General features: G+C 58.1%; 83 protein-coding genes and 12 pseudogenes (1 of these 95 cut by a window edge). 62 read left to right on the top strand and 33 right to left on the bottom strand.

What is annotated here, in order from left to right; all coding sequences use genetic code 11:
* The 3 genes from nifS to EJ068_RS13075 form a co-directional block, all read right to left on the bottom strand.
* Positions 1-551: the 5' portion of a cysteine desulfurase NifS gene (gene nifS / locus EJ068_RS13080; RefSeq protein ID WP_126063817.1), read on the bottom strand. 661 nt of this gene lie to the left of the window's left edge; only the first 551 of its 1,212 coding nucleotides appear in the window; its start codon is at positions 549-551; its stop codon lies beyond the left edge, outside the window.
* A 158-nt stretch (positions 552-709) separates the two neighbouring features.
* A complete protein-coding gene (locus tag EJ068_RS32605) occupies positions 710-880 on the bottom strand; it encodes a hypothetical protein (RefSeq protein WP_165349961.1) in 171 nt (56 codons plus the stop codon).
* A 17-nt stretch (positions 881-897) separates the two neighbouring features.
* Positions 898-1,218: an iron-sulfur cluster assembly accessory protein gene (locus EJ068_RS13075; RefSeq protein WP_029356570.1), complete on the bottom strand. Its 321-nt coding sequence runs from the start codon at positions 1,216-1,218 to the stop codon at positions 898-900.
* A 586-nt stretch (positions 1,219-1,804) separates the two neighbouring features.
* Here EJ068_RS13075 and EJ068_RS13070 point away from each other — a divergent pair.
* Positions 1,805-2,941: a ChuX/HutX family heme-like substrate-binding protein gene (locus EJ068_RS13070; RefSeq protein ID WP_126063818.1), complete on the top strand. Its 1,137-nt coding sequence runs from the start codon at positions 1,805-1,807 to the stop codon at positions 2,939-2,941.
* Between the two features lie 156 nt (positions 2,942-3,097).
* Here the strand turns inward: EJ068_RS13070 and EJ068_RS13065 are convergent, their stop codons facing one another.
* A complete protein-coding gene (locus EJ068_RS13065) occupies positions 3,098-4,330 on the bottom strand; it encodes an MFS transporter (protein WP_126063819.1) in 1,233 nt (410 codons plus the stop codon).
* Between the two features lie 1,307 nt (positions 4,331-5,637).
* Between EJ068_RS13065 and EJ068_RS13060 the strand changes: the two genes are divergently transcribed.
* From EJ068_RS13060 to EJ068_RS13035, 7 genes and pseudogenes are all read left to right on the top strand, one after another.
* Positions 5,638-6,594 carry an IS481 family transposase gene (locus tag EJ068_RS13060; protein WP_126063820.1) on the top strand — a complete coding sequence of 319 codons (957 nt, stop codon included), beginning with the start codon at positions 5,638-5,640 and terminating at the stop codon, positions 6,592-6,594.
* A gap of 265 nt (positions 6,595-6,859) precedes the next feature.
* A complete protein-coding gene (locus tag EJ068_RS13055) occupies positions 6,860-8,038 on the top strand; it encodes a cytochrome P450 (protein WP_164759124.1) in 1,179 nt (392 codons plus the stop codon).
* Between the two features lie 29 nt (positions 8,039-8,067).
* Positions 8,068-8,190 (top strand): annotated as a pseudogene (locus EJ068_RS33265) (ferredoxin); the annotation flags it as partial.
* Positions 8,191-8,328: 138 nt separating this feature from the next.
* Entirely contained in the window at positions 8,329-8,916 is a 588-nt protein-coding gene (locus EJ068_RS13050; RefSeq protein WP_126083656.1) for a nuclear transport factor 2 family protein, read from the top strand.
* Between the two features lie 148 nt (positions 8,917-9,064).
* Positions 9,065-10,666, top strand: coding sequence for an SDR family oxidoreductase (locus EJ068_RS13045; protein ID WP_063169384.1), 1,602 nt, complete (start codon positions 9,065-9,067; stop codon positions 10,664-10,666).
* A 138-nt stretch (positions 10,667-10,804) separates the two neighbouring features.
* Positions 10,805-11,856: pseudogene (locus EJ068_RS13040) on the top strand (LLM class flavin-dependent oxidoreductase).
* The gene (locus EJ068_RS13035) at positions 11,843-12,469 is read left to right on the top strand and encodes a nitrogen fixation protein NifQ (RefSeq protein WP_029356557.1); all 627 of its coding nucleotides are present in this window, start codon (positions 11,843-11,845) and stop codon (positions 12,467-12,469) included. Before EJ068_RS13040 ends, EJ068_RS13035 begins: the two are co-directional and overlap by 14 nt.
* On the opposite strand, the gene rpoN is transcribed toward EJ068_RS13035, so the two are convergent.
* Positions 12,466-13,899, bottom strand: coding sequence for an RNA polymerase factor sigma-54 (gene rpoN / locus EJ068_RS13030; RefSeq protein ID WP_126063822.1), 1,434 nt, complete (start codon positions 13,897-13,899; stop codon positions 12,466-12,468). The genes EJ068_RS13035 and rpoN overlap by 4 nt on opposite strands.
* A 68-nt stretch (positions 13,900-13,967) precedes the next feature.
* Entirely contained in the window at positions 13,968-14,501 is a 534-nt protein-coding gene (locus EJ068_RS13025) for a peroxiredoxin (protein ID WP_029356553.1), read from the bottom strand.
* Between the two features lie 1,173 nt (positions 14,502-15,674).
* Between EJ068_RS13025 and EJ068_RS13020 the strand changes: the two genes are divergently transcribed.
* From EJ068_RS13020 to EJ068_RS13005, 4 genes and pseudogenes are all read left to right on the top strand, one after another.
* The gene (locus EJ068_RS13020) at positions 15,675-15,986 is read left to right on the top strand and encodes a hypothetical protein (RefSeq protein WP_206437555.1); all 312 of its coding nucleotides are present in this window, start codon (positions 15,675-15,677) and stop codon (positions 15,984-15,986) included.
* Between the two features lie 832 nt (positions 15,987-16,818).
* On the top strand, positions 16,819-17,934 hold the full coding sequence (hisC, locus tag EJ068_RS13015; RefSeq protein ID WP_126063823.1) for a histidinol-phosphate transaminase: 1,116 nt from the start codon (positions 16,819-16,821) through the stop codon (positions 17,932-17,934).
* Between the two features lie 94 nt (positions 17,935-18,028).
* On the top strand, positions 18,029-19,063 hold the full coding sequence (locus tag EJ068_RS13010) for an LLM class flavin-dependent oxidoreductase (RefSeq protein ID WP_095484287.1): 1,035 nt from the start codon (positions 18,029-18,031) through the stop codon (positions 19,061-19,063).
* Between the two features lie 244 nt (positions 19,064-19,307).
* A pseudogene (locus EJ068_RS13005) lies at positions 19,308-20,514 on the top strand (IS3 family transposase).
* Between the two features lie 13 nt (positions 20,515-20,527).
* Here the strand turns inward: EJ068_RS13005 and EJ068_RS13000 are convergent.
* Positions 20,528-20,645: pseudogene (locus EJ068_RS13000) on the bottom strand (transposase); the annotation flags it as partial.
* 492 nt (positions 20,646-21,137) lie between these two features.
* Between EJ068_RS13000 and queC the strand changes: the two are divergent.
* The 26 genes and pseudogenes from queC to fdxB (EJ068_RS12870) all read left to right on the top strand — a co-directional run bounded on the left by queC (position 21,138) and on the right by fdxB (EJ068_RS12870) (position 45,709).
* A complete protein-coding gene (queC, locus tag EJ068_RS12995; RefSeq protein ID WP_063170389.1) occupies positions 21,138-21,836 on the top strand; it encodes a 7-cyano-7-deazaguanine synthase QueC in 699 nt (232 codons plus the stop codon).
* On the top strand, positions 21,836-22,192 hold the full coding sequence (gene queD, locus EJ068_RS12990; protein ID WP_126063824.1) for a 6-carboxytetrahydropterin synthase QueD: 357 nt from the start codon (positions 21,836-21,838) through the stop codon (positions 22,190-22,192). Before queC ends, queD begins: the two co-directional genes overlap by 1 nt.
* 5 nt (positions 22,193-22,197) lie before the next feature.
* Positions 22,198-22,923 (top strand): 7-carboxy-7-deazaguanine synthase QueE, encoded by a 726-nt coding sequence (gene queE, locus EJ068_RS12985; protein WP_164752747.1) that lies wholly within the window; start codon positions 22,198-22,200, stop codon positions 22,921-22,923.
* Between the two features lie 770 nt (positions 22,924-23,693).
* The gene (locus EJ068_RS12980) at positions 23,694-24,446 is read left to right on the top strand and encodes a carbonic anhydrase (RefSeq protein ID WP_126063825.1); all 753 of its coding nucleotides are present in this window, start codon (positions 23,694-23,696) and stop codon (positions 24,444-24,446) included.
* Positions 24,447-24,606: 160 nt separating this feature from the next.
* A pseudogene (locus EJ068_RS33260) lies at positions 24,607-24,803 on the top strand (7-carboxy-7-deazaguanine synthase QueE); the annotation flags it as partial.
* A 1,051-nt stretch (positions 24,804-25,854) separates the two neighbouring features.
* Positions 25,855-26,748: a nitrogenase iron protein gene (gene nifH, locus EJ068_RS12970; RefSeq protein WP_024505261.1), complete on the top strand. Its 894-nt coding sequence runs from the start codon at positions 25,855-25,857 to the stop codon at positions 26,746-26,748.
* Between the two features lie 87 nt (positions 26,749-26,835).
* Entirely contained in the window at positions 26,836-28,338 is a 1,503-nt protein-coding gene (gene nifD, locus EJ068_RS12965) for a nitrogenase molybdenum-iron protein alpha chain (protein WP_024505262.1), read from the top strand.
* Positions 28,339-28,467: 129 nt separating this feature from the next.
* A complete protein-coding gene (gene nifK, locus EJ068_RS12960; RefSeq protein ID WP_126063826.1) occupies positions 28,468-30,009 on the top strand; it encodes a nitrogenase molybdenum-iron protein subunit beta in 1,542 nt (513 codons plus the stop codon).
* A gap of 61 nt (positions 30,010-30,070) precedes the next feature.
* Positions 30,071-31,546: a nitrogenase iron-molybdenum cofactor biosynthesis protein NifE gene (gene nifE / locus EJ068_RS12955; protein WP_095489376.1), complete on the top strand. Its 1,476-nt coding sequence runs from the start codon at positions 30,071-30,073 to the stop codon at positions 31,544-31,546.
* A gap of 8 nt (positions 31,547-31,554) precedes the next feature.
* Complete coding sequence (gene nifN / locus EJ068_RS12950; RefSeq protein WP_126063827.1) at positions 31,555-32,907, top strand: nitrogenase iron-molybdenum cofactor biosynthesis protein NifN; 1,353 nt, start codon at positions 31,555-31,557, stop codon at positions 32,905-32,907.
* Positions 32,904-33,401 carry a nitrogen fixation protein NifX gene (gene nifX, locus EJ068_RS12945; RefSeq protein WP_063169371.1) on the top strand — a complete coding sequence of 166 codons (498 nt, stop codon included), beginning with the start codon at positions 32,904-32,906 and terminating at the stop codon, positions 33,399-33,401. The genes nifN and nifX overlap by 4 nt, the downstream gene beginning before the upstream one ends.
* Before the next feature lie 16 nt (positions 33,402-33,417).
* Positions 33,418-33,897 carry a NifX-associated nitrogen fixation protein gene (locus tag EJ068_RS12940; RefSeq protein WP_024505267.1) on the top strand — a complete coding sequence of 160 codons (480 nt, stop codon included), beginning with the start codon at positions 33,418-33,420 and terminating at the stop codon, positions 33,895-33,897.
* Between the two features lie 107 nt (positions 33,898-34,004).
* Positions 34,005-34,709, top strand: coding sequence for a response regulator transcription factor (locus tag EJ068_RS12935; RefSeq protein WP_224571202.1), 705 nt, complete (start codon positions 34,005-34,007; stop codon positions 34,707-34,709).
* 95 nt (positions 34,710-34,804) lie between these two features.
* Complete coding sequence (locus EJ068_RS12930) at positions 34,805-35,677, top strand: universal stress protein (protein WP_126087041.1); 873 nt, start codon at positions 34,805-34,807, stop codon at positions 35,675-35,677.
* A gap of 842 nt (positions 35,678-36,519) precedes the next feature.
* On the top strand, positions 36,520-37,818 hold the full coding sequence (locus EJ068_RS12925; RefSeq protein ID WP_063169368.1) for a SidA/IucD/PvdA family monooxygenase: 1,299 nt from the start codon (positions 36,520-36,522) through the stop codon (positions 37,816-37,818).
* A gap of 13 nt (positions 37,819-37,831) precedes the next feature.
* Positions 37,832-38,209 carry a hypothetical protein gene (locus tag EJ068_RS12920; protein WP_024505270.1) on the top strand — a complete coding sequence of 126 codons (378 nt, stop codon included), beginning with the start codon at positions 37,832-37,834 and terminating at the stop codon, positions 38,207-38,209.
* Positions 38,210-38,463: 254 nt separating this feature from the next.
* Positions 38,464-39,627, top strand: coding sequence for a TlpA disulfide reductase family protein (locus tag EJ068_RS12915; RefSeq protein ID WP_245438181.1), 1,164 nt, complete (start codon positions 38,464-38,466; stop codon positions 39,625-39,627).
* 320 nt (positions 39,628-39,947) lie between these two features.
* Positions 39,948-40,391, top strand: coding sequence for a DUF269 domain-containing protein (locus EJ068_RS12910; RefSeq protein WP_245458601.1), 444 nt, complete (start codon positions 39,948-39,950; stop codon positions 40,389-40,391).
* A 90-nt stretch (positions 40,392-40,481) separates the two neighbouring features.
* Complete coding sequence (locus EJ068_RS12905; RefSeq protein ID WP_224571204.1) at positions 40,482-40,640, top strand: CCE_0567 family metalloprotein; 159 nt, start codon at positions 40,482-40,484, stop codon at positions 40,638-40,640.
* Complete coding sequence (fdxB, locus tag EJ068_RS12900) at positions 40,637-40,951, top strand: ferredoxin III, nif-specific (RefSeq protein ID WP_189512635.1); 315 nt, start codon at positions 40,637-40,639, stop codon at positions 40,949-40,951. The genes EJ068_RS12905 and fdxB (EJ068_RS12900) overlap by 4 nt, the downstream gene beginning before the upstream one ends.
* A complete protein-coding gene (locus EJ068_RS33835; protein ID WP_348639312.1) occupies positions 40,857-41,123 on the top strand; it encodes an exopolysaccharide production repressor protein in 267 nt (88 codons plus the stop codon). Before fdxB (EJ068_RS12900) ends, EJ068_RS33835 begins: the two co-directional genes overlap by 95 nt.
* 488 nt (positions 41,124-41,611) lie before the next feature.
* Entirely contained in the window at positions 41,612-42,625 is a 1,014-nt protein-coding gene (locus EJ068_RS12890) for a 1-aminocyclopropane-1-carboxylate deaminase (RefSeq protein WP_024505903.1), read from the top strand.
* 599 nt (positions 42,626-43,224) lie between these two features.
* Positions 43,225-44,382, top strand: coding sequence for a TlpA disulfide reductase family protein (locus tag EJ068_RS12885; protein WP_127308808.1), 1,158 nt, complete (start codon positions 43,225-43,227; stop codon positions 44,380-44,382).
* 324 nt (positions 44,383-44,706) lie between these two features.
* Positions 44,707-45,145: pseudogene (locus EJ068_RS12880) on the top strand (DUF269 domain-containing protein).
* A 46-nt stretch (positions 45,146-45,191) separates the two neighbouring features.
* A complete protein-coding gene (locus EJ068_RS12875) occupies positions 45,192-45,395 on the top strand; it encodes a CCE_0567 family metalloprotein (protein ID WP_129554589.1) in 204 nt (67 codons plus the stop codon).
* Positions 45,392-45,709, top strand: coding sequence for a ferredoxin III, nif-specific (fdxB, locus tag EJ068_RS12870; RefSeq protein WP_189512632.1), 318 nt, complete (start codon positions 45,392-45,394; stop codon positions 45,707-45,709). Before EJ068_RS12875 ends, fdxB (EJ068_RS12870) begins: the two co-directional genes overlap by 4 nt.
* A gap of 815 nt (positions 45,710-46,524) precedes the next feature.
* On the opposite strand, the gene EJ068_RS12860 is transcribed toward fdxB (EJ068_RS12870), so the two are convergent.
* From EJ068_RS12860 to EJ068_RS12840, 5 genes are all read right to left on the bottom strand, one after another.
* On the bottom strand, positions 46,525-48,324 hold the full coding sequence (locus EJ068_RS12860; protein WP_129554588.1) for an ABC transporter ATP-binding protein: 1,800 nt from the start codon (positions 48,322-48,324) through the stop codon (positions 46,525-46,527).
* Positions 48,325-49,121: 797 nt separating this feature from the next.
* Entirely contained in the window at positions 49,122-50,450 is a 1,329-nt protein-coding gene (gabT, locus tag EJ068_RS12855; protein ID WP_129554587.1) for a 4-aminobutyrate--2-oxoglutarate transaminase, read from the bottom strand.
* A 506-nt stretch (positions 50,451-50,956) separates the two neighbouring features.
* Positions 50,957-52,186 carry an ATP-grasp domain-containing protein gene (locus EJ068_RS12850; protein WP_129554586.1) on the bottom strand — a complete coding sequence of 410 codons (1,230 nt, stop codon included), beginning with the start codon at positions 52,184-52,186 and terminating at the stop codon, positions 50,957-50,959.
* 469 nt (positions 52,187-52,655) lie between these two features.
* On the bottom strand, positions 52,656-53,384 hold the full coding sequence (locus EJ068_RS12845; RefSeq protein WP_127403225.1) for an SDR family oxidoreductase: 729 nt from the start codon (positions 53,382-53,384) through the stop codon (positions 52,656-52,658).
* 430 nt (positions 53,385-53,814) lie between these two features.
* Positions 53,815-54,933, bottom strand: a complete 1,119-nt coding sequence (locus EJ068_RS12840; RefSeq protein ID WP_348527803.1) for a TlpA disulfide reductase family protein — start codon at positions 54,931-54,933, stop codon at positions 53,815-53,817.
* Between EJ068_RS12840 and EJ068_RS32600 the strand changes: the two genes are divergently transcribed.
* The 3 genes and pseudogenes from EJ068_RS32600 to EJ068_RS32595 all read left to right on the top strand — a co-directional run.
* Positions 54,917-55,189, top strand: a complete 273-nt coding sequence (locus tag EJ068_RS32600) for a hypothetical protein (protein WP_189512686.1) — start codon at positions 54,917-54,919, stop codon at positions 55,187-55,189. The two genes, EJ068_RS12840 and EJ068_RS32600, sit on opposite strands and share 17 nt — an antisense overlap.
* Positions 55,190-55,383: 194 nt before the next feature.
* Positions 55,384-55,829, top strand: a pseudogene (locus EJ068_RS12835) (transposase); the annotation flags it as partial.
* Positions 55,824-56,161: pseudogene (locus tag EJ068_RS32595) on the top strand (ATP-binding protein); the annotation flags it as partial. The pseudogenes EJ068_RS12835 and EJ068_RS32595, both read left to right, overlap by 6 nt.
* Positions 56,162-56,384: 223 nt before the next feature.
* On the opposite strand, the gene EJ068_RS12830 reads toward EJ068_RS32595, so the two are convergent.
* The 6 genes from EJ068_RS12830 to EJ068_RS12805 form a co-directional block, all read right to left on the bottom strand.
* Entirely contained in the window at positions 56,385-56,936 is a 552-nt protein-coding gene (locus EJ068_RS12830; protein ID WP_126080611.1) for an SET domain-containing protein-lysine N-methyltransferase, read from the bottom strand.
* Positions 56,937-57,573: 637 nt separating this feature from the next.
* Positions 57,574-58,569, bottom strand: a complete 996-nt coding sequence (locus tag EJ068_RS12825) for a 2-oxoglutarate and iron-dependent oxygenase domain-containing protein (RefSeq protein WP_129554584.1) — start codon at positions 58,567-58,569, stop codon at positions 57,574-57,576.
* A gap of 161 nt (positions 58,570-58,730) precedes the next feature.
* Positions 58,731-59,438 carry a class I SAM-dependent methyltransferase gene (locus EJ068_RS12820; protein ID WP_129554583.1) on the bottom strand — a complete coding sequence of 236 codons (708 nt, stop codon included), beginning with the start codon at positions 59,436-59,438 and terminating at the stop codon, positions 58,731-58,733.
* Between the two features lie 712 nt (positions 59,439-60,150).
* A complete protein-coding gene (locus EJ068_RS12815; protein ID WP_164757246.1) occupies positions 60,151-61,182 on the bottom strand; it encodes a GlxA family transcriptional regulator in 1,032 nt (343 codons plus the stop codon).
* Between the two features lie 84 nt (positions 61,183-61,266).
* Positions 61,267-61,959 (bottom strand): B12-binding domain-containing protein, encoded by a 693-nt coding sequence (locus tag EJ068_RS12810; protein ID WP_127403231.1) that lies wholly within the window; start codon positions 61,957-61,959, stop codon positions 61,267-61,269.
* A 380-nt stretch (positions 61,960-62,339) separates the two neighbouring features.
* Positions 62,340-63,248 carry a LysR substrate-binding domain-containing protein gene (locus tag EJ068_RS12805; RefSeq protein WP_127403232.1) on the bottom strand — a complete coding sequence of 303 codons (909 nt, stop codon included), beginning with the start codon at positions 63,246-63,248 and terminating at the stop codon, positions 62,340-62,342.
* A 240-nt stretch (positions 63,249-63,488) separates the two neighbouring features.
* On the opposite strand from EJ068_RS12805, the gene EJ068_RS12800 reads away from it, so the two are divergent.
* The 4 genes from EJ068_RS12800 (at position 63,489) to EJ068_RS12780 (ending at position 69,105) form a co-directional block, all read left to right on the top strand.
* Positions 63,489-64,733, top strand: a complete 1,245-nt coding sequence (locus tag EJ068_RS12800) for an FAD-binding oxidoreductase (protein ID WP_245463458.1) — start codon at positions 63,489-63,491, stop codon at positions 64,731-64,733.
* 17 nt (positions 64,734-64,750) lie between these two features.
* Positions 64,751-65,632 (top strand): dihydrodipicolinate synthase family protein, encoded by an 882-nt coding sequence (locus EJ068_RS12795; RefSeq protein WP_129554582.1) that lies wholly within the window; start codon positions 64,751-64,753, stop codon positions 65,630-65,632.
* Between the two features lie 26 nt (positions 65,633-65,658).
* The gene (locus EJ068_RS12790) at positions 65,659-66,273 is read left to right on the top strand and encodes a short chain dehydrogenase (RefSeq protein ID WP_127403235.1); all 615 of its coding nucleotides are present in this window, start codon (positions 65,659-65,661) and stop codon (positions 66,271-66,273) included.
* Between the two features lie 369 nt (positions 66,274-66,642).
* Positions 66,643-69,105 carry an FAD-dependent oxidoreductase gene (locus EJ068_RS12780; protein ID WP_189512629.1) on the top strand — a complete coding sequence of 821 codons (2,463 nt, stop codon included), beginning with the start codon at positions 66,643-66,645 and terminating at the stop codon, positions 69,103-69,105.
* Between the two features lie 505 nt (positions 69,106-69,610).
* Here the strand turns inward: EJ068_RS12780 and EJ068_RS12775 are convergent.
* The 6 genes from EJ068_RS12775 to EJ068_RS12750 all read right to left on the bottom strand — a co-directional run bounded on the left by EJ068_RS12775 (position 69,611) and on the right by EJ068_RS12750 (position 77,488).
* Entirely contained in the window at positions 69,611-70,804 is a 1,194-nt protein-coding gene (locus EJ068_RS12775; protein ID WP_129554580.1) for a betaine/proline/choline family ABC transporter ATP-binding protein, read from the bottom strand.
* An 86-nt stretch (positions 70,805-70,890) separates the two neighbouring features.
* The gene (gene proX, locus EJ068_RS12770; protein ID WP_129554579.1) at positions 70,891-71,862 is read right to left on the bottom strand and encodes a glycine betaine/L-proline ABC transporter substrate-binding protein ProX; all 972 of its coding nucleotides are present in this window, start codon (positions 71,860-71,862) and stop codon (positions 70,891-70,893) included.
* A gap of 38 nt (positions 71,863-71,900) precedes the next feature.
* Positions 71,901-72,827, bottom strand: a complete 927-nt coding sequence (locus EJ068_RS12765) for an ABC transporter permease subunit (RefSeq protein WP_129554578.1) — start codon at positions 72,825-72,827, stop codon at positions 71,901-71,903.
* A gap of 309 nt (positions 72,828-73,136) precedes the next feature.
* Positions 73,137-74,786, bottom strand: a complete 1,650-nt coding sequence (locus EJ068_RS12760; RefSeq protein ID WP_129554577.1) for an ABC transporter substrate-binding protein — start codon at positions 74,784-74,786, stop codon at positions 73,137-73,139.
* Between the two features lie 58 nt (positions 74,787-74,844).
* Positions 74,845-76,416, bottom strand: a complete 1,572-nt coding sequence (locus EJ068_RS12755; RefSeq protein ID WP_129554576.1) for a trimethylamine methyltransferase family protein — start codon at positions 76,414-76,416, stop codon at positions 74,845-74,847.
* Positions 76,417-76,579: 163 nt separating this feature from the next.
* The gene (locus EJ068_RS12750; RefSeq protein WP_127403232.1) at positions 76,580-77,488 is read right to left on the bottom strand and encodes a LysR substrate-binding domain-containing protein; all 909 of its coding nucleotides are present in this window, start codon (positions 77,486-77,488) and stop codon (positions 76,580-76,582) included.
* Positions 77,489-77,818: 330 nt separating this feature from the next.
* On the opposite strand from EJ068_RS12750, the gene EJ068_RS12745 reads away from it, so the two are divergent.
* Entirely contained in the window at positions 77,819-80,185 is a 2,367-nt protein-coding gene (locus tag EJ068_RS12745; protein ID WP_245463411.1) for a penicillin acylase family protein, read from the top strand.
* 651 nt (positions 80,186-80,836) lie between these two features.
* Here the strand turns inward: EJ068_RS12745 and EJ068_RS12740 are convergent.
* Complete coding sequence (locus EJ068_RS12740) at positions 80,837-81,313, bottom strand: amidase family protein (protein WP_189512626.1); 477 nt, start codon at positions 81,311-81,313, stop codon at positions 80,837-80,839.
* 317 nt (positions 81,314-81,630) lie between these two features.
* A complete protein-coding gene (locus EJ068_RS12735) occupies positions 81,631-82,962 on the bottom strand; it encodes a Xaa-Pro peptidase family protein (RefSeq protein WP_129554574.1) in 1,332 nt (443 codons plus the stop codon).
* Between the two features lie 614 nt (positions 82,963-83,576).
* On the opposite strand from EJ068_RS12735, the pseudogene EJ068_RS12725 reads away from it, so the two are divergent.
* The 9 genes and pseudogenes from EJ068_RS12725 to EJ068_RS12685 all read left to right on the top strand — a co-directional run bounded on the left by EJ068_RS12725 (position 83,577) and on the right by EJ068_RS12685 (position 97,810).
* Positions 83,577-84,663: pseudogene (locus tag EJ068_RS12725) on the top strand (IS481 family transposase).
* 395 nt (positions 84,664-85,058) lie between these two features.
* The gene (locus tag EJ068_RS12720) at positions 85,059-85,772 is read left to right on the top strand and encodes an SDR family oxidoreductase (RefSeq protein ID WP_245463410.1); all 714 of its coding nucleotides are present in this window, start codon (positions 85,059-85,061) and stop codon (positions 85,770-85,772) included.
* 84 nt (positions 85,773-85,856) lie between these two features.
* The gene (gabT, locus tag EJ068_RS12715; protein WP_129554573.1) at positions 85,857-87,143 is read left to right on the top strand and encodes a 4-aminobutyrate--2-oxoglutarate transaminase; all 1,287 of its coding nucleotides are present in this window, start codon (positions 85,857-85,859) and stop codon (positions 87,141-87,143) included.
* A gap of 363 nt (positions 87,144-87,506) precedes the next feature.
* Positions 87,507-89,768 (top strand): N,N-dimethylformamidase beta subunit family domain-containing protein, encoded by a 2,262-nt coding sequence (locus tag EJ068_RS12710; RefSeq protein ID WP_189512623.1) that lies wholly within the window; start codon positions 87,507-87,509, stop codon positions 89,766-89,768.
* A gap of 497 nt (positions 89,769-90,265) precedes the next feature.
* Positions 90,266-91,918 (top strand): ABC transporter substrate-binding protein, encoded by a 1,653-nt coding sequence (locus tag EJ068_RS12705; protein WP_129554571.1) that lies wholly within the window; start codon positions 90,266-90,268, stop codon positions 91,916-91,918.
* A gap of 73 nt (positions 91,919-91,991) precedes the next feature.
* A complete protein-coding gene (locus EJ068_RS12700) occupies positions 91,992-93,236 on the top strand; it encodes a serine hydrolase (RefSeq protein ID WP_348527807.1) in 1,245 nt (414 codons plus the stop codon).
* 172 nt (positions 93,237-93,408) lie between these two features.
* Complete coding sequence (locus tag EJ068_RS12695; RefSeq protein WP_127404084.1) at positions 93,409-94,446, top strand: ABC transporter permease; 1,038 nt, start codon at positions 93,409-93,411, stop codon at positions 94,444-94,446.
* Between the two features lie 10 nt (positions 94,447-94,456).
* Entirely contained in the window at positions 94,457-95,656 is a 1,200-nt protein-coding gene (locus tag EJ068_RS12690; RefSeq protein WP_129554570.1) for an ABC transporter permease, read from the top strand.
* Positions 95,657-95,665: 9 nt separating this feature from the next.
* The gene (locus EJ068_RS12685; protein WP_129554569.1) at positions 95,666-97,810 is read left to right on the top strand and encodes an ABC transporter ATP-binding protein; all 2,145 of its coding nucleotides are present in this window, start codon (positions 95,666-95,668) and stop codon (positions 97,808-97,810) included.
* Between the two features lie 573 nt (positions 97,811-98,383).
* On the opposite strand, the pseudogene EJ068_RS12680 reads toward EJ068_RS12685, so the two are convergent.
* A pseudogene (locus EJ068_RS12680) lies at positions 98,384-98,986 on the bottom strand (transposase); the annotation flags it as partial.
* Between the two features lie 1,350 nt (positions 98,987-100,336).
* Here EJ068_RS12680 and EJ068_RS12675 point away from each other — a divergent pair.
* The 3 genes from EJ068_RS12675 (at position 100,337) to EJ068_RS33250 (ending at position 102,591) form a co-directional block, all read left to right on the top strand.
* Complete coding sequence (locus EJ068_RS12675; RefSeq protein WP_127404215.1) at positions 100,337-101,065, top strand: LuxR family transcriptional regulator; 729 nt, start codon at positions 100,337-100,339, stop codon at positions 101,063-101,065.
* A gap of 978 nt (positions 101,066-102,043) precedes the next feature.
* Positions 102,044-102,466 (top strand): hypothetical protein, encoded by a 423-nt coding sequence (locus EJ068_RS12665; protein ID WP_245463409.1) that lies wholly within the window; start codon positions 102,044-102,046, stop codon positions 102,464-102,466.
* Positions 102,382-102,591 (top strand): DUF2285 domain-containing protein, encoded by a 210-nt coding sequence (locus tag EJ068_RS33250; RefSeq protein ID WP_306283349.1) that lies wholly within the window; start codon positions 102,382-102,384, stop codon positions 102,589-102,591. Before EJ068_RS12665 ends, EJ068_RS33250 begins: the two co-directional genes overlap by 85 nt.
* Before the next feature lie 24 nt (positions 102,592-102,615).
* Here the strand turns inward: EJ068_RS33250 and EJ068_RS12660 are convergent, their stop codons facing one another.
* Positions 102,616-102,867: a hypothetical protein gene (locus tag EJ068_RS12660; RefSeq protein WP_127404216.1), complete on the bottom strand. Its 252-nt coding sequence runs from the start codon at positions 102,865-102,867 to the stop codon at positions 102,616-102,618.
* Positions 102,868-103,004: 137 nt separating this feature from the next.
* Between EJ068_RS12660 and EJ068_RS12655 the strand changes: the two genes are divergently transcribed.
* The 3 genes from EJ068_RS12655 to EJ068_RS32590 all read left to right on the top strand — a co-directional run bounded on the left by EJ068_RS12655 (position 103,005) and on the right by EJ068_RS32590 (position 104,329).
* The gene (locus tag EJ068_RS12655; RefSeq protein ID WP_127404217.1) at positions 103,005-103,241 is read left to right on the top strand and encodes a helix-turn-helix transcriptional regulator; all 237 of its coding nucleotides are present in this window, start codon (positions 103,005-103,007) and stop codon (positions 103,239-103,241) included.
* Between the two features lie 364 nt (positions 103,242-103,605).
* Positions 103,606-104,115, top strand: a complete 510-nt coding sequence (locus tag EJ068_RS12650; RefSeq protein WP_245463408.1) for a hypothetical protein — start codon at positions 103,606-103,608, stop codon at positions 104,113-104,115.
* Positions 104,087-104,329: a hypothetical protein gene (locus tag EJ068_RS32590; protein ID WP_189512620.1), complete on the top strand. Its 243-nt coding sequence runs from the start codon at positions 104,087-104,089 to the stop codon at positions 104,327-104,329. Before EJ068_RS12650 ends, EJ068_RS32590 begins: the two co-directional genes overlap by 29 nt.
* Before the next feature lie 327 nt (positions 104,330-104,656).
* Here the strand turns inward: EJ068_RS32590 and EJ068_RS12640 are convergent, their stop codons facing one another.
* The 3 genes and pseudogenes from EJ068_RS12640 to EJ068_RS12630 all read right to left on the bottom strand — a co-directional run bounded on the left by EJ068_RS12640 (position 104,657) and on the right by EJ068_RS12630 (position 111,045).
* Positions 104,657-106,009 carry a Xaa-Pro peptidase family protein gene (locus EJ068_RS12640; protein ID WP_129554567.1) on the bottom strand — a complete coding sequence of 451 codons (1,353 nt, stop codon included), beginning with the start codon at positions 106,007-106,009 and terminating at the stop codon, positions 104,657-104,659.
* Positions 106,010-107,599: 1,590 nt separating this feature from the next.
* A pseudogene (locus EJ068_RS12635) lies at positions 107,600-109,488 on the bottom strand (IucA/IucC family protein).
* Positions 109,489-109,794: 306 nt separating this feature from the next.
* Positions 109,795-111,045, bottom strand: a complete 1,251-nt coding sequence (locus tag EJ068_RS12630) for an acetyl-CoA carboxylase biotin carboxylase subunit family protein (protein ID WP_129554566.1) — start codon at positions 111,043-111,045, stop codon at positions 109,795-109,797.
* Positions 111,046-111,506: 461 nt separating this feature from the next.
* On the opposite strand from EJ068_RS12630, the pseudogene EJ068_RS12625 reads away from it, so the two are divergent.
* Positions 111,507-111,692, top strand: a pseudogene (locus EJ068_RS12625) (transposase); the annotation flags it as partial.
* A 105-nt stretch (positions 111,693-111,797) separates the two neighbouring features.
* Here EJ068_RS12625 and EJ068_RS12620 read toward each other — a convergent pair.
* The gene (locus EJ068_RS12620) at positions 111,798-112,496 is read right to left on the bottom strand and encodes an OmpW family protein (protein ID WP_129554565.1); all 699 of its coding nucleotides are present in this window, start codon (positions 112,494-112,496) and stop codon (positions 111,798-111,800) included.
* A gap of 38 nt (positions 112,497-112,534) precedes the next feature.
* Positions 112,535-114,697, bottom strand: coding sequence for a prolyl oligopeptidase family serine peptidase (locus EJ068_RS12615; RefSeq protein ID WP_129554564.1), 2,163 nt, complete (start codon positions 114,695-114,697; stop codon positions 112,535-112,537).
* Positions 114,698-115,343: the final 646 nt, after the last annotated feature.

Below are 115,343 nucleotides of genomic sequence, written 5' to 3'. Positions count from 1 at the left end.
CTTCCGACCGCCTGCACTGCATCAGTGTGGAAAAGCGCGCCGACTTCCCTGGCTAGATCGGCAAGCTTAACCACGGGAAAGATCGTACCGGTCTCATTGTTCGCCCACATTATCGAGACGATTGCCACTTGTGGAGTGAGAGCGGTTCTGTAGGCGTCCAGGTCGAGCCGGCCGTGGTGATCGACTGGGATAATGTGCACCTTGACGCCGCGCGTCTTTTCAAGGTGCGCGCACAACTTCAGAACGGCCGGATGTTCAACCGCGGAAGTCACTATTTCCGTTCGGTCGGGCATCACCTCCAGCGCCGAAAGGATGGCTGTACTGTCGCTTTCAGTCCCGCCCGAGGTGAAGATGATCTCGTCCTCGAATCCCGCGCCGATGAGGGCTTGCAACTGTTGCCTCGCCTTTCTCACGGCTTCAGCAACCGATGCGCCATAGGCGTGCATGGACGAATGATTGCCAAATTGCTCCGTAAAGAAAGGCAACATCGCTCCAACGACTGCAGGATCAACCCGCGTCGTTGCGTTGTTGTCGAGATAGACAGGGTTCATGGGAGTGATCCTTCAACTGCTGAAATGATTCAAGGGTAGGCGGGCCATTGAACCTCTGGCGCATATCGTATCTGGTAAGGTGGGCGGCCGGGCGAGCGATGGCTTGGCTGACCGGTCGCTGTCGACATTGCCCTTTGGTGGCGGCATCTGCCGGGAATTCAGCTGTTTCGGGCAATTTTGTTTGCTTGCCCACGGCAACGATCGATGATCGCGATTTGGCGCATCACCGAACGCAATTGTTCCGGGCCGACAGTGCGTGTCGGCCGGTTCCAGAGCGCCGGCGGTGCCGGTTCGACGCAGTATTCCTTGGCGTCGCTATAGTCGAACATAGCCTGTTCCCTCGCAATCATTTGCAGGACTTGCCGCAGCCGCACGTCTCACGCGCATTGGGGTTATCGAAAACAAAGCCGGATGTTTCGAGCCCAGTGACGAAGTCCACGGTCATGCCGGCTGCATGGGGTTGGGAGCCTCTATCCATGAACACCTTGAGCCCATCTCGCTCGATGATCGCATCGCCCTCACGTGAGACGCTCTCCAGGCCCATTGAGTATTGGAAGCCGGCGCAGCCGCCGGCATGGACCATGATGCGAAATCCTTCCGCCGGCTCGCTGGCGCGGTAAAGAGCGGCCTTGATGGCGGCAACAGCGTTGTCGGTGAGCGTAATCATGGCTCGATTTCTCCTCGGTCCGACGTTTTCGCGGATCATCTCGCATGGACCGTGCCAAAGGGAAGACGTGTCAAAAACCGTAGGACATCCCGACGTCTCTTATGCTCGATTGCTGGGGAGACGTCCGACAACCGACACTTACTGTCGGATTTGTCGCGTCCGCGTCACAGGAAGGGCGCCTGAGTTCGCGATGCACTCACGCGTAAAGCAATGAACAGAGCCAAAGATGTTCAGAGCTTGCCGCGGAGCAACTGGCACGATTTTTGTGAAGCCTTCGTTGCGGCGGCAAAATTGCCGGCCGATTCACCTTTGGGTTGCCCTCGCAATCGAAGAACGAAGGAGAGCAATATGATCCATCAGACCCGCCTTGAGTGGGAAAGCAGCACCGCCGGTGGTACCCGAATGCTCGATCGGCCGATTGGCGCCGACCACCCAACAATCGCTCTCTACCGGCGATTGGCCGCTGACCGCCCGGAGACAGGATTCGACTGGCATGTGCCTGACGATCGATCGCGTCCGCCGTGCACACCCCTGAGGCCCGTTTTTCGATCGATCGTCAAAAGAAGAACGGGGCAGGGGTAAAAACATGGATCAGCGCAAGAAGCGGTCGCCCAACGAAATCCGGCGTGCGTGGGAAGTCTGTCCGAACATTCCCGCGCGTGATTTCGCAGCCCAATTGGCCATTTCGGAAGCGGAACTGGTCGCGGCCCATTGCGGTTTCGGCGCGGCACGCATCGACCCGCGCGTCAATCACGTTCTGACGGGCCTCGAATTCGTGGGCGAAGTGACGGCGCTGACCCGCAATCAAGGTGCCGTGCACGAAAAGATTGGCGTCTTCAACAGAGTGATAACCGGCAACAATCACGCCATGGTCCTTGGTGACGAATTCGACCTTCGCGTCTTCCCGCAAGCTTGGAGGTATGGTTTCGCTGTTGAAAGGCGCCATCGCGGCGGAATCCAGCGCAGTTTGCAATTCTTCGACGCCACCGGCGCAGCAGTGCATAAGGTGCATCTCAGGCCGGTCTCCAACCTTCATGCCTATCGAAAGCTGGTGGCCGAGCTCGTATCCGCCAACCAGGAGCCGACCATGTCGCTTAAGGCGAGAGTAGCCGACCTGGGCGCGAGGACTGCGGACTGGGCCGGCACGGTGGACGACCTACGCGAGCACTGGAGCCGGCTGACTGACGTCAACCTTCTAAAGACGCTCAAGCTCAGCCGCTGCCAGGCTTTGCGCATGGTCGGCCAGGATTACGCTTGGCTGCTCGACAATGCCGCAGTTGGCGCCGTGCTCCAGCGTGCGGCCGAAGACGAATTGCCGATCATGTGCTTCGTCGGCAACCGAGGTTCTATCCAGACCCATTCCGGCTTAATCAAGTCGGTCAAGCAGATCGGGCCGTGCATCCATGTGCTGGACGAAACGTTCCGGCTGCATCTCAGGACCCACCAAATCCGTGAGGTTTGGGCCGTGCGCAAGCCGACCAATGACAGTCACGTCACCTCGCTCGAAGCATATGGGTCCGACGGCAAGATCATCATCCAGTTGTTCGGTGCGCGCAAGGAAGGCGAACGCGAGCGCGACGACTGGCGGGTTCTGGCGGAAAACCTGCCTCGTTTCCCCGACAGCTACATGAGAAAAGACCGATCGTCGTCGGTGGGACGCCGGCGCCCATCTGCCTCCGCAGCCAGTAGCCGGGCATTGAAGCCGAGACCGGGGACACGATGACGCAATAAGCGCGCTGTATTATCGCAACGCGATGAGCAGGAAGCAATTTGGCGCTGCCCCATCGACCGCATGGTTACGACGAAGCCGCGGCCTTTGGGCCGAGCTCAGAGGTGGCAATAGCGTGAACGCCGCCGACCGTCACTCCCCACCAGGCGGTCAGGTTTTGCGGTTCGGGCCGAGCAAAAATACTGTCAAGACAGCGAGGAACGTGGCAACCGCGCTGTAGACAAAGACACTGGCAATACCCGTGTGATCCACCAATAGGCCACCGAAAGTTGTGCCGGCTGCGATGGCCACTTGGAAGGTTATGACCATCAGTACACCAGCGCTCTCGGCCTGTTTCGGAGCGGCGCGTAGCACCATCCATGTCTGCAATCCGACCGGGACCGCGCCAAAAGCAAAGCCCCATACGGCAACTGCAATTGCCGAGGTCAAGGCCGATGCTCCCATAGTCAGGAGCGAGACAGCGGCTACGGCAATGAGCAGGGGCGGCAGGGCCGCGACCGCCTTGAGACTGTGTTTGGTGAGGAATGCGCCGGCTAAATTGCCGAAGACGCCGGCCGTGCCAAAAGCAAGGAACACGAGCGGGATTGACTTCTTTTCGAGCGCAGGAACGCTCTCGAGAAAGGCGCGGATGTAGGCGAAGCTGGCAAAATGGCCGGAAGCGACCAATAGCACGACTAGCACCGCAACCTTCATCGCCGGATTCTTCGCGACATCCAGCGGACTGCGGAATCTGCGCACTTCGATCGGAGGCAGTGGCGGAATGGTTACGAGTTGCACGAGCAGCGCAACGGCACTCACGATTGCGGCGACCTTGAACGAGGCTCGCCATCCCCAAATGTCACCGACATAAGCGCCGATTGGAGCCGCGCAGACGGAGGCGACAGAAACGCCGGTGAGGATGATCGACATGGCGCGCGGCATGAGGTGACTTGGAACCAGCCGCATCGCCAACGCTGCCGAAATAGACCAAAAACCACCAAGCGATATGCCAAGGACGACGCGTGCCGCCAGCAAAACCGGCAGCGACCCCGCAACCTCTGCCAGAACGTTCGACAGGATCAGCAGGAGCGTCATCGCCCAGATGACGACCCTGCGGTCCAGACGCTTTGTCACGATGGCGATTATCGGTGCCGAGATCGCCGCGACGATTGCGGTCGCTGTTAGCGCCTGTCCAGCCGTGCCCGTGGTGATACGGAGATCATGCGCGAGCGGTGTCAGAACGCTGGCGGGCAGAAACTCTGCCGTCACAAGCCCGAAGGTGCCGAAGGAAAGCGAAATGATGGCACCCCATGCAGGGCCAGAACGTTGATAGGGACTTTCTGGGTCAAGCCGATCTCGGTCGAACAAAGCCGCGTCCACTAAATCTGTCGCCGATTCGGTCATGAATGAGTTCTCCGGCTAGGAGCTGTTGCAGCAGGGGTGGCTACATCGCCGGGGATCAAAGCCGCGAGACCTTCCGGCGGCGGCCAGTCGGCATCAGTCGAGGCCTCGGCGCCCGACGCATCCGAGGCCTCATCGGAGGGCCGACGGACCCAACCGTCGACAATGCGGGAGAGTTCTCGGCGCGGTCGCATCGATCGCATTCGTCGAAGTGCGGTCTGTTCACTGCGAACCAAGCAAGCCGAACGCGGTGTCCTCGATCGAGGCCTTGATGGGGGGATGATCGACGATCTCTATATTGCTTTGAAGCAGGAAGTTCCGTCGCCATATGTGGTTATCCTGGCAGCCAGAATTGAGCGGTTGTCGCAAGCACCAAGGCGGTCGCAATGAGTGCAACGAGGCGGAAGTCTGATCGATGGCTGCGGTTCGATGGCCGCGCGATCGACAAAATTGAGGTGATGAGTTATCCCTTTTGAAGCCGTTGCTCCCAATTCTGGGATAAGGTAATTGCAGGCGGTCCCAGCAACGTCGGGCGGCCTTTTTGGTGATCGAATTCATGGGACGACACTCTCGGTCCGTGACGCATCTGCGAATGACTCCGCAAGTTCCGTGCCATCAACGACAAATCTGGCTCTGCTGAGCGGGTGGTGGAGGCACGAGCGTGGGCTATCCCAAGAGCTTGCCGCAAGGTTGTTCGAAGTTGAGGTGCCGGATAGACCGCAAATATGTCGGGCGGCCTGGGGTTGGCCAACACGAAGATGCGCAAGTTCAAAAGGACGAGCTGAACCCTTGCCGATATCCATCCGAGGCTGATCTGGAGAAGGTCAAGAACTGCGTCTTGAAGGCTTCCGCCGCACCGGCAAATGCTAAGCCAAGGTGCTGGGCAAGATGGACAGGGCCATCCAACCCGTCGACTGGACGCTCATTAATGGCGTCGGTGTGGCTCTGTAGCTGGCGAGAAAAACGCCCTGCTGAAAGACAAAAGCTCGTGTGGCCGGCTCTGAAGGACGGCCAGTGAGGCAGGCGAGGAGAGGCTATAGCCCATTCGTGTAGACTGATCTTGTCCCACGGAGGCGGCTAACCACCCCGCCAGACATCATCGAGGGGAGCGCCACTAGGCTTACCCCAAGTGTTGGTCATTTCCACCTGGGTGACCTCGGCCAAGTCACCAAGCCGCTTAGAGCAAGCTTTCGAACTGGATGCTCCCCGGGCACATGATCGGCTAGCTGTGAGCTTTCGGGAGGTTGTCCATTCGGACCGGACCGAGGAGACTGGAGTTACCACGCTTCAGCATCCATCGGAGGATCCGAATGAACATCCATAAGAATGCCCGTCTCACACCGCTGCGTCGAGAGGAGATGGCGCTGTCGGTGATAGAAGGCGCTTTCTCCAAAGCCCATGCGGCGCGTGTCTACGGCGTGTCGGCCAAGATCGTGGCGCGCTGGGTCGAGCGCTACAAGTCCGAAGGGCGGGCCGGCATGATCGACCGTTCCTCGCGGCCCGCCCATATGCCGCAGGCCACCGCTGCGTTGATCGCCGAGCGCATCATGGCGCTGCGGCGGCAACGTTGGACCGGCAAGCACATCGCCCATGAGGTCGGCGTCTCGCCCGCCACCGTTAGCCGGGTTCTCAAGCGTGCCGGACTGTCGCGGTTGCGGGATATCGAACCGGCCGAGCCGATCCGACGCTACGAGCGCGAGCATCCTGGCGAGATGATCCATATCGATATCAAGAAGCTCGGTCGTTTCGAGCGCATCGGTCATCGCATTACCGGCAAGCGCACCGGCAATGCCAGCTCGCGCGGCAGCAGTTGGGAGTTCGTCCATGTCTGCATCGACGACGCCTCCCGCATCGCCTTCTCGCAGATCCTGCCCGACGAGAAAAAAGAAAGCGCCATCGCCTTCCTCAAGGCGGCGGTGGCCTACTACGCCAGCCTCGGCGTCACGATAGCCCGCGTCATGACCGACAACGGCTCCTGCTACAGATCAAAGGCCTTCGCCAAGGCCTGCCGCGATCTCGGCCTCAAGCACGTCAGGACAAGACCCTATACACCCAAGACCAATGGCAAGGCCGAGCGCTTCATCCAGACAGCACTGCGCGAATGGGCTTATGCCATCGCTTATCCGACTTCAGATCACCGCGCCGCAGAGTTGCCGGTCTGGCTGCACAGATACAATTGGCACCGTCCCCACGGGAGCCTAAAGTCCAAAACACCTATCAGTCGCCTCGCTCTAACCGAGGACAACCTGTTGAGGCTCCACAGCTAGCGATCCCACCAGTTGAGTTGCTCCAAGTCGGTGTCTAGCTTTCTACATTCTGTGTCCGACGCTGGACAAGAATGTTGCAATCCCGACCAGCAAGTCAGCGCAGGCGCCACCTGTTGCCCAGCAAACGGCAAGGATTATCGAAAGACGAATTCGGCACGGAGCTTGCACCAACGATTGCATGCAAATGCCGACAGCATCTCATGAACGGTCTCTCGATTCTGGCGCGGTTAAATCGCGGCCGGTTCCAGATCATGTCCCGCCCGAAATGGTGAGGGACTTCAGCCTGTTTACGTCGCCCGGCATGTTGCCGACCGCTAACGGGGATCCGCATGCAGCGGTTGCTTGCGTTCATGCCGGGCCTCCGATCTTTTATTCAACCAGCAACACGCGCGACGGTCGGGGTACCTGGGTCATCACTCGCGCGAGCGACCAGCGCCGGGTGCTGCAGGACACCGAAACGTTTTCCAGCCATCGCAGCATCTTCGCCTCTGTGCTCGGCGAGAGCTGGCCGATGATCCCGCTTGAGCTCGATCCGCCATTCCACGGTGTTTTTCGCTCACTGCTCAATCCGCTGCTTTCGCCAAAGCGGGTAATGGCATTGGAGCCGGCTGTCCGGGAACGAGCGATCAAGCTGATCGACAGGATCGCCGCATCAGGCACGAGCTGCGACATCATGAAGGATTTTGCAGTTCCGTTCGCGGTCAATATCTTCCTTCGCTTTATTGGGCTTTCGGACAACGGACTAGAAACATTTGTCGGCTGGGCTAGAGATCTGCTCCACGGCGATAAGGAGCAACGACCACCCGCAGCCCGGACGATCGTGGCCTTCATCGACGAACTTGCCACCGAGCGCCGCAAGGAGCCGGTCGATGATTTCATGACCTTCATCGTGAAGGCAAAGGTCGAGGGTCGTCTGCTCAGTGACGAAGAAGTCCGTGGCATCGGCGTGCTTGTGTTCGTCGCGGGACTCGACACGGTCTCAGCAGCCATATGCTTCGACTTGGCCCATCTCGCGCGCAACCCCAAAGATCAGGAATTGCTACGAAGCGAACCGGACCGGATTGCCGTCGCTGCGGAAGAATTGCTGCGCGCCTATTCGACCATTCAGATGATCCGAGTGGCAACGAAGGATGTCGACTTCAAAGGCGCGCCGATCCGCAAGGGAGACTATGTTTCCTGTGCCACGATGATTGCCAATCGTGACCCGGCGGAATTCGAATGCCCGAATGAGATCGATCTGGCGCGCGAGGACAACCGGCACGCTGCCTTTGGCTATGGTCCCCATCGTTGTCTTGGCTCACACCTTGCCCGGCGGGAGATTGTCATTGGCCTGGAGGAGTGGCTGGCGCGCATCCCAGCCTTTCGGATCAAGACAGGGACTGAACCTATCACCTTCGGCGGCCATGTGTTCGGGATCGAGAATCTGATCCTGGACTGGTCCTGAAGTTTCAGCCAACGACATTGGAGTTCGCTATGCGTGTCGTCGTACATAAAGCCAGATGCCAGGGTCATGCGCGCTGCTGGGCGCGGGCGCCGAGAGTCTTCAAGCTTGATGACGCCGGCTACATCTTGCCCGGTGATATTGATGTTGCCGATGGGGAGCAACTGCTTGCCTCAAAAGGGGTACGAGCCTGCCCCGAACAAGCTCTGGAAGTTGACGAGCCCCCCGCTAACTCAGTTGTAGAGAGAGACACACGCAAAGTGCAGACTGGCATCGGGAAGGATAAAACAATCATACAATTCGCGACAGACCCTGTCGACCACGCGAAAATTACCGAACTGCGTGACCGAGAGGCGATCCGCAACTGCCTGTATCGGTACTGCCGCGGGATAGACCGCGCCGATGAGGCGGCGCTGCGTAGCGCATACTGGCCCGAAGCGTATGACAGGCACGGTCCCTATTGCGGACCGGCAGAGGACTTCATCCAATTTGCTCTCGGTCTGCCGGGGCACCGTAACATCCATCAAATCACGAACAGCCTGATCGACTTCATCAGTTCAGCAGAGGCCGCGGTCGAGAGCTATTTCACCGCGCTGCAACGCGGACCGGATACAGACCAAGAAATACGTCAGACGCTGCTTTGCGGCCGTTACTGCGATCTGTTTCAGAAGAGGCAGGACGAGTGGCGAATTGCGGAACGGACAGTCGTCTACGATTGGGTTGAGGAGCAAATCCCGCCAGCGATTCTTGAGGCAGATAGGTTCGGCCGGCGACAGCCGATTGGAGCACAACATCCAGACGATCCCATCTACCAGTTGCTCAAGGGTCACATCCCCACCGACCAAGATGGCGTCGAGGGTCCCCAACTGGGAGCTGCATAAGTGGGTAGAAATGGAGGATGAGCGCCCTACGGGAACGACATCTGTGTGGGGCCGCAACTGGCGGTCACTGCAACGATTTGGCTCGGCCCTTCATTCCGCCCAAGGTTGATGGGCTGAGATCACAAGCGGTCATCGTGGAGAAGCTCTCGTGAAACTGGCAGCACGCACCGTAATCATCACAGGCGCTGCGGGCGGGATCGGCCGTGCCCTGGTCGATATCCTTGCCGCGGACGGAGACACTGTAGTTGCGGTGGACCTTCCGGGCAGTGGTGTGGTTGAACTGGCTCGGGATCTCGGGTCGCCGCACGTCGGTCTGGAGTGCGATGTGTCGCGAGAGAAGGACATGCTCTCACTTTTCGGCCAGGTCGAAGCACGGTTCGCGCAAATCGATGTCCTCATCAACAATGCGGCGGTTGGACCCACGATGGATAGGATCATCGACACCGCTGTCGATACCTTCCGACGCGGCGTGACAGTGAACCTTATTGGGCCATTCGTTATGGCCCGGGAAGCGGCGCGGCGCATGAAGCCGGGCGGTGCGATCGTCAATGTGGCTTCGATGGCGGGCGTGGTCGGCAATCCCAGGCGCAACGCCTACGCAGCCTCGAAAGCTGGCGTGATCTCGTTGACAAAGTCCCTTGCATGCGAGTGGGCTATGCGAGGAATCCGCGTCACGGCGGTGGCGCCGGGCTCCGTCCGCACCCCAATGGTCACAGAACTGGCACGCGCTGGCAAAATGGACCTCGCGGCGATACGCCGCCGCGTGCCGATGGGGCGCTTGGCTCGCCCCGACGAGATCGCCAGGGTCGTGCGTTTTCTGAGCAGCACGCAGGCGCGCTACATCACCGGCTCGGTGCTGGCAGTCGACGGAGGCTGGATGTCATTCAACCAGCCGGGGGATGCTCACCCGCCGGTGGATGGTGCGCTCCAAGCCGAGCTCTCCTGTCCGGCCGAATGCACAGATGCGCGAATCGTGCTCGTCACCGGTGGCGCAAAAAGCATTGGCGCGGCCGTCGCTCGCCGCTTTGCCGCGAACGGCGACACCGTCGTGATTGCTGATAAAGATGGCACTGCAGCGGCAGAGCTGGCTACATCGCTCCCCGGCAAGCATCTGGCGAAATCGCTGGACGTGGCCGTCGAGAGCGATGTGGTGTCGATGTTCGAAGAACTGAGGGGACGCTTCGGGTATATCGATGTTCTGGTCAATAGTGCTGATACCGCCGACAGGATTGTGCCTGCGATCGAGCAACTGTCGAAACAGCTCGAACACGTCCTGGATGTCAACCTTACCGGCGCCTTCACCTGCGCGCGCGAAGCGATCAAGGCTATGCGCCCGGGCGGCGTGATCCTCAATCTCGGGTCGATCGACAGCTTTCTGCCGTTCGCGCCGCGCCATGCCTACGGCGCCTCCAAGGCGGGGATGGATATGCTGACCCGTTGCATGGCGGCCGAACTCGGGCCGGTCGGAATTCGGACAGCCACCGTCGCTCCTGGCCACATCCGCACGCCCGCACTTGCTCAGTTGGCCAAAGCCGGCCGCATCGACCTGACAGCAATCGGACGACGCATCCCCATGGGCAGGATGGGACGGCCAGAAGACGTCGCAGATGCATCGTTCTTCCTTGCTTCGTCTGACGCCTCATACATCAACGGCTCGATCCTCTACGTGGACGGCGGCTGGACCTCGTTCGGTGATGCGGGAAACGCCAGCGAACTCTATGACGAATGTTTTGCGGAGGCCGCAGGTTAATTGCCAGGCCTTCGCAGGGCGACCGGCCGAGCATTATGAAGCCTCGGCTCCACGACGCACCTGAGGTGCTTGAGATCCAAGCATGTGCATGCCGAGCACATTCCCGGTCGGCTGACGTGTCTATAACGAGGAGAAATCATGGAATTTGCCACTTTCATTCTGGCCGCCCAGCGTGGCTATCACCAATCCTCAGAAAGCGTCATCCGCAACTCCATCGAACAGGCCGTCGCTTCGGAGCAGGCTGGGTTCAACACCGCGTGGTTTGCTGAGCACCACTTCAACAATTACAGCCTCATACCATCCCCGCTGATGATGGTGGCGCACTGCGCCGGCTTGACAAGCACGATTCGCCTGGGCACTGCCGTCTGCGTGCTGCCGCTTTACCAACCGCAGCGCCTGCTGTCCGAGATCGGCTTCGCCGACATCGTTGCGAACGGCCGTCTCGAGCTCGGCGTAGGCTTGGGATACCAGCAGTTCGAGTTCGAACGGTTCGGCGTGGACATCGATGAGGCGCCGGCCGTCTTTTCGGAATACCTGGACATCATTCTCAAGGGCCTCAACCAAAACGTCTTCGAACACGACGGCCAGTATGAGAAGATCCCCCAACAGCGATTTCGGTCCGCACAGTCCAGCAGCCGACGCCGCCTATCTGGATCGCTGGCGGAGCCGCACGGATGGCTCGGGCCTACCGCGAGGGGCACAATTTTTTTGTCACAGCCTTCCACGACGGCTTAGAGACTTTGACCACACTGCGTGAATCAGTCGAGAGGGCGGCGGCATCCGAGGAAAAGAACGTCACCGACGTCAAGATATCGCTGCTGCGCTGCTGCTATGCCAGCCACGACGAGTTGGAGATCAACAGCTATCTCGACAATGCCCGCTTCCAGCGCCGGCTTTCTGAAGCCCTGCATCAGCGCCGCCAACAGAGCCACGATGGCTACCTGCTGCAGGAGACACCGACCCAGCAGGATCTGTCCTTCGAGACCATGCGCAAAAATTTGCCGATTGGCAGCGTAAATCGCGTGATTGATCGCCTGCTGGAAGAGATCGATATCTTGAAACCGGACCAGATCGCAGTTCAGACTCAATTGGGCGACTTCGACCAAAAGACGATGCTGCGCCAGATCGAGCTCTGGGGCGACAAGATCATCCCTGCGGTCAACAAGGCGCTTTGTCATGCCGGAAGCTGAAGCCGGCCGTTACGATGATGGCTGCCTATCCAGCGCGCAATGGCGTGGGTCCGAGCTAGGGAGGAGCTTCGATCAGCATGTGCTGCCCTGCGTACATTCACGTTCGCTTGAGGAGGTCCAGGCGGGCGAGGTGTTGGCGACGGAGGGGACAGGCCTTTCGTCTGTCGAATTGCGTGATGTCTTGGCCGCAACTTTCCCGTCTACCTCCAGCAGCGTATTCGCTTTGGAGGAGTTGAGCGAGCCCGAGCCGGAACTGGAAGAGGAGCTGCTACGCCGGCTGCTGCTAGCGCATGCTGCGCCGGCCGACCCGGCGAGCGGCCGCTTGGCCAAGATCATCGCCCGGCGTGCGATGCGCACGGACCATCTTTGGCGGGATCTTGGCCTCTCAAATCGCGCTGAGCTCAGCCGCCTGCTTGCCAGACATTTTCCCGCGCTGGCGGCAGGCAACACAGAAAACATGAAATGGAAAAAGTACTTTTACCGCAAGCTGTGTGAGGCCGAAGGCTTTTCGTCATGCACTGCACCCAGTTGTCGGGAATGCCAGGACTTCGAAAGCTGCTTCGGCCCGGAGGAAGTTGAGAGTCGCCTCTCGCCGACCAGGAATGCCGGTTAGTCACTTCGCTTGATCGCAGCTGCGGACAAACGCTTATCGCGGCGCCGTAGTATGGAGGAAGGGATGTTCATCGCCTCGCGATATTTGGTGACGGTACGGCGAGCGACATTGATGCCGGTCTGCTTGAGCTGAGCAACGATGTCTTCGTCGGAAAGTACCTTGTCGAGCGATTCTTCGGCGATGATTGCCTTGATCCGATGGCGGACAGATTTGGCGGAGTGCGCGTCGCCGCCCTCGCAGGATGCGATTGTCGCTGTGAAAAAATACTTCAGCTCGAACACCCCGCGCGGAGTTAACATGTACCTGTTCGAAGCCACCCGGCTTACCGTCGACTGGTGCATTTTGATCCCGTCAGCGACATTTTTGAGACAGAGAGGCCGCAGATGGGCGACGCCGTGTGTAAAAAAGGCATCCTGCTGGCGCACTATTTCGGTCGCAACCTTAAGGATCGTCTTAGCGCGCTGCTCGAGGCAGCTGATCAGCCAGTTCCCTTTTTCCTGGCAATGGTCGAGAAACGCTTTGCCTTCCGGATTTTGATTGGTCAGCTGCGAGATTTCGGCGACATAGGTGTGGTTGATCAACACTTTGGGCAGCGTGGCCGGATCAAGCTCCACCCGCCATCCACCTTCGGACTTGGGCATTACCCAGACGTCCGGTACGATGGTTTCCGGCGTCCCGGACTGGAACCGGTCTCCAGGCTTGGGATCGAGCGCGCGGATTTCGTTCCTCATGTCGAGGAGATCCTCCTCGTCGACTCCGCAACGCTGCTTCAATCCCTGAAAATCCCCCCGTGCAAGCATCTCGAGATTGGCGACCAAAGCTGCCATAGCCGGGTCGAACCGGTCTTGCTGGCGCAGCTGAATCTCCAGGCATTCGCTGAGAGTTCGCGCAAAAATCCCCGGCGGATCAAATTGCTGCAAGATTCCGATGACCCGTTCCACATCAGCTTGCCGAACGTTTAACCTCCTGGCCAGATCGAAAAGGTTTACCTGAAGATAGCCAGTGTCCTCCAGATGGGCGGCGAGCTGTCCGGCAATCAGCCGCTCCTGGGGGGTGAACGGGGTGAGGGCGACCTGGCGGGCGACATGGTCGTGCAATGTTTCGGTGTGGGCGGTAAACTCCTCGACGGCAGGTCGATCGTTGCCGCTACTGCGTTGCGACTTCCATTGCCCGCGCCCGCCAGACGGCCCGCCAATGGGCGATTCGCCGATTTCGCTTCTGCTTTGACTGCTCCGCTGATCCACCCCTGACAGCGGCGAATCGTCGTCAAACGGGTCAGGCTTCAAAACGGGGTTCCTCTCGAGTGCCTGCTGCACGAGCTGATGGAGTTCAGTATGCGTCAATCGCAGCAAGCGAATAGCTTCAATGGCTTGAGGCGATAAGACCATACGTTGCTTCTGGCGTTGAAGCAGGCTTGCTGAGAGATGCATGTTGAACCGTAATCTGCCGAGGATGCTCTAGTGTGTGCTTGGGTTGTGTGAGACTTGCCACTTCTGGGTCATGCCGCCGCCTTCAGTTTGTCGAGAACGTTTTGCGGGGATGAAACGCCATAGGGGTCCGTCTCGCAGTTGTCACAGAAGCCTTCCTCCTCGAACCACTGCTCCACCACGCCATCGTCGATCAGAGCGGCGTATCGCCAGGAGCGCATGCCAAAGCCCAGATTGTCCTTCGCGACCAGCATGCCCATTTTGCGCGTGAACTCGCCCGACCCGTCTGGGATCAGCTCGATCTTCTGCAGCCCCAAGGACTTTCCCCACGCATTCATGACGAAAGCATCGTTGACCGAGACGCAGTAGATCGCGTCAATTCGCAGTTCCAGAAATTGATCATAGAGTTTTTCGAAATCGGGCAGTTGGAAGGTCGAGCAGGTCGGGGTGAAGGCGCCAGGCAGCGAGAACAGGATGACGCGCTTGCCCCCGAAATAATCGTCGGAGGTCTTGTTCTCCCACCGATAAGGATTTGGCCCCCCGATCGACTCATCGCGAACACGCGTGCGAAAGGTCACGAGAGGAACGTTCTTTCTGTCGGTCATTGATTTGCTCCCAGGCCAAAGTGGTACGGTGCATTTTTCGGTTAAACTGAAGCGGCATCGACTTCGGTCGACAGTTCCGGCAGCCTCGCGCCTTGGCGTGGTTGCCTCGGACCGGTCTTGTGCAAGACCGCCCCCGAGCAGGCACGTTTAAAGGCGACGAGCTTCCGCGGAGACGGGGAATTTCGCTCGCGTGCTTTATCGAGCTTTGAGAGGTAGGCATGGTCTGCAACCGTGATTTTGACTGCGTTCTATCGACCGAGTCGCAAGCGCCATGCCAATTGACCCGATGCCTTGGGTTCACTTCGGTTTTTGCAGCAACTTTCGTGTTGTGCAGTAATGCCGGTCGATATTATTGCTCAAGCAGCACTGGAAATTGGGTGCGACTCCGTTCGGCAAACCCGGCCTTTGTCCGAAGCCGGACACGAATGTCGGAAATAGCCAAACGCCAGGATCTGGGGCGGGTTAAGAAACGTTGCCGTGGGCACCGGCTTCAGCACAATTGCGCCACGCGAGCATGGCTCCCAGCGTCAATGCCGTGCAGCAGCGAGACGAAGTCACTGCAGAATATCAACCTCTGCGAAGTCGTTGAAACCCAGCATGTGCGAGCCGTTCGAGGCGCAGATCAAGGCATGCTCGAGGAAGAGCTCGTGCTCTCGGCAGCAAGTGTTGCGACGTCTGACAAGGATCGTCGCGCTTCAAGGAAAAGAACCTGAATGGTGCACGGCTTGTGAAGGCCGGCGCATGGAAATGGCTGGGCTGATCATCCTCCATGAGGGTTGAATGAAGAGCTGGCCCCTATCTCCCTCAGCTGCAACGGGGGAGGTAGGGCATGTCCGTCTATCGCGCTGGGTAACATTCCTCGGTGAGGCAATAAGGGGGAGCAATTTCTCATTTCGGCAGACACGACCCAGCTCTCCTTTCATGCGCTGATTCCCCCAAGGGAAATCGCGACTCCAGGCTTCCTATGCAGCGAATCGCGGTGCTGTCCGATGTCCGACAATGTCGGATGCGGATCGTAGCTGGGCTAGATCCGTCACTTTGCCTCGATGGTTTCCCACTGGCCTTATATCTGCTTCGCCCCAAATGCGGCGACATAACCTGTGCGGCATCTGTGAATGGATCGACTTCAATCGAGACCTCGGAGGTCCCGATGCGCGAAGGGAGCTTGCCGATATGACGGCCACCATAGCGAACCACGGTCCGGACGACGAGGGGACTTGGATCGGCGGGCCTGCGGCGCTGGGACACCACCGCCTGGCAATCATCGATATCCAGGGCGGCCGTCAGCCGAGGATGCTCCAGGAGGATGGCCGACCTGACTTGGTGCTCGTCTACACGGGTGAGACTTACAACTACCGCGAGCTGCGTCAACAGCTGGCCGGCCTAGTCCATCGCATGAACACGAGCAGTGACACCGAGGTGGTGCTGCACCGCCCCCGCGAGTGGGGCTCTTCGGCGGGTACACTTTTTTCACGAAATCCGTGAATGTTTCTCGCGACATCATCCCGCAATCGGTGGTGCAGCGGGTGAAGAGCCCGTATCCGGCTATCCAGAATGCCGCCTACGACAAAATACTACGTACGCGGTTCACTGCGATGCTGGACGACCTAGTGCCGGCAGTGGCACCGCTGTTGTCCGTCGACAGGTCCCGCGCTTGCTCGGTGCGACCAACAACCTTAAGCGCTAGGGCGTAACCTGACCCTGCAAGATCTCCTCACCGACTATAAGGTGCGCCTCACGATCTGAGACGATGGGACAGGATGGCTAAGGAGGTGCGCCGTCTTGCATGCCCCGCCACCGAGGCGAACCCTCTTGGCTACGCGCGCCACAGCGACGCTCCATATCGTCAGGCCTGCGTCTCATGCTCAGATGAGCCGGTATTTGGCTCTCTCATCAGCAAACCGAGAGAGCCCATGCCAAGACGGAAGCAAGCAAGACGAACGAGCGTCAGAGATATCCTGCGCCTGACCCATAAACAGGGCAGTCCGGTGGGCCAGGTGGCAGAGCAACTGAGGTTCGGCAAGACTTCGGCTTCCACCTATCTGCGGGCGCTGGAGACGGGCTGTCGTGCAGGCCCTGCATGCGGCTTTGAGGACGATGCGATGTTGAAACACCGTCTGTTGCGCCGAATCGGCCGTCGGCCACACGTTGGGTCGTCATCAGGTTCTCGACAGCTTGCCGGTGTCAAATCCAAACCGTGGTCGGCGATCCCCACCAGGGTGGGAAGGCAGCGCTGATATAGCCGAACGTCGATCAAGTCACGATCAACTATTGCCTCATGTCACATGCCCTGCGGGACTGAAAAACGGAGAAGAACATGTGCGATGCAAAACTGAAGACCGTGCTTTCGCTTTTTTCGCCGGTGGCCAGCAAATTAGATGCTCTCTCGTCCAACGGACCAGCGACGGATGCAAATTGCGTTAAGCTAAATACGAACGAGAACCCGTTTCCGTTGCCGAAGAGCGTAATGCAAAGTGCAATTGCTGCGATCGAACACCAGTATCTTTATCCGGAAGACGACAATCTCAGCTTAAGGGCAGCTGCCTCCGATGCTTACGGATTTTCCAAAGATCAGGTGATTGCCGGCAACGGTTCGTCGGAGCTGCTCGGACTCATCTACAGAGCTTTCCTCGCCCCAGGAGATAGAGTGGCGATGCTGTCGCCCGGATTTTCGTTCAACCGTAAACTTGCCATGTTGCAGGGTGCCGAGTTTCTCGAAATCGCATCGAGCGAAGCTCATCCCCTGCCGATAGAAAAACTGCTGTCCGGCCCCGCAAAAGACGCGAAGTTCATTCTGTTGGCTAATCCGAACAATCCGACCGGAACATTCGTGCCGGTGGCCGAAATCGAACGCCTTGTGGAGCAAGCAGATCGCTTGGTCGTCTTGGATGAGGCCTACGTTGACTTCGCACCCGACAATGCCCTGCGCCTCGTCAATAGACATCCGAATCTTTTGATCTTGAGGACTTTTTCAAAGAGCTATGCTGCTGCTGGCGTGCGAGTCGGCTTCGGTTTCGGTCACCCAGAAATCATTGGCAGGCTGCGCAACATCCAGAATGTCTTCAACATGAACGTGATCGGGCAGGCGGTCGGGAAAAGCATTCTTGCGCATCGCCACGCCTACGAAGAGAACCACAGGCACATCAAGCATGAACGACAGCGAGTGACCCTGGCGCTGTTGCAACTTGGCTTTTCCGTAACACCCTCCCACGCAAACTTTTTGCTGGCCCGTGTGCCGGCGGGACAGGAGGGCTCATGCTGGCAAGCCGCGTTGAAAGAGCAGGCGATCCTCATCGCCAGCTTTCCTGACGTAGATTTGAAGAACTGTATTCGCGTCAGCATTGGCACCACAGAGCAGATGGACAAATTCCTTGCTGCCGCCAAACGCGTCTGTATGAGCTTTAAGAAGAATCGCGGTGTGCACAAGCATTAAGTCAATTCACATTAAGCGCCAAGTAATAGGTGCTGATATGTCGCCAGCTATGATGATTAGCGAATAAATAATAGGTAATTTGGAGAACAATTAATTGAAGAAAATTTCCGCTTCGGGCCTGACCTTCGGCATCTTCGATCATCTGGACGAAAACGGCGATGACATCGCACAACAATATGCAGATCGGCTGAGCCTAGCAGAAGCGTGCGATGGCTATGGCTTTTATGCGTATCATCTCGCCGAGCACCACTGTACGCCGCATGGCAGAGGTCCATCACCGAATTTGTTCTTAGCGAGCGTCGCCCAGCGAACCCGCAGTCTTCGTGTTGGTCCCATGGTAATGCTACTTGCGCTCTATCATCCGCTGCGTGCCTTCGAGGAGATCTGCATGCTTGATCAGTTGAGCGGCGGCAGGCTTGAACTCGGCATAGGGCGCGGCTCTGCTCCCACTGAATTGGGATACTTCGGGGTTGCTGTAGAAGCAGCACCAGAACAGTATGCGGAGGCCAGTGAGATTCTCATCAATGCGATGAAAGGCGGGACGCTTTCTTATCAGGGCCGCCACTTTGAGTTGAAAGATGTTCCGCTGACGTTGAGACCTCACCAATATCCCCATCCGCCGACATGGATCGCCACCAATCGACCCGAGCCGGCTAGCTGGGCCGCTGCGAATGGGGCAAACATCGCCTGCGTCGGACCTTCCACTTCTGTTCGCAGCGTTACCGACGCGTTCCGCGCCGCCCGAATTCACGATGCTGACATTGGCCAGCAAGCGCCATTTCTTGGATTGCTCCGAATGGTGGTGATAGGGCGTTCTGAAACAGATGCGTATTTGCTCGCAGCACCTGCCTATGAACGATGGCTCAATAGCTTCAAATTTCTATACGAACTAAATGCCATTTCCACTCCACCAAACTTGCCTTTGAACTTCGATGCAGCAATTGAAAGTGAATTGTGCGTCGTGGGAACGGCAGATTCTGTCCGAAAAGCTCTCCTTGATCAGCTGGAAGAGGCAGGTGCTAATTATCTTCTGTGTCAACTGGCATTTGGGGATTTGCCGCTGGATGCCTCACTATACACCGCATCGGCCATTCGATCCGAAATCATGGCTCGAGTTGCCGCATCGTGAATCCGTCGTGTGATTGGAGGAGCAGCGGCAGCGCTGCTCCTCATTGCGAAACGGTTGTGGGGGCCGGACTCCTGTCAGGTGTAAACCATTGGAGCACGTCCTATCTGATCCAGGTCATATCCTGCGGCTTTGAAGTAGTTGGCACATTCGGCTGGGGTGAAGAGGTCGACGACCGCGCCGAGGCCTTGCCCCTCTGATCTAATCCGGTTTGAAGTTCGTTCTGGCCCATCCAGAGGATCAGGACATGAAACGCAGCCGCTTCTCTGAAGAGCAGATCATCGGAATTTTGAAGAAACACGAGGCCGGGGTATCGGTTGGCGATCTGTGCCGCAAGCACGGGGTCAGCGACGCCTCGATCTACAATTGGAAGGCCCGCTTCGGCGGGATGGATGTCACCGAGGCTCGGCGACCTGAAGGGCTGGAGGACGAGAACACGCGCCTGAAGCGGCTTCTGGCCGACGCCATGCTCGACAATGCCGCGTTGAAGGACCTTGTGGGAAAGAAATGGTGACGCCCGCCGCCAAGCGGAAAGCTGTCGCTCGCCTGAAGGAAGGCTTCGGGATGAGCAAACGGCGGGCGTGTAAAGCCATCGGCTGTTGCCGCATGACGGTTCGCTACCAGACCAGCAGGCCGGACGACCGGGAGGTTCGCGAGCGGATGAAGGCGATCGCGCAGGAGCGTCGCCGGTTCGGCTACCGGCGTCTTCTCGTGATGCTGAGGCGGGAGGGCCTGGTCGTGAACCACAAGAAGCTGTTCCGGCTCTATCGGGAGGAGAAGCTCGCCGTTCGCCGCCGTGGCGGCCGCAAGCGGGCGATCGGGACCAGGGCGCCAATGCTGGTGCCGCTGAGGCCCGACGAGTGCTGGTCGCTCGACTTCGTATCGGACCAGCTCACCGACGGGCGCCGCTTCCGCATCCTGGCCGTCGTCGACGACTGCACGAGACAGTGCCTGGCACTCATCGTTGATACGTCTCTCTCGGGCATGCGGGTTGCCCGCGAATTGGACCGGCTCATCACTAGCGCGGCCGGCCCAGGATGATCGTCAGCGACAATGGCAGCGAGTTCACCTCGAACGCCATCCTCTCCTGGGCGGATCAGAACCGCGTCGAATGGCATTACATTGCGCCCGGCAAGCCGATGCAGAATGGCTTCATCGAGAGCTTCAACGGCCGACTGCGCGATGAACTGCTCAACGAGACGCTGTTCACCTCGCTGGCTCAGGCGCGCGTAGCCATCGCCCTGTGGCACGCCGACTACAACACCGCGCGGCCGCACTCCCAAATCGCCTGGCAGACCCCGGCCAAGTTCGCCAGCACCTTCAATCCGCGACGGTCGCTCGCGCTGCGCTATGCCAAAGGCTCCGCGCCAGCGCCCGTCGCTTCACCCGCCCAGCAGGGCACAACCCACGCCGGAAACGAACTCAAAACTGCTGGGGCAACGTCAGTCCCATAGAGCCTTGATGGTCGGCCTTTGCTCGCAGCAGCGCCTTAGGTTGGGCGAAGGCGTTCTCAATCGGATTGAAGTCGGGACTGTAGGGCGGCAGGTAGAGCAGGCTCGCCTGCGGCCTCAATCGCGCCGCGCAGGGTTCTCCAGGCGGATGTCGCCAATGTCAAATTTGCTGGCATCCATGTCGCCCTCGCTTTCTGGTTCGAGATCGGAAAATCGCCGAATAATCAGCACATCAACCTGCGCCTGAAGGAGCTCACTGCCACTTTCGGCTGGCGGGGTGTGCCGCCCCACAATTAGAATGTCAATTGTCGTGCCAACCGCACAAGCGAAGGCCAGAAAGCCAACATGTGTTCTGCGGCTTAATTAAGAGTCAGCCGATGTCGGCCGAACATCACCTTGTCTCGAAGTCGACGATCCGACAGCAGATTGCGAAAGTTGGCGCGATGCGAAACAAACTGCTGAAGCGCTCAACTTTTATTGATCACGCGTGTTGGACGCGACGCACTCCCGTTCCAATCGGGCTGAGCGCAAATTCTCCCGGTTCACAAAACTGAGTCGCTGGAGTAGTGGGGGCGCAGAGAAATCTCCGGTCGCAGCCTTACCCGGTCAAAACAAGGATACCAATGATGAAGACTCTCGCCGTCTGCTCTGGCGGATTGGACTCCGTTTCCCTTGCTCACATGGTGGCAGCGGAGCACGAACTCACCGGCCTTCTATCTTTCGACTATGGCCAACGGCACAGGAAGGAATTGGGCTTCGCCGCTCTTTGCGCGCAGCGACTGAAGGTCCCGCACCAGATCATCGACATCGGCGAAATTGGCCGTGGCCTTTCCGGCTCAGCGCTGACTAGCAGTATCGACGTGCCGGACGGCCACTACGCCGAAGACACGATGAAGATTACGGTGGTGCCGAACCGCAATGCCATCATGTTGGCAATCGCCTTCGGTCTCGCCGCCGCCCACAGCGCCGAAGCGGTGGCGGCGGCCGTGCATGGTGGGGACCATTTCATCTATCCCGATTGCCGTCCGGCCTTCATTGAAGCTTTCCAGACAATGCAAGACCGCGCGCTCGACGGCTATGCGCAGATACGCCTCTATGCACCGTATGTGAATCTCGGAAAAGCTGACATTGTTGCGGATGGCGCAAGATACGGCACCCCGTTTGCTGAGACCTGGTCCTGTTACAAGGGCGGCGTGCGTCACTGCGGACGATGCGGGACCTGCGTCGAGCGGCGCGAAGCGTTCCATCTCGCCGGGCACGCTGATCCCACCGACTACGAGGACGCCGATTTCTGGCTTGAGGCGCTGCGCAGGAGGCGCGCGTAATGTTCCACATCACCAAGGAATTCCACTTCTCGGCCTCGCATCAGCTCACCTCCTTGCCTCCCAACCATCAATGCGCGCGCCTGCACGGGCATAACTATGTCGTCGTAGTGGAGCTGTCGGCCAAGGAACTGGACGCCCACGGCTTCGTGCGCGACTATCACGATCTGGCGCCGCTCAAACGCTACATTGACGAGAGCTTCGACCATCGGCACCTCAACGACGTGCTGGGACATGAGAAGGTCACGGCGGAATGCCTGGCCAGACATTTCTATGAATGGTGCAAGGCACGTCTGCCGCAGACCGCGGCCGTGCGCGTTAGCGAAACACCGAAAACTTGGGCGGAATACCGTCCGTGACCGACATGCATCCCGCAATCCGTGTGAGCGAGATATTCGGGCCGACTATCCAGGGCGAGGGCGTGCTCATCGGCTTGCCGACGGTGTTCATCAGAACCGGCGGATGTGATTATCGCTGTTCATGGTGCGACAGCCTTCACGCGGTGGACAATCAGTATCGCCATGAATGGCTACCGATGCCGATCGATGCCGTGTGGCAAACCGTCCATGCGCTTTCCGGCGGCAGGCCGGTTATGGTCTCCTTGTCAGGCGGCAACCCGGCCATTCAGCCGTTCGGTCCCCTCATAGAACGCGGCCATCGCGAGGGCTATCGTTTTGCACTGGAAACGCAGGGTTCCGTGGTGAGGGAGTGGTTTGCGGATCTTGACGTGCTGACCCTTAGCCCAAAGCCGCCGTCCAGCGAGATGACCACCCGTTGGGCTGCGTTTGATGCATGCCTCGAAGCGGCGCAAGAGAAGCCGCAAATCGTGCTCAAGCTCGTCGTTTTCGACGAGAGTGACTATGCCTACGCCAAAGAAGTCGCGGCGAGATATCCGCACCTTCCGATCTATCTGCAACCCGGCAATCACACGCCGCCGCGCCCTGGCAGTGAAGACGCCTCTGTCGACTTGGACGGAATAATGATGCGAATGGAATGGCTTGTCGAAAGGGTGACTAGCGACAGGTGGTTCGAAGCCCGCGTGTTGCCGCAGCTGCACGTTCTGCTTTGGGGTAACAAGAGGGCGGTCTAGTCTGCGGCTTGCGTCGCACCGGAAGGCCGGGCTCCAACGGCTTGGCAGGCTCTCTTCGCGTGCCGAGTACAGCCGAGCTTTGTTCGCGTCAGCGGTCTCGCGATTGTGCGGCTGGAAACCGCCCGGACACCCCGCTGCCGGCGTGTGTCACCTTGACTCCGATGAGCTGTCGTCACGCAAAGTTGAAATCCGCAAGAACTGGCCTTCTCGCCCCACCTGCTCCGTCGCAAGCACGTCATCCCCTCATCCTTGTCCAGCTCTTATCGATGTATCTCATTGTCCGGCCTGACGCACGACTGTCAGCATGGGAATGCATCCATTGCGCAAATGCCTTCCATAAAGAAGATCGATTTCCTCACTGGCCCAACGTGAAATATAGCAACGTTTTCGTGGCGTGGGTCGGCTGCGTCGGGAGTAGCGATGAAAACGTATTAGGGTCGCCTGCGTCTCCTTGGGCAGCGAGTGTAAAGTATAGCGATGCGGCCTCCGGCGCGAACGGCAGCCGCGCAGTGATCACCTTCGCCTGTGCCTTTGCGGCGGGGGTCAAGCGCTGGTCTGCTCAAATTTTTTATCGTTTAGCTGGTTGAAACTGCTCCCGTTGCGGGCTGCAGAAGCCGGCCAGCCGAGAAACGGCAGCCGCACTTATGAAAGCACGCCAAGGCATGCGGGCATCTATCAGTTGCAAAGGACAATACTGGCCGCGCCGATTGGCCATCACGCGTCCATTAGGGCAGCCACCAACATCAGTTCGCAAGAGGAGCAAAAGTAATATGTATCGTCGTCACCTGATCAAAGGGTTGGTTGCGCTCGGCGCATGCCGGATTTGCGTTCAAGCCGCCCAAGCGACCAGTGCCCATTGGGGGTACACCGGTCCGGTCGGACCGGAGCACTGGGCTGATCTGGATAAGGAAAATTTCGTATGCTCTGCCGGCACGCAGCAATCGCCGATCAATATCAACAGCGCGGTCAAGGCGGATATCCCGCATATCGCCATCGGCTGGCACAAGGGCGGCGGCAATATGGTGAACAACGGCCACACCATTCAAATCAATATGCCACAAGGCAGCACGCTGACCCGCAGCGATCGTGTCTACGAACTGGTACAGTTCCATTTCCATGCGCCAAGCGAACATCACGTGGCGGGCAAGAGCTTCCCGATGGAGGTGCATTTCGTTCACAAGGACACGCAAAGTGGTACTCTGGGCGTGCTGGGCGTCTTTTTAACGCCCGGCGCGACAAATGCCAGCTTTGCTGCCCTTGCTGCGGCCTTTCCCGAACTGCCGAATGGGGAGGTGACGATCGACGAGGTGAATCCCAACTGGCTTCTGCCAGCCTCGCTTGGCTATTGGACTTATGAGGGCTCACTGACGACGCCGCCGTGCACCGAAAACGTCGAGTGGATGGTGGCGATGGAACCGGTTGACGTTGATCCGGCAGACATCCAGCGATTTGCCTCCCTCTACCCGTCGAACGCGCGCCCTATTCATTCACCCAATCGACGCTTCATCCTGCGCCAGAGTTGAGCGCCGCCCCAGCGGTTCCGCACGGTCCAACATTCTTGGCACAAGTTGGCGCGAAGCCTCCTCTTCCGGTCTGGCGGTCTGACGGCGCTCCCCAAGCTGGCTAGTCTAAATGATAGGGATTCGGTGCCGACACCACTCGTCCCAAAGACGTCGCGGCGAGGTTTGTCTGCAACCCGGCAATCACACGCCGCCCCGCCGTGGTAATGAAGACGTCTCTGTCGAGTCCGACGGAATATGATGCGCATGGAATCGCTGGTAGAAAAGGTGACCAGCGACAGGTGGTTCGAAGCCCGCGTCTTGCCGCAGCTGCACGTTCTACTCTGGGGTAACAAGAGGGTGGTGTATACCTTCTCCTAGCTTCGCCGCCAACTACTCGGTTTTCCGAATTGCTCTCTATATTCTTGAAGACGATGCGTTCGTTAAAGACATGTGCTGCGCACCTGGTGTAAAAGCTGCTCTCATCATGCAGAGGTCAAGCCAGTCGGGCTCATCCGAGGCTATGGCCGTGAGCACTGTTCAGTTCGGCAGAGAGGGCGCTTTTGTACACACTTTGCGATCGTGGCGGCCCCGTGGGCAGATCTGCAAGCTGCCGCGACACTAACCTCTCGAAGCCCGCCCGCCCGCCTGTTGATGCGTGTCTCCCAGTAAGATTCCTGTCCAAGAACGTGATAATCTTCTTGCCAGTGTTGTAGCTGATGTTGCCCTTGATGCCGCAGCCTACCGCGGCGGGACCAAACTCAATGGCAAGCAGGCCGGCTAGGATCGTGCAGCCAGTCGCGAGCCTCGCCCACAACGGGGTCTCACGCGCATGAGGGCGCCGACCATGGGTTCGGCGGTTCGTACGCGTATAACACGTATCTTTCTGAAAAAATCAATGCTCTCGGCTAAGCTACTGAATTATTTGGCTTCCATATAGCGCGTCGGCGGAACCAACTTGTAGACGGGCTATGAAAGGTTAAGCGCGGATGTCTATCGGCCGCCGGCGTTCCCGCTCTGTAAGCCTGCCTGAACTACCCGCGCCGCGGTCAAGCCCCAGGCTCCTGCTCATCCAGCGACCGCCCGATCAATGGCAGGCTGGAAAGACAAGAGCCGATGTCTTCCGATGGTCTCGCCATCAGCTTTGGGCTAACTTCCCCATTCTCCCGCTTCGAGCTCGACACACGGCGGTTTGGATGGCGCACGACAATCTGTGTCGGCTTTGTCGTGTCCGTGACAGACGCCTGAAAGGCCCGTTCGCGCGTTTTGCCGCCGTCTAAGCGGCTGGAATTTAATGACAAAGTTTTTTCTGGGATCGGCCGATCACGCTGGTACGCTTTTTGCGATGCTTGGTGTGAGGCGGCACGAGCTGCCTATCGGCACTTGTGTCGCGGGCAGTCGCGATGATTAGAACGAAGGAAGGAAAGCTATTATGTCAGGTCTGCGTCAGATCGCCTTTTACGGAAAAGGCGGCATCGGCAAGTCCACCACGTCCCAAAATACGCTCGCTGCCCTTGTCGACCTCGGGCAGAGAATCCTCATCGTAGGATGCGACCCCAAAGCCGATTCCACACGCTTGATCCTGAATTCGAAAGCTCAGGATACCGTCCTGGATCTCGCCGCACAGGAAGGTTCGGTGGAAGACCTCGAACTCCAGGACGTGCTCAAGGTGGGCTACAGAGGCATCAAGTGCGTGGAGTCCGGCGGCCCCGAGCCGGGTGTCGGTTGCGCCGGCCGCGGCGTCATCACCTCGATCAATTTCCTCGAGGAGAATGGCGCTTATGACGATGTCGATTATGTCTCCTATGACGTCCTCGGCGACGTGGTATGCGGCGGCTTCGCCATGCCGATCCGCGAAGGCAAGGCCCAGGAGATCTATATCGTCATGTCCGGCGAGATGATGGCGCTCTATGCCGCCAACAACATCGCCAAGGGCATCCTCAAATATGCCCATTCGGGCGGTGTGCGGCTGGGCGGGCTGATCTGCAATGAACGTCAAACCGACCGCGAACTCGATCTGGCCGAAGCACTGGCTGGCCGATTGAATTCCAAGCTCATCCACTTCGTGCCCCGCGACAACATCGTCCAACATGCCGAACTCAGGAAGATGTCGGTGATCCAGTACGCGCCGGACTCAAAGCAGGCAGGGGAATACCGCGCTCTGGCCGAGAAGATCCACGCCAATTCGGGCCAGGGTACGATCCCGACGCCGATCACCATGGAGGAGCTGGAGGAGATGCTGCTCGACTTCGGCATCATGAAGACCGACGAGCAGATGCTTGCCGAGCTTCACTCCAAGGAAGCGGCGAAGGCGGCGGCCCAGTAGTGACATTAGCGCTGCCATGAATCGGCGCGCCTTGCAGAGAACGGCGCCTATTCTTTGAGGCGTCACCCAACCTTGAAAGGGGGACTCATGAGCCGGGAATACGAGAATGACGGTGCTCTTCATGCGAAGCTTATCGAAGAGGTGCTGTCGCATTATCCCGACAAGGCGGCGAAGCGCCGCAAGAAGCACCTCAACGTCGCAAAGAGCGGCAACGAGGCTGGCGGGGAAAGCGAGGTCCTTTCCGAATGCGACGTCAAATCGAACATCAAGTCCATTCCCGGGGTGATGACGATTCGCGGCTGTGCATATGCTGGTTCGAAAGGCGTGGTGTGGGGGCCAGTCAAGGATATGGTCCATATCTCGCACGGCCCGGTCGGCTGCGGCCAATATTCTTGGTCGCAGCGCCGCAACTACTACGTCGGTACAACGGGCGTCGACACGTTCGGGACAATGCAGTTCACCTCCGATTTCCAGGAGAAGGACATCGTCTTCGGCGGCGACAAGAAGCTGGAACAGATCATTGACGAGATTGAAGTCTTGTTTCCGCTCAACAACGGCATCACCGTGCAGTCCGAATGCCCTATCGGCCTGATTGGCGATGACACCGAGGCCGTTTCTCGCAAAAAGACCAAGGAGTATGACAAGACGATCGTGCCGGTACGCTGCGAGGGCTTCCGCGGCGTCTCGCAGTCGCTTGGCCACCACATCGCCAATGATGCAATCCGGGATTGGGTCTTCGACAAAAAGGATGTCAAGTTCGAGGCCGGCCCCTACGACGTCAACGTCATCGGCGACTACAATATCGGCGGCGATGCCTGGGCCTCGCGCATACTGCTTGAGGAGATAGGGCTGCGCGTGGTTGGCAACTGGTCGGGTGACGCCACACTCGCAGAGATCGAGCGCGCCCCGAAGGCTAAGCTCAATCTTATCCACTGCTACCGGTCGATGAATTACATCTGTCGGCATATGGAGGAAAAGTATGGCGTCGCCTGGATGGAGTACAATTTCTTCGGTCCCTCCCAGATCGAAGCCTCTCTGCGCAACATAGCCAAGCATTTTGGGCCGGAAATCGAGGAGAAGACCGAAAAGGTCATTGCCAAGTACAGGCCGCTTGTTGATGCGGTCATCGCCAAGTACCTGTCGCGCCTGGAAGGAAATACCGTGATGCTCTATGTGGGCGGCCTGCGCCCCCGCCACGTCGTCACGGCCTACGAGGACCTCGGCATGGTCATCGTGGGCACCGGCTATGAATTCGCCCACAGCGACGACTATCAGCGCACCGGCCACTACGTGAAGAACGGCACGCTGATCTACGATGACGTGACCGGCTATGAGTTGGAGAAATTCATCGAAGGGATTCGCCCAAATCTGGTCGGCTCGGGAATCAAAGAAAAATACCCGGTGCAGAAGATGGGCATACCGTTCCGCCAGATGCATTCCTGGGATTATTCAGGCCCGTATCACGGCTACGATGGCTTTGCCATTTTCGCACGTGATGTGGATCTCGCCATTAACAACCCGGTCTGGGACCTATTCCACGCGCCTTGGAAAAGAAGCCGGGGCGATGAGCGGGCGATGGCTGCCGAATAAACATTTGCTTCAGCCCCAGTCTCCCACTGAGACGGTGAACTCCCGCGGCCTCTGATCCGCCGGAGCCTGGAACGTCTTGACGTCCTGAGCTGCCGTCCCGCGCAGCCAGATGCAAAAGAGGTAATCATCATGCCGCAGTCGGCTGAAAAAATTCTCGATCACGCTCCCCTGTTCCGCGAGCCGGAATACAGAAAGATGCTCGCTGAGAAGAAGCTAAACTTCGAATGTCCGCACCCCGATGAAATCATTTCCGATCAGCGCGATTTCACCCAGACGTGGGAATACCGCGAAAAGAACCTCGCCCGCAAAGCGCTTGTCGTGAACCCGGCCAAGGCCTGCCAGCCGCTGGGTGCGGTATTCGCTGCCGCCGGCTTCGAGCGAACCATGTCCTTCGTCCACGGCAGCCAAGGTTGCGTCGCCTATTACCGCTCGCACCTGTCGCGCCATTTCAAGGAGCCTGCCGCGGCGGTCTCCTCCTCAATGACCGAGGATGCGGCGGTGTTTGGCGGCCTGAAGAACATGGTCGACGGGCTCGCCAACACCTACCAGCTCTACGACCCCAAGATGATTGCCGTGTCGACGACCTGTATGGCAGAGGTCATTGGCGACGACCTGCACAGCTTCATCCAGAACGCCAAGGACGAAGATTCAGTCCCGCGCGACTTCGACGTGCCCTTTGCCCACACCCCGGCCTTCGTTGGCAGTCATGTCGACGGCTATGACAACATGGTCAAAGGCATTTTGGAGCACTTCTGGAAAGGTCAGGAGCGTACGCAAATCGAAGGAACCATCAACATCATTCCGGGCTTCGACGGCTTCTGCGTCGGCAACAACCGGGAGCTCAAGCGCCTGCTCGATGTAATGGGCGTGTCCTATACATTGATCCAGGATGCCTCTGACCAGTTCGATACGCCTTCGGACGGTGAATACCGCATGTATGACGGGGGCACGAAGATCAACGAGGTGAAGAAGGCCCTCAACGCCGAGGCAACGCTTTCGCTGCAGCATCACAACACCCGAAAGACACTGGGCTATTGCGAGGAGGTCGGGCAGGCGACGGCCTCGTTCCACTATCCGCTCGGCGTTCAGGCGACGGACGAATTCCTGATGGAGGTCGCGGCGATTTCCGGCAAGGAGATTCCCGAGGCAATTCGCCTCGAGCGCGGCCGACTGGTAGACGCCATGGCGGACAGCCAATCCTGGTTGCATGGTAAGAAATACGCCATCTACGGTGATCCCGACTTCGTTCACGCAATGGCCCGCTTTGTCATGGAGACCGGCGGCGAGCCAACCCATTGCCTCGCCACCAATGGCACCTCGGCATGGGAAGCCGATTTGAAGAAGCTGCTAGCATCCTCGCCTTTCGGCAAGGCTGCCCAGGTTTGGGCGGGCAAGGACCTGTGGGCGCTGCGCTCACTGCTCTTTACCGAGCCGGTGGACCTTTTGATCGGCAATTCCTACGGCAAGTACCTGGAGCGCGACACCGGAACACCGCTGATCCGGCTGATGTTTCCGATCTTCGATCGGCACCATCATCACCGCTTTGCGCTCTTTGGCTACCAGGGAGCGTTGCGCGTGCTGACGACGATCCTCGACAAGATCTTCGACAAACTCGATCGCGAGACGAGCGAGACGGGTGTGACGGATTATTCCTATGACCTCACGCGCTAAGAGCCGTGGCCGGCTTTTCGCCGAGGCCATTCCTTGCCCAATGGACTGGGGAGGCTGAGCAATGTCCTCCCTCAGCGCCAAAATCAAGGACGCCTTCGATGAGCCCGCCTGCGATAAGAACCGTGGCAAAGATGCCAAGGCGCGCAAGGAGGGCTGCTCGAAGTCGCTGACACCAGGGGCGGCAGCCGGCGGCTGCGCCTTTGACGGAGCCAAGATCGTCCTGCAGCCGATCACCGACGTTGCGCATCTGGTCCATGCGCCGCTCGCCTGCGAGGGCAATTCTTGGGACAACCGTGGTGCGGTTTCGTCAGGGCCGACCTTGTGGCGGACAAGCTTCACGACCGACCTCACCGAACTCGACCTTGTGATGGGGCAGGGCGAGCGGAAACTCTTCAAGGCGATCCGCGAGATCAAGCACACATACGCGCCGCCGGCGATCTTCGTCTACTCGACTTGCGTAACGGCGCTGATCGGTGACGACATCGAGGCCGTGTGCAAACGCGCCACGGAAAAGTTCGGTTTGGCCGTGGTGCCGATCAATGCGCCTGGCCTGGCAGGCTCCAAGAACCTCGGCAATAAGCTCGCCGCCGAGGCGTTGCTCGATCATGTCATCGGCACGGTCGAACCCGACGACCCCGGACCCTACGACATCAACATCCTTGGCGAATTCAACCTCTCGGGCGAATTCTGGCTTGTAAAGCCGCTCCTCGATCGGCTCGGGATCCGGGTGCGCGCCTGCATTCCCGGCGATGCGCGTTACCGCGACATTGCTTCCGCGCACCGCGCCCGGGCGGCAATGATGGTGTGCTCGACCGCGCTGATCAGTCTTGCCCGCAAGATGGAGGAGCGCTGGGACATCCCGTTCTTCGAGGGCTCCTTCTATGGCATCTCCGACACATCGCAAGCTCTTCGAAACCTTGTCAGGCTGCTGGTGAGGAAGGGCGCCGATCCGGAGATCCTCGAGCGCACAGAGACGCTGATCGCGCAGCAGGAGGCGATCGCGTGGAAGAAACTCGAATCCTACCGGCAAAGGCTCCAAGGCAAGCGCGTGCTGCTCAACACAGGCGGTGTGAAGTCCTGGTCGGTTGTCCATGCGCTGATGGAGATCGGAATCGAGATCGTCGGCACCTCGATCAAGAAATCTACGGTGCAGGACAAGGAGCGCATCAAACAAGTTCTCAAGCACGACAAGCACATGTTCGAATCCATGGCTGCGAGCGAGCTGTACGCCATGCTCTCTGAACACAGGGCCGATATCATGCTGTCGGGCGGTCGCACGCAATTCATTGCGCTCAAGGCCAAGACGCCCTGGCTCGATATCAACCAGGAGCGCCAGCATCCTTATGCCGGCTATGACGGCATGGTGGAACTCGTACGCCAGATCGACCTCGCCATTCACAATCCGATCTGGTCTCAGGTGCGCCAGCCGGCCCCGTGGGATTGCCAGCCTGAGCTGATAGGCGAATTGCCGTGCACGAGGAACGAGACCGCGTACCTGTTTGATGAATTCGCCTGCGCGACGGCACACGAGTGTTGAGGCGACCGATGGCCCGCATCCTTCCCCAGAGCAAATCGGCGGCAGTCAACCCGCTGAAGTCGTCGCAGCCGCTGGGTGCCGCCTTTGCCTTTCTTGGCGTCGACGGTGCGATGCCGCTGTTCCACGGCAGCCAAGGCTGCACAAGCTTTGCGCTCGTTCTCTTCGTGCGGCACTTCAAAGAAGCGATTCCCTTGCAGACTACGGCGATGGATGAGGTGGCGACCATCCTCGGCGCAGCCGACCATCTGGAAGAGGCGATCCTCAACCTCAAGAACCGCACGAAGCCAACGCTGATCGGGGTGTGCACGACCGCGCTGGTGGAGACGCGTGGCGAAGATTGCGCGGGTGATATTGCCAACATCATGCGGAAGCACACGCAACAGCTTGCGGGTACGGAGGTCGTGCTGGCCAACACGCCGGATTTTGACGGCGCGATCGAAGAGGGCTGGGCCAAGGCAGTCACCGCAATGATCGAAGGGATTACGCGCTCGGGCGAACGGGCGCGGCACCCGAAGAAGATCGCAATCCTGCCCGGATGCAACCTCTCTATCGCCGACATCGAGCATATGCGGGACATGGTTGAAAGCTTTGGGCTCAAGCCGGTTATTCTGCCCGACATTTCAGGCTCGCTCGACGGTACGGTTCCTGACCGCTGGGTAGCGACCACATACGGCGGCACCAGCGTCGAAGACATTCGCGAGTTGGGCACGGCCATGCAATGCATCGCCATCGGTGAGCACATGCGCCGCCCGGCGAAAGCGCTGCACGGGTTGACCGGCGTGCCTTACGTGTTGTTCCAGTCACTGACTGGGCTGCAGGACACGGACCGCTTCGTGTCGCTGCTGTCTGCGATTTCGGGCGCGGCGGTACCGGCCCGCGTGCGCCGGCGCCGGGCGCAATTGCAGGACGCGATGCTCGACGGACATTTCCATTTCGGCGGCAAGAAAATTGCCATCGCTGCCGAACCAGACCAGCTGTTCCAACTTGCGACCTTCTTTGCTGGCCTCGGCTCCGAGATAGCCGCGGCCGTCACAACGACCGACAGGTCTAAAATTCTCGAGAAAGTCCCGGCGGTTTCGGTTCAGATCGGCGATCTCGGCGATCTGGAAAGTCTTGCCGTCGGTGCTGACCTGCTTGTCACGCATTCGCACGGGCGCCAAGCATCGGAGCGGCTCCGAATTCCGCTCATGCGCATCGGGTTCCCGGTCTTCGATCGACTAGGCAGCCAGCACAAGCTCGCAATTCTCTATCAGGGCACCCGCGACATGATCTTCGAGGTCGCCAGCATCTTCCAGGCCAACCAACACGCGCCCACTCCTGAGGCGCTTGATCCACTCCGTAATCGAGAAATATCACGATGAACGCTGTTCGCCGCCTCTCGCTGGTCAGTAGTGAGGTTTTCGCCCCGATGCCTGAACGACGTAAGGGCGCATTGCGCGTTGCGATCGCCACTCAGGACATGCAGGACCTCAACGCCCATTTCGGGTCGGCCAGGCGCTTTGCTGTCTACGACGTGACGCGCGAGGAATGGAATCTCGTAGAAGCCGTGGCCTTCGATGACGTGTCCGATGAAAGCGGGGAGCATCGGGCCGAGCGCGATGATCGCATCACGCCAAAGGTGGATGCGCTCAAGGGCTGTCAGATCCTGTTTTGTCTGGCAATTGGCGGCCCTTCGGCAGCCAAGCTTGTCGCGGCAAAAATCCACCCGATCAAAGTGGCGGAGCCCCAATCGATCCCACAGGTGCTCTTGCGCACGCAGATGATGCTCAGGACGTGTCCTCCGCCTTGGCTGCGCAAGGTGCTGGCGCGAGCGGGCATTGCCGAAAAGAAACCGTCCTTCGAGGACGAGGACTGAAAAGAGGAGGACGCCAATGCCTGACCCCGCAATCCCCCCAGCTGTCGCCGAAGACGAGGCGGCTCTTTGCACCCCGTTCGTCAAATGCCTCGTGCGGCTGATCCGTTCTCAGGATTCCTATGGCTCGTGGGAACGCAAAGCGGACGCTGAGCTGCTGGGCGACTTCATCATTACCAAGGAACAGCGCCGAGGGATCCCAATCATCGGAGATCCCGATCCCGACGTGCTGTGGAGGCTCGACAAGTACTACGCCGCCATCGGGCTTGCGATCGAGGAGCGCTGCGGCCTTATGGCATCGCCGATGATCCAGGTGAGCCATGAGGGTTTTGGTCGGGTGCTTTTCACGACCGGACGGCTGGTCGTTTTGTCCAAAACGCTGCGCGATGTCCACCGGTTTGGCTTCGAGACGCTCCTGAAGCTCGCCACGGCCGGTACGAAGCTGGTCGACGATGCGATTTCAGTCATCGAAACCTTTCCCCACGTGGCGCTGGCATGATGGGCGCGATTTTCGAGAAAGGCCATCATGACGGACCCGAGAAACTATGTTGGCCAGTCCCCTCGATCCAGGGACTCGAGGCCGACCAGGTTGTTGGGGTATCGCCGATGAAGAAGCCGCTGGTCCTGATCTGCTCGCAAGATGCCGAGTTCTATCTGCTCTACAGCCACATACTGGAGGTTGACGGTTTCAGCAGTGAGACGGCAGACGGCGCGAAGGCTGCGCTGGCCTTGGCCGAACAACGGGAGCTTCAGGCCGTAGTGCTGGATTGCGACCCAGCCAGCATAAACGGGTCCGCAATTTGCGCCCACCTCAAGCGGGAACCGCGCACCACCGACCTGCCTATCATCGCCCTGATCGCGCCTGGCGCCGAGCACCAGCACCTCGATCTCTTGAAGGCAGGCGTTGAGAGCTTTGTGCGGCCGGTGGCTCCGGCCAAGCTGCTCGACTGCCTGCGGGCGAGGCTCGGGCTGACCAAGCGTGGTCCGAACGGGGTTGAAAACGACAGTTGGATTTGTTGTGGAGGCCTGGAGATGAAGCTCGATGCCCATCGGGTTCGCGGTAATGGCCACGACATCCATCTCGGACGGATCGATTTCAACGTGCTGCGGCTTATGATTGAGGCCCCCGGCAAGGTCTTCAGCCGGGACGAGCTTATCGGGGCGGCCTGGCTGCCCAACATTCATGTCGGTGCACGCACCGTCGATGTCCATATCAGCCGAATCAGGAGGGCGCTGAAAACGGCCTTGCCCGGCAGCGTCATTCGCACCGTCAGGTCGGCCGGCTACTCGCTCGAGAAGCCGGACGACTGAAATCGGTGATCGAACGTGGTGCCGCTCTCTCTTCCTCCTGAGAGCGGTGTTGCCGCTTTGAGGCGCTCCTAACGAAGACCAGGAGAAGCAGGCAAATGGAATTTAAAAGCATATTCAGTGTGACGGGTGCTGATCATTCTGATGAGGACCTCACAACAGCTGCCGGACTGTGTGCCGAGGTCGGCGCGCACCTATCGGTACTCATTATACCGCCTCCATTGCTCTTGATGTTGTCTCCGCCCCCCGAATGGAATACAGGACGTGCACAGGCAATTGCAGTACCGAACTATCGATTTCAGCAAATCGAGAAATTTTCACAGGACGTGACCAGAATGGAAAGACGGTCCGCGGATATCCTCAAAAGGCTGAAAGCTATGTCGCTTTCCTGTGACGTTGACACCGACTATTGCGATCCGGCTAGCCTCGGTGAAGTGGCACGACAGCGGGCGCTCTGCGCTGACCTGACGATCGTTGGAGGAGACCTCCTCAACGATGAGACTCTCGGACCTCCTGTTGTCAACGGCTGCTTGTTCGATAGCGGAAAGCCGGTGCTCATCGTGCCGAAGGGCGTTAAGGCGACGCTGTCGCCTCGACGCGTGCTGGTCGGCTGGGATTCGCGTGTAGAGGCCTCGCGTGCGGTTCGGGAAGCTCTTAGTATCCTATCCGCTGCCAAGGAAGTCTGTGTCGCTATGGTCGATCCAAAGGCGCAAAACAACGGGAAAGGCGCGCAGTCTGGAGCTGACATCGCTGCCTATCTTACTCGGCACGGTGCTCGGGTCTCCGTTGACCTGCTTAAGAGCGCCGGCAAATCGGCGGGCACAGTGCTGACCCAGCACGCGAACGACATCTGTGCTGACATGATGGTTATGGGTGCTTATGGCAGCCGTGGGCTGCGTGAGCGGATTTTCGGCGGTCCGCCGAGCTGGAGCTTTGGGAAGACCACATTGCCGCTGTTTTTGGCTCGCTGATCAGCTCCGTAGGAACACCGATCAGGTCGTAGGACCGCCAACCAGTCCGAAGTCGTCGTCGGTTACCGGTCGGATTGCGGAGACATGGCTGGATCCGCGAACATCTTGCGACGCTTGTCAGAGCCAAACCGGACGCCTCGACTGCTTCACGACGCTCTCGTGAACCAACTCGTGCGAGATCGTCCGCAACGGGCAGTAAAGACGAACGGCTGCAGCAGACCGCAGCCAAGCCACAGGGCGGGTGTACCAGGAGACCCCGCCTCGTGCGCGAACCCTGTTGGAAGGCCCCTTATCAGTACCCGGACGCGCGTCAAATCGGCGGCTGTCCCTGTCAGCCTGCGGTGTGCAAGGGCCGCTGCCGCGGAGCTTCCCCTGCCCGATCGTCGGGCGTGCGACAATGTCGGATTCCAGACGAGCTGGAACTGCGCGAACTCGTTGGTTTGACAGGTCTTTATCCGGCACGCCGCATGCATGGGAGTCTCCGAAAGCATTAAGAGCCGTTATCCATGGTTACGCCCCTCGAAAGAAAGAGCCGCTTCCGTCGTGGCAGGGAAACAGCCACTCCTGGGGTGGAGGCCGGCGCTAGAAGCCGCCGTAAGATCCGGAAGAGCCGCGCGACAGCATCACACACTTTCCTTCTGCTCTTGGGTTCGGATCACGCCGCGCCGCTGTCGATGCCGCCGACATTGAGCCCAAGACCTGGAAGGCGGCACACGCTTTTGCTGTCCTCTCAGTCGGGACCGCGGCTCAAGCATGCCTGTGAGGTTCGCATTGCTCAATGCCCGGCAATCGACGTCAACATGCCGCTGAGTTGGAAAACACTCCTAGAGGAGTAAGGATAAGTGGACCTCTTTTGTATTGGTGTGGGTGCTGGACCATCTAATTTGAGCCTTGCGTGTCAGATACAGGAAGAGATTGCGCAAGGGGCACTGTTCCTGGACCGGGAGGTCGATTTCCGAGGACATCCAGGCAGCGCTTTCGATTGCGCGGAGCTCCAGGTCGGCCACTTCCAGGATCTGGTTACTCTGGTCAATCCGCGATCAGCCTACACATTCGTAAACTACCTCCACGAGAACGGGCGTCTTTACAATTTCCTCAATGCGCAATTTCACGGGGTGCTTAGAGCCGAGTTCGCCCAATATCTCAACTGGGCGTTCCAGAAGAATCCGCTTGTCCGTGGCGGCGAGGCCGTTCGCGAAATCCGCTTTGACGGCGAGTTTCGCGTGCGGACGGACAACGCGGTCCTTGATGCAAGAAACCTCGTCATCGACATAGGCAAGCAGGCGCAAATTCCGCCTCAGTTTCATGGCTGGACTGGACCCAACCTGTTCCACTCATCTGAGTTGGCCCACATCAATCCTGAGGTGCAAAAAAAGCATGTCTGCGTTGTTGGCGGCGGACAGTCGGGAGCCGAGCTGCTACTGCACCTTGTCGGCCGGCCGAAAGAACGGCGGCCCGCGGCGATCACATGGGTCTTGACGCGCGAGATGCCTTTCGACGACCACGCGTTCACAAACGGGCTGTTCACGCCATGCTTCTCGGATCGTTTTGCTGCGATGAGCGAGGTGCATCGACAGCTGTTCCTGCGGCGTTTCGCGCTTGCCTCCGAGGGCATTTCAGAAAGCAAGTTGCGCGCGGTCTATCAGGCGCTCTACCACCACGCCTTTCTCGAGCCACACCAATGCGAGATCACATTGCGGCCAAGTTGCAACGTGTCGCGCTGCATCAATGCCGGAGCAGGGCACAGGCTCACGCTGCAACGCGGCTTGGACAACATCGGAGAAGTAACCGCCGATATCGTCATCCTGGCCACCGGGTACGAGAAACCGCTGCCGGGTTTCCTAGAACCGATCGCAGATCGCCTCGAACAGATCGGCAATGAGCTCGCCATCGGCGAGGATTTTTCGGTGTACTGGGACGGACCGCGAGACCGACGCCTTTTCGTTCAGAACGCCTGCCTTGGACAGCGCGGGCTGGCTGATCCGAACTTTGGGCTGCTGGCCTGGCGAGCGCGCCGCATCCTTGACAGCCTTCTGCGGCGCGCGCCATGCGCCAATCCCGAGCATCTAGGGTTCATCAACCGTCCCTTGACGGAGTGCTGGCCCGACCTCGGAGTCGAACAAATGGGCAGCGGGATATGATTCGTCGATATTGATGATCGGCGGTGGCATTCAGGAAAGATTTCCGCCTCTGGCGGCAAAAGCGGGACGAGCAATATTCCTACGGCGTCAGATCGCTCTGCTCGCGCTTGAGCAAGGTAGCGTCGCGCGACTCCTGCTTGGCGTGAAACAGCAAAGGGCATTCAATCACGATGCAGCTTTACGTGCTGTCGGGCTCAACGCCACGTGGATCGAGCCCAACGCCGCCGTTGGCAACCGCGACGCGAATTATGACGCCGGGCCACATGCGGCGGTGGCTGCAAGGGTACCGAGCCTCTCCCGCACTTTCGACCCCATCGCCGAAGTGCGACTACTCCAGGACGCCGAAGCCGGTCTTATCGCCAGCGGGCCAGCCAAACTCTCACCTTCCTAAACGGCAGCCGCTAAGGTGAGCCGTCGAAAGCCGACATTCAGGTTAACGTCAGCTGGCCGTGTTAGGGCTCGCTTATTCAAGGCGGTACCGGCGCTTGCCGAAGCTAAGAAGGGTTGGCATGCCCTTTGCCGTGCTTGATGTGCGGCAACACGGTGAGAGCTCCGCTGAAGCAAGCGAGAGGGAGCAATGCCCTCGAGACCGTGTCCGATTTTGACTGGAAAATATTCCGCGACAAAAGAGACGAAAGGTGTGGAATGACTTTGGACACCAAGATGGAACTGCGTATGGGGTCCCCGGCTCCTGCGCTGAAAGTGGAGAACTGGCTGCGTGGCGAGCCCCTCACGAGCCTTCGGCCCGGCAAGGTCTACCTCGTTGAATTTTGGGCGACTTGGTGCCGACCATGTGTCCACGCCATGCCCCATTTGATCGAACTGCAGGAGAAATATAAAGACAGCGGATTTGAGATTATCGGAGTCGCAGCTTGCGAAAAGGCTGCAACCGCGGACGAAGCGCGGACCAACGTGGATGCCTGGCTGACCGAGAAGTTCCCGAATCTGAATTATCGGACAGCGTTCGATTGCACTGGCGAAATGAAAAAGCTCTGGCTGGAACCCAGCTCTTCGTTCGGGATTCCCACCTCGTTCGTGGTCGACCGCGACGGCCACATCGCTTATATCGGCCACCCGGCACCTCTCGATGACGTTTTGCCGAAAGTCCTTAACGGCAGCTGGCGCAGCAGCTATGAAGCGAAAGCCGTCGATGCAAAGCGAATCTCGCGTGTGCGCGAATCGTCGCTGAGTCAGCCGATATACGCCAAACTTGGGCCGGCGATGCAGGACGAGGATTGGGCAGCGGCACTATTGGCCATCGAAGAAGGCCTCGCCGTGATGCCAGACTCTTTTGATTTTCGGCGGGTTCATGCGGATATTCTGCTTCACAAGCTGCGCGACATCAAAACCGGCTTGCCGCTTATGCGCGAATTGGTCGAGGACGCGATCAACAAAAAGTTCGAAGCGATGTCTTGGGTGGTGATGGCGCTGAACCAACTCTTCCATCCCACGATCGACAACTCCCATCTTCCGCATGATGATCGCTTTGCGATGGGCAAGGAGCTCTCCGAACAGATCCTGGAACTTAATCCTCCGCAAGGCGATGGAGACTTTAAATTCGGGTGTTACTTTCCGGTCGCTCAGTATTATTACGAGAGCGGCAACAAGGACCGGGCGATCGAGTTGATCGAGGTGGCAATCAAATCGCTGGACCATTCGGAGCCAGTGCCGGACCAAACCAAACAGCGCTACCTCACCTCGTTGCTCCAAGCCCTGGCCAACTACACGGGTGAGCCTGCCTGTCACGCGGGTCTCTGTGTGGCTCCGCAAAACAAGACTTCCGAAACTCAAAACGCTGTCACTTCCTGAGCAAGGATCGCGAAGGGCATGACAATTGGAATTGAACACCGGCAAATCCGCCCGCCCAGGCGCACTTCGCAGCAATAACGTCGATGCCGCAAAAGTGCGCGGCTTGCGGCAGGTGGAATTTCCATTGCGTTTACCTCGGGTCGAACCGCGGCGCAGGCGTTCGCGCCGCGGTGAAAGGTCTCGCATTGGTGGACGTGCTCGAGGTCGGCCACGGGACACTGTTGCGTGGGATCGGCTCGCCCAAGCCATTCCCCGCCCACGCAAGCGCCCGAACCACACATCGCAGAAAAAGAGATCGTCCTTCAAGAGGAGTACTGAAATTGGGGAAAAGCGAAATTCCTCATGAACCGGTTGGCCCTGCTGTCCACGGGGACGGCGAGGCCCTTGCTTCCCCGTTCGTCAAATGCCTCCTGCGGCTCATTCGTACTCAGGATTCCTTCGGCTTATGGGAAGGCCATTCGGATGCCGAGCTGCTGGCCGAGTTCATCATCACCAAGCAACAGCAACGTGCGGTACCCTTTGGCGGCGATCCCGATCCTGACGCGCTGTGGAGGCTCGACATGTTTTACACCGCCGTAGCGCTTGCGATCGAGGAGCGCTCCGGCGTGTCGACGTCGCCGACAATAGAAATGAAACCCGTGGGGGCTTCCGGCGGTTGGGCGTTCTGTCGAGACGTCCACCGGTTCGGCTTCGAGACTTTCCGCAAACTTGCTGAGGCCGGTACGAAACTGGTCGACGATGCGACTGCAGCCATTGAAGCCTAGCCCGAGATGGAGCGCATCAAGAAACCATTGTTCCAGGAAGGATCTATGTCAGACCTAGATAGGATGAGGAAAAAAGTCTGAAAGCTCCAGTTGCGTGCAGCTATTGCCAAGATGGCATTGCAGGACCTCGTCGAGGGTCTGCCGGGCAAGTGGGCCGACATACAGGAAGTCGCCGAGAAAACCCAAGCCGTTTATGCCGAGTTGGATGTTGCCAAGAGAGAACTCGCTTCAATGAAGAATTTAGGATGATGCGCACATTCACCACCCGTGACGGCTCCATTTGGATGCCGTCGTACCTGACCTCCATCGACAGCAAGACCTGCATCGGCTGCTGCCGTTGTTTCAAGGTCTGCTCGCGCGATGTCATGCATCTTCACGGCGTTGATGATGCGGGTGAAATCCTCGGCCCCTGCGATGACGAGGACGATGATGACGGCAAGCTCAATCGCATGATCATGGTTGTCGATGATGCCGGCCGCTGCATCGGCTGCGGAGCCTGCGGCCGCGTCTGCCCCAAGAACTGCCAGACGCATGTTGCGGCCGACGGGCTCGCAACATGATCTGGCGAAAACCAGGGGAGCGGCGTGCACTTCATCTTTTTGTCGGCTCGTGGGGCTGGTCCTGTGCAGCAATGCGTCGATGGTTTACTTCGCTTTGGATTCGCTCCGTGTGGCAGTCGTCACGACGCTGGCCTGTTCGCTGCTGCTTCAGGCCGGCTACTTCGGCCGCTGATCTGGCAGTCCTCTAGCCGCGCTCGTGGAACTCGCCACAGGGGCCAGCATGCCGATGGTTACAGGAAAGCTCGGGTACCAGTCGTCTGACTCTGATCAACTGCGGAATGCAATTTTCAGCTGTGTCCCGGCTTGGTCGAATGCCCAGCATGTGCTGCTGCTTTGATGCGCGGATGACAGGATCAGTGCTCAGACCCACACCAATTTTGGTCACCCTCTGATGACTGAGCTGATCGTATAGGGAATCTGTGTTCGGCTAACACGCGACCACATTCGGTGTCCTTAGGCCGGGAGATGCGGGTGGTTGGTCGATTAGGCACATAAAAGTCATCGCAGCACGCTGGATGCGGTGTGCTTGTCGCAATGACAAACTCGGTGCTGCACTACCGGACTTCTGCACCCGCTTCGAAAGACGGGTGTCTTTGATCACACATACCCCTGGGCTGACCGGTGCGTAGCCGGTTCAGGTACTTTTTTGCTGGAGATAGCATGCTGGAAAAATTCGAACGTTATCCGCTCACCTTTGGACCCACGCCGATCGAGAGGCTCGACCGCCTCGGCAAGCATCTGGGCGACAAGGTGGAAATCTACGTCAAACGCGAGGACTGCAACTCCGGTCTCGCGTTCGGCGGAAACAAGCTGCGCAAGCTCGAATACATTGTGCCCGACGCGATCGCGTCAGATGCCGATACGCTCGTCACAATCGGTGGCGTGCAGTCCAACCATACGCGCATGGTCGCTGCGGTCGCCGCCAAGATCGGCATGAAATGCCTCCTGGTCCAGGAGAGCTGGGTCCCACATGATGATGCTGTCTACGACCGGGTCGGCAATATCCTCTTGAGCCGCATCATGGGGGCAGAGGTGCGCCTGGTTGACGAGGGCTTTGACATCGGCATCCGCCGCAGCTGGGAAAAGGCACTTTATGAAGTCAAGGCAAGGGGCGGCAGGCCATATGCGATACCTGCCGGCGCCTCTGTCCACAAATACGGCGGCCTGGGCTATGTGGGGTTCGCTGAGGAGGTGCGTGCCCAGGAAGAGCAGCTTGGGTTTGCCTTCGACTATATCGTCGTCTGTACGGTGACTGGTTCAACCCACGGCGGCATGCTCGTCGGGTTCGCCAAGGATGGTCGACAGCGCAACGTGATCGGTATCGATGCCTCCGCCATGCCCGCCAAGACCAAGGCGCAGGTGCTTGGCATCGCCCAAAATACAGCGAAGCTCGTCCACCTCGGAGCGGAAATTGTCGAGGCAGACGTGGTGTTGTTCATGGACTACGCGTACCCGGGTTATGGCGTTCCATCGGAGGAAACCAAAGAGGCAATCCGTTTGTGCGCGCGGCTCGAGGGCATGATTACCGACCCCGTTTACGAGGGCAAATCGATGCAAGGGATGATCGACCTCGTCCAGAGGGGCTTCTTTCCACAGGGATCGAGGGTCCTCTACGCACATCTAGGCGGCGCGCCGGCGATCAACGGGTACGGCTACACCTTTCGCAACGGCTGACGTTCGGCAGTCTGCGATTCCGCGGTCGCGCTCGAACGTGGGTAGGGAGCGTCGTTCGAGCGCTTGGCTGGAGAAGTGGAGGCAGCGACGGGCATCCACTAATTGGTACCATTACGTGCTGTCGGGGCTCAACGCCACGCGGATTGAGCGCATGCCGCCGTTGGCAACCGCGAGGCGAATTTTGACTCCGGGGCAAGAATCCACACGCGGCGGTGGCGGCACGAGGACCAAGCCGGCGAGTTCGCGCTTTCGAACTGGCGCCAAACTGCCACTGCTCGAGGACCGAGGCCAGTCTAATCACAGGCGAGCCGTCCAAGCTCTCAAGAGTGATAGGGCGAAACCCGACAGCGGCAGAAGACATGTCGGGTTCACGACAATCGGCCGCATTTGGGCTCGTGGAGAATTTCAAAGCATTTCCCGCCGCTTACCGGAGCTGAGGGAATTGGCACCTCCGTTGCAGCTTGATGTGCGGCAACACGGTGAGAGCTTCGCTGAAGCAAGCCAGAGGGAGCGATGCCCTCGAGACCGTGTCCGATTTTGACTGGAAAATATTCCGCGACAAAAGAGACGAAAGGTGTGGAATGACTTTGGACACCAAGATGGAACTGCGTATGGGGTCCCCGGCTCCTGCGATCAAAGTGGAGAACTGGCTGCGTGGCGAGCCCCTCACGAACTTTCGGCCCGGCAAGGTCTACCTCGTTGAGTTTTGGGCGACTTGGTGCGGACCATGTGTCGACGCCATGCCCCATTTGATCGAACTGCAGGAGAAATATGAAGGCAGCGGATTTGAGGCGGTCGGAGTTGCCGCCTGCGAACAGGGTCCTACCGCAGACGAGGCGCGGACCAACGTGGATGCCTGGCTGACCGAGAAGTTCCCGAATCTGAATTATCGTATCGGGTTCGATTACATTGGCGAAATGAACAAGCTCTGGATGGATCCCAGCTCTTCGATTGGGATTCCCACCTCGTTCGTGGTCGACCGCGACGGCCACATCGCTTTTATCGGCCACCCGGCGGAACTCGATGACGTTTTGCCGAAAGTCCTTAACGGCAGCTGGCGCAGCAGCTATGAAGCGAAAGCCGCCGATGCAAAGCGCATCGCGCATAACCAACTTGCAGCGCGCGAAATGTCGCTTACCGGGCCGATATACGCCAAACTTGAGCCGGCGATGCAGGCCGAGGATTGGACGGCGGCGCTCTTGGCCATCGAAGAAGGCCTCGCCTTGATGCCAGACTCTTGTGAGTTCCGGCAGATTCATGCGGATCTTCTGCTTCACAAGCTGCGCGACATCAAGACCGGCATGCCGGTCATGCGAGAATTGGTCGAGGACGCGATCGACAAAACGTCCGACGCGGTGTCGTGGATGGCCTTGGCCCTCAACCAACTCTTCGATCCCACGATGGACAATTCCCATCTTCCGCGCGCGGAGCGCTTTGCGATGGGCAACGAGCTCTCGGAACAGATACTGGCACTCAATCCCCCGAACGGCGATGGCCCGTTTAAATACCTCCGGTACCTCCCGGTAGCTCAGTATTATTACGAGAGCGGCAACAAAGATCGCGCAATCGAGTTGATCGAGGTGGCACTGAAATCGGTGGACCGGCTGGGGCCAATTCCGGACCACACCAAACAGTACTATCTTACCCCATTGCTCGAAGCACTGGCCAACTACACGGGTGAGCCTGCCTGTCACGCGGATCTTTGTGTGGCTCCGCAAAAGAAGGCACCCGAAACTCAAAACGCAGTCACTTCCTGAGCAAGAATCGCGAAGGGACTGACAATTGGAATTGAACACTGGCCAATCCGCCCATCGAGGCTCTCTTCGCAGCAAGTATGTCGATGCAGCAGGGCGGCGGCTTGCGGCAGGTTGGATTTCAATTGCGTTGACCACCGGTCGGATCGCGGCGCAGACGATGTGCGCCGCGAATTCGCGCCGCAGGTCTCGCACTCGTGGACATGTCGAGGTCGGCCACGGGGCACTCTTGGGGTTGGCCCGCCCAAGCCATTCGTCGGCCACGCAAGCCGACCCGGAGTGGGCATCGCAGGAAAAGGAAATCGTACCTCGAAGACGAAGACTGAAATGACGAACAACGAAATTCCTCATGAACCGGTTGGCCCTGCTGTCCACAAGGACGACGAGGCCCTTGCTTCCCCGTTCGTCAAATGCCTCCTGCGGCTCATTCGTACTCAGGATTCCTTCGGCTTATGGGAAGGCCATTCGGATGCCGAGCTGCTGGCCGAGTTCATCATCACCAAGCAACAGCAACGTGCGGTACCCTTTGGCGGCGATCCCGATCCTGACGCGCTGTGGAGGCTCGACATGTTTTACACCGCCGTAGCGCTTGCGATCGAGGAGCGCTCCGGCGTGTCGACGAATAATTGGAATGAAGCCCCTGCGGGCTTCCAGCGGTTGGGCGTTCTGTCGAGACGTCCACCGGTTCGGCTTCGAGACTTTCCGCAAACTTGCTGAGGCCGGTACGAAACTGGTCGACGATGCGACTGCAGCCATTGAAGCCTAGCCCGAGATGGAGCGCATCAACAAAACCATTGTTCCAGGAAGGATCTATGTCAGACCTAGATAAGATGAGCAAGAAAGTCCGAAAGCTCCAGTTGCGTGCAGCTATTGCCAAGATGGCATTGCAGGACCTTGTCGAGGGTCTGCCGGGCAAGTGGGCCGACATACAGGAAGTCGCCGAGAAAACCCAAGCCGTTTATGCCGAGTTGGATGTTGCCAAGAGAGAACTCGCTTCAATGAAGAATTTAGGATGATGCGCACATTCACCACCCGTGACGGCTCCATTTGGATGCCGTCGTACCTGACCTCCATCGACAGCAAGACCTGCATCGGCTGCTGCCGTTGTTTCAAGGTCTGCTCGCGCGATGTCATGCATCTTCACGGCGTTGATGATGCGGGTGAAATCCTCGGCCCCTGCGATGACGAGGACGATGATTTCGACGGCAAGCTCAATCGCATGATCATGGTTGTCGATGATGCCAGCCGCTGCATCGGCTGCGGAGCCTGCGGCCGCGTCTGCCCCAAGAACTGCCAGACGCATGTTGCGGCCGACGAGCTCGCAACATGATCTGGCAAAAACCAGGAGAACGGCGTTGCACTTTATATCTTTTTGTCGGCTCGTGTGGCTGGTCCTGTGCAGCAATGCGTCGACGGTTTACTTCGCTTTGGACTCTCCGAGTGGCAGTCGTCACGACGCCTGGCCTGTTCGCTGCTGCTTCAGGCCTGCTATTTCGGCAGCGTGCTCTTTTTCGCGGACGTCGATGATCTGTAGAACTGTTCATTCGCTCCGCAGAGGGCCGGCGAAACCAATCGCTTCCTAAGCCCGTTGGCCGTAATCGAAAGACACGAGGCCGGCGAGTTCGTGCTCAGCTGCCACTGTGCTAGCAAGGGAACGGAATCCAATCCCCCGGAGCAGATGGCGAGAGTTGAGCGAAGACTGCGGTCGGAGCTCCTGCGCTTCCGGGTCTCCAAGGGGACGACTTTGCGAACCGAAGGGACTTTGAAGCGTTGAGGTGGCCGGCGTGCGGTAGGTTGGGCCAGCGACAGGGATCCCAGCCGGCCGGGAAGCACCGCCCTCTCAATGTGCGTTGACTTCGCTTCCTTTGGCGAGATGTGGGTAACGGCGAGGGCCGCACTCTTCCCGGGCCGTCGACATTCCCGCCCTTTTGGTGCGTGCGCCGTGAGGCGCGACAATTCGGTGCCCGCGTGTAACTGCGCGCATTCGCCGAAGCTTAGACGTGGTGCATTCCCGCTCGCCCGCTTGGCGGATAGTTCCGGCCGTGCTGGTTTTGCCGGCCGTAACGCCCGCCGCTCGTCGGTAAGGCCTCACTGCCACACGCCTCTCCGGCAACGGCTCGGCGCGTCGCGCAATCCGGTTGGCGCTCAGGCCAGGCCCTTCGCTAGCTCCAACGCCTGCCGTTCGAACAGGCGGCGGTAAATGCCACCATCGAGATTGATCAGCGCGGCATGATCGCCGTCCTCCATGATGCGGCCACGATCGAATACGAGCAGCCGATCGAGCGAGCGGACTGTCGACAGCCGGTGTGCGATGACGAGTGTGGTTCGGCCTACCATCAACCGATCCACCGCTTGTTGAATGAGCACCTCGGATTCCGAATCGAGGCTCGATGTGGCCTCGTCCAGAATAAGGATCGGCGCGTTCGCGAGGAAGGCGCGCGCGATCGCCACGCGCTGGCGCTCGCCGCCGGAGAGCTTCAAACCCCTTTCGCCGACCAATGTCCCATAGCCCTTCGGCAGGGGCGCGATGAAGTCGTGGGCACTTGCCAGCCGTGCCGCTTGCTCGATCTCGGCCTGGCTCGCGCCAGGCCGGCCATAGGCGATGTTCTCGGCAAGCGACCTGTGAAACAGGATTGGCTCCTGCTGCACGATCGCGATCTGCGAACGGAGCGACTCTTGGGTCACCTCGGAGACGTCCTGGCCGTCTATCAGGATCCGGCCGCCGCTCAGGTCGTAGAGTCTCTGGATGAGCTTCACGAATGTTGACTTGCCGGAACCGGAGGGTCCAACCAACCCAACCCTTTCGCCAGCCTCAATCGACAGCGAACATTGGCTATAGATCGGCAGGGGATGGTTGGCGTAGCGGAAGTGGACGTTCTGGAAATCGATGCGGCCCGTCGTGATCCGGATCGGCTTGGCCTCTGGACCATCCGCAACATCCAGCTGCTGATTGTGGATGGCCACCAGTTCTTCCATATCATTAACCGAGTGCTGCACGTTGCGTACATGCATGCCGGCATCACGTAGATAGCCCTGCAGGACGATGAAGGACGTGAGAACATATGCTATCTCGCCCGCCGTTGCCTGTCCATGCGACCACAGAAGCAGGGCATATCCGACCACCGCCACCCTGAGCGCAACCAAAGTTACGCCTTGGGTAGAGTCGATGATCGTTCCGCGCACCCAACTCCGGCGCGCGCGGTGCCGCCATCTGGTCATGATATTTGCAAGCCGCTCGTCTTCGCGAACCTCGGCGCCGAAGCCTTTGACCACAGCGTTGCAACTGACCGCGTCCGCAAGCGCGCCGCCGAGCTTTGTGTCCCATTGGTTGGCAAGGCTTGCCGCCGGCGCGACATAGCTGAGCGACAGCGAAATCGAAAACGCAAGATAGATCACAGAGCCGCAAGCAAAGATCAGCCCCATGACCAGCCAATGCCAGCCGAGCAGCGCCGTCGAACCTACCAAGATGATAAAGGACGGGAACAGCGCGACCAATATTGTGCTGTTTAGAGGGTCGAGCGCCCACATGCCGCGCGTTATCTTGCGCACTGTCGAGCCCGCGAAGCTGTTCGCATGCCAGTCCGTCGAAAAGCGCTGGACATGATAGAATGCTTCGTTCGCGACATCGGACATCATCTTCAGCAAAAGATCGTTCAGGCGAATGACGGCGATGTGGCGCATGGCAATGGCAGCGAGCGCAAGCGCAATCGGTACAGAGAAGGCTGCAAGGGCCGAATGCCAGGCCGGTGCTGCAGCAGCGCCACCTGCAACAGCATCGATGAGACGACCTGAATAGACCGGCATCAGCACGTCAGCCAGCGTGGAGGCGAGCATAGCGGTCATGATGATCGCGAGCCGGGCCGGCTGCCGGCTCCAGTGGCGGACAGTGAAGGCGAAAACGTCGCGACAAGTGGCGCCGCGCCCATAGACGGGGAAACGTTTCATAGTTTCCAAGCGGGCGCATCAACACGCTCGGTCCCAAAGACGTTAAAAGACAAAACTGGAATTTTCGACCTCCCCCATAACAGCATCAATTTTGGCGGGCAGCTCCTGCCGCCTCACGACGGTGATGTTCAAAAGTCGTGCCAACTGAGCGGAAAGAGCCTCAAGAAATAGTTTTACACCTATTCAATAACTTAACGGGATATGGCAGGTTGGGAACCAACATAATTGTTCCGAATCCGACAACACGATCGCAGGTAGAGAAGAAAGGCTATTACATGGTCGACTGCATTTAACGGCCTTAAAGAACAGCGATGAGTTTTTCGATAGCCTGATGGCGCGGCTGGTTGCCGTGGCAGTGCTTTTACCAAAGTCCGAGCGTCGGCGGCGGCCGTTGAGTTCGGAGCGGAGGTGGGGATTGGGGTTTGGCGGGTTTGTTTTTCGGGCGTCGGCACAGTCGGCTATGTCATGAGCCGTGGGTGTGATCGAGGACGATGCGCGCAGGATAGGCTGGCCGAGGCAGGATGTCGCAGGCGTAAGCGGATTTACGTCTCTAGACGACCCGCGCCGATTTTGATGAGGACGCAAATACCAATCGGGCGACGGCAAAGCTTGAGCGCTTCGGCATCGCGCCGGCAGATACAGGTATTACGACACCCGGCAAGGCTCGCCTGCCGGGTGCATGTAGATACATGCGAGACCGGGTGGCCGGATACAGCGGAAGGCCACAAGGTCAGCTGCTGCGGCGCCGGCGATCGTTGGCCGCTAGACAAGGGGCGTTTCGAAAGGTCAAGACATTGTCACGAGGCCTGAGCGACCGCGGGGCCGTCGGGAGCAAGGTCATTACCGACGACTGCATCGATGGAAGCTTCGATGATATTCAAAGCCTCCTCGATGATTGCATCCGACAGGGTCAATGGAACAAGGAATCGGATCACGTTGAAGTGTCGGCCGGCCTCTGAGAGCAGCAAACCTCGATTGGCTGCTTCCTTGATCACTTTGGCGGTGAGGGAACGCGCGGGCTTGCGGGTTTCTTCATCTTCGACGAGTTCGACGCCGATCATCGCGCCCAATCCACGAATGTCGCCAATCACCGAGCGGTTTCTCTTCTTCTGAATTTGTTGCAAACCAGCGGTGAGGCGCGCACCAATCTCACGAGCCCGCACCAGCAGATTCTCTCGGTCGAGGACATCCAGCACTGCCAATGCAGCCGCACATGCCAACGGATTCCCCGCATATGTTCCGCCCACGCCGCCGACGCCAACGCAATCCATGATCTCCGCCTTGCCGACCACTGCCGCAATCGGGAGCCCGGCTGCCAAGCTCTTGGCCATCAGAATCAAGTCAGGCTCGATGCCGGTATGTTCTATGGCAAACAGGCGGCCGGTTCTCCCTAGGCCGGATTGAACCTCATCGGCTACGAGGACGATCCCATGCCGATCGCAAAGCCGCCGAATGCCTTCCATGAATGCTAGGGGCGCGGGGATGTAGCCACCTTCACCGAGAAGCGGCTCGATGACGAGGGCCGCGACCGCACTTGGCTCAATCTCAGTTTCGAAGAGCGTGTCCAACGCCGAAAGGCAGTGCTCCACGCTGACACCCCGATATGGATTGGGGAAGGGCGCGCGATAGATGCTCCCAGGGAATGGCCCGAACGCCTGTTTGTATGGGTTTACCTTGCCCGTCATCGCCATCGTCAAGAGCGTACGACCATGAAATGCCCCGCCGAAGACAATGATTCCACGCCGTTTTGTGTAGACGCGGGCAAGCTTGACAGCGTTTTCAACCGCCTCTGCACCAGTCGTGAGGAGCAATGTCTTGGCCGATCCGCCCACCTTGCAACGCTCGTTCAAACGCTCAGCCAGAGCAATGTAGCTTTCATAAGGAGCGGTGCCGAAGAACGTGTGGCTGAACCTATTAAGTTGAGCCTGTACGGCAAGAACAATGTCGGGATGCGAGTGTCCGACCGCCAGAGCACCCATTCCACCTACGAAATCAATGTATCGCCGTCCCTCGATATCCCAAAGCTCTGCATTTCGACCGCGGTCCACGTATATTGGAAACGAGCAAGAGGCCCCCGCCGAGACAGCGGCCTTCCGGCGCTCATCCAGATCAATATTAGATGTCATTCGACTACACTCCTGTTGATGACTATAACTGCGTCAAGGCATCCGAAAGAACTTCAATTCGTCCTAAAAAATTGCCCTTCGGCCCCCTCGGATCATGCTAGGTTACTTGTGACGCGCTTTTCTCCGCGCCTAGAGGGCTGAAGCAAGCGCCGCGCCATTTACTTAACCCTATGCAATCACATCGCTCTTGCAGCGAGAGGCGTTGCCGATTCGAACCCGCAATCCTTCTTCTGTCCGAAGTTGAGCAAGAATGTCGGAAGCCCGACCAAGATGCGCTGCGGGTCCGTGACTTTCGCGACAAACCGCCTCATGCGGCGGCCCTTCCTCCGATCAACTCGACATGCGCACCGCTCCGCAAAGTGCACGCCTAACCGGTGGCGACGAATCGGAGTGTGGGACGAAAGGCGAAAACACCCGCGCACGCCGTGGCCTCGATCCTCTCGCAACCTGTCCGTCCTGAGTCCCGATCTCGGTTCTTGCATGGAAGTAAGGGTCCCAGGTTGCCTCTATTCGCCAAGGTTCGCAGATGGTGTGATCGACCAATTGATTGAATCGGCGGCACGCTGAAGCATCGTCTGGGTTTGAGCGCGATTGGTTGAAACGGCGATGACATGTCCGATGCGGTCTCGATAATCTCCTTTCCTGACGATCGGCGTCTTGGGTGGGATATACCACTCGACCTCGGCCACGCCTTCAGCCGACCGATCGTCGCCATCGGTCCAATCGAGATTGCCATCGCGATCAGGAACCAGGAACCGCGCGGCCGCGGTATCCGTGGGGCTTCTGCGCAACCTCTTTTGGACACCGGTCACAAGTTTAATGTGCTCGGCTATGAGATCCACTCCGTAAGCTAGCCAAACCAGTTCAGGAGCGGGCGAGCTTGGAAGATGTGGACTGACTCCAATGACAACTGGACCACGCTTCGTCCACCGGAGTTCAATATTCGTTGGCCCCCAGCCAAGGCCGAGAGTTCGCAAACAGCTGAGCGAAATTTCGTCAACGCTGGCACGTTCGTCATCATTAAGCACGGCGGGATAGGTGCACTCGCGGCAGATGAAATACGGTTGTACACCAAAGTCTAGGGCGGCAATGGCAATTACCTCATATCCTAGTATGTCAATGCCGTAATGAGGGCCTTGTACGAATTCTTCGACCAGTATCCCTTGCGAATCAGGTCGTATGTTCTTCCTGCCCAACAGACTAGCCGAGTGTGCTGCTAACTCTTCGACATTGCTGCACAACCTAACACCCATGCTTCCGCTGCCCCGGACTGGCTTGACAACTACCGGCAATCCGATGTGGGTGGCAAAGCTTTCCACCTCCTTCGCGTTCGCTGCTCGGTGATATGCAGGTACTGACACGCCAGCCTCCTCGAGAAGCTTACGTTGAGCGAATTTGTCGCGGCATCGTTCCACCGACGCGGGGTTCGGCCCAGGTAGACCGAAGTGCCGAGAGAGCTTACCAACTATGGCGGAAAGCGATACGTCATCGCTCACAAAGCCAGTAATTCCGGCAATTTCATACATTAAACGCAGCCGGTAACATTCACTGATCAGAGCATCGATATTACCGGTGTCAGCACGAACAGCGTCGACGTTTTCCGCTACGAGATATTTGTACTGGGCCGGATCCGTTGCCAGCGTAATTGGATGAAAGCCGAGACGTTTAGCCGCTTGGATGTGGCGCGGACCATTACCCCTATCACCTTCAACCAAGATGAGTGCTTTTCTTCCCACGAGCTTTAGACTCCTTCGTTGCGTGCTGTTGCGGCAGCTAGGAGCGGAAGCAGACATCATGCCTGGTTCAGTCCTAGCGGTGAAGGCATGGCAGCAAGCTCAGCGCCGGAGGCGTGCAAGCGCCGCTAAAAAAATACATCGCCAAGGCACGCGAACAGTGCATGCTCTCTCGCTCGAACACGCCGCGGCGGGGGCGCTCGTCTCCTCGTAGAAGGACCAGATCTGCCATCGAGCCTTCTCCTGTTCACGGCAAATCTCACCCTAAATGCACAGCAGCCTCGGAGATTGGCCCCAGCAGATGTCCGTAGGCAATTATTCTCTGACGTTGCCGAGCAATGGAACTGGGGCCATATTCCTTTAGCATCAGACGGACCCGGTTCTCGACGTCGCGGCTGATAGCGACAAGGCAGGTGCCAGCGGGAGGATGGCGTTCCAGGCGGCCGGCCCCAGTTCGAAATACGACTAACCGTCATGGAAGACTTAACTTGGCAGTTCGGCCACCGTCTACGACAAAAATCTGGCCGGTGACGAATGCAGCTTCGTCGGAGGCAATCCATGCGACCATGGCGGCGACTTCCTCAACGCGGCCTGTTCGGCCCAACGGATGAATGGTACCAAGCCGTTCCAGTGCCTTCTCGGGCAAAGCGGCGACGAAATGGACATTGAGATCCGTATCGATCCAACCAGGCGCTACGCCATTGCAGCGCACCCCGTCTTGCCCGCCGTCCACTGCCACGGCGCGTGTAAGGCCATGCAGCCCAGCCTTCGAGGCACAATATGCCGCGTGCCCTGGGTTAGAGGCCAATCCCTCTATCGAGCCAACATTGACGATTGAGCCACGACTTCTTCGAAGATGAGGCATGGCGCGACGGATCAGCAGGAAAGGAGCATCAAGATTCAGCGCCATTGTGCGTCGCCACTCGTCCAGCCCGGTATCATCTACCCTTGCTTCAACCATGCACCCAGCGTTGTTGACCAGGATATCGAGGCGGCCAGCCTGTCGGACGACATGGTCAATTACCATGTTCGGAACGCCGGGGTCGCAAAGGTCCGCGACTATCCCTTCTCTATGACCGGTCGCCTCGAGCTGAACCGCAAATACTCTGGCCCCGTCGCTGACAAGTCTGTCGGCGATTGCCGCCCCAATGCCGCGGCTAGCCCCGGTCACTAAGGCGACCTTCCCCATAAAACGCTTCATTCGGCTGCCCTTTCGCCATTCACCGTTACAAGCATGCCGACGCGAGACGCACGCAGGCCGGTTTAATCCGGACACCTTCTCCCGCGTGGTCAAGGCCTATCCACCCGGTCGGCGATGCGACCATTAAGCGGCCGCAAGATGAATAGGCATCTCTGCCTCCGAAGGCCCAACCTGATGGCCGTGCGCGCGACGCACGAGCCCGGTCCGGCGCCGCGATTCGTTGCTCTTAGTCGATTTGAACTGAAATGCGAGCATCTGCGCTGACGCTTCTTTCTTCGTTAGGTGCCCGGGCTTTGTCCCATACCACCATGATTTTATGGGTTTCAAAGGCATCCGCAGAACATGTGTAGTAACATCCTGTATATTGATGCCATTCAGCTTCGATGGACGCATATGCCTGAACGAATTGGCCCGTAAGCCCTTCTTGCTATCAAACCCTTTTATGCTTTCTCCTCGGCCCGCCCTGCGATCGTGCCTTCAGGACATTGCTTTGCGGAGCCGCACAGAGGGCGCCGTAACAAACCTCCTCACCCTTGTAGTTGGCTAAGGCCTGCAGCAAGTCCGGTAGAAGGTGCTGTTTCAGCTCGTCCAGCATAGGTTCCGCACTGTCCAGCGACTTCAGTGCGAACTCGATTAGCTCGATCGCACGATCTTGGTTGCCGCTCTCGTGATAGTATCGAGCCACCGCCGGATAAGTCCGGAACTTGTGGCCGTCGCCTTGGAGTGGATTGCGTGCCAGGATATGCTCCGCCAACTCTTTGCCGAGCGCGAAGCGCTCATGAGACGGAAAGTGCGAGTGGTCGTGCGCCGGACCGAAAAGTTGGTCTAATGTTGCCAGCAGCCAATGCTCGGAGTTCCTTTCGATCGCGTCGCGAGCCAATTGGCGTATGACAGGCAACCCGGTCGGCATGTCCTGCATTCTGTGAAGCAATAGATGCGCCTGAGCCAAGCGGAAGTTGATGTCGTCGGGCATCAAGGCGCTGCCCTCTTCGACTGCTGAGAGTGCCGTCTCCCAGTCCTCTTTTCTCACTGCGGCCCAAAATCTCCTATTAATTGACTTGGTCAACGCTTGTTCGCGCTTATTGAGTTCTCTATCGGCGATCCGCTTCGAGTCGGCGACTTTCGCTGCGTCGCTGGTGCGCCAGCTGCCGTTGAGCACTCTCGCCAAGACCTCGTTAAGTCGAGTCGCGTGACCGATATAGGCGATACGACCGTCTACATCGATTACAAACAAGGTCGGAAATTCGCCAGAAAAGCTTGCTTCCACCCAACGCTTTTTCATTTGGCCTGTATGGTCGAACGCGATCGGAAAATTCAGGTTCGAGCACTTTTCGGTCAACCACGCGTCCAGCTTGACTCGCGCCTCAACCGTCGATAGCGCGCCTTCATGAGCCGCGACTACGATGACCTCGAGCCCACTGTCCTTGAACCTTTCCTGCAACTGCATCAGATGGTGCATCGCCGCCGCACATGGTTCACTCCCAGTTGCCCAAAATTCGACGACGTATACTTTGCCGGGCTGGAAATGTGCGATGGGCTCGCCGCGCACCCAAGTCTCCACATTGATCGAAGGAGCCGACGACCCCATCTGCAAAACCATATTGCTCTCCAACGCCATCCCAAAGCTGCGCGGCTTTATGGCAAGCTGTTCCCTGAGAGACGGTGCACCGAGTCGACTGAAAGGAGGCCTCTATCGTCAGGCGGGCTTCGATGCAGTCAGCCGTCAATCAGTTTTGCCGCATTTCAACCAGCAAACGCCGTGCCAGCGCGCTGAACGCCCGCTGACGGCATTAATTTACCTTTGAAAACATCCATGTGTAATGATGCGGACATTTTTGTCAGTGTTTGTTTCGAATCCGCCATTTTGTCAGTTGCTGTCGGTCTGGGCATTTAGAGTCCTCGCGCCAGACTGCGATGGCGCAGCAGCACCTGAATACAGACCTGCCACTGAGAATTTCCTCCATCTGAGATTAGAGTCAGGGTCCTTGATTACGGACTGATGAAGACAAAGCGATTTACGGAAGAGCAGATCATCGCGGTTATGCGCGAGCATGAAGAGGGTGCGAAGGCTGGCGATCTTGCCCGCAAGCACGGGATCTCCGAGGCGACGCTGTATAGCTGGAAGGCCAAGTATGGCGGGATGGACGTCTCCGACGCCAAGCGCCCGAGGCATTGGAAGACGAGAACGCCAAGCTAAAGAAGCTGCTCGCCGACGCTCGAAGCCTCGGCATTGCGCGAGCTTCTGTCGAAAAAATGTTAGGACCCGCCGCCAAGCGCGAATCCGTAGCGCATCTGCAGGCCGTTATGGGCCTATCGGAGCGTCGGGCCTGTTCCTTCGTCGGCGCCGATCGCAAGATGATTCGATACCAGTCTCGCCGACCGCCAGAGACACAGCTGCGTGGTCGGCTGCGCGACCTCGCGCAGGAGCGCCGACGCTTCGGTTACCTGCCCGTCGTCCACGGTGGCGGCAATCTGTTCTTCCAACTCGCCAACGCCCGCTACGAGAAGGGCGCAATGATTGTCACCTCAAATCGCGGCTTCGCCGAATGGGGCGAGGTCTTCGGCGACCCTGTCGTCGCAACCGCACTTCTCGATCGCCTGCTTCACCATGCGGTCGTCGTCCAGATCGAAGGATCGAGTTATCGGCTCCGCCAGCACGCCGAGCTCATGCCCGAACACTTGCGATCAAAACCTCCATCACGCCGCCGACATTAAATTCACCATCGCGGCCGCGCGGCCGGCCACCGAAAAATGGACACCCCACCGGGACAGCCTGAGCGGCGAAACTGGGGAATTTTACTTCGGCACTTTTGGGGACGAGTGGCATTGACAGGTGACGCGCAGGGGATTGCACAGATTGTGCGCACACGTTGGTTCAAGGCAGTTCATCTGAAGTCCGCTACTGGCCAGAGGCCGCGCACGCTCACCGCGGCGCGCAAGACTGTCAGGGCGGTCACTGCCAACGAGCAGGTCATCCGACGCATGTTGCGTTCCCGGGGGCTAAGCAACCCTATCTCTCTCTTGGAAGGTGCCCTGGGTTTTCTTGAGGTACGGTGCGTAAAAACCCGATACGAGCAGAGGATGATCGCGAGGCAATGTGGAGAAGCCTCCGGCTGAGCCTCGGCAATTTCTAGACGAACAAAGACATACCGATACCCCAATGCACTCGAATTCCGATGTAGCGTAGTTCCACGTCACTTCGGCGCCAGAAGAGATATGCTGAATGGCGACGAAGTCGTAGGCCCCGAAGCGATTGGGCACAATCGCTAAGTTTGGATCACAACAATGATTCACAATGACAGCCGGCTTATGAAAGAGAGCATGGACATTCCAGTCCAGTTGAAAGGAGTTTGTCGTTCGAACCGTTTCCATACGGTCAATTAGCCCGATGACGACAATTTCCCCCGGCAGGAAGTCGCGAGCAGCGAATACCCCGCGCCCCCTTTCTCCTCCCGTGCTGAGGATTTTTACGTTGCGGGCATTGAGCTGCTTTGCGCACGCGACGTCATCCGTCAAAATAGACAGATCTTGGTTTATGTGAGTATCAGACATACTGTTTCTTTCGCCTGCTCGATTGAGGGATGAGTACTTTTCGCCAGAGGTCGCTTGGAATTTCGCTGTTTTCGGAACGTCCTCCTAAAGTCCCGATGTTTCCAAGTAATTTACGAAGTTGGGGGCTTGTCCATGTTTTGCGCCTTAGGTTCCAGTCAGCGGCGCCTACTGTCTCTCCCAGGAAACACTCAAAAATCGTGCCGATTCACCCGCCCGGCAACCGAGGATTCTGATTTCTCTCGGCTATTTGACTGAGGCTAACGAAGAGATTGCCTACCACGCGTGTGTAGCGAATCCGACAGACCAGATATCTTCGAATGGCGCTGCTGAACGTCCTGTGCATCGATCTGGCAGGCGGAGTGGTGACAACGCGTCTGCAAGCGAGCAGTTCATCCTGCTGCGGATGGTGCGCGTGGCACGCCAGCCGAGGGTCCAGGTCTCGAAAGTGTTAGCATACCCGCAGGAAGTGGCTGCGAAACCCCTGTTGCCGCCAGATGCCGCGCACATTGAGCTTCAAAGGCGCGGTCAAGGGACTAATGCGTGACAATACTGTCCCACCTATGGCGTTTTCTGAGTTCGACTGGGCCGGTTCGACCCCGCAGAGTATTGTCACGCGAGTAGGCGGCCGCCCGCTCTCTCATGCTTTGGCCAAATGAGCATAACTTGCTGCGAAACGCCCGAGTTTGTGTTCGCCGCAAGTCACCGGCCGGTAGCGCAGAGGGTTGCTGTCGGTGACACATGAGGCCAATGGCTCAATGATCGCATCGAAATCAGCATCGATAAAGAAGGGGATTGAGTATCGCTCACGCCCTGAGCTATTCACTACGCGATGTAGGTTGGCCAGATAGACACCGTTGGTGAGCCGCTGAAGCAGGTCCCCGACGTTGATTATGAAAGTACCGTGGATTGGCGTGCCTTGTACCCAATCGCCGTCTCGGTTCATGACCTGAAGACCGCCCACGTCGTCCTGTGCAAGGATGGTCAAATTGCCGTAGTCAGTGTGGGCGCCGATTCCGATCATGTCTTCGCTGATATAACCACTCTGCGGCGGGTAGTGAAGCAGCCGCTGAATGCTGATCGGGTTCCGCATGAGGTCCTCGAAATAGCTTTCCGCCAGGTCCAGACTGAGCGCAATTCCCTGCAAAAGTTTTTTCGAGAGGCCCACCATCTCTTGATGGTATCTGTATGTCAGCTCCCGAAACTCGGGCCAACCTGAGGGCCACTGGTTAGGACCAAAAAAGGGACCTTCTAAGGTCGAACGTTCAGGTCCGAAGTCGAAGCACTCCTTGAGGTCTTTGGTCTTGCCCGGATCGGTGTTCTCGCCGAACAGCTCAATGTAACCGCGAAAGGCCGAATCGGAATTGCCAATATGCAGTGAAGACTTCTGCGACAATGGCAAATCAAAAAACCTGCGGCTCACATCAAACACCGAGCGTATGAAATCCTGCGGGACTCCGTGGTTCTTCACATACATGAATCCAGTATTGGAAAGCGCCCACCGTATCTCCCTGGCCACCACCTGTTTGTTCGTACCATTGAGGAGCGGTCCGATATCAACCACCGGTATTTTGTCAAAGTTTTCGCGTTTTGCGCGCAGCTTATCGTCTAGTCTGGCTTCTAAACCTTTGGACATTAGTACACCTTTGTTTTGCCGATTGAAGCCGGCGCATAGCTGCCGGCCATTTGGATTTATCGTGACGCGAATTAGGACTGAAACGCGCCACCGTGCTGGGAAAACCCCTACTCGTCTTTAGGTCATCCACAACAGGGTTTCGCTCCCGAGGCAGAGCATGATCACAACCCCTGTCGCTCTGCCGCGCTGACCTTCTCGGGCACTTGAAAGACCCAATAGTCCGCACGCTCCTCGGCGACGTATCTGCCGTTGCTTAGACACTGCGCCAGTAAAAGAACGCCCTCATCCTGCAGACGCCGCGCCTGGTCCTCGAAGAATGCGGCCTCGGCGTAGCTCTTGCGGATGCTTGTGATGATGAATCCTTTCGGGCGCGTGACGCGAGCCAGCTCGCGCAGCCCGTCTGGTCTAACGTGCCCAAGTGTAAAGACACCGCAGCAAACCGTGATATCATAGCCGGCGTCGGCGTACTCAGAGAGTACCCCGTTAAGGTCGACACAGTCTTGGACATGACGGTAGACTCGGGTTTGCCGCGCCTTTTCGGCCATCTCTTTGGAAAGATCGAACCCATCGATCAGCCCGAAGCCGAGGCGTTCCAGTTGCACGCCGACAAGGCCTGTTCCGCAGCCAGCATCCAGGATTGTGATGGCAGTTCGCTCGCTGCTCAAATATGCTGCCTGCACGGCGCCTGCTAGTCCCGCCACGATCATCGGGCCGCAGTACCCCTCGCACCCAACATCCACATCGTAGGCACCAGCCCATCCCCGATAGAATTGGGTTAGGCGATCGGCGTCGCCCTCGAGTACAAGGGCGTCCCTGATGCGCTGTCGTGCGACTTGTTCCAGTGTCGTCTGGTGATCGACGGTATTCATGGCAGCTCCTCCGTTAAGTATGATCGGCAGCGGCTATTCGGCTCCTGATCCCAACTCTCAATGTGAGCATCAAAGCTCGTGCCAATTGGCCAAAGGCGGGAAGAAAGACAATTTTTGATGAATTCGGCTATTGGGCTGAGGCACAACAACACAACATTGCTCCAACTACGCCCGTACGCAGACGACAAAACTGACAAAGTGTCGGGTTGTGAACTTACGACCCAGCGTACAGCGCCGCCCGCGAAATTCAGGAAAATCCCGCACGCCTCCTATGTTGTCAGCTCTAACATTCCAGTGGCCTGCTATGTGTGGTGGACCCGGAATGAGCTGGTACGGGTTGATCAGCCCAGTGCTCGATGCCATTGGCAATGTAGATGCAGTCGAAGGGTGCGGCCGACGGAGGCGTCGGCTGGAACCATCGCGGTTTTGGGCAGGTCGGGATTGCCCTGGCGCGCTGGAGTCTGTGATGAGGCGCTAAGCTGGGGGTTGGATGGTGTCTCTCGGACAAACCATGACGTCATCCAGCGGCAGACGACGATGGCTTCTTCGGTCGACGTCAGGCACGGTGCTCTTCGACGCCTCGGCTCCCACCGGAGCATCGGCCGTCGTAGGTTCCGAGCGCTCCTTGCGAAAGCCAGGCTGCCGAGGTGCTTGCCAATTGATGGCACGGGGATTTTGCGGGGCCTCGTAAGGGGGCGTCACCGAGTATAGGTCAGCCGCGACAGGTACTGGGGTTGGCGCCGAAGGCTTCGCGGAAGCACTTCGAGAAATGTGAGGCCGACACGAAACCGCAGGCGACCGCGACGTCAATAATCGGCAACTCTGTTTGTGCAATGAGACGCTTCGCGCGGCTAAGTCTCAAATGCAGGTAAAAGCGCATGGGAGACAACGAAACCGATCGCTGGAAAAGCCGTTCAATCTGACGCTGTGAGCGGCCGACACATCTTGCAATGTCGCGTAAGGGCAGCGGGTCCTCAATATGCTCCTCCATAATGCGAATCACTTCGGCGACCGGCTTGCAGATGCGGGCTTCGCCGCCATTCATGGTCCATTGTCTATCAGAGGCAGGGCGCCAATGCCCGGCAGTCGTATGTCGGCAGACGGTCAATGCAATGTCTCTGCCGAGGCGTTCGCTGATCAGCTCCATAACGAGGTCGAACGACGCAAATTCTCCTGCGCAAGTGAGGAGGTGACTATCACGAACGAATAGCCGGTCAGTGACCTGAAGCCGGCCAAATTTTTCAGAGAGGGCGGCTCTCTTGTCCCAATGGATTGTGCACGCGGTGCCGTCCAGCAACCCGCTGTCCGCCAACAGCCATGTCGCCGTACCCAACGCTGTGATTGGAACGCCATGCCGCTTGCAAAGCCGAAGAATCTTGCTGAGAGCAGCAGACGTCTGCCTTTCGACCCGTTCGCCTGCACAGACAATGACCATGTTCGTACCTTTGCCAGCCGGAACGCATTCGCCGGTGCTAGCGAAGTCGCTGCCGACCGACAGGACGAACCCGCTGGCGCATTCAACCGGCTGGCCATCCAGGCTTGCAATCGTCCACTCGAAGAATGATCGACCGGACACAGAATTCGCGATGCGAAGGGGATCTACAAATGACGAAAGGCTGAGTAGCGAAAATCCGGGAAGTGCTAGGATAACCAGTCGGTATACGTCCTGCGTGTCGATCACCTGCCGGCTGGGGTTCCATCCCACGATCCGCGAATGATCTCTTGTTGAAAATGGCGCATTCATAAGGTCATACATCCTGGTTGATGGTGATCAACATCGAGCGGCCGCAAACGACACCGGCGCCTTCAGGGTTGGCACCGCAGCCATTCAACTACGGGTGTTATGCTTGCGCTTCATGAAGTCCTTGGCGGTCTCGACCGCCACGGCGGCGTCGCGGCAATAGGCGTCGGCGCCGACAGCCTTGCCGAACTCCTCGTTGAGCGGCGCGCCGCCGACCAGCACGACATAGTCGTCGCGGATGCCCTTTTCCTTCATCGTGTCGATGACGACCTTCATGTAGGGCATGGTCGTTGTCAGCAGCGCCGACATGCCGATGATGTCAGGCTTATGCTCTTCAATCGCCGCCATATACTTCTCGACCGCATTGTTGATGCCGAGGTCGATGACGTCGAAGCCGGCGCCCTCCATCATCATGCCGACAAGGTTCTTGCCGATGTCGTGGATGTCGCCCTTGACGGTGCCGATGACCATCTTGCCCTGCTTGGGCGCGCCGGTGGCGATAAGCAGCGGTCGTAGGATGAACATGCCGGCCTTCATCGCGTTGGCCGAAAGCAGCACTTCCGGAACAAACAGGATGCCGTCGCGAAAATCCTCGCCGACGATGCGCATGCCTTCGACCAGCGCCTCGGTGAGCACCTTGTAGGGCGCCCAGCCGCGCTCCAGCAGGATGCGCGTGCCTTCCTCAATTTCTTCCTTCAGCCCGTCATAAAGGTCGTCGTGCATCTGCTGCACGAGTTCCTCGTCGGACAGCTCGGAAAGGATGATCTCTTCGTCAGCCATGTTGATTCACCTGATGCTCATTCAAAGGAGGTCGGCGCCCCATCTCGATGGGACACCGACCAGGCTTCCGGTTCGAAGCCTTGGGAGTTGATTTTCAGGCTGCCAGCCACAATTCCCGCAGGTGAATCTGGAAACCGGAAGACCGGCCTGTGCGGCGCCGGATTGCGGGAATATCAGTGTCCATCATCGCGTCATCCTGCAGCGGAATGACCGGCATCCCGCGTTAAACATCCGTGGCTCGGTCGTGTAATAGGGGCGGACCCTAGCTTATCTCGCGCCGATGATAGGCGCCTGCGATTGTCCTGAGAATGCGCAAAAGCTTTCGCTGGTCTTAAATCCAGTTTATATCCAGAGGCGGATAGGGTGAGGGGCAATTCAGGTCACGGGCGGAGTTCTTCAGACTGGACGAGAAACCAGTCAACCAAAACCTTGCATCTCTTGTTCTTGCTGGCATCCTCGCTGGCCAACAGAAAGAAGGCCCTGTCGGTCTGGATTTGGGTTGGCAATGGCTTGACCAAAAGGCGGTTGTTGAGCAACTGCTGGGCGGTAAGGGACCACCCCAGTGCTATTCCTTCACCAGCCAGAGCCGCTTGAAGCGTCAGCTGGTAGTCGTTGAACACGATATTGGGTTTGATGTCGCCGGCATCGCCGCCTGCCAACTCGACCCATTCGGGCCAATCCAGGCGCTTGCGAAAAGCATCGGACGAATGAATCAGCTGATGGTGGATCAGATCTTCGACGGCTTGGGGAGCGGGGTGCGACAGAAGATATGCCGGTGAGCAGACGGGAAAGATGATCTCGTCGCAAACGAACCAGCTGTTGGCCCTTTCAAAATTCCGGGGCCGCACCCACACCGTCACGTCGATCTCATGATCTGGCTCGACATCGCGATCGGTGGCGACCACCTTGATCCTGACGTCCGGATGCTCTTCCTGGAAATGATAGAGTTGAGGCGCGAGCCAATGTGCCGCCAGAGATGTCGAAGCTGCGAAAGTTATGTACTTCGTTCCGCGATCAGTGATGGTCTCAAGCCGCTGTTCCAGACGGCGGAAGCTGGTGCGCACCTCATCGTAGAGCTGCCTGCCGGGCTCGGTCAGCTGCACTCCCCGATTGTCTCGGACAAAGAGTGCCGTCCCGCAATGCTTTTCGAACATTTTGATCGAATGCGAGATACTTGGCTGCGTCACGTTGAGTTCGCTGGCCGCGTTCTTGAAACTCAGCGTTCGGGCCGCCGCTTCGAAGACGAAAAGCGAATGCGTCGAGGGGACAAGATTGCGAAGCTTGGACATGAAGCAGGTCTATATCAGATGCTATATTTTCCGTCTACGAGACCAACAACACATGGTCTATTCGAAGCTGGAACAAGGCAGAGCGAGCGGTGCACTACCCACCGGCCGCCTTCACCGAGCGAGTTGGCAGTGAACTCTTTGAATCAAACAAAGACAAGAGAGCGTATTGTCGTCCAAGCACCGCATCCGGAGCCAACAGTCTCAGGGTGGTACCGCACGTCGGGACCGGAGCTACCCTTGGTGCCGCAGCAAGGCGATGTCACATGCGATTGCCTGGTCATTGGCGGCGGCTGGATGGGGCTTCACGCGGCCCGCCGATTTGCTGAACTCAACCCCCAGTCTTCGGTAATCCTCGTCGACGCCGGACGTATTGGGGACAATGCATCGGGGCGGTGCATGGGCTTCGTCATCGATCTCGCGCACAATCCCCGAAAACGCGACTTCGTTGAAGACATTAGGGGAAACAAGGAAGAGCTGTACGTCAACCTTGAGGGCATCGCCTACATTCGAGCCGCCGTCGAGGAGCATGGGGTAGACTGTGATTGGGACCCGCAGGGGAAATACCACAGCGCGGCCACGTCTCACGGCGTTGCCGATCTACACCGCTTTTCGGAGGCGCTCGATAAGCTCGGACAAAAGTACAGCTGGGTTGAAGCCCCTGAAATTCAGTCGATCACCGGCAGTAAGCACTACGTCAAAGCTTTGCATCACCCTGGCACGATTCTGGTCCAGCCTGCGAAGTATCTCAAGAACGCCGTAAACAGCCTCCCCGAGAACGCTACCATCCATGAAAACACCGCCATTGTGGCGGTCCAGTTCGGTGCGCCGAAGCACATCTGCGAGACGCCTGCTGGAACAATCAGGGCTTCGAAGGTCATCATCTGCGCATCGGGTTATCTGACGAGATTTGGCTTCTTTGAAAACCGAGCCATACCGCTCTACACGTTCGCGAGCATGACCAGACAGCTCACTGAGAGCGAGCTTTCCAACGTGGGCAACAAGCGAACCTATGGGCTTATTCCGGCCGATAGCTTTGGGACGACGGTGCGACGTACTATCGACAACCGTCTTTTCCTTAGAAACGTTTACTCGTATGCGACTAATTTCAAAACAACCAAACAAGATGTCCTTAGGGCGCGGACCCAGCAGCAGGTAGCATTTGACCGCCGATGGCCCGGGCTTTCGTCAATCGGCTTTGAGGCCAGCTGGGGTGGTCTGCTTACGCTCGCGCAAAATGGCGGCATGGTCTTCGGCGAGTTGGCGCACGACGTCTATGGTGCCGCCTTCTGTAATGGAACCGGCGTCGCTAGAGGGGCTGCCTTTGGCAAGGCTGTCGCCGAACTGGCCACGGGGCAATCTTCGGCTGTGATCGATATCCTGAAGACGCGGGCCGCTCCGAGCAGGACTTATCCGAGACTTGTCACATCAATGGGCGTCCGGTTCGTCACGGCTCTTCGTTTCAGGCAGGCAGGCGCGGAAGTCTAGCAATAAGAGGAACGGCAATGGCGGACCTGAAGGGCATCAATCTTGCAATGCAGACACCGTTCGAACCTAACGGTGCGATCGATTACGGCCTCTTCGAAGAGTTGATCGAAAAATACGTATCGGCGGGAGTTCACGGCTTGGTTCTTGGGGCAGGTACAGGCCAGCACCCTTACCTGACCGAGTCCGAATGCAATCGGCTCTACGAGCTCGGGGCGAAGCGCATCGCAGGACGCTGCAATGTTGTCTGCCAGACCTCGGCCCTGAATATGGACGAAGTCATACGGCGGTCACAGAAAGCTGAATCGGTCGGCGCGGACGCGCTGATGATTTTGCCGCCGTATCTCGAAGGTCCGTCAGAAGAGGATGGAATTTTCAATTTCTACAGGGAAATCGACGCGGCGGTTGGCGTGGATATTGTGGGCTACAACATCCCGCAGGCTACCGGGATCGCGGTTTCGCCGCGCCTTTTTGATCGACTGAGCGGTCTCAAGCATTTCAATTACATCAAAGATAGTGCCGGCGACTTCACCGTGCATCAGGAGTATCTGCAGACGGGAGGCAAGGTGCTAAATGGTTGCGATACAACAACCCTCTATGCGCTGATGGCAGGCGCGCGCGGTGTTATCTGGGGCGCAGCAAACTACATGCCTCTTGAGGCTGTCGAATTGTACAACCTTGTGGCAGCGAAGGATTTGGAGAGGGCTCTGGCACTTTGGCAGCGGATGCTGCCCTCGTTGCTTTTTATCTGGCGGGCACCCTATACGCCTTCTGTCCTGAGAGCCGCGCAACTGCGCGGCCTCGGAACCGGGAATGTCCGCAAGCCACTGGCAAAACTCTCGGCGGACCAGGACATGGCGCTTCGCACCGCACTTGCCCCGCTGTTTGAGGTCGCCTCCTAGGCGTCAGGTTATCCAGGGGAGTCTCTATGCGAATTGTCCTGGTTGGTTCGACTGGGATTGTCGGGTCGGCCGTAGCGGCCGAACTTGGCAAGCGGCATAACATTATAGGAGTCGGGCGAACTAGCGGCTTATTCAACGTCGACATCGCCGAGCCGAACTCTATCGACCAATTATTCGACAAGATCGGTGCATTTGACGCGTTGATCTGCACGGCAGGGGCCGTGCACTACGCCCCGCTGAACCAATTCACGAATGAACAGTTCGAAATCGGGCTGCGCAGTAAGTTGATGGGGCAGGTCAATCTCGTAGCGAGGGGTCTCAAGCGTATCCGCGATCACGGATCATTTACCTTGACGTCCGGTCTAACCAACGAAGATCCCATCCGGCAGGGAAGCTCGTCCGCCCTGGTCAATGGCGCGTTAGACGGTTTTGTACGCAGCGCGGCAATCGAGCTTGGGCGGGGGCTGCGGATCAATCTGGTCAGTCCGACTCTCGTACAGGAGTCGGTTCAGCTCTACGGCGACTTCTTTCCTGGCACCGCGGCGGTGCCGGCGAGCGAGGTGGCGCTCGGCTACGTCAAGAGCGCAGAGGGCAGTCAAACGGGTCGAGTTTATCGCATGGGTTGGGTCAGAGACGCCTAATCTGACCAACAATGACGTCGCGCTAACGGAGGACAAGCATGCCCAGGCAACTCTGCATCGGAGGTAGGTGGGAACTCGGTGGTAGAGCGGCCCAATTTCGATGTGACAAACCCTGCGCATCGTTCTGCGGAGGGGGGCATCAACTTGTGGATGTCGCTCCATGAATAGGCGGCGGGTGGTCGGCTTAGAAAATGCCCATCAAGTCGCACTATCGTCGTTGCAGGCGACAAGTGAATGTGACGCAGGGCGCCACTTCACCCCCGTGCCAGAAGGCCATATCCGCATCAGCCTCTGCCAGCCTGAGCCAGTGCTTCAGGAAGCCGCGCAGCGCCTGCGCCGCTTCGCCTCCAGCTATCGCCGCGAGGCCGCATGACCAAGCCTATCCCCACCAAGGCCATCCCCGCCAAAGCACGCGCCGTCATCATCGGTGGCGGCGTTTCCGGCTGTTCGGTCGCCTATCATCTGGCCAAGCTCGGCTGGACCGACATCGTTCTGCTCGAACGCAAGCAACTGACCTCGGGCACGACCTGGCACGCCGCCGGCCTGATCGGCCAGCTGCGCGGTTCGCAGAACATGACGCGGCTGGCGAAATATTCCGCCGACCTCTACGTCAAGCTGGAAGCCGAGACCGAAGTCGGCACCGGCATGCGCCAGGTCGGCTCGATCACCGTGGCGCTGACCGAGGAACGCAAGCACGAGATCTATCGGCAAGCGTCGTTGGCGCGCGCCTTCGATGTCGATGTCCGCGAGATTTCACCCAGGGAAGTCAGCGAGATGTACCCGCATCTCAATGTCTCCGATGTCGTCGGCGCCGTGCATCTGCCGCTCGACGGCCAATGCGACCCCGCCAACATCGCCATGGCCCTGGCCAAGGGGGCGCGCCAGCGCGGCGCCACCGTAGTCGAGAATGTGAAGGTCACCAAGGTCCACACCAAGGCCGGCCGCGTCACCGGCGTGTCCTGGGCACAAGGCGAAGAACAAGGCACGATCGAAGCCGACGTTGTCGTCAACTGCGCCGGCATGTGGGCGCGCGAACTGGGCGCGCAGAACGGCGTCACCATCCCGCTGCACGCCTGCGAGCATTTTTATCTCGTCACCGAGCCAATCCCCGGCCTCGCCCGCCTGCCGGTGCTGCGCGTGCCCGACGAGTGCGCCTACTACAAGGAGGACGCCGGCAAGATGATGCTCGGCGCCTTCGAGCCGGTGGCAAAGCCGTGGGGCATGGACGGCATAAGTGAGGATTTCTGCTTCGATCAACTGCCCGAGGACATGGAGCATTTCGAGCCTATCCTGGAAATGGGCGTCAACCGCATGCCGATGCTGGCGACCGCCGGCATTCACACCTTCTTCAACGGCCCGGAGAGCTTTACGCCCGACGACCGCTATTATCTCGGCGAGGCGCCGGAACTGTCCGGCTACTGGATGGCGACCGGCTACAATTCGATCGGCATCGTCTCCTCCGGCGGCGCCGGCATGGCGCTGGCGCAGTGGATCAATGACGGCGAAGCTCCCTTCGACCTGTGGGAAGTCGACATCCGCCGTGCCCAGCCGTTCCAGAAGAACCGCCGCTACCTCAAGGAGCGCGTCTCGGAAACGCTCGGCCTGCTCTATGCCGACCATTTCCCCTATCGGCAGATGGCGACCTCGAGGAATGTCCGCCGCTCGCCGCTGCACGAGCATCTGAAGGCGCGCGGCGCGGTCTTCGGCGAGGTGGCCGGCTGGGAGCGCGCCAACTGGTTCGCTAGGCCCGGCCAGGAACGCGAATACCGCTATTCCTGGAAGCGGCAGAACTGGTTCGACAACCAGCGCGAGGAACACCTCGCGGTCCGAAACAAGGTCGGCCTGTTCGACATGACCTCGTTCGGCAAGATCCGGGTCGAGGGCCGTGATGCCTGTGCCTTCCTGCAAAAACTGTGCGCCAACGACATGGACGTCGCGCCGGGCAAGATCGTCTACACCCAGATGCTCAACCAGCGCGGCGGCATCGAGAGCGACCTGACCGTCTCGCGGTTTTCCGAGACGGCGTTCTTCCTCGTCGTCCCCGGCGCCACGCTGCAGCGCGATCTGGCTTGGCTGCGCAAGCACGTCGCCGATGAGTTCGTCGTCGTCACCGACGTGACGGCGGCCGAAAGCGTGCTCTGCCTGATGGGCCCGGACGCAAGAAAGCTGATCCAGAAGGTCAGCCCCAACGATTTCTCCAATGAGAAAAATCCGTTCGGCACGTTCCAGGAGATCGAGATCGGCATGGGCCTGGCCCGCGCCCACCGCGTCACCTATGTCGGCGAACTCGGCTGGGAACTCTATGTCTCGACCGATCAGGCAGCCCATGTCTTTGAAGCGATCGACGAGGCCGGCGCCGATGTCGGCCTGAAGCTCTGCGGCCTGCACACGCTGGATTCCTGCCGCATCGAAAAAGCCTTCCGGCATTTCGGCCACGACATCACCGACGAGGACAATGTGCTGGAGGCCGGCCTCGGCTTCGCGGTCAGGACCGCCAAGGGCGACTTCATCGGCCGCGATGCCGTGCTGCGCAAGAAGGAAGCCGGCCTGTCACGCCGGCTGGTCCAGTTCCGGCTGAAGGATCCAGAGCCCCTGCTCTTCCACAACGAGGCGATCCTGCGCGACGGCAAGATCGTCGGCCCGATCACATCAGGCAATTACGGCCATCACCTCGGCGGCGCCCTCGGCTTGGGCTATGTGCCTTGCCAGGGCGAGAGCGAGGCGGATGTGCTGGCCTCGTCCTACGAAATCGAGATCGCCGGCGAGCGCTTTGCTGCGGAAGCATCGTTGAAGCCGATGTATGATCCGAAGGCTGAAAAGGTGCGGGCCTGAGCTACAAACACCTATAGGAATGAGTGGATAGCTGCGCAACGCGTCTTCGCAAGGGATGCAGCTTCGATACGTAACGCGAGCAATTATACGTCAAGCGTCTAGGTGTCCGTATCCCCAATGTCGTCTCTTGTTGGGAGACCTTGAAAGTAGTGATTCTGGCCAAGGCCCGAGAGATATCAGCCCTTAACCGCGGTGGAGCGGCTCAAGGTCTTGTAGGCAGACGTCCTCAGTACCCGTCCCTACGATCGACCACAGCCGTGGGTGGGGTGGCAAGTCTTCAATAGGACCAATTTAAATGTGTCAGATCGGCGGTGGCAAAATGGGCGTGCGGATTCAAAGCCCGTTGCGTCCACCGCGCGTGGATCGCCCGGGCGGAACGCAAGTCATCGCCGCGAAAGGGCGACGGCGGGGTCCTTCACGAAAGTAGTTTCAGACCGTTCAGCATGCAGGGCGCCGGGGCACTGCGCGAGCACTTCTACTAAGCACGGGACAAAGGTCGGTTCGCTCATTTCTTGCCTTCGTCGCTGTGAGCAGAGAGCGCAGCTGTGTCCATATCGATTGATCTTCCAGGCCTTGTTGGGCGGATTGAGGGGGCAGAGCTGCGCCCGTACTGGCAAACTTTTCCCGATTTCAAACCACTCACGGCATCGGGGCTCGATATCACGCCTTGAATTCCTGAAAACAGGGCGCGCCGGGTGACGATGCCCGCCGGCTCGCCGCCGTCGTAGACTGCGATCAGATCGCCGCCATCCGCAGCGGTGCTGATCACAGCGGAGAGCTTGTCAGTGGTTTGCACGCGGGGGAGCGCCTGGAATTTCTTTTCAGAAAGCGTCGCTATGCTGTCCCGCGGCTGCATGATCTTCCTGGCAGTGACAAGATTGAGCAGCGAAATGCCTGAGACGAAATCAGCGACATAGCGGTCCTTGGGCGCGGTTACGATGTCTTCCGGCGTTCCCACTTGAACGAACTTACCATCCTTCATGATCGCAATACGATCGCCCAGGCGAATGGCTTCGTCGAGGTCGTGTGTGATAAACACCGTTGTTTTCTGGACGACCTCCGCGAGGTCTAGGAACTGCTGTTGGAGTTGGCGGCGGATCAACGGGTCGAGCGCTGAGAACGGCTCGTCCAGTAACAGGATCTGCGGGTCTGCCGCCATGGCACGGGCAAGCCCCACCCGCTGCTTCATCCCGCCCGAGAGCTCGTCCGGGTAACGCTCGCCCCAACCACTCAACTCAACGAGCTTGAGGTTTTCTTCCGCCACGCGGCGGCACTCCTTGCGTGATTTGCCTCGGAGTTCGAGACTGAGGGAAACATTGTCGTAGACGTTGCGGTGCGGCAGCAGCGCCATGTGCTGGAAGACCATGCCGACCGTCTCTGACCGAAGGGTCCGGAGTTCAGACGGCGAAAGTTTGTTGATGGCATTTCCGCCGATCCGAACCTCGCCTGCGGTTGGTTCGATCAGCCGATTGAGATGGCGGACAAGCGTCGATTTCCCTGAGCCGGACAGCCCCATGATGCAAAAGATCTCGCCGGGCTCAACCGAGAAGGACACATCGGCCACACCCAGAACGCAATCGAATTCTTCAAGGACTTGCCTCTTGCTGAACCCGCGATCGCGGGCCGCCGCGAGGGCTTCCCCTTTGCGCGTCCCGAAAATTTTCCACAAGCCGGAACAGACGATGGCGGGTACAGTCATGTGCGGAACTCTCGATAGTATGTTGTGCCTATCTTCAGACCGTAATCGGCCGGCGGATGCCGCCGGCCGATTTAAACCTCAGAGCCTCACTTGGCGGCCTTGGCTTCAGCGATCCACTTTTCCCAATCAGCGTGGTGAGCGGCGATCCAGTCGGTTGCGTGTTTCATGATCTGCTCGTTGCTCTTTTCACCATTGGCAACCTGCGTGTTTTCCGCGTTGACGTCTTCGACCGGAATCTGCACGAGTTCAAAGAACTTCTTGGCCTTTGGGTTGGCGTTCAGCCAAGTGGTGTTGGCGATAATCTTCTGATCGTTGACCGGGAAGCCGAGATTCCCGAGGCCCTGGACATCTGTATTGCCCGTCTGCCCATCGGGAAGAGAGGTGTTCTTGACGTTGAGCCAGACAACTTCCTTGCCGGGACGGAGAATCCTCGAGACCCATAGCGGTGTATAAGTGTAGTACAGTGTCGGCTTGCCAGTCTTGATGCGTTCGATCGCGTCAGGAATGATAGCAAAATAGCCGCCCTGCCTGTGTTCCACCGTGCCACGCAGGCCATAGGCGTCGAGCTGATGCTCGATCACGCGTTCGCAGCCCCAACCTGGGTCGCAACCGTAGAGGTCTGCCTTTCCATTCCCGTCGATGTCGAAGAGCTTGGCCTTCTCAGGGTCCCTAAGATCCTCGAGATACTTGACGCCAGTGGCGTCGGCCGTTTTTTTGTCGATCAGATAGCCCTGCAGACAGTTCTTGATAAGCGTTCCTAAGCGGACCAGCTTCTCGTCGCCGCCAGACTCCTTCCAGTACGCATCGTGAAGCGGAACCCAGTGCGCAGCGTAGAAGGTGAGATCGCCGTTGGCCACAGCGGTGTGCGCCAGTTGCACACCAACCTGTGAGAGTTCGGCAACTTCATAGCCGAGTTCCCTAAGGCCCTCATCCACGATGAAGGTCTGAAACAGCTCTTCTGTTTCTCCGCCCCAGGCCGGCTTGACCTGATCTGCCATTGCAGGCAAGGAATAGCCAGCCATCACGGCTATGGCCAGCATCATAAATTTGATCGTCATCGGTTCCTCCCTTTCTGTGTGAGCAAATTGCGCAGCTTTTATCTTTGCTTATTGCCGGTGAGAGCTCTGACGAGTCCCACCGGACCCTGATGCCAGAGTTCGCCTGGCCTCCGCTTCTGTGTCGCCAGCGCGTGCGTCAAGCGATCGAGCACGATGGCGAGCGCGACGATGCCGAGGCCTCCGACCGTCGCTAAGCCTACATCAAGGCGGCCGATGCCGCGCAGCACCGTCTGGCCCAGTCCCCCAACAGCGATCATCGAGCCGATAACCACCATCGATAGCGACATCATCAGCGTCTGGTTGATGCCGGCCATGATGGTGGGTAGCGCAAGCGGCAACTGAGCCTTCCAAAGCAGCTGACGCTCGGTAGCGCCGAACGCGCGCATGGCTTCGATCACCTCTTCCGGTACCTGCCGTATGCCGAGGTTCGTGAGGCGGATCAGCGGGGCGACCGCAAAAATTACCGTAACGATCACGCCCGGAACGTTACCGATGCCGAAGAGCATCACGATGGGAACCAGATAGACGAATGCCGGAATAGTCTGCATTCCATCTAGGATCGGGCGCATGACCACAAACATCCGCTCGCTTCGCGCCGCCCAGATCCCGAGCGGAATACCAAGCATCACTGCGACGACGAGCGAAGTCAGCACAATTGAAAGCGTCGTCATGGCGTCCTGCCAGACGCCGATGAGACCCATAAAGATGAGAGCGCCGACGATAACCCCGGCGACGTTCCGCCCGCCGAACTGCCAAGCCGCCAGACCCGCGACGATGATCATCACCACCGGTGGGACCGAATGGAGCGCCAAGCCGAACCACTGCAGCAGCAGGTCGAAGGGCACCTTGATCGATTGGAACAAGGGCCTGTAGTGATCAACGATCCAACGCAGCCCGATAGTCATCCAATCAGCAACAGGGATCGCCCCGCATTCAAAAGGATCTAATAGCCCGCACGTACCCATGTTGCTGTTCTCCGGAAGCTTTCCTGATCGAACTTTGAGCAGGCTATGCTGCGATACGCCGGCAGAGTGCTTGGTCGATAGGCTCGCACTAAAAGGTAGTGGTAGACAGGATAAGCACTAGAGTTAATACCGAAACACCTTTAGGAAATAAAGCCACGCCTCTACTCCTAAGCAGCATGTGTGCACTTATGCCCGCTTTATGTTGCCATTGTCCTACGATTCACTTGGTCTTATATTGCCAGTCTGCTCCGACCCTTTTCGCTACGTCCAGCGAGGTCAGACCTGCCCTGTAGTCAGCGTGCACACGCTTCACGCGGCGAGCCAGACTTTTTGCAGATCCATTTGGAACGTCGGGTGAATTGCGTAGTTCTGCACCTTTGGGTTCATGTGGCCAATCAAGCTTTGCCAGAATGGCTGGATAAGAATCCCGGAGTCTTGCATGATTTCTTCAAGGTCTTTCATCAACTCGCGGCGTTTGTTGGCATCGCTGACCGAGAACGCCTCTTTGACCTTTGCGTCGAAGTCGGGATTGGAGTAGGCGGTCTCATTCCAAGCCTCACCAGTCCGATAAGCCAGCGCAAGGACCTGAATGCCGAGCGGCCGCATGTACCATAGCGTCAGCGAATAGGGGTACTTGGACCAGTCGTTCCAGTAAGTCGAGCCCGGTAGCACCGTGCGCTTGACCTTAAAGCCAGCCTCACGCAACTGTGCTGCAATCGCATCTCCGGTGTTTTTCTGCCAATCGGCGTCAATCGAAATCAGCTCGTGTTCGAAGTCGGCATGCCCCGACGCCGATATGAGCTTCTTTGCACCCGCAAGATCGCGCGTCTTCTTAGGTAACGGGTAATATTCTGGGTGGATCGGGCTAACGTGATGATTTTCGGCGACCGTGCCACGGCCGTTGAATCCGAGCTGGAGCACGACATTGTTGTCGACCGCCATCTGCAGGGCGTTTCGAACCCGCTTATCGTCATATGGTTTGTTCGCGACGTTCGTGCGGATGACCGCCGTCGTCGCGGTAGCCACCTCCGTCTTGATGAGATCCATTTTGTTCAGAATGTCGATGAAATCGCCCGGCGTCTCTAGGTTGAGATCGACTTCGCCAGAATCGAATGCCGACACAGTTGCCAGGAATTCGGTGCCATAGTCGATGAACTGCACCCCATCGAGCAGCGCCTCGCCACCCCACCACTTGCCATTCTCCCGACGCTTGACCTCGGCCTTGCTGCCTACCACATAAGACACCAATTCGAACGCTCCTGTTCCGATCGGCGATGCGATCGGGTCGGCGCCCGTACTGTCGAAGCTGTGATGCACGATTAGCCCTGGGTAGTCCGTGAAATTGGCGATGATGGCGATGTCAGGGTCGCTGAGCGTTAGCTTCACGGTGTGGTCATCGACTTTCAGTATCGCTCCGTCTCTGGCCTTTCCGGTTTTGGCGTCAGTCAGCCCGCCAACGCGCGTGGCCATCGAATTGCCCGGGACACTCTTCTCGCACCAGCGGTTGATGTTGAACACCACATCAACGGCGTTAAATTCATCGCCGTTGTTCCAGATAACGTCTTTCCTAATATGCAAGACGTATTCGGTGGCGTCATCACTGACCTCCCAGCTTTCAAGCAGGACAGGTTCGAAGGTAAACTCGTGAGTGTAACGAATGAGCGGCTCCAGCCAGCAACGAGCGATGTTGGCAGCTTGAACCCAATCACCGGTACGGGGATCCTTCTGCGCCTGCACAGCCATCGCCACGCGCAAGATCCCGCCTTTCTTCGGTTCAGCGGCGCGTGCAGGCTCAGGCAGTGCTGCACCGATCAGAGCATAGGCCATTGCGGCAGAAGCTCCAAAGGTGCTTGCGAATGCGAGGAATTCGCGCCTATCCATTTGTCCCGCTTTGACGTCGCTCGCCATGTTTTCGATGAAAGCCGGAACGCGATCCCTATTGCTTTTGAAAAATCCCATTTTCCTCACCATTGTTAGTGTTCCGGTTCATCGGTTTCATGGGCTCATGGCTGGAGGCTTAGGCGAGGCTTGGGGAAATATCCTCCTGGCGTTTCGCCACAAACGCATCGAGTTCCTCGCGGACGGCAGGGTCCATCGGCGGCTGCTCGTAGCTCGCGATGATTGCTGTCGCCTTCTCCCTGCAGCGCTGTGCCATGTCCTTGGAACCTTTGACCTTCCACTGCTCGTAGCTTAGGTAGTCGAGGATCTCCGGCGCGATGAACGCGTCCTTGAAGCGCTTGAGCGTGAAGGAATCTCCGAGATAGTGGCCGCCGGGGCCGATGCGGCGGACGGCTTCGAGCGCATCCTCGAAATATTCGAATGATATGCCCCGCGCGTATTTCTCGATGAGCAGGTTCTGTTCAGCATCGGCGATGAACTTCGCCATGCAGCACACCAGACCGGCTTCATCCCAGCCGCCGGCATGCATCATAAGGTTGGAGCAGGCGCTGGCGCCGGACATGTAGGCGATGGCTGATTCATAACCGGACTGGGCATCGAAGGTTTTGGCGGAGGATTGAGACGCAGTGGTTCGCCACGGCACGTTGTAGCGCCTTGCCAGTTGTCCGATGACGGCGTTGATCAGAGTAACTTCCGGCATGCCGGACATGGGGGCGCCGCTGCGCATCGACACCGAGACGGAATATTGACCGTAGATCATCTTGGCGCCTGGCGCGGCAAGCTGAGTATAGGCAAGCGCGGCGAGCGCCTCCGCATTCAACTGGGCGATCGTGGCGGGGATGTCGGCGGGAGTGTTGGCGGCGCCGAGCACGAATGGAGACAGCAGCACGACCTGGTTCGCGTCGACGAAGGCGCGAAGCCCTTCCAGCATGGTCGAATCCCAGACAAGCGGCGAGTTGCCCGACACGTGACCTATCATCACCGCGTTCTGATCCATAAATGCCTTGCCGTGCACGATCTGGCCCATTGCGATCGAGTCGTCGGCACGCTGCTTTCCGGTCGTCAGACCGAAGAAAGGCATGTTGGTTTCCACCAGGCTCGAATGATTGATGTGCAGATGGCGCCATGGCACGGCGATGTCGGTCGGCTCGCAGGTGAACCCGCCCGCGATATGGAAACCGGGCAGCATCTGGGTCAGCCGGTTCATGTTCCGGAGATCCTCGATCGTGGATGCGCGCCGCACGCCCTGAAGATCGCGGATGTTTGGCGCACCCTGCATGACGCCGAAAGTCATTGTATCTGGCGCGATCTCGAAACGCTGTGACGGATCGCGAGACGTCATTTCAAAACGGGAAGGGGCCTTGGAGATGAGATCCATGACCATGTCGCCCTCGAGGCGAACGCGGTGTTCACGGACATCCGCCCCCGCCTCTTTCCACTGCCTGATCGCTGTCTCATCTCTGAATTCGATCCCGATCTCGCGTAGGATCGCCAGCGAAGCCTGATGAATGCGCTCAAGCTGTTCGGCGTTGACGGCCTCCACAGGTCGGATTCCGTACTTGATAGTCGAGACACGCGGCCTTCTTTCAGCCTCCCGTGCCGCAACCACCGAAGACCGGCCTGTGCGGCGCCGGATTGCGGGAATATCAGTGTCCATCATCGCGTCATCCTGCAGCGGAATGACCGGCATCCCGCGTTAAACATCCGTGGCTCGGTCGTGTAATAGGGGCGGACCCTAGCTTATCTCGCGCCGATGATAGGCGCCTGCGATTGTCCTGAGAATGCGCAAAAGCTTTCGCTGGTCTTAAATCCAGTTTATATCCAGAGGCGGATAGGGTGAGGGGCAATTCAGGTCACGGGCGGAGTTCTTCAGACTGGACGAGAAACCAGTCAACCAAAACCTTGCATCTCTTGTTCTTGCTGGCATCCTCGCTGGCCAACAGAAAGAAGGCCCTGTCGGTCTGGATTTGGGTTGGCAATGGCTTGACCAAAAGGCGGTTGTTGAGCAACTGCTGGGCGGTAAGGGACCACCCCAGTGCTATTCCTTCACCAGCCAGAGCCGCTTGAAGCGTCAGCTGGTAGTCGTTGAACACGATATTGGGTTTGATGTCGCCGGCATCGCCGCCTGCCAACTCGACCCATTCGGGCCAATCCAGGCGCTTGCGAAAAGCATCGGACGAATGAATCAGCTGATGGTGGATCAGATCTTCGACGGCTTGGGGAGCGGGGTGCGACAGAAGATAAGCCGGTGAGCAGACGGGAAAGATGATCTCGTCGCAAACGAACCAGCTGTTGGCCCTTTCAAAATTCCGGGGCCGCACCCACACCGTCACGTCGATCTCATGATCTGGCTCGACATCGCGATCGGTGGCGACCACCTTGATCCTGACGTCCGGATGCTCTTCCTGGAAATGATAGAGTTGAGGCGCGAGCCAATGTGCCGCCAGAGATGTCGAAGCTGCGAAAGTTATGTACTTCGTTCCGCGATCAGTGATGGTCTCAAGCCGCTGTTCCAGACGGCGGAAGCTGGTGCGCACCTCATCGTAGAGCTGCCTGCCGGGCTCGGTCAGCTGCACTCCCCGATTGTCTCGGACAAAGAGTGCCGTCCCGCAATGCTTTTCGAACATTTTGATCGAATGCGAGATACTTGGCTGCGTCACGTTGAGTTCGCTGGCCGCGTTCTTGAAACTCAGCGTTCGGGCCGCCGCTTCGAAGACGAAAAGCGAATGCGTCGAGGGGACAAGATTGCGAAGCTTGGACATGAAGCAGGTCTATATCAGATGCTATATTTTCCGTCTACGAGACCAACAACACATGGTCTATTCGACATGAGGATATCTATCATTGCCAGGTCTTGAGCAAGTCGCAGTTGAGCTTAGTCAGCTTGGGCAACGCCAGAGGACAAAATCTTCTCGGCTGCTTCCGCTTGCACCCAAAAACAAGAAGGTCGCCGCTGGACGACCAAGGATACTGACGGTCACTTCGATGAACACTGCTTCCGGGTTTGCATCACACCCGGCGCTGGGAATGTAAGGGCAATCTGCAGGGTGGCTGCCGATTTATGTCGGCAAGAGCCGTCACGGGCGGCTAACATGGACAAGGAAATGTCTACAAACATCACTATCGATCGCCGCAGTGTCACCAGGCTTAAGAACGAGGTCACGATCAACGTTGATAGATGGGGAGTTGCCCACATCAGGGCGGAAAATTTACATGACTTGTTCTTCGCGCAAGGGTGGAATGCGGCTCGCGACCGTCTATGGCAGATCGATATCGCGCGAAAACGAGGTCTCGGTCTCCTGTCACGCGATTTTGGTCCAGGTTATCTGGAGCAAGACCGAGCAGCGCGTCTTTTGCTATATCGCGGAAATATGAGTCCAGAATGGGTAGCGTACGGTCCTGATTCAGAGGAAATATGCTCTGCGTTTGCGGAGGGTATAAATTCGTATGTGGATAGCTGCAATGAGGGCTTGATCGCGTTGCCCCCTGAGTTCGTGCTCCTCGGCCACGCACCTGATCGCTGGAAACCGGAAGACGTCGTCCGAGTAAGAACGCATTCGCTAACCCGGAACGCGACCTCGGAACTATTACGTTCTAAGGTGATGGCACTCGCAGGTGCGCAGGACGGCGCTCGTCTAGACGGGCTAAGACAAGTATTGTCACCGGCGATAGTCCCCCGGCCGGTGGAAGGCTTTGACCCGGCTGTCATGACTGACCGAGTGCTGCGCGATTTTCACCTTGCAACCAGTCCAGTTTCATTTTCAAGGGCACGACTAGCAGCCAAGCTTGACGAAGCTGGTCTCTGGACCAACGTGACCAAATCGGACGAGGTTGTGCGGACGCCGTTTGAAGAGGGCTCAAATAGCTGGGCCGTAGCCGCGAGCAAAACCACAACTGGACGCCCGATGCTCGCGCTGGACCCCCATCGGAACCATGTTCTGCCGTCGGTCAGATATGTTGTACATCTGAGCATGCCGGGGCTGAATGTAATCGGGGCCGGCGAGCCTATGGTGCCAGGGATATCGATGGGTCATAACGGCACGGCTTCTTTTGCGATTACGATTTTCGGCACTGATCAGGAAGATATATACGTCTATGATCTGAAGCCAGACGAGGAGGATGAATATTCCTACAAAGGGGCCTGGGAGCAGGTAGTGACTATTAAGGAGAGTATACCAGTTTGCGGCCACGAGGACCAGCAGGTCGAGCTTCGCTTTACACGCCATGGCCCCGTTCTTTACAAAGATGCTGAAAACAAGCGCGCTTTTGCGTTGAGAACAGTATGGATGGATTCCGGCATGGCTCCCTACATGGCGAGCTTGGCCGTTATGCGCGCAAAGACCCATGCAGAATACGTTTCCGCTCTGGCATGTTGGGGCTGTCCCTCTGTCAATCATATCTATGCGGACATTTCGAATACGATCGCTTGGAACCCGTCAGGTGCGGCCCCGATTCGAAGAAATTGGGACGGCCTGCTTCCGGTTCCCGGAGACGGCCGGTTTGAGTGGGATGGATACTTGTCGTCGGATGACGGGCCGTCCGAGCTAAATCCAGTAAAGGGCTTCGTTGCTACCGCCAACGCAATGAATGTGCCGCAAGAATGGAGCAGAGCCAATCCCGCGTTTGGACACGAGTGGTCGGAGAGTAGCCGGCATGAAACCCTTCATTCAAAACTTTCGCGTCTAAAAAAGATCTCGCTCAAAGACTGCATGTCGCTGCAGTGTTCAGTTTACTCGCCAATCGCATATCGTATTCTCAAGCGACTGCGAGGCTTTCAACACCTGAATCCGGCCACACCGGAGGTCCGACTGCTTTTCAATTGGGACGCGCATTTGGATGCGAGTTCCGCGGCTGCGGCGCTTTTCGAGATCTGGCTCACCAAGCATCTTGGTCCGAGAATAGCTCGACTGGAAGGGGCCGACGAACAGATGTTGGGGCTCCTTATGCCGCTAGACCCTTCAGCTATAGCCTCTTGGCTAGAACAAGCGCGGCCAAATGAAATCCTCGCCGACTCTATAACAGCATCATTGGCTTCTGCTTGGGCCGAATGCATCAAAGTCATGGGGCATGACTCCGCGAAATGGTCGTGGGGGAGAATTCATAAACTTGAACTGCTCCACCCGTTGCAAGGCTTAACAACTGAAGAATGGTCTTTAGGGCCAATTGCTCTTGGCGGCAGCGGTTCGACACTGAATTATTCAACTTATCGCCAGGACAACTGCTTGGTCACGACCGGACCGTCGGTACGGATGATTATAGACGTTGGAGCTTGGGACAATAGTGTATTTATTAACAATCCTGGTCAATCCGGTGTGCCTCTGTCAGAGCATTATCATGATCTGGTCTCTGCCTGGCAGAACGGGGACTACAAACCACTACTGTATTCGCAACAGTTGATAGATCGCGAAAGCCACTATCGGATTTCGCTGTCTCCCACAAAAGCTAAGACTCTCGAATAGCGCAGTACACTGCGAATTTCATTGGATTACATGACTTCGCGACCGATGGGCCAGGCCAGAAGCCTGGCAGCCGTGGACGAGCAGGTATCCCCATGCCGCTTCGTCCAGCTTATGTGAGGTTTTTCTCCACCGGCCCCATTTCCTTCTTCGGATCGCCAAGATTGTGGGATTCGCGACTTCAGCGATAATATGCGTCTGCCCATCCATTCCGATCGAACTGTACCGTCAGATGACTAGGCAGTGCGCCTCGTATAGTCACCGCGATCTGTCCGAAACTGATTCGAGAACACGGTCCACCCTGTCTTCGCTCGCTCGCAGCTAGATCTAAGTCCGAAACACTTCGACCATTGCTCCGGCCTGTGCAAATTTGCTTGCCGCCCCGCGGACCAAATTGACCAGCCCGGGCTCGACAGCAAGCTGGCTTGTCCAATCGACAAGCCATCCAAATCGCGCCTTGCGCGGATCGATTGGCTTGAGGTTGTCCAGCCAACCGGATGGCGAGTCGAGCGATTGCTGTATCCGGTCGTTATCCGGCCTGCACCGACAGCAGCAGGGCCACGTCCTCCACTGTTCGGCCCATCGGGTCCACCACTGTCATCCGGACCGAGTCAAGCGCCAGGGTTGGCACCCGCCCGGCCGAAACTCGAAAGCCTATGACATTATGCGCAACGAGCCACCCATGTCGCTGCCGTCGGCAACCGGCCGCATCCGCAGGGCGAGCGCAACGGCCACCCCGCCGCTAGACCTGCTGCCGATACGGGTCAAATCGTACGTATTAAGGGTGGTCCCGAAAATCGGATTGTAGCTGTTCGCCCAAGCCCAATTCGGGGCGTTGGTCTTGCCTGTGATAATCGCTCCCGCAGCGCGCATCCGCGAGACAAAGATGGCGTCATTCTCAGGAATGAAATCCCGGAGCATGGGCGAGCCATAGGTAGTTTGCAGCCCCTTGGTTTTCGCGCTATCCTTAATCGCGTGAGGCACGCCGTGAAGAAGGCCAGCCCACTCCCCGCGAGGTACGGCCATGTCCGCCGCGGCTGCCTCGTTTAGTAGATCCCGTGGGGAACGAAGCGAGATGATCGCGGGGACCAGCCCGTTCACCTGTTCGATATGGTCCAGAAAGGCGGTCATTGCCTCGACAGCCGAGATTTCGCGGGTAGGGATCATATGCGCAAGTCTGACAGGATCGCCTCGTCATGGTTCCGGGATGAGGAGCGCCTGTTTGCAAGGCGATTTACCATTCATGTCCAGCTTGCCTCATTAACGCGTCAGTTCGCCGAGCTGGGCTCAACCCACATCGATGTGGGGTGGCTGATCCGGTCGTTCTACATATCTTTCACTACTCGGAATCTCGTTGCGCACCGATCGGCGCACCGGAATTGGCATCGCGCGGACGGAGGGAAACAGCCCAAAGCATCTGAGCAGAAAACTCACCGATTTGTCTTGTGCTATTCCATCAAAGTCTCATCAAACGGGCATCTCGTGAGATTTTCAACTCCGCTCTCGGTCACGAGCACCTGCTCTTCCAGTTTCACGCCTTCCCGCCCACCGACGGCACCGATATAAGCCTCGACGCACAAGGTCATTCCGGGCTCGAGAACATAGTCGAATGCTCCCGGGATGAAGTCTTCAGGATAGAGAATCGCGGGATATTCGTCGCATAGACCGATGCCATGCATCATGACGCCATATCGCTGCTTGACGAACTCCGCGGGAAGCTTGTGGCTGCGCTGCGTGAGCTCGGTGAAAGAGACGCCCGGCTTTAGCATGGCCATATTTGCGGCCACGTGCTCGTATGCGATGGCGTGCAGCCTTCGCTGTTCGTCGGTGGGACAGCCATCACCGCAGTGCCAAGTGCGGGAGAAGTCGGCACACATGCCGTACGGGCCCACCATATCGGTGTCGAAGGCGACGAGGTCTCCTGAGACAATGCGACGGGGGCCGGCCTCCTGCATCCAGGGGTTCGTACGCGGGCCGGAAGTTAAAATGCGCGTTTCGATCCACTCGCCACCACGTGCGATGTTTTCGGCATGAAGAACCGACCAAAGTTCCGTTTCGGCTATGCCGGGCTGCAAACGTTCTCGCATTTTGGCAACGGCAATCTCGCAGGTCGCGAGAGAGCAGCGCATGGCGTTGATCTCGTCGATTCCCTTAATGGCCCTGGCGTGCTCCATGAGCTGCATGCCGTTGCAAACCTCGATGCCAACTGCATCTAGCGCACGAAGGCCGGGGATTTCGATCTTGTCGACGGCAAGACGACGGTTTTTGCCACCAGAGCGGCGCAACAGTTCGTCAATTTGTCCGGCAAAGTCCCTGGCGATTGCTTCCTCTTCATCGCCGGCAACAAAATAGTAGAAGCCGGCGCCGCCATCCCGGATTTCATTAATGAGCGGCAGGTAGTTTGACAGGTGGCCGCAACGATGGAAATCCCAGAGAACGACATAGCCGTCGGCCGATACGAACACAGCTCGTGACGGATTGTGCATGATCCATATGTGCATGTTCGAGGAATCTGAAGCGTATCGTATGTTCAGCGGATCGAAGCAGAGCACGCCCGCATAGTCTCTTTGGCGGAGTTGCAGAACAATCCGATCAAGACGGGTCTTGCGCATACGATCTAGGTTGGGCGTGGTCAGGCCCAAGGCTGCCCACTCCGCAAAGGCGACGTCCGTCGGCCCAATTTCAACCCGATCATCGTCATCTATGCTCCCGTCCGGTTTAAGTGCCTTTGCCACTCGCGTTGGATCAATTTTGGGGTTCACGATCGAAAACGAGGACATGCAAGGCGTTTCCCGGGTTGGTTATTCGTGCAGGGATTTAAGACTGATTTCCCGGGTTCTGAAGGCGGAAAAAATATTGCCCGATATAAGACTAAGTCATCTGACATTCCTGCCCTGTGGTGACTCAGTTGCCAAGCAGGGCTCAGTCTCGAAAGGTACTGGCGCCGAAGGGTCGCGTCCCCACAGGTGGTGCGCACGCAATGCGTTGACCAACTCAGTGCGGTGATTGACCAGCTGTTCTCGCGCGCGAAACATTATGGACCGAGACTGCTGCTCCTCGGTTTTCATTTCGACGAAGCGCATCGTTGGCCGTTGCGGATGCGGAGGCGATCGTCGAGGCAGCCGCTGCGTCGTTCTTCTCCCGATTGATGAACGCCTTGACATACCGAGCTGCAATCAGCTTCGGCTAATGGCCAAGCTGGACCGGGACTATCAGGAATTCTGTGCGCGAGGCCATGATGATGGAAAGGAGAGAATCATCACATGGCTATCGAGAAGGAACTTCTGGACCAACTGCTTGCCGGCCGCGATCCGAATGAGGTGTTTGCCAAGGACGGATGTTTGATCCCGGGCTTTGATGGTGCACAATTGTCGCACGAATCGAAGGAGGCACTATGGGCCAGGTTCTTCATGGGATCGCCACGACGACAGAGGCGGTCGTCGAGCGATACAGCATAGTCAAGAGAGCCTGAGGGCGCTCGCGAAGCGCTACGGGATCAATCAGGGACGGTTGCGAAATGGAAGAAGCGGACTTCGGTCGCCGATGTGCCGACAGGGCCAAAGAGCCCCGCCTCGACGGTGTTGACGATCGAGGAAGAGGCCGTAATCGTCGCCTTTCGGCAGTACACCCTGCTGCCGCTCGATGATTGCCCGACAATCCCGGCGCTGACGCGTTCATCCCTGCATCGTTGCCTGCAGCGTCACGGGATCAGCCGCCTGCCAGAAGTCGAAGGCGAGAAGCCAGTCAAAACGAAGTTCAAGAGCTACCCGATCGGCTTCTTCCATATCGATATCGCCGAGGTGCAGACCGCGCAGGGCAAGCTTTACATGTTCGTCGCCATCGATCGGACCAGCAAGTTCGCCTTCGTCGAGCTTCACCGAGAAGCCAAACGGCGCACCGCCGGCGATTTCCTGCGCCATCTCGTCGAAGCGGTCCCTTACAGGATCACCAAAGTCCTGACCGACAACGGCACGCACTTCACGACGCCGGGCGCCGGGGGATCGGCCGAGCCTCTAATCGTCGAGGCGCTGGCCAAGGGAGAAACCGTCTGGGCGCATGCCTTCGAATACGCCTGCGCGCAGCTCGGTATCGAGCATCGCCTCACAAAGCCGAAGCACCCCCGGACCAACGGACAGGTCGAGCGGATGAACCGCACGATCAAGGACGCCACCGTCAAGCGCTACCACTACGAAACCCACGACCAGTTCCAGCGCCACCTCGCCGACTTCGTCGCAGCTTACAACTTTGGGCGCCGGCTGAAGACCCTGAAGGGCCTCACGCCCTACGAGTTCATCTGCAAACAATGGACCATCGAGCCAGAAAAGTTCAGGCTAGATCCATTCCATCAAATGCCGGGAGGCGATGTCGCAGATCCGAGCCCAGCTTGGGCAGGACCACCGAGCTATAAAATGTATTTAAGTCTAGTAAAACCTTTTGCGCCTTCTCAGGGCAAATGCTGGCGCCTACCATCACCTCAGTAGTAAGCAAACTGGCCTTAATCGGGCGCGAAGCGCCTTCTTGGATGCGGGACGATGAGATTCGGCTGCAGGATGACGCAATGAAAGATGTTAATACTTTCACCACCGCCGGTGGTGGGCGGGGGCTGCGGCGGGCGGGTGGAAGAAGTCACGGATCTCCCCCTCGAGATCGCGTCCGACGCCCTGATGTCTCTGCACAGCAAGGGCGCCTTCACCGTTTCGCCGTCGATCCTGTGGACATGGGTGCGAGCCTTGGCAAAATGGTCCGCTCGGCAGATCGCGGAGCCGATGGCATCTATAAGATCATCGTCCTTCACACCTCTGATGTCCCGAATCCCCTGCAGATCGCTCGTAGAGGTTAAGGGTCGAAGAAATTGGATAAAAGATTTGCAAGGAAGGTGGCTCTCGTGACGGGAGGGCGTAGCGGCATCGGCCTCGCGACTGCGCGACGTCTTAAGCAGGAGGGTGCCCGCGTGTTCACGGCGCAACGTGGTGAGGACCGGGAATTCGAAGCCATCGGCGTCGATTTCACCACCCCAGAACAGGCGGGTTACCTCATAAAGACGGTTGTTGAGCGGGCTGGACGGCTCGACGTTCTGGTGAACAACGCCGGAATGATGCAAGAGGCGCTCGTCGAAGACATGAGCCTGGCGGATTGGGAGCGAACCATCGCTGTCAATCTGACGACTCCGTTTATGCTGATCAAAACTGCCATGCCCCACCTGCGGTCGGCCGCCGGCACGATCGTGAATATTGGCTCGATCGAGGGACTAGGGTCCAATCCCAAACATGCTGCCTATTGCGCCTCCAAGGCCGGACTTCACGGCCTGACGCGGGCGGTAGCGATCGATCACAGTGGAGAAGGCGTGCGTTGCAACGCCGTCGCGCCGGGTTGGATCGATACCGATTTGAACGTGGATTTCATTGAAAATATGACTGAGCCCAAATCATTCCGTGAGCAAATCGGCAGAATCCATCCGGTGGGGCGCACAGGCAAGCCAGAAGAAGTGGCGAGCCTGGTTGCCTGGCTGGCTTCGCACGAAGCGTCTTTTGTCACAGGGCAGGTCTGGACGATAGACGGCGGCCGAATGGCCAAGCTCAGCCTGCCTTGAGACGGCGACGGCAGCCCGGGAGTCCTTCTTTTGCAATCAAGCCTTGAGATGCCGAAACCATCATTGAAACAATAGGGGTCTACAATGTCATTGAATGCTGCTCTCGACGAGCGTCGCAAGGCCGCCGTTTCCGCAGGCGCCTCCATGTCTTTCCCGATATATGTGGACCGGGCGCAAAATGCCGAGCTCTGGGACGTAGAGGGAAGGCGTTACATTGACTTCATAGGCGGAATGGGCGCCCTCGCGGTAGGACACTCGCATGCTGAGGTCGTCGCTGCGGTACAGGCTCAACTGAACCGGTTCAGCCATACTTTCTTCGGCTCCGCTCCTTATGAAAGCTATATCCAGCTTGCCGAGCGGCTGAACGAGCGATGCAAGGTTGGCGGACCGGCCAAGACCTTGCTCCTCACGACCGGTGCTGAGGCGGTCGAGAATGCGGTCAAGATTTCGCGTGCTTACACAAAGCGCCGCGGAATCATCGTGTTTGGCGGCGCATTTCACGGTCGCACCCTCTTGACAATGGCGATGACGGGTAAGGTCAACCCTTACAAACAGTCATTCGGGCCATTTCCAGGTAGCATCTATCGCGCACCCTATCCGGATCTTTATCGGGGGGTCGGCGTCGAGTACTGCCTTTCGGCCCTCGAAACGCTATTCGAAACCGAAATTGAGCCCAGCGCGGTCGCGGCGATTGTCATCGAGCCGCTTATCGGCGAAGGCGGTTACATCCCCGCGCCTGATGAGTTCATGGCAGGTATCCGGCGTCTCTGCGACCGCCATGGGATTGTCCTTGTAGCCGACGAGGTTCAGTGTGGGATGGGCAGAAGCGGGCGCCTTTTTGCAATCGAACACACAGGCGTCGAACCTGACCTGATCCTGATGGCCAAGAGTCTGGCGGCAGGCCTTCCGATTGCAGCCGTGGTCGGCAAGGCAGAGATCATGGATTGCGTTGGCGTCGGCGGCCTGGGCGGAACATACGCGGGCAATCCGCTGGCATGTGCGGCAGCATTGGCCGTGCTGGATATCATCGACAAGGAGAACCTGCTCAACCGCGCCCAGGAGGTCGGCGAGCGCCTTAAGGCTGGCTTGCGGCGAATTCAGAAGAAGAAAAACCGCTCGGTGATTGGTGACATCCGCGGGCTGGGAGCAATGATCGGTGTCGAACTGGTCGAGGACGAAGAGACGCGCAAGCCTGCGCGATCTCTTACCTTAAAAATGATCAAGGAAGCTGCTGACCGCGGTTTGCTGCTTGCTTCAGCCGGCCGGCACTTCAACGTCCTGCGATTCCTCGTCCCATTGACGACATCGGACGCGATCATCGACGAGTCACTGACCTATCATCGAAGATTCCATCGATGCTGCGATCGATAATGACCTGATTCCCGGAGATCCGGCATAAGCGCAGATTAAGTGAGAAGCCATGCACGTTGAACACCCCTCAGAGCTACTTGAACTGGCAGCTGAATTCCGTCGTGCGCCTTTCGGGCATCACAGCCCGAACCTGCAGAAGCTTCTCCGAACGTTCCGGAGTCTTCCGATCGCCGGGAAACATGCCTTGCTCACCATTCAGCCCAACCGGGTTTGGATGCTCGTGAGTCTGACGGGAGTTCCAGGCAATCCCCTCACAAGACATGAAGGCGTCACCTTCGAAGATCTGGCAGATGCGGAGTGGTACGTGTTCCGGCGACGCTGGCGACAACATTTCGGAACAGAAATTCCAGACGGAGATCAATCGTGAGGACGCTATCTGGTTACACCAACCTCTTGAGCGCTAAGCCGGACGACACGATTGAGTTCAAGGTGAGTTCGCTGGGTGATGCCGCCAAGTTTTCGGCTCGATTGGTGAGGCTCATAACCACCGAGGAGCATCCCAGCACAGCGGGCCTTGTCGAGCGCCATGTCGACGCTGCCTTTAATGGCGTTTACCCCGCTCGGCGGCAGCCGATCTATATAGGCTCTTATGGCTGCGTGAAGCATGATACTGCATTTTGTGAATTGGACGATTTCACGTTTCAAGCGTGGCTCTGGCCGACGCTGCTGGGCTCAAGAGTCCAGACAATCGCTGGTACGTGGGACGAGCAGCGCGGCCATGGCTTTGCGATCAAGATCGATGAAAAGGGCCGATTGATGTTTATGGTCGGCGATGGGGAAGGGGCCGTATCGGCTGTTAACCTGGAAAACGGGTTTCGCGAGCGCAGATGGGTATTCATTGCGGCCAGCTTCAGTGGCCGCGAGGGCACAGCGGTCCTCCACCAGCGGCCCCTTTGCGACATCGGCGATCTCGACTCCCCCGAAACCCGGCTATTCAACGTTGCCGCGGGCCAGGGAAATGTTCGGCAAAAAACGTTCCTTATCGCCGCCCATAAGGTGTCCTGCCAAGACGGGATCCTGATTGCCGGTGGCCACTACAACGGGAAGATCGATTCTCCCAAACTTTACGCCTGCGCTTTGACCGTTGAAGAGATCTCCTCGTTCCGCGACAGCGCCGAAATCAGCCGGTTGGCTGGAAAGGCCGTTGCCGATTGGGATTTCAGCATCGATCAGGGGTCGAATGTTTTCAGGGATGTTTCGGGCAACGGGTTCGACGGTAACCTCATAAACATGCCTGCCCGCGCCATGAAAGGTTACAATTGGACCGGGAAGTTTCACGACTGGCGATGCGCGCCGAAGGAGTATGGCGCGATCCATTTCCACGATGACGATCTTTACGACGCCGGCTGGTCCACCGACTTCACCTTCAAAGTGCCAGATGGGCTAGAAAGTGGGGTTTATGCTGCTCGCCTTGACGCTCGCAATGCCAGCCCGGCCTACGTGATTTTCTTCGTTCGTCCGCCGAAGGGTCAAGCCACGTCCGAAACAGTATACCTCGCTTCAACGGCGACTTACACAGCCTATGCCAACCAGAGACTCATTGCACGAGACCCGCTCGACGAGATGATCATGGGTGGGCTACCGATTTTCGGAGAGGATGACATCTTTCTCGACGAGAATCTCGAGTATGGGAAGTCGGTCTACGATCTCCACACGGACGGTAGCGGAGTCTGTTATTCGTCACGCTTGCGGCCGATCCTGAACATGTCTCCCAATGCAAAATATTGGGCATTCGGTGGCGACGGATACCTGACCGGCTGGCTGGACGCGCTCGGCATCAATGCAGACGTCATCACGGACGAGGACCTCCATAACGAAGGTGAAAGCCTTCTCGCTCACTACCGCGTTGTCCTGACCGGATGCCATCCAGAATATGTCTCTCTGGCAATCTGGGAAGCTTTGAAGACGCACCTGAGCCGAGGCGGGCGCTTGATGTATCTGGGGGGCAACGGGTTCTATTGGAGGACCGCGTTCCATCCGACACTCCCTGGATTGATCGAGGTTCGGCGGGCCGAAGATGGGTCCCGTGCATGGTCCGCGGAACCCGGTGAATATTTTATGAGCACGACAGGGGAATATGGGGGACTCTGGCGTCGACAGGACCGCATTCCCAACCAACTGTTGGGAGTGGGCTTCTGTGCGCAAGGCTTCCAGTCAGGTTCCTATTACCAGTGGTCCCCAAAGAGCAGTGATCCCCGCGTGGAATTCATATCCAAGGATATCAGCCGAGATTGCTTGTTCGGAAACTATGGGCTGGCCGGCAACGGGGCGGCCGGACAAGAACTCGATCGGTACGACCCGCAGTTGAGATCGCCGCAACACGCCGTGGTGATTGCTTCCTCCACGAACCACACCGATTACATGGTCCTGGCCAAGGAAGAAATCGGCGCCATGCATTGGATGATTGGCGGAAGTGAAAACAGAAACGTTCGGTCAGATATAGTGTTTTTCGAGACTGCGGGCGGCGGAGCGGTTTTTTCGGTCGGGTCGATCTCTTGGTGCATGAGCTTGCCCATAAATGGTTACGACAATGACGTGTCGCGGGTGACGCGAAACGTTCTTGAACGCTTCCGCGATCCGGCACCATTCCTGCTGCCCTCAGCCGCGCCTTTGCCAAGCGGATAGCCAAATCCACTGCACATGTAGATGCCCCTTGCAACCGCCTTTCGATGAGCGCGAAGCTTGTGAATTCGACAACATAAGCTCGCACAGGAGCGGTTGTCGGAGGTACTAGAGAACGATTGTTCCTCCCTGACGAAGCTCCTCAGTAGTCTAGTTTATTCCATTCTCGGGCGAACATAGAAGGAGATGACGCCGCGGGCTCTCCGGATGATTCAGTTCATGGACCCTTCTCGGAAGCCCACTGGCCTCGCTGCCCGGGGCCAAGCCTTGGATCGCTTCAAAATCGTTCGGCTCAGCGACACGCTCTAAAGCCCCCATGTGTCAAAGCCCTTAAGCCACAAAGGCTTTCCACCCTTGCGCTCACCGCCAGACATCACTGGAGATAAATCAGGTTTAAGCCAAACGAAAAGTTTTCTCAATTCTCATACCCTGCGCTGCTCCGTATGATCAGCTCAATATTAAGTAAGACTGGCGCCGGACAGCACATGTGGGAGACTGAAATGAAATATTTTTCTAGGCATGGCGAGCCCATGCCGAGGGCGCTCGAAGGGCTGGCGGCGGAAGCAAGAAGAGAGAAGATCGATCGCCGCGAGTTCCTGGCGCTCGCCACCATCTTCGGGGCGTCTACAGCCGTGGCGTACTCGATGCTGAATGCAACACCACCGGCGCATGCTGAAGAATTACCTATTAAGGGCGGAGCGCTGCGAATTTCTACGCAAGTTTACGGTCCAAAAGATCCGCGCGTAAATGACTATCCAGGAATGGCTAACGTCTACCGACAGTTCCTCGATCCTCTCGTCAAGTATACTAAGGATTACACTTTCGAACCCAGCCTTCTTGAAAGTTGGGACACGAATGAAGACGCGACTGAGTATATCCTGCGCCTGCGAAAGGGCGTCAAGTGGAACAATGGGGACGACTTCACTGCCGATGACGTGATGTTCAATCTGCTGCGCTGGTGTGAAAGGGACGTGCCCGGGAACTCGATGGCGGCGCGCATGGCTACGCTCGTTGGCGAAAAGACAGGTAAAGCGAGAGAAGGCGCTATCTTAAGAGTTGACGATTTTACCATCAAACTCAAGCTGCCAAAGCCCGACATTACGATCATCCCTGGCTTTGCGGACTATCCGGCACTGATTGTTCACCGTGACTTCGAAAAGAACGGGTCGGATATCGTTGCGCATCCGGTGGGGACGGGGCCATTTGAACTAGTGTCTTGGGATGTCGCAAAGAAGGCGGTTGTGAGGCGCCGCCCAGAAGGAAGCTGGTGGGGCGGTGAAGTATACTTGGACGAAGTGCAATTCATTGACTATGGCAGTGATCCATCCACTCTACTGAGCGCCTTCGAATCCGGCGAGATAGATGCCAATGATGGGACGGATACCGGTTTCGTCGGCATCTTAGATAAGATGGGGCTTGTCAAATCGGAAGCGAGAACGGCAACTACTATTATGTGCCGCACCCACGTCGCTACTAAGCCGTATGACGATCACCGGGTGCGCAAAGCACTACAACTAGCGGTCGACAATAACGCTGTGCTGCAGATTGCCTATAATGGTTACGGCACGGTGGCTGCAAACTATCATGTCGCCCCATTGCATCCTGAATTTTATCCGCTTCCTGAACAGAAACGGGATGTCGAAGCGGCCAAGAGGCTTATGGCTGAAGCTGGCAAGGCTGATTACGAGCACGAGATCATCAGTAGCGACACGGAATGGCTCAAGGCAACTGGCGATGCGATCGCCGCGCAGCTGCGCGAAGCTGGATTCAGGGTGAAGCGTTCGATTATTCCCGAGTCGAGTTTCTGGAATGGTTGGTTGAAATATCCCCTCTCGATAACAAACTGGAATATGCGGCCGTTGGGTGTCCAGACTTTGGTGCTTGCCTACCGCAGTGGTGCAGCGTGGAATGAGACGGCGTGGTCAAATCCGGAATTCGACAAAAAGCTCGACGAGGCGTTGACGGTTCCCGACCCGCAGAAGCGCAAGACGCTTATGCATGACATCGAAGCGCTTCTGCAGGAATCCGGCATCATCATTCAGCCTTATTGGATTACGGCTTTTCATCACTCGACCAGGAAAGTGAAGAACTACTACATGCATCCGGTAGGGGAAACAGAACTCACCAAGGTCTGGCTCGACCCGAGTGCGTAGTTGCTACTGATGAGGATGCAATCGCCTCCTCCTGGCGGTCGCCTGCTCCAATGGCCAACCAAGCCTTTTGGAAATGATCGGGAAAGCTAGAGCATTAATGACACAATGCAAGTTGGACGCACGTTATGGTAGCGTAACGGAGGACATTCTTGAATTCGACGGACAGCGGTACCTCGACGGTCGGGCATCGGACCCAACGAAATTGGGCTGGATGCGCGGCGCGCCGCCGCCCCCAAACAGGCGCATAACGTTCGAGAACGGCAATGTTTGGAGCTTTCCGGAGCTTCGCTGGTCGTTGTCGCATATAAATGAGCTTAGGCCGACGGTAAGAGTATGGCGGGGGCAAGGAGGCCCTTCGAAGCCTGAACCGTACAAAAACTTTTCTGACATCGACGCGCTCACATTCACCGACGCGGATGGTCGCCCTCGCCGCTTCGATGAGGCGCTCCTTGACACTTTCACCGACGGGTGCCTGGTCCTACATCGAGGGCACATCGTATATGAGCGGTACTTCGGCGCACTTGAGCGACATGTGCCACATTCGTGCCAATCAATCACCAAGTCCTACGCAGGAACGCTAGCCGCTTCGTATGTGCACGAGGGAGTACTCGACGAGTCAAAAACCATATCGCATTATTTGCCGGAGTTACGAGGCACGGGATGGGAGGATGCCACTCTGCGGCAAGTAATGGACATGCAGACCAACTTAGATTGTACTGAGGACTACACAAAGGAGGACGCGTCGTTTAGATGCGACTACCTGTCAGCAATACGGAAGCAAGGAAAGCATGGCGAGTTTTCCTACAGGAGCGTCAACACCAATGTAATGGCTTGGGTTATGTCGCGCGTTATAGGCCGCTCATTCGCTGAGCTTCTGCAGACGCGCCTTTGGACCCCCCTAGGTTGCGAAGAGGACGCCTACGTAGACATTGATTCCACGACTGGCATGCCGAGGGCGCATTGTGGTCTCAATGCGACTCTGCGCGATCTCGCGCGCTTCGGCGAACTGATGCGGTGCGAGGGCACATGGAAGGGACAACAACTGATTCCAGCGTCGGTAGTCCACGACCTACATTTCGGCGATCATCCCGCTAAGCCCGTGCCGCGCTCAGGTTACACCTACCGGAGCCAATGGTGGGTGTCTCACAACGAGCTTGATTCTCTAGAAGCTCACGGTCTCTATGGTCAGGTTCTTTATATCTCTCCAAAGGCCGAGATGGTCATTGCGATTTTTGCATCACATCCGGAGTCCTTCTCCCGTATTGACCATATCCGAGCGCCGCAGATGCTGGCACTTGGCCGAATGCTGTGCGGTTGACAAGGTCAGTTTCCCTGTCAACCGGGTCGGACACCCGGAGCGCGGAAGAATAGTCATCGTCTCGAACTGCAGTTCGCGGCTGGATCAATTAGGTCGCGGAGCAGGAAGCCCTACCGATCATTGAACCTGCCAGTCCCACACAACCGAGGCGTAGCATGATTGGGGAGAAGCCATGCTGAGATTTGTTTTGCGCCGTTTCGGCGTCATGGTTTTGACCATGTTGAGCCTGACGATGATCGTCTTCTACATGGTCAATCTTGAGCCAAACCTGCGCAAGCTGGCGCTCAACCAAATCGAAATGCGCTCGTCAGATGAACAGATTGAAAGCTGGCTGTCCAGGCAGGGCTACCGGCAGAATATTCTCGTGCGCTACGCACAGTGGTTGGGCGTCATTCGAAAGCAACCGATCATCGATCCTGCGACCCACAAACCAGTGCCTCGCTTCAGTTATTGTGGCGAACCTGCCAAACCGTATTACGGCGGAATATTGCAGGGGGAGTTCGGTTGCTCGACCAAATTCAGGACCGCCGTTTCCGAAAAGATTGTACCGGCGCTGGCGGCTACTGTTAGGTTGATGTTCTGGGTGCTGGCGCTAGTAGTGCCGACATCCCTTTTGATAGGCATTCTTGCTGGGATGCGCGAAGGCTCGCGAACGGATCGTGTGCTGTCAGTTGTCTCGATCGCTACGACTGCAACGCCTGAATATGTTTCAGGCGTTATCTTCACAGTCATCTTCGCCTCCTGGCTGGGATGGCTGAACGGCTCGGCGGCATCCACAGCCGAACAAGGCCTAACAGTGTACAACTTCACGCTCCCGGTGATGACGATGGCCATCTCTGCCATCGGCTACATCGCCCGAATGACGCGCGCCTCGATGGCCGAAGTGATGACGCAGCAGTATATTCGCACTGCGCGATTAAAAGGTTTGCCCTTCTCCCACGTAGTCATCAAGCACGCGCTGCGCAATGCGTTGATCACCCCATTCACGGTGATTATGCTGCAAGTACCATGGCTGCTTACCGGGGTGGTAATCGTTGAGACGATGTTCCGATACCAAGGTTTCGGATTCACGTTGAATGAAGCGGCCAGCAACAACGACATTGATCTCCTACTTGGTTGCTCTCTCGTATCGGTCGTCGTCGTGCTGGTCACGCAATTAATCTCAGACATCGGCTACGCTCTTCTTAATCCGCGTATCCGTGTGGGATAGGAGTCGCAGCATGCAATTCGAGACAATCGGGTGGTCTGCAATTACCTTCGACGTCCTCGGCCGGTTCTGGCCAGTGTGGGTTGCGATGGCAATGTGCCTGGCGTTCAGTTTCCGTTTCCGCAACAAGCTTGGTCTCTACGGCGAACTGTTCAACACCGGCATTGGTATCGCGGGGGTCACCATCTGTCTCTTCTGGGCGTTCACCTCAATGTTCGCACCCGTCATCGCGCCGTTCGATCCCCTCAACCAAGTGGCAGCGATGAAGGACGCGCTGCCAGGGAGCGCCTTGCCCGATCGCAACGGTATCTACTATTTCGGCGGCGACACGCTCGCTCGAGACGTGTTCTCGCGCATGATCTTTGGAAGTCAAATCGTGATGGTGATCGCGCCGTTCGCCACTGCTTTCTCGCTGGTTGTGGGAATCGGGCTTGGTTTGCCAGCCGGCTACTATGGCGGAAAGACAGATGCCGCGCTGTCGTTCTTCGCCAATCTCGTCTTGGCCTTTCCCGTCATCCTGATGCTATACTTGCTTGTAACACCTGAAATCCGTCAGCTTTCGTTTGATAACTGGTTCAGCGAGATGACTGAGGTCGGCCTGTCGATCCCGCGATCACTCGCGACATTGATTTTTCTCTTCACGATGATCTTCTTTCTGACGCTCTTTCACACACGATTCAAGAACCGACCTGATCGGTATTACTTGCTGATGGGAGCGACGATCCTGATGTTCTGTTGGATGATTTTGGGCCTTATCTTCGACGCAGATCCGTTTGGCATCGTTCATCTCGATCCAAACGAACTCAACATCTTCGTCGCCGTGGTGCTCGGGTCGTCGCCCGGCTTGTTCCGCATTGTGCGTGGGCTTGCGGTGGACATCAAGACGCGAGACTACGTCGCTGCGGCCCAGACGCGCGGTGAGTCACCCTGGTATATCATGCTCTGGGAAATCCTGCCCAATGCTCGCGGGCCGCTGATTGTTGATACCTGCCTGCGCATTGGCTATACCACGATCCTGCTCGGTGCCTTGGGTTACTTCGGTTTGGGTGTTCCGCCTGAAAGTCCAGACTGGGGCACGGCGATCAAAGACGCGAGTCGTCTCCTGCGTGCCTACATTCATCCCGCTCTGCCGCCGGCTCTCGCGCTTTTGTCATTCGTTCTTGGCCTCAATCTCCTTGCCGACGCGTTACGCGAACAGTCGCTGAAAGACTGAGAGGTGACCATGAAGGAACCAGTCAAACGCACCACCGTCGCAAGTGCCCAACCGATCATCCAGATCGAAAACCTGTCGATCTCGTTCTTCACCCGCAGCGGCGAGATACCGGCGGTGATGGATTTTTCCTGCACCGTCATGCCCGGCGAGGCAATGGGCCTCGTCGGTGAATCCGGCTGCGGCAAGTCGACCGTGTCGCTCGGCATCATGCGCGACCTCTCCAACATCGGGAAGATCGTCGGCGGCAAGATCAAGTTCCAGGGCAAGGACATGGGCGAGCTCTCCGACGAGGAGTTGCGCTCCATTCGCGGCAACAAGATCGCGATGATCTACCAGGAGCCGATGGCGAGCCTCAACCCGGCGATGAAGGTCGGCCAGCAGCTGATGGAAGTGCCGCTGATCCACGACAAGGTGTCGAAGGAAGAGGCCTATAAGCGCGCGATCGAAATGGTGCGCGCGGTCAAGCTGCCCGATCCCGAGCGCATGATGCGTTCCTATCCGCACCAGCTCTCCGGTGGCCAGCAACAACGTATCGTCATCGCCATGGCGCTGCTGTCGAAGCCGGCGCTGCTTTTGCTCGACGAACCGACGACGGCGCTCGACGTGACGGTGGAGGCCGGCATCGTCGACCTGGTCAAGGGGCTCGGCGAGAAGTTCGGCACCTCGATGATCTTCGTGTCGCACAATCTCGGCCTCATCCTGGAAACCTGCGACCGCATCACGGTGATGTATTCGGGCGAGGCGGTGGAGACCGGCAAGATCAAGGACGTCTTCGACCGGATGCGCCACCCCTATACGCAAGGGCTGTTCCGCTCGATCCCGCTGCCGGGCGCCGACAAGAACTCGCGGCCGCTGATTTCGATCCCCGGGCAATTGCCGCTGCCGCATGAACGGCCGAAGGGCTGCAATTTCGGCCCGCGTTGCCACCATTTCGTCGAGGGTGTCTGCAACGCCGCCGAAATCCCGATGATCGAAGTCGAAGGACACGAAGGCCATTTCTCGCGCTGCGTGCGCTTCAACGAGATCGACTGGGAGGCCCTGCCGCCCGGCGCCAAGAAGGTCAATGAGAAGGTCGTGCCTGGCGCACCGGTGCTCAAGATCGAGGACCTGAGAAAATACTACAAGGTTGCCGGTAGCGAGGTGTTCGGCTCGAGCGAGGGCCGTGTCGTCAAGGCCAACGAGACGATCTCGTTCATGGCGCGCGAATCCGAAACCGTCGCCATCGTCGGCGAATCCGGCTGCGGAAAGTCGACATTGGCCAAGGTGCTGCTCGGGCTCGAGACGGCAAGCTCGGGCAAGGTCACGCTGGGCAACAAGGAAATCCAGTCGACCGGCATCGAGAAGCGCGGCGTCGATACGGTGTCCTCGATCCAGATGGTGTTCCAGAATCCGTTCGATACGCTGAACCCCAGCCATTCAGTCGGTGCGCAGATCATCCGCACACTGGAAAAATTCAACGTCGGCAAAACGGTTGCCGACCGCCGCAAGCGCATGCTGGAACTGCTCGACCTGGTCAAGCTGCCGCGTGCCTTTGAGACGCGCAAGCCGCGCCAGCTTTCCGGTGGCCAGAAGCAGCGCATCGGCGTGGCGCGTGCCTTTGCCGGTGACGCCAAGGTGGTGGTGGCGGACGAGCCGGTCTCGGCGCTCGACGTCTCGGTGCAGGCGGCGGTCATCGAACTGTTGATGGACATCCAGCGCAAGAACAAGACGACGATGCTGTTCATCAGCCACGACCTGTCGGTTGTGCGCTACATCGCCGACCGCGTGGTGGTCATGTATCTCGGCTATATCGTCGAGCAAGGCACGACCGACCAGATCTTCTCGCCGCCCTATCATCCCTATACAGAGGCGTTGCTGTCGGCGATCCCGATCGCCGACACCAGCGTGGTAAAGAAGCACATCGTGCTCGAGGGCGACATCCCGTCGGCGATGAATCCACCGCCGGGCTGCCCCTTCCAGTCACGCTGCGGTTACAAGAGGCTAGTTCTGGGAGGGCTCTGTGAGCGGGAGGTACCGCCAACCAGGAGAATGCATAGTGGCCATGACATCAGGTGCCACCTTCCGGATGCGTTCCTTGCGGCAATGGAACCGGTAATAAAGCTCAGTCCCAAGCTCGAACAAAAGGAGACAAGCGTCAGCGAAGCAGAGGCATGATCACGAGGAATACTCATTCAGTGGGCATAGGGAGAGCAGGACTGCATAGATTTTTCGCACCGTCTCGTCCGGGGGCTAAATGTTCGATCCCAGGTTTTGATGGGGCATCCTTATCCTCCGAATCAAAGGATGCACTAGGCCAGGTTCTTCATGGGAGCGCCACGACGACAGAGGCGATCCGTCGAGCGATATATGTCTGGACGACCGCCGATCAAGGGTTTGTTTTGGCAATGGGACGTTCGCGGGTGCGGTCATGTCTCTGGCATGTTGTTGCAGTACTGTGACCGTTGGCCATGATGGTGTCCGCTGGTCCTTTGGCCTGATCAAGAGAACGAACTCAAAGCTCCGACTACGTTGCAGTCTTTCGGGATATGTCTTCGTCTGTTCCCATCACGTCATTGTCACCTCGATTCTGGGCCGCAGCCTCAGCCGTTTTTTCCGTTACGCCTGCGTAGCGGCATAGCGTGCGTCATCACGCCCTTGAGTTCATCTGCAAGGCTTGGGCTGCACAGGCCGAACGCTCCAAGCTTAATCCGCTCCAGGCAAATGCCGGGACTTCTTTATTCGGCATGTTGAAGCCTCAAAAGCCAGCGCAACGACAGGTCCGACACCAGGGACGGCGAGCAACACCTCCATGATGTCACGTAGCTCCGGGATGTCGCCGGAAAGGTTCGGTCTCAAGGTTGGCATTGTCGGCGCTGCCAAATTGCGGATTCGCATCGGGACACGCAACAGGCCTCGAATGTGGTTCTCAATTGCGATGGCTTTTTCCTGCAGCAGCAACTTGCGGGCTGTTAACAGCGCCCGGCGTTTCTGGCTTATCAGCGTCTTGACGTGCACCGGCCGGAACAAATTAACCCGCATCATCTGCGCGATGCCGCGCGCATCATTGCGGTCGGTCTTGTTGACCTGCCCCTTGAGAAAGGCCTTTGCATGACGGGTTTCGATGCAGATTGCAGGTAGTCCGGCTCCCGCCAGACCACTGAACAACCATTGTGATAAGGGACCGGCTTCAAGCCCGATCCGGGCCAGATTCCAGACGGGGTTCTTCAACGCCTCAACAAGATCGTCCGGATGGCTCGCAACCTTCATCTCTCGGCAAATTCGGCCTCCTTCATCCACGATGCAAAAGGTCGTCTCTTTGACGGAGGCGTCCAGTCCGGCATAATGCTTCATGTTGCGCTTCCTTTCCTCATGCTTGTGGCTGTTCACGCAAACCACGTTTTATCATCAGCTCGAAGCGCAGCACCTCAAAAACCCGTTCAAAACGTGGGGCAAAGCCGAGTACCCCATCTAAACAGATAGACAAGCGGCTTCGACGCCCGGGTCGGCTCTTGGAAGCCCCCACTTCAAAGCCGGGGTATGTCACACATGCGCCGGCTTTCGGTTGGTGCACCGGCGACCAGGATCACGTTCTGTAACCAGTTCAGCGCGCTCGAATTGTGAACAAGGCCGGCGCTGTCCTCGACAAGCGGCTTTTGTGCAGTTCGACCCGGTCCTGGCACCCGCCTCAACAGCGTGCTGATGGTTAGAGATGCCATGGCCCCAACGGCGGCCTCACTACTGAGAGGACAACTGCTGAGCGATTTGCGTTAAGCTATGAGTCATCCACATTGCGGTAGTCGCAAAGTCCTCGATCGAAGCGGCTCTACGGCTACTTTGGCGTGTGGCGGGCCAGTTCACTGAAGGTCTGAATGCCTGATGCTTAGCGCGGCGGAAGCGAGGCCGCCATTGAAGCGCTCTGGGGCACGGTCTTTTCCGCAGTTGATGAATCGAAATGACCCGTACCCCGTAACGAAAAGCCAAGAAACAGACCAAATAGCGGGGCTGTGATCAGGAGAGTTGTAATGGCAACACATTTTCCCGCTGGGATGCGTTCAAACTGTAAATCTATATTTCCCATGCGAGGGGAATTCTGCTCCACTTTACCTTCCTCTCCGTCCAGTTGAGTTCACAACGCCAGGAAGTTTGCATTTAATTCATGATATGTCAAGGATTCAGAGCCTCCAACGTCCATACGACAACGTCCCATTGGTTGGTGAAAAAGGGCTTTATTTCTCGAACAAATCGCACGCCTGTCGTTAACACAAAGCGTCCTTACCGGCTGGCGCGTGGAGCATACTACATCGAGAAGCACTGACATGAACTAAATCTATAGAGCGCGCACTCTTTTGGAGTGTAAAAATGTCATCGCGCGGGCTATGAACATGGGCGCCAATCTCTGCCTATCATCCCAGTGAGCGTCCAGTGAAGCTATTCAATTAGCAAACAAAAAGTTGAAAAATGTTCAGCCTTCCAATCCGCGCCAGCGACTGGGGCGGGCAGTTTGATCGCGAGCGCTGACGAACTCGCGAACTCGAGGCACGCCTGAGGTCTGGAGCAGAATGCGAGGATATTACGCTGTCAATGATGCAGCACATGCGCTGCGGTGTTTTTGGAGAAGGCGAGCATTGTCTCCCCCGTTCCTGCGTGATTTCTAGGTAAGCGGATCCGTGAGTTGGAAGGAAAGCGATTGGAAGGACAATCATGCAGACCGCGTTCGAGAGATTTTTGGAACGGCTGTCAGAAAGCGTCGATGAGACCGATCTACTCGGTGCCATGACTGATATCGCCTCAAGGCTCGATCTGCTTACCTTCGCCTATCTCTCCCAGCCAATCGGGTCTGATGGCAACCCTACGCTGATCTCCAATTATCCGGCGCCCTGGACAGAACGCTATTTTGAAAACCAATATCAGAGCATCGACCCCGTGTTTGTTCGTGCACGCTGTGGCGGATGCCTGTTTCGATGGGGATTTGATCTACATGGCGTTGAGCCATCGATGGCTCAGCGCAGGTTTTTCGAGGAAGCGGCGCAGTTCGGCATCCGCTGCGGCGTGACGATCCCGATTGTCGATCTTCGGGGAAATTTTGCCGCAATGACCTTTGCAGTCGACCGCCCAGATCCTGCATTTTTTCGCGTGGCGGAACGCTATGAACAGGGCCTTTCGTTGATCGCCACCTGCTTTCATATGTTCGTGCGCCGCAAACTTTCGCCAGACCGCGTGGTGGACGGAATTTTGCTGACCGCCCGTGAATACGAGTGCCTCCAATGGGCCGAGAAAGGCAAGTCTGCCCCCGACATCGGCTGCATCCTGGGGATCACGCGGCATGCGGTAGCGTTTCATCTGGCCAACACCCGCAGAAAACTTGGCGTGAGCACCACCAAACAGGCAGTTGCGCGTCTCGCCGCTTCCAGTCTTCGCGCCACGCATTAGTGTGCCATATCTGTGCAACTGCACAGAATGGCGCAATCGCCTGAAGCATCGCCGCCTATGGTGGGGAAATTCTCCGAACACGAGGTCTTTGATGATCCAGCTGATTGCTTCCGATTGCTATGATTATTTTGCCGACGAGCTGCATGCAATGCTACCGCCTTTTCAGCGAATGTCTCGATTGGGAGGTCCGAGAGTACGGCGGTACGAAGTCCATTCTTTCGATGCGCTGCGCCCCATACTACCTGTTGCTGCGCGGATGCGTGGGTTTTGTCGAAGGTTGCGTTCGTCTTCTGCCGTCCACAGGTCCGACAATACTTCGCGACACCTTTTCCGTCCTGTTGGGGGGAAGACCGCGCCTGAGAACCCGAGCGTCTGAGAAAGCAGCCGATTCGCACTCGACATTTCGTCATCCGCACCGAAGGGAGTGGGTGGTGTGTCAATAGGTATCTATGGACTGTTCGCCGGCATGATCGAGTTCGGCTTGTCGCGCCGGCTCCAGCCACATCGTCACGGTCACCAATTTGCGCATCGAACGCATCCTTCGCCGGGTAGGCTGGCCACTCGAGCGGATCGGAGAGCCGCACACGTTCGGCGTCATCAGCGCGCTTGCCGGCTATTTGGATGTCTCGGAAGAAAGGCTGCACACGGTCCGCCAAAACGGCGGCCTGCACGGTCCAGGCTTTGGGCGCCGGTGCTTCGTCAGGTCGCGTGAGTGGCGTGAGAAAGTTGACCCCTTCATGCCAACGACCCAACCGACACATGCTGATCCACCTACCTGGTGGGAGGAGCGGGCGTACGACTACACCGCTCATCTGATGTCGCGGGGATGGGGCTGGGAGTTCCTGCGGTGCAACCCGGCATTCCAGCATGAACTGCAGGTCGCGTCGCGCCGAACCTCCGTCGAGGTGATCGCGTCGGCCGCAGACCTGTCGCGCTGGGGTGTTTTGTTTCGCGGAATTCCACTGGCGCGATGCGGCCGTGTTCTGGGATCCGCGCCGCTGCGCACATGTAATGCCTGTGATCGCGGAACGGGCTTCTGGGTCGCTGACGATACCATCGTTCCATCTGAGGCCACTGCCATGTCGCGCGACGGTCCTGCTCGCGCACGACAAGAGCCAGTATGTTCTTCTGCGCAACGCGCAGCGCAGCCTTCAACTCGCCATTTCGGGCGCCGACATCCTTCAACCTGCCTGCCTCTCTGCCGACGCGATCTGGCCCGCAGCGCATTTGAAGCATCGCCTATGGGTGCTGGAGTGCCTCAATAATCTTTATGCTTACGGACAATTGCCTGGACGTCTGTTTCCACCTGAAAAGCGCTGGTCCCGATTGACCTTCGTTATTTTCGTGCGCTTGATGGCTCACTCGCCGGAGCATCACATCTCGAGATCGCTGAAGCACTGATCGGCCGGGGGCGCGTCTACGCCGACTGGACCGACCCTGGCGATCACCTGCGCGACAGAATCCGTCGGGCCGTAAACGGCGGTCACACGCTCATGAATGGCGGCTATTGGGACTTTCTTGCCTGAAAGCGTGCCCCTGCGCAGTGTGCGTCAACCGGCAAACAGTTCCTTGTAGCCCGTCGTCACGATCCAGTTTGCCCGGTCGATATGGCTGCGGAGCGCCTTGCAGGCGCGGACCGGATCAAGAGCCGGATCGATGCCGAGAATGAGAGCGGCCATATCCTCTTCACTGGCATTGTCTGCACAGGCGTCCAGGATCCGTAGGTAGATCGTGAAATGCTCCCTGTCATAACTCGTTAGGCTGTCTGACCAGGGCACGTCGTCAGCAATGTTTGGCTTCATGCGCTTTATGGCTGGTTTGATCTCGGTCCATTGGCGAGTTTGTTGTGGCCTGGCTAGGCCTTCACCGATGGGCCTTTATAAGGAATAGGAACGATCATTCCTAGAGCGATAATTCCTTTTCAGCGCCTATCTCATGCGTGGATCTCAAAGAGGTCATGGCAATCAATATGCGTCGTTTGCGCCATGAACAGGATCTGACGCAGGAAGAGTTGGCTGCACGGGCGGATCTTAGCATGCGCTACGTGGGCTCGATCGAGCGTGCCCGCGTTTCCGCGAGCGTCAGCGTGCTCGGACGACTGGCGCAGGCATTCAGTGTTGATCCCTGCGAGCTCATAAAACCGCCGCGCAAGGCCCGGCATTCACGACCAGCTTAAGCGAGAAAACCAGCTATGCGCCCGCGCGCCTTGTGGCGTGCGCTGGGTGCTCGTGAATCGAGCCCGCTTTTCTTCGGTAGGCTCAGGCGGTCTCGGCCATTTGGCCCCTGGCGCATGCAGCCTTTCGGCTGCTGATCGTCGCCGGCCGATCGGCCGGCGTCGTCCGTGTGGGCCGTCCCGGTGGCGTGCGGTGGACGCGTTTCCTTCTTGGCCCGCCGCGCATCCCGCAACCCATCGCTTGCGGACCGGGTCCGCGTTCCGGTCCTTCGGATGCGATCCGCCTTCCACGGCAGGCCCTTCCGGTTGGTTTCGCGGCCACCCGGTTGCGGGAAAAGGCGCGGGATTGAAGAGCGGAGGACGAGGCGTGCAAACGAAAGCGTTCCGGCAGGGCCAGGGCTGGCGCAGGCAAGGGCGGCGTACCGGCGCCAGCCTTTACGAGGACACTACTGAACGTATCGTCGCCAGCTGGAGCGCGGCACCGCGCCTCGGGTCAAGCCTTGGGCAGGGCAAAAGCCGGCCTTCACCTGCCAAAGAACGCGGCCACCGGCCGGCTCTGTTCCGGCATCAATATTCTGATCCTTTGGGGCACGGTCTTCGAACGCAGCTCTGCCTGTCAGAACTGGCTGAAAGGCCGATGGCAATGAGCCGCAAGCCGTTCCCTCTCTTAAAGCGCTTCGCCGTCTTCAATGTTGTGCAGTGCGACAACCTGCCCGACCACCTCTTCGAGCGACACGAGGATCACCATGGACTGCTCTTCCCGCGCATGCTGGAAAAGCGGCTCAAGCGCGGCGGCCGCAATTCCGCGAGCACGGCCGCTATGTCTGTCACATCGACGAGCTCCACGAATGGTCGAAAAGCCATTGCAGGGCGATAATCGCGAGAACGCTTCCGCGCTGGCCGGTGATAGGGGCCGGCCGCACATGCAGTTGCCGGCGATCTCAAGCTCGATCACCGCCGAGACCGCCGCCGACACTGCGCTCGACCGGATCGACGCGTCCCGAACGCGACCGCGCCTCCAACTGCCCACGCTCGCCGCTTACCTGCTGCAAATCGCCAGGCTTGGGCGGCTATCTCGCCCGCAACCATGATCCGCCTCCCGGCAACACGGTCGTCTGGCGCGGCATGATCCGCTTGCACGAGATCGCCTTCGGCATCTCCATTGGACAAAGCCGACGATGTGGGTAATCGGAATCTTCGCCGGAGGAGTACGGCAAGCCAGCAGATACTCGATTGGACGCTGACGATGATGCCGCGAGCACGATCTACCCGGCCTTTCTGATCGAGGAGGACGCCCGGCGTCGAGCTTTCAGGAACTTCTGGAAAGGGACTGTCATCGAGCCTGATTGCGGCAGCCATGCTCAAGGCCGAAGAGGCGCCAGACGTGTGGATCTCTCAAAGTCGCACAACGGACAACTTTAAGAACCCGGCCTGAAAGATCCAGTTATCAAAGTCTCATCAAACGGGCATCTCGTGAGATTTTCAACTCCGCTCTCGGTCACGAGCACCTGCTCTTCCAGTTTCACGCCTTCCCGCCCACCGACGGCACCGATATAAGCCTCGACGCACAAGGTCATTCCGGGCTCGAGAACATAGTCGAATGCTCCCGGGATGAAGTCTTCAGGATAGAGAATCGCGGGATATTCGTCGCATAGACCGATGCCATGCATCATGACGCCATATCGCTGCTTGACGAACTCCGCGGGAAGCTTGTGGCTGCGCTGCGTGAGCTCGGTGAAAGAGACGCCCGGCTTTAGCATGGCCATATTTGCGGCCACGTGCTCGTATGCGATGGCGTGCAGCCTTCGCTGTTCGTCGGTGGGACAGCCATCACCGCAGTGCCAAGTGCGGGAGAAGTCGGCACACATGCCGTACGGGCCCACCATATCGGTGTCGAAGGCGACGAGGTCTCCTGAGACAATGCGACGGGGGCCGGCCTCCTGCATCCAGGGGTTCGTACGCGGGCCGGAAGTTAAAATGCGCGTTTCGATCCACTCGCCACCACGTGCGATGTTTTCGGCATGAAGAACCGACCAAAGTTCCGTTTCGGCTATGCCGGGCTGCAAACGTTCTCGCATTTTGGCAACGGCAATCTCGCAGGTCGCGAGAGAGCAGCGCATGGCGTTGATCTCGTCGATTCCCTTAATGGCCCTGGCGTGCTCCATGAGCTGCATGCCGTTGCAAACCTCGATGCCAACTGCATCTAGCGCACGAAGGCCGGGGATTTCGATCTTGTCGACGGCAAGACGACGGTTTTTGCCACCAGAGCGGCGCAACAGTTCGTCAATTTGTCCGGCAAAGTCCCTGGCGATTGCTTCCTCTTCATCGCCGGCAACAAAATAGTAGAAGCCGGCGCCGCCATCCCGGATTTCATTAATGAGCGGCAGGTAGTTTGACAGGTGGCCGCAACGATGGAAATCCCAGAGAACGACATAGCCGTCGGCCGATACGAACACAGCTCGTGACGGATTGTGCATGATCCATATGTGCATGTTCGAGGAATCTGAAGCGTATCGTATGTTCAGCGGATCGAAGCAGAGCACGCCCGCATAGTCTCTTTGGCGGAGTTGCAGAACAATCCGATCAAGACGGGTCTTGCGCATACGATCTAGGTTGGGCGTGGTCAGGCCCAAGGCTGCCCACTCCGCAAAGGCGACGTCCGTCGGCCCAATTTCAACCCGATCATCGTCATCTATGCTCCCGTCCGGTTTAAGTGCCTTTGCCACTCGCGTTGGATCAATTTTGGGGTTCACGATCGAAAACGAGGACATTGTTGCAGGACTCCTGGGTGGGCCGCTGTTCCCCGCGGCTGAGAGGGAAAACGCAGGATTTAGTCTTGGTGTGCGAAGTTTTTAATGTGGCAAAGCGATGGTCATCGCCCTAGGCCGTCCAACTAGTAGCCTGACTGGGTCCTGTTTATCGCGCGCCCACAACGATCCATCTCGTTCAAGAAGATGAGCTGCGTCGTAGGCCTTTGGGGGTGCCCAGTATAATGCGCCGCCGCGACGACCGGCGCTCCACCACGGCAAGCCCGCTCGCCCGTACCTGTCGCCAGGTAATGCCGTCATCGACCGCAAGCCTGCCATTGGCTGTTAACTCCGACTTTTCGGGTTGTGCCGCGGCCTGAGAAAAACCGGCATCGCCTTGTCGTCCAGCCCGCGAACTCAAGCTCAGGTGATACTATCATCGGCGGCGACCGAGGTTCGCCAACTTTTTGTAAATATACTTGAAAGAACGGTGTAACATTTTGGGCCGGCTGTTTGGCCCAGAGCTACGAACTCCAGAGAATTCGGGTGGTCAAAGGACGTCCTTGGACCATGCGGGGACACTGCTTTCGCGTGAGCCAGCCTGGGCTATACAATCTTCGCCTGCGTGGTCTAGGAGAGAGGTTGGTCAGTACAATGCTGACTGCGGTGACCGGCCGTTGCGGCGCGAGTTTGAACCCTGTCCGCTAATCATACTGCCTGGCTGAGAGCTCTCTCTTTTTTCGGACCCCTAGCCGATTCTAAGTGCCACCTGGAGGCTGTTCCAGGGTCCTTCCGCAGGTCTACCGGTTGCAGAAGGATCACCGGTGGTTTTGCCGTCTCCGCAACCGGCATCATCGCGGTCGCCATACTTAGGCGCGCTTAAGGCAAGTGGGCACGGTGTGCGCTGCTGAACGTCCCGATCATTCGTTTTGATGCATCGCGAGCCAAAGCGAGCTGCCACCAATGGCTAACTGCCGCGGCTCCTCCCTTCGTATGGGTCGCGACAGCGTCGCTACGGCATCGATGCCGGTACGGAGCTCCGCACCTCGCCTTGGTTGAGCTTCCGACATTCTTGTTCGAGACAAAAGGACTTTGCGGACTTTTTCTAGGGGTCCACCCGCTGGCTGGAAAGGAGTGTGATCCTAGCCTTAAGTGAAATGGTGATCGAGACTCTATGCCACCCAGCGGAAGCAAATAAAGCATAGGACGCAAGATCGTTGCCGGCACCGCGAAGCTTCATACATGTCCATGGGATACCGTCATCCATTCTGGTGGACATTGGACATACTGCATTCCAAGGTCGACAGTCGTTAGCATTATTGTAGCTGGTAGAACGTTAAACACATGGTGCTCGCCAAGGCGCCGTTCACCCAGCTTCTTCCGCGTGCGCGTGACAAGCCCGATCGACGGAAGAATGGAACGAGTTCCTCGACAGCATTGCCGACGACGAAAAACTGATCACCCGCGTCAAAGCGAAATCTCGCGGCAACAACGGTACTATCGATCGAGGGCAGTGGCCGGACAGCCGACTTGCCCTACATGATCGAACGGGGCGAGGTCTATCTTAGGCGTTCGGAGCTCTCTCCGAGCGGCGCATGTCATTCTTGGTCCTGGTTACTGCACCTCCGCCAACGGATTTGGCAGTTGATGCTCCACCCGCCCCAGTCTGTAGCGCTGTAGATGCATTCGGAGCACAGAGCGAGTCGGCCAAGGGTCCTCAAGAAACGCATTGCGTTCCCGCAGCCAGAACGCGTCGGAGAGCATTCGCGGCCGTAGCGCGTCAAGGGCGGCTTCGGTTTCTTCCCGCAGGATGCGCCAAGGGCTGGTGCCCAATTGAGCATACTGTTCACATAAGCACAACGCGATCTCATGGAGATGGCAGACGAAACAGGAGTCGATCAACAGTGAGCGCGTGAGACTGATATCTCCCTCGAATGTGGCGGGTGAGGTCTCCTTGCCGTCAAAGGGATTCAGACTGTGACCGCGTTCCTCGAAGAGTGGCGCAAAGCGGTAGCCGTCACCAAAATCGCGGATCAACAGTTTTCGTGGGCTGCCATTCTCATCGAACAGGATGGTGCTGTTTTGCTGATGCGCCTCAAGGGCAATTCCGTAAAGCAGATACATGCTAAGTGTCGGCCGGATGACGGTGGCCGCATACGCGCGGAAAAACGCAGAGACGGTCAGGTCGGTTTCATTGCCGGTCCTAGCGATTAGCTCGCAAATGAGAGGACGACCATCGATCGGGCTGGCCGTCAACAGCGCAGCAACGGTAACGGGTATAAGGCCGTCATGACGTGCCAAAGCATTTGCGCTTCGATACAGGACCGATAAAAAGCGCCCCGGATGCTCGTCGCCCGTCTCGATGTGACGGAAGATTGCGCCCAACTCTTCGCTAAAAATCTCTAGTCCCTCCTGCAAAATCTGCTCATTTGTCAGAATATCGGAAATGAGAGTGCTAAGTCGGGGACCCATATGAATAGATTGAGCGTGCAGGGCGCGGTGTTCGCTAGTCATCCAGATTGCCACCGGAAGCTTGATAAACGGCATCGGCTCTTTTTCTTCCGGCAGCATCGTACGGAAGGATATAGACGGTATAGTCAGGAGTTCCGGGCCATCAGGGTCGAAAACATCGGAAGAAATTTCGGAGGCGAATTCACGGCGGACGAAATTCTCAAGGTGCCAGCTATGGACAGGCATAGGCAGCCAGTCCGCAGGCGATTTTCCACGTTCCTTGAGACTTTCAACCCAGTCGCGCCAAAGGTCGGGAAAGTTTTTGGAGAACCATTCCGTATAGCTGCCTACATGCGGCATCCTCTCCACGTAAACCCATTCTTTGCGAAGGCTTGTGAGGTGCACGCGTACGCGAGCACCGAATTCAGGGGAGAACGCACTCACGTCCTCGGGCGATAGGCCCGGCTTTGCTTTCCATGTCGGGTAAAAGGGGTGCCCTTCCAAGGCCCCCACTGATCCACAGCCATTGCTGCCAAATGCGGCGGCAAGTTCTTAAAAAGATAAGCGAGAAAACCTCGCATACCTTCTTCAGCTACTTTCCCCCGCAGTTCTGCACTCCAGTGATGTCGGTGGCGACGAGCCAGGACATCGTTATACACGCTGTTCTCGATGTCCCGGAGAAGATTTTCCAAGTCCTCAGCCGTAGGAGAAAGCGCCAGCGCGGGCGCAATCTGTCTTATGAGGCTGGCGGCATCATTGATTCGATGGCGCGCTCCGGTTTCCTCCAGCACTTCTATGAAACCCCGATTTTGGAATGTTCCGGCCGGGGCACGGCGCAGGTCAGTAAAACACAAAACCTGGCGAGATACCCAAAGCGGAAGCCAAGCATGGGTTCCAAAATGTGGCCATAAGATCCCGTCTCGTTCAAGAAGACCTTCGGCAAACAGGCAGCGTACCACTCGGTTGAGAGAGTTCGCTGATGCATTCTCCCAGAGCTGCGCGTCGCGCAATTGGGTCTCGCCATCTGCCGGGGCAGGTATGCGGTCGTCCATTATAGTTCCTCTCATTGTCATGCTCCACTGGCAGCGATCTCCGATTGAAGATACAAAACTCATGCCAATGTGCAGCTGCGCATCAAAAAAGGTTTCGTCTGAGACGCAATAAGTTGCTCAGAGAGCCGCAGACGAGCCTAACGCCGCCACGTCGCTGACTCGACAAATCCGACAAATAGTGTCGGTCCCGGCGGCCGGGCCGGTGAACAACGTGCCTGGTTTTAGCACGGGGTTATGTTATCCAACGCGCGTTTTACATTTGTATCTCTCGAAATCCGGTATTCACATGCGTTGAAACGGACGACTTTACGGATGGTGCTGACTTGGTATGAACCGTTCGCCTTTGGTCGGAAAAGGTTTAATTGACCAGTCGATCAATTTGACGGCGGACTGGAGTATATCCTTTGCCTGATCTAAGTTCGATGAAACGGCGATAACGTATCCGATCCAGTCCCTATAGTCGCCTTTCCTGACGATATGCATCTTGGGTTCAGCATACAATTCGATCTCGGCGACACCTGGTAGGGCGGCCGCCTGACTGTGGCCAGAGATCCATTGCAGGATGCCGTCGCGATCAGGAATTAGGCACCGCGAGACTGCAGTCTGTGAATGCCTTCTGCTCAGGTCGCATTGCTTGCCTATAACAACCTTGATGTGCTCAGCAGCGAGATCGATTCCGTGAGCCGCCTTAACTAATGAAGCACCGGCACTGAGGCGCGGATTGACTTCAACCACGACCGGCCCGCGCTTCGTCCACCGGAGCTCGACGTTCGTGGGTCCCCAACCAAGGCCCAGAGCTTGCAAGCAACCCAGAGAGACATCGGCAATTCGCCTATGCTCGCCATCCGTCAGCGTTGCCGGAAAGACGCTCTGAATAAAAACAAAATGCGGTGGTGGGCAGAACTCAGAAGCTCCAATCCCAATCACCTCTTTTCCCATTACATGTGCGCAGTAGTAAGGACCCTGTGCGAATTCCTCCACAAGTATCCTGGGCGGACATGGCCAAATGTGCCCACCATCAAGCAAATAGGTCGTATGTTCAGCTAGCTCATCTGCATTGCGGCACAGTCGGACACCGCTGCTGCCGCTACCCACGGCTGGCTTGAGAATCACGGGGAGACCGATATCCGCGGCCGCTTGTTTCACGGCTGCCGCATTCTCTGCTGAGTGATAAGCAGGTATGGGCATGCCGGCCCGCGCAAGGAGTTCACGTTGAGTAAACTTGTCGCAACATTGTCCAATCGATGTCGGATTCGGTCCCGGCAGATGAAAATGCTGACAGAGCTTGCCAACAGTTGCATAGACGGCCTCTAAGGAGGTAGTAATGCCGGCGACGTCATAAGCCTCGCGCAAACGAGAACATTCGGCAACCAGTGCATCGAGATCGTCTGTGTCGACAGTGATGGCCTGAGTGCCTTGCACCTCCAGATAGGCATGGCGAGTTGGATTAGTTGAGAGCGTAACAGGACGAAGACCAAGGTGCTGGGCCGCTTGGACATATTGTGGCCCATTGCAAGTTGAATCGCCTTCAATCAGAATGAGAACTCTTTTTGACATGACGGTTAATCTCCATCGTTGCGTACTGTACGGTCACTTGCACATAGTCATAACGGCCTTCTAGCAAGGCCCCGACTGAAGGAGTACGCTGAACGTAGCGTCATTTCTGGCTTGCGGTGCGAAATTTTGGTGAAGTTATTTAAAGAGTTTGTTGCAATGTTCGGGTCTCTGGACACTTCGAAAAACCTGGCGATCTAGAACGTATTGATTCACTTCGCCTGGTGATTTGCACGGAGCCGTTGGATGCGCAGCGACATTGAGCGCTATGGTCGGCTGAGCGACCGGCGATACACTGGATTAGATCAACGCGGTGGCGCCTTACAAGGTTTTCCGGGGCCGCGGCAAGACGAAGACAGGCCATTCTGGGCCTGTGCGTGCGATGACCGGCCCCTGGCAGGGAAACGACCACCTGGCGTCGCCTATGTCTATGCGCCGGACCGAAAGGCCGAGCGACCGATCCCATCCTGTCGGCTACCCTGCAGGTCGACGACTATGGCGGCTATGCTGGCCCACGAGAGCGGCGTCGTGCTCGCCTTCTGCTGACGCACGTGCGCCCGCGCTTCTTCGAACTCGCGGCGGCCGGTTCCACGCCGGTCGTCAGCCAAGCGCTCCAACGAATCGCGGAACTCTACAGAATAGAGGACGACATCCGTGGACGTTCGGCCGAGCAGCGCCGTGCCATGCGCCAAAAGGACGCACGAGGCGCCCTTCCATTCGACTCGGCTCTCAGAAGCCATCTTCGCCTTGCGTTGTCAAAAGCGGTAGGTGACACCTGCGCCTATCAGCCAGGGATCGAGCTCCGCCTTCCCCGTCAGCTTCGCGCCGGCCACCGTGACGTCGAAGTCCGGCTTCAGGAAAAGCTTCTTCACGTCGAAGTTGAGGCCCCAGTGCTGGTCCACCATGTAGTCGAATCCGACCTGCAGCGCCGTGCCGAACGTGTTCTTCACCTTGAGAGCATCAGCGCTGCCAGTGTCCTGGTTGTAGAAGATCGTGTAGTTCACGCCGGCGCCGACATAAGGCTTGAACGCGCCGAGATCGGTAAAATGGTACTGCAACGTGAGCGTCGGCGGCAGCAGCCAAACTTTGCCGATGTTGCCCAACCCTCCGATCGTCCCTTGGCCCGCGATGTTGGCATAAGTGGTACCGAGTATGAGTTCGGCGGCGATGTTGTCGGTGAAGAAATACGAGATATCGAGTTCCGGCGTCACCGTGTCCGAATACGAAAGACCGGAGCCGGGAAGCGTATCAACGTAGCCCAGATCTTTCGTAACGACGCCCAACGCCCGCAGGCGGACCTGCCAAGGGATTGGCGCTTCGGTGACCGAGGCTCCCGTCTTCGCCAGGACGGTCTCTGCTTGCGCAGGCTCCGCGGCGACGGCCTGCTGTCCCACCATGATCAGGGCCACCGCCGCTGCTGTTGCCCGCGCAACGCCCATTCGCGTTCTCGCCATGAGATTCACTCCTTGATGTTCAGAAAGGATGCACTGCACTATTTCGTCTCCTGCTCGAATGAATTGTTGATGGACCTCAAATACCCCACTTGCGTTGCAACGCGTTCCGCCGTCTCCGGAAGGTGATCGTTGAAGCCGATTGCGCTGCGGAGAAAATTGGTGCCTAGACTGATGAATGCGGCTTGCTCCCGATTGTCCTCGCCGCAGCCGTGCCCGCCTGCGCTGGCCTCGTAGAAGTAAGCGGGATAGCCAAGAGCCTGCAGTTTTGCGGCCATCTTGCGCGCATGGCCCGGATGGACGCGGTCGTCGCGTTTCGTGGTGGCGATCAGGATAGGCGGATAGGGCTGTCCCGGCGCTGCGGCGTGATAGGCGGAGATTTCCTTCAGGAAAGCCCAATCGTGAACCTTGTCCGGATCGCCATATTCGTCGATCCAGCTCGCGCCCGCCAAGAGCTTGGTGTAGCGACGCATGTCGATAAGCGGTGCTGTGCAGAACAGAGCCCCGAAATGCTCAGGATAGCGGGTCAGCATGTTTGCGATCAGCAGGCCGCCATTTGAGCCACCCTCGGCGGCAATCCGCCTCGGCAGGGTGATGCCCCTTCGCACGAGGTCGGCGGCAACGGCGGCGAAATCGTCATGGGCGAGACGCTTGCCCTCCCTGCGCCCGGCTTCGTGCCAGCGGGTGCCGAACTCGCCGCCGCCGCGGATGTTCGCCTCGACACACGTGCCGCCGCGCTCGAGCCACAGCTTGCCCAGCGGGGAGTTGTAGTAGGGCAGGCGTGATACGCCGAACCCGCCATAAGCGGAAAGGTGAATCGGAGCATCTCCGTTCCCGTTCGCCGGACCAACCTGCGTATAGGGGATCAGCTCATGATCGATAGAGACTGCCTCGTGGCGCGTGACCACCAGTCCGGATGCATCGAAATTCTCCGGGCTGCGCTTCAGGATTGCTGAAGCGCTGAGAGACGGCGCGGCATTCAGATCGAACAGCAAGAGCTGCGGCGGCGTGATCGGATCCTGAGCACAGATCAGGACCTCTCCATTGGTCTCGTGAACTGCCGCATCGAATGACCAGACGTCGACAGTACCTTCGGCGGGCAGGGTGTTCAGGACTCGGCGCGTCCATTCCTGGTGGCCGGGAGTGAACATCTCGAAACGCGGTGCGAGATTGACGAGGTAAGAGATAATGAGCTTCCCGTCATTCCAGAAAAATGACTGCATGGAGCGCCTTTCCCCTGGTTGAAACAGGGTCTCAAAACGGCGTCCGCCGGCGAGGAAAGAGGAAAGCGAGATGACGATCAGCGCGTCGGCGGGATGGGTGGTGCCTCCCATCGTCCAGGGCTTGCGCGGCCTTACCGCCAGCCAGTCGCCGAAGACCCGCCACGACGCGTCGCGAGGAAGATCGATCTGCCTCCTCGGCCCGCTCCTATCGCCGATCCAGCTGATCTTCTCGAAGAAGGCCGGCTGCTCGATGAACCAAAGGCGCTCGCTGCGGCCGGTGCGGTCCGAATGACCAGACACTTGGAAGCTTTCGAACCCGGCCTCGAAGATTGCCGGCGTGGTGAGGGGATCCGCGTCACGCTTCCACAGTCGAACGGTGCGCGCATAGCCGGAGCGGGTGGCCATGCCATTACCAAGCGCACTGGAAAGCAGAAGCGTGTCAGGGTCCAGCCAATTAACGTAGCCTTTGGCCTCGGGGAGGTTGAAGCCGTCGGCGACAAAGCTCAGAGAGATCAGGTCGAATTCGCGATGCACGACCGCGTCGCTGCCGCCGCGCGACAGGCGCAGAACGGCTCTTTCCCGTCTCTCCGGCTCGATGGACGCGCCGTCCCAGATCCAGTCCTCTCCGTCGCTAGCCGCGAGAGCATCCAGATCGAGCAGTAGCTCCCATTGGGGGTCCGCCTTCATGTAGGCGGCAAGGGTGGTCCGGCGCCACAGTCCGCGTGGATTACCGTCATCTCGCCAGTAATTGTAGAGGTACTGACTACGGCGCGCGATCAGGGGAAGATTGTCGCGATTGTCGAAAATGGCTGTCAGAGCCGCGCGGTCGCGCTCGAACTGCGTTCCACCGAAGTGCTTCAGAGTCCTTGCCGATTGGCCGGCGGCCCAGGCAAGTGCCCGCTCGCCCTCTACATCTTCAAGCCAGACATAGGGATCGTCGTCGGGAGCATCAAGCGTTGGACGGACATCAAATGCGTTCATGTCCGGACAGCCTTCAGAAAGAAGGGATAGAGGCTTCCGTCGGCTCGGGAACGCTCAGTGTCGGTAGCGGCGCCCACATGTTCGAAAAGCGTGATCATTGATGAGTTCTTCCAGTCGGTGCGGCATCGCAGTGCTTTTGCGCATAGGGCCGCAACCTTCGTGCCAACTGGGAAAATCGTTTCGGAACAATGCGATCGCTCTGGAAGCGTTGTGTCACATGTCCGACATCGTCGAGAATCCGACAACGAGTGCTCCTCCTAATCACCGGATCAACCTCCGGCGCCAGTCGTGGACACTGTGCAGAACTCGAGAAGTGAAGCTCATTGGAGTGAACCTGGTTGACGCCCAACATCTTCGCTCTGGAGCGCTTCACGCACACGGATTCATGGCAGACACCATGATGCGATCGATGCGGTTAGAGACCAAGCTGGCTGCGCCTGTGAGTTTCAGCCGCCAGCTGGAAGCAGCGGAGTTCTGAGGAGAAGGGTGGGGGGCCCAAGCCCTGCCGCAATCTTGGCCTGCACCGTCCCCTTGATTGCTGTCGATCAAGCCAGGAAGCTGCATTCGGGCGAACGCATGGGGCTGGTCCCCATGGCAACTTGGGCTGATGTGGGGCCGTCCGATATGCGATACGAGGGTCTAGGAT

The sequence above is a fragment of the Mesorhizobium sp. M2A.F.Ca.ET.043.02.1.1 genome (genome assembly GCF_003952405.1).
In the GTDB taxonomy this organism is placed as follows: domain Bacteria; phylum Pseudomonadota; class Alphaproteobacteria; order Rhizobiales; family Rhizobiaceae; genus Mesorhizobium.
The sequence above is the reverse complement of the archived record's forward strand: the minus strand, read 5'-3'. Positions and strand labels throughout refer to the sequence as shown.

What these genes read in the sequence shown, in the direction of transcription:
- EJ068_RS32605 (WP_165349961.1), bottom strand. Translation starts at nt 880, where the DNA reads ATGTTCGACTATAGCGACGCCAAGGAATACTGCGTCGAACCGGCACCG.
- EJ068_RS13075 (WP_029356570.1), bottom strand. Translation starts at nt 1,218, where the DNA reads ATGATTACGCTCACCGACAACGCTGTTGCCGCCATCAAGGCCGCTCTT.
- EJ068_RS13070 (WP_126063818.1), top strand. Translation starts at nt 1,805, where the DNA reads ATGGATCAGCGCAAGAAGCGGTCGCCCAACGAAATCCGGCGTGCGTGG.
- EJ068_RS13065 (WP_126063819.1), bottom strand. Translation starts at nt 4,330, where the DNA reads ATGACCGAATCGGCGACAGATTTAGTGGACGCGGCTTTGTTCGACCGA.
- EJ068_RS13060 (WP_126063820.1), top strand. Translation starts at nt 5,638, where the DNA reads ATGAACATCCATAAGAATGCCCGTCTCACACCGCTGCGTCGAGAGGAG.
- EJ068_RS13055 (WP_164759124.1), top strand. Translation starts at nt 6,860, where the DNA reads ATGGTGAGGGACTTCAGCCTGTTTACGTCGCCCGGCATGTTGCCGACC.
- EJ068_RS13035 (WP_029356557.1), top strand. Translation starts at nt 11,843, where the DNA reads ATGCCGGAAGCTGAAGCCGGCCGTTACGATGATGGCTGCCTATCCAGC.
- rpoN (WP_126063822.1), bottom strand. Translation starts at nt 13,899, where the DNA reads ATGCATCTCTCAGCAAGCCTGCTTCAACGCCAGAAGCAACGTATGGTC.
- EJ068_RS13025 (WP_029356553.1), bottom strand. Translation starts at nt 14,501, where the DNA reads ATGACCGACAGAAAGAACGTTCCTCTCGTGACCTTTCGCACGCGTGTT.
- EJ068_RS13020 (WP_206437555.1), top strand. Translation starts at nt 15,675, where the DNA reads ATGACGGCCACCATAGCGAACCACGGTCCGGACGACGAGGGGACTTGG.
- hisC (WP_126063823.1), top strand. Translation starts at nt 16,819, where the DNA reads ATGTGCGATGCAAAACTGAAGACCGTGCTTTCGCTTTTTTCGCCGGTG.
- queC (WP_063170389.1), top strand. Translation starts at nt 21,138, where the DNA reads ATGAAGACTCTCGCCGTCTGCTCTGGCGGATTGGACTCCGTTTCCCTT.
- queD (WP_126063824.1), top strand. Translation starts at nt 21,836, where the DNA reads ATGTTCCACATCACCAAGGAATTCCACTTCTCGGCCTCGCATCAGCTC.
- queE (WP_164752747.1), top strand. Translation starts at nt 22,198, where the DNA reads ATGCATCCCGCAATCCGTGTGAGCGAGATATTCGGGCCGACTATCCAG.
- EJ068_RS12980 (WP_126063825.1), top strand. Translation starts at nt 23,694, where the DNA reads ATGTATCGTCGTCACCTGATCAAAGGGTTGGTTGCGCTCGGCGCATGC.
- nifH (WP_024505261.1), top strand. Translation starts at nt 25,855, where the DNA reads ATGTCAGGTCTGCGTCAGATCGCCTTTTACGGAAAAGGCGGCATCGGC.
- nifD (WP_024505262.1), top strand. Translation starts at nt 26,836, where the DNA reads ATGAGCCGGGAATACGAGAATGACGGTGCTCTTCATGCGAAGCTTATC.
- nifK (WP_126063826.1), top strand. Translation starts at nt 28,468, where the DNA reads ATGCCGCAGTCGGCTGAAAAAATTCTCGATCACGCTCCCCTGTTCCGC.
- nifE (WP_095489376.1), top strand. Translation starts at nt 30,071, where the DNA reads ATGTCCTCCCTCAGCGCCAAAATCAAGGACGCCTTCGATGAGCCCGCC.
- nifN (WP_126063827.1), top strand. Translation starts at nt 31,555, where the DNA reads ATGGCCCGCATCCTTCCCCAGAGCAAATCGGCGGCAGTCAACCCGCTG.
- nifX (WP_063169371.1), top strand. Translation starts at nt 32,904, where the DNA reads ATGAACGCTGTTCGCCGCCTCTCGCTGGTCAGTAGTGAGGTTTTCGCC.
- EJ068_RS12940 (WP_024505267.1), top strand. Translation starts at nt 33,418, where the DNA reads ATGCCTGACCCCGCAATCCCCCCAGCTGTCGCCGAAGACGAGGCGGCT.
- EJ068_RS12935 (WP_224571202.1), top strand. Translation starts at nt 34,005, where the DNA reads ATGAAGAAGCCGCTGGTCCTGATCTGCTCGCAAGATGCCGAGTTCTAT.
- EJ068_RS12930 (WP_126087041.1), top strand. Translation starts at nt 34,805, where the DNA reads ATGGAATTTAAAAGCATATTCAGTGTGACGGGTGCTGATCATTCTGAT.
- EJ068_RS12920 (WP_024505270.1), top strand. Translation starts at nt 37,832, where the DNA reads ATGATCGGCGGTGGCATTCAGGAAAGATTTCCGCCTCTGGCGGCAAAA.
- EJ068_RS12915 (WP_245438181.1), top strand. Translation starts at nt 38,464, where the DNA reads ATGACTTTGGACACCAAGATGGAACTGCGTATGGGGTCCCCGGCTCCT.
- fdxB (WP_189512635.1), top strand. Translation starts at nt 40,637, where the DNA reads ATGATGCGCACATTCACCACCCGTGACGGCTCCATTTGGATGCCGTCG.
- EJ068_RS33835 (WP_348639312.1), top strand. Translation starts at nt 40,857, where the DNA reads ATGATGCCGGCCGCTGCATCGGCTGCGGAGCCTGCGGCCGCGTCTGCC.
- EJ068_RS12890 (WP_024505903.1), top strand. Translation starts at nt 41,612, where the DNA reads ATGCTGGAAAAATTCGAACGTTATCCGCTCACCTTTGGACCCACGCCG.
- EJ068_RS12885 (WP_127308808.1), top strand. Translation starts at nt 43,225, where the DNA reads ATGGAACTGCGTATGGGGTCCCCGGCTCCTGCGATCAAAGTGGAGAAC.
- EJ068_RS12875 (WP_129554589.1), top strand. Translation starts at nt 45,192, where the DNA reads ATGTCAGACCTAGATAAGATGAGCAAGAAAGTCCGAAAGCTCCAGTTG.
- fdxB (WP_189512632.1), top strand. Translation starts at nt 45,392, where the DNA reads ATGATGCGCACATTCACCACCCGTGACGGCTCCATTTGGATGCCGTCG.
- EJ068_RS12860 (WP_129554588.1), bottom strand. Translation starts at nt 48,324, where the DNA reads ATGAAACGTTTCCCCGTCTATGGGCGCGGCGCCACTTGTCGCGACGTT.
- gabT (WP_129554587.1), bottom strand. Translation starts at nt 50,450, where the DNA reads ATGACATCTAATATTGATCTGGATGAGCGCCGGAAGGCCGCTGTCTCG.
- EJ068_RS12845 (WP_127403225.1), bottom strand. Translation starts at nt 53,384, where the DNA reads ATGAAGCGTTTTATGGGGAAGGTCGCCTTAGTGACCGGGGCTAGCCGC.
- EJ068_RS32600 (WP_189512686.1), top strand. Translation starts at nt 54,917, where the DNA reads ATGGGCTCGCCGCGCACCCAAGTCTCCACATTGATCGAAGGAGCCGAC.
- EJ068_RS12830 (WP_126080611.1), bottom strand. Translation starts at nt 56,936, where the DNA reads ATGTCTGATACTCACATAAACCAAGATCTGTCTATTTTGACGGATGAC.
- EJ068_RS12825 (WP_129554584.1), bottom strand. Translation starts at nt 58,569, where the DNA reads ATGTCCAAAGGTTTAGAAGCCAGACTAGACGATAAGCTGCGCGCAAAA.
- EJ068_RS12820 (WP_129554583.1), bottom strand. Translation starts at nt 59,438, where the DNA reads ATGAATACCGTCGATCACCAGACGACACTGGAACAAGTCGCACGACAG.
- EJ068_RS12815 (WP_164757246.1), bottom strand. Translation starts at nt 61,182, where the DNA reads ATGAATGCGCCATTTTCAACAAGAGATCATTCGCGGATCGTGGGATGG.
- EJ068_RS12810 (WP_127403231.1), bottom strand. Translation starts at nt 61,959, where the DNA reads ATGGCTGACGAAGAGATCATCCTTTCCGAGCTGTCCGACGAGGAACTC.
- EJ068_RS12805 (WP_127403232.1), bottom strand. Translation starts at nt 63,248, where the DNA reads ATGTCCAAGCTTCGCAATCTTGTCCCCTCGACGCATTCGCTTTTCGTC.
- EJ068_RS12795 (WP_129554582.1), top strand. Translation starts at nt 64,751, where the DNA reads ATGGCGGACCTGAAGGGCATCAATCTTGCAATGCAGACACCGTTCGAA.
- EJ068_RS12790 (WP_127403235.1), top strand. Translation starts at nt 65,659, where the DNA reads ATGCGAATTGTCCTGGTTGGTTCGACTGGGATTGTCGGGTCGGCCGTA.
- EJ068_RS12780 (WP_189512629.1), top strand. Translation starts at nt 66,643, where the DNA reads ATGACCAAGCCTATCCCCACCAAGGCCATCCCCGCCAAAGCACGCGCC.
- EJ068_RS12775 (WP_129554580.1), bottom strand. Translation starts at nt 70,804, where the DNA reads ATGACTGTACCCGCCATCGTCTGTTCCGGCTTGTGGAAAATTTTCGGG.
- proX (WP_129554579.1), bottom strand. Translation starts at nt 71,862, where the DNA reads ATGACGATCAAATTTATGATGCTGGCCATAGCCGTGATGGCTGGCTAT.
- EJ068_RS12765 (WP_129554578.1), bottom strand. Translation starts at nt 72,827, where the DNA reads ATGGGTACGTGCGGGCTATTAGATCCTTTTGAATGCGGGGCGATCCCT.
- EJ068_RS12760 (WP_129554577.1), bottom strand. Translation starts at nt 74,786, where the DNA reads ATGGGATTTTTCAAAAGCAATAGGGATCGCGTTCCGGCTTTCATCGAA.
- EJ068_RS12755 (WP_129554576.1), bottom strand. Translation starts at nt 76,416, where the DNA reads ATGCCGGTCATTCCGCTGCAGGATGACGCGATGATGGACACTGATATT.
- EJ068_RS12750 (WP_127403232.1), bottom strand. Translation starts at nt 77,488, where the DNA reads ATGTCCAAGCTTCGCAATCTTGTCCCCTCGACGCATTCGCTTTTCGTC.
- EJ068_RS12745 (WP_245463411.1), top strand. Translation starts at nt 77,819, where the DNA reads ATGGACAAGGAAATGTCTACAAACATCACTATCGATCGCCGCAGTGTC.
- EJ068_RS12740 (WP_189512626.1), bottom strand. Translation starts at nt 81,313, where the DNA reads ATGACCGCCTTTCTGGACCATATCGAACAGGTGAACGGGCTGGTCCCC.
- EJ068_RS12735 (WP_129554574.1), bottom strand. Translation starts at nt 82,962, where the DNA reads ATGTCCTCGTTTTCGATCGTGAACCCCAAAATTGATCCAACGCGAGTG.
- gabT (WP_129554573.1), top strand. Translation starts at nt 85,857, where the DNA reads ATGTCATTGAATGCTGCTCTCGACGAGCGTCGCAAGGCCGCCGTTTCC.
- EJ068_RS12705 (WP_129554571.1), top strand. Translation starts at nt 90,266, where the DNA reads ATGAAATATTTTTCTAGGCATGGCGAGCCCATGCCGAGGGCGCTCGAA.
- EJ068_RS12700 (WP_348527807.1), top strand. Translation starts at nt 91,992, where the DNA reads ATGATCGGGAAAGCTAGAGCATTAATGACACAATGCAAGTTGGACGCA.
- EJ068_RS12695 (WP_127404084.1), top strand. Translation starts at nt 93,409, where the DNA reads ATGCTGAGATTTGTTTTGCGCCGTTTCGGCGTCATGGTTTTGACCATG.
- EJ068_RS12690 (WP_129554570.1), top strand. Translation starts at nt 94,457, where the DNA reads ATGCAATTCGAGACAATCGGGTGGTCTGCAATTACCTTCGACGTCCTC.
- EJ068_RS12685 (WP_129554569.1), top strand. Translation starts at nt 95,666, where the DNA reads ATGAAGGAACCAGTCAAACGCACCACCGTCGCAAGTGCCCAACCGATC.
- EJ068_RS12675 (WP_127404215.1), top strand. Translation starts at nt 100,337, where the DNA reads ATGCAGACCGCGTTCGAGAGATTTTTGGAACGGCTGTCAGAAAGCGTC.
- EJ068_RS12660 (WP_127404216.1), bottom strand. Translation starts at nt 102,867, where the DNA reads ATGAAGCCAAACATTGCTGACGACGTGCCCTGGTCAGACAGCCTAACG.
- EJ068_RS32590 (WP_189512620.1), top strand. Translation starts at nt 104,087, where the DNA reads ATGGTCGAAAAGCCATTGCAGGGCGATAATCGCGAGAACGCTTCCGCG.
- EJ068_RS12640 (WP_129554567.1), bottom strand. Translation starts at nt 106,009, where the DNA reads ATGTCCTCGTTTTCGATCGTGAACCCCAAAATTGATCCAACGCGAGTG.
- EJ068_RS12630 (WP_129554566.1), bottom strand. Translation starts at nt 111,045, where the DNA reads ATGTCAAAAAGAGTTCTCATTCTGATTGAAGGCGATTCAACTTGCAAT.
- EJ068_RS12620 (WP_129554565.1), bottom strand. Translation starts at nt 112,496, where the DNA reads ATGGCGAGAACGCGAATGGGCGTTGCGCGGGCAACAGCAGCGGCGGTG.
- EJ068_RS12615 (WP_129554564.1), bottom strand. Translation starts at nt 114,697, where the DNA reads ATGAACGCATTTGATGTCCGTCCAACGCTTGATGCTCCCGACGACGAT.